The sequence below is a fragment of the Deinococcus aetherius genome, assembly GCF_025997855.1.
Lineage (GTDB): Bacteria > Deinococcota > Deinococci > Deinococcales > Deinococcaceae > Deinococcus > Deinococcus aetherius.
Genome location: NZ_AP026563.1, coordinates 110,001 through 219,659, shown reverse-complemented (window position 1 = coordinate 219,659; position 109,659 = coordinate 110,001). Strand labels below are relative to the sequence as shown.

Here is a 109,659-nt window from a genome sequence, read left to right as displayed (position 1 = left end):
CGGACCCGGTTGAGCAGCAGGGCGTTCACGGTGACGATCACGGTGCTGGCGCTCATCAGCAGCGCGGCCCACTCGGGTCGCAGCAGCACCCCGTAGGCGGGGTACAGCACGCCCGCCGCGAAGGGAATCGCCAGGACGTTGTAGATCGCGGCCCAGAAGAGGTTCTGCTTGATCTTGCCGCGCACCCGCCGCGCGAGGTCGATGCTGCCCGCCACGTCCGCCGGATTGTTCTTCACCAGCACCACGTCGGCGGTCTCCACGGCCACGTCGGTCCCGGCCCCGATGGCGATGCCCACGTCGGCCTGGGCGAGGGCGGGCGCGTCGTTCACGCCGTCCCCGACCATTGCGACCTTCCGGCCCTCGGCCTGCAGCGCCGCGATCTTCGCCGCCTTATCTCCCGGCAGCACCTCGGCGATCACGGTGTCCATTCCCAGCTCGCGGGCGACCGCCTCGGCCGTCCGCGCGTTGTCGCCGGTCAGCATCACCGTCTGGACCCCCGCGTCGTGCAGCGACCGGACCGCCTGCCGCGCGGTCTCCCGCACGGTGTCGGCCACGGCGATGACCCCGAGGGCCCGTCCATCCGCCGCCGCGTACATGGCGGTCTTGCCGTCCCGGGACAGGCGCTCCACCGCCTCGGGAAGGGTGTCGATGTTCACGCCCTCGCGCTCCATCAGCTTGCGGTTGCCCAGCAGCACCCGCCTCCCGGCGACGGTCGCCACCACGCCGTGACCGGGCACCGAGTCGAAGGTCTCAGGCTTCTGCACCTCCACGTTCCGGGCCCGGGCGCCCGCCACGATGGCCTCGGCCAGCGGGTGCTGGGAGGGCTGGTCCGCCGAGGCGGCCAAGCGCAGCAGTTCGCCCTCACTTGCCCCCGGCGCGGGCACGAGGTCGGTCAGGGCGGGCTTGCCTTCCGTCAACGTGCCGGTCTTGTCGAACACGACGGTGTTCACGCCCGCAGTGGCCTCCAGGGCCGCAGCGTTCTTGAACAGCACCCCTTCCCGTGCGCCCTTGCCCACGCCCACGGTGATCGCGGTCGGGGTGGCGAGCGCCAGGGCGTCCGGGCAGGCGATCACGATGGCCGACACGGCCGCCGTCAGCGCGAAGACCACCCCCTCGCCGCCCAGGAAATACCACGCGAGGAAGGCGATCAGTCCCGAACCCAGGGCGACGAAGACCAGGTACTTCCCGGCGGTGTCCGCCAACCGCTGGGCCGGGGCCTTGCTCGCCTGCGCGTTTTGCACCATCTGCACGATGCGCGAGAGGGCAGTGTCAGCACCCACCGCCGTCGCCCGGAAGGTGAAGGCGCCGTTCTGGTTGACGGTCCCGCCCGTGACCCGCGCCCCGGGGTTCTTGGCCACCGGGATGGGCTCGCCCGTGATCATGCTCTCGTCCACGTAGGAACTGCCCCCCACCACCTCGCCGTCCACCGGCACCCGGTCCCCGGGGCGCACCGCGATCTCGTCGCCGACCACGACCTGTTCGAGGGGGAGTTCAACTTCCTGCCCGTTGCGCACCACCCGCGCCGTCGAGGGGGCCAACTTCAGCAGGGCCTCCACCGCCCGCCCGGTGGCGAAGCGCGAGCGCATCTCCAGCCAGTGCCCCAGCAGGGAGAGGCTGGTAAGCATCGCGGCGGCCTCGAAGAAGACCTCACGGCCCCCCAGGAACAGGGTCGCGTACACCGAGAAGAGCCAGGAGACCAGGATGCCCGTGGCGATCAGGGTCATCATGTTCGCCTCGCCGCGTCTGAGCGCCCGCCACGCCGCGCTGATGAAGGGCCAGCCGCCCCACCACACGACCGGGGTGGACAGCAGCAGGCCGAACCAGGCCATGCTCAGGCCGAAGGGGGGCGGGGCGGTGAAGCCGAGGGTCTCCCCGATGGGCGAGTACAGCACCAGCGGCACCGTCAGGACGAGCGAGATTACGAAGCGGCGCAACATGTCGCCGACCATGTCCGCCCCGTGCCCGGCGTGCTCGTCGTGCCCCATCTGCGCGTGCGCACCCTGCCCGCCGTGGGTCGTCGCGCCGTGATCGTGGGCCACAGGTGCTGCGCCGCCGGCCATCATGGCGGCGTGGTCGTGCCCGCCGTGAGGCCCCTCGCGCGTGTCCTGGCCGCGGGGCGTCATGGCGCCTTGATCATGAACGGCAGGCGTCGAGGCGCTGGCCATCGTGGCCGCGTGGTCATGCCCGGCGTGACCCATCCCGGAGCGTGCATGCTGTCCGCCGTTGGTCATTCCGCCGTGAGCGTGTTCCGCAGAGGTCGCCCCGTGGGACATCAGGGCGGCGTGATCGTGCCCAGGGTGTTCGTGCCCGACCCTGGGATGTCCCGGCTGCACGGCGGAGGGCGCGCAATCCTCGCACTCGCAGTCGTACCCGGCGTCATGCAGGCGGCGGCGCAACTCGGCCTCGGTCACGACCCCGGGGTCGTAGCCGAGGTGGGCGACGGCGCGGGTACGGTCGATGTGCACGCTCTGCACACCTTCGATGTTGGAGAAGCTCCGTTCGAGGTCGGCGAATTCCGAGCCGTCGTAGCAGTTCCGGAAGGCCACTTCCAGAACATTGGAGGTCGGCACCGTCCCCCCCGTCTGGCGGTGGTGGTGCGTCTCGTGGTGTCGCGTCATGTTTTCCCTGCCTTCCCGCTCACCCGCTCACGGCGTGGTCGCTCGTTTCCGTGAAGGTAAGCGGCGAGTGTTCAGTCTCTGTAAAACCTGCTGGCGCATGAAGCGTCAGCCAAGGAGGCGTTGGAGCTCGGGCCGTTGATCGGCGAAGGTGCCAAAGAAGAACTGGTTGCCGACCACGGTGATGGGAGCGACGCGCACGCCGTACCGGGCCTTGGCCTGGTCGGCGACGGCTGGATCGGTGAGGTCCCGCTCCGTGTAGGCGATACCGTGCTGATTGAGCCAGACCTTGAGGGCTTGACAATCCGGACAGGTGGGCGTGGTGTACAGCAGGATGGGTGGAGTGGTCATGGGGCTCCAATGGCGCAAAAGGGAGGAGGTGGAGATTCGCTCCGCTCGGGCAGAAGGAATGGGGGGTCACGGCCCTGAGGTCCTGGAAGGATCCGATCCAGCGAGGGCCAGCTTCCCCAACGCTTCGCCTTGTGGTTCTCAGGGAACGTTGGATGCGTTCCAGCCGGTTTGGGTCCTTCGCCAGACCATGACCGCCGCTGGTCAAAGGTGTTCAGTTCGCTCTACCCCAAAGCGGAACCTCCCGACCCAACCTTATATCCCCCCGGGGAGGGTGTCAAGATGAGAGGGCCGTTATAGGAGCCCCCTCCAGAAATTTTTAGTTTTGCCTGCCGTGATGGTCGATGCCAGGTTAGTTTAAATATGTGTTATCCCCCCTGGGGGATAGGGAGGATGAGCTCAGTCCGGCCCTGGGGTGGGTAGGTCTTGTGCCGAGGTGGTAGGTCCTGGGGAAGCGTCGTCCCGGGAGGACCGGACCAGTCCCCACGCTCGGACATTCCCATGAACCCAGGACCCAGGGCCGTGCTCGACCGACCCCGGGGGTGAATGGAGGAAGTTCCGGACCCTACAGAAGAGTCCTAGCCGCCCAGCCTCAGGCCGCGCGCAGGACCTGCCTCTCGCCGTGGGCCTCTACAGTGTTCGGGCGATGGCCTCCACCGCCCGCAACCCCTGGCCGAAGCGGGCCATCGCCTCCCGGTGCCGCTCCAGCTCGCTGTAGGGCAGGTAACGCATGTTCAGGTGCGACACGGCCTGGAAGGCCGGACGCCGCAATTGGTCGCGCACGTCGGCCTCGCGTCCATCGGGGGCCACCAGATAGAGGCCCTGGACTGCCCGCTCGGGGGCGCCCAGGGCCAGGTCGAGCATCCGCACGATGCCCGAGTAGATCGAGGTCGTGTGCTCCACCTCGAAGGCCGCCGCCGGGGCGAGCGTCCCGCACTCGAACCACACCACGTCGATGAGCCTGACCGCGTCTGCCCCGGGCGTGCCTGCGATGCCTGGGGGCAGGGTGTCGAGGCACCCGTCCCCCAGGCGCCCTCCCTCGTAGGTCCGTGAGCGGTCGTTGGCGGCGATCCACACGTCGAAGCCCAGCGCCCGGCCCAGGTCGCGTAGCCAGCCCTGCACCTCGGTGTGGGTGCGGTCCCCCTCCCGCGCCGTGGCGAGCGCCTTGCTGGCGCTGGCCGACTCCTCGCGCACCCGCGCCAGGTCCGCCTGCCAGGCGCTCATCGCCGCCCCGTCATCTTCACGGGGCGGGGGCGTGTACCGCCCGCTGCCCAGATCGAACAATAGCCCCGCGACAGCGCCGAGGTCGTTGGACAGCAGGCCCCGGTGCGCCTCGTTCAGCCGCAGCATCCCCTCCCGCAGCGCCAGGTACTCCTCCCACTTCCCGAGCTTGACCTTGGCCCCAGTGAGGGCGTTGTACCCGTTCACGATGGCGGTGTTGAAGGGTGGCATGTGAGTGGGGTGCAGGAAGTACAGCAGATTCGCGGCGGCGGGGCCCAGGCCCTTGATCGCCCGGCGGTCGAGGTCGCGGATGGCGCGGATCAGGTCGTCACTGCCCGTGCAGCAGGCGCAGGTGTCGAGGAAGCGCCCGAAGGCCTTCTGGTTGTCTGGGCTCTCGTAGATGTCGGGGATACGCAGCTTGGGCTTCCACAGGAAGGCATGGTCGGCGCCCTTAAACATCTGGCGTTGCTCAGCGATGGAGTGCACCACCGTCTCCAGGGAGGAGCCCCGGTACTGGGTGCCGAAGGTATCCGCCTCGATCTCCTTGACCACCGTCTGCAACCCCCGGCGGATCGAACGGAAGTTCTTGAGGCGCTCCTCCCACAGGAACCAGGTGCGGTAGGTGGCGCCGGGGTCGTCTCGCCAGTGCCGGATCAGGGTGTCGAGCGTCTGCATGGGGATGGTGTAGCACAGGAGCACCCGGTTGCCAGACTCATCTGGGAGCAGAGAGGGAGGCCTTCCGCTGCACCTTCTCTGAGGTTGCAGGCCAAGATGACGCGCGCTTCATGCCGTGGCCGCAGGGTTTCATGGTCGACTTCCTGGAGAGCTGTACGAACGTCGATGGATAACCAAATAGAGCGGCCACTCACCCGGTGGCCGCCCTTTGTGCCGAGACCGTTACTGGCGGTGCTCGGGGTGGGGGTCCTCACTCAGCCACTGCTGATGCACCTGCTCGTGGTTGAGCTTCAGGTGCACATGCTGGTCCACGTGATCCACCGCGCTCAGCGGCAACCAGTGATGCGTCCCGGAGTCGTCCTTGGTCAGCTTGATGTACTCGCCGTCAAGGCGGTCCACCTCGCCGTGCTGATGTCCGTCCGCGCACATCACCGGCATGTGCTCCTGAATCTGTGACTCCATCGTCATGATCCTGCCTCCTTGGGCCGGCGTCCATCCGCTGGGGAGACCAGCGGCCTCGCGGCCCGCGAGCAATCCTACACCTTTTTACCTCGACGTATGAGTGGACATTCAGGTATAGTGGGGGCATGACGTCCTCAGACCCCAACACGCCCCGTTCCCGCCTGGAATACTTCGTGGACGGGATGGACTGCGCGAGCTGCGTGCAGAAAGTCGAACGCATGATCGAGCGCCTCCCCGGCGCGGACAGCGTGAAGACCAGCTTCAACAAACAGACCCTCGAACTGGAACTGGACGAGTCCCGCACGCCCCGGACGCAATTGGAGGAGAACCTGCGCGCCCTGGGGTACAGCCCCAGCCCCCTACGACCGGCTGCTGCGCCCACCCTGCCCGTCGCGGCTCAACTCGAATACTTCGTGGACGGGATGGATTGTGCAAGCTGCGTGCAGAAGGTCGAGCGGATGGTTGCCACGCTGCCGGGCACTGGGGACGTGAAGACCAGCTTCAACAAGCAGACCCTGGCCCTGGCGCTCAACGAGGCGCAGACGCCGCGGGCGACCCTGGAGAGCAACCTCAGGGCCCTGGGGTACGTGCCCTCGCTGCTGGGTGGGGTGCCCACGCCTGCCCCAGCTCATGACGACCACGATCATCACGATCACAGCGGCCACGACCATGCGGGTCATGGGCACGTCCACGAGGCCCCGAAGCCTGGTCAGCCCTGGTACGCCACCGGACAGGGCAAACTCGTCGTGACCTCGGGCGTGCTGCTCGCCCTCGCCTGGCTGTTCGGCTTTGTGGAACCCCAGTTCGCCACCTTCGGGTACATCGCCGCGACCGTGATCGGCGTGTGGCCGCTGGCGAAAAAGGCTTACGCGAGTGCCCGTTTCGGCGACCCCTTCTCCATCAACATGCTGGTGAGCCTCGCCGCCCTCGGCGCCGTGCTGATCGGTCAGGCCGCCGAGGGTGCGGTCGTTGTGTTCTTTTTTGCGGTCGGAGAATTGCTGGAGGGCATCGCCGCCGGGCGTGCCCGTGCGGGCATTCAGGCGCTTGCGGCATTGGCGCCCAAAACCGCCTTGCTCGTCGAGGGGACGGGAACCCGTGAGGTGCCCGCCGATGCTCTTCAGGTCGGTCAGACCGTCCAGGTGAATCCGGGGGCTCGGGTGCCCGCCGACGGCACCATCCTCACCGGCACCTCCAGTCTGGACGACAGCCCGGTGACGGGCGAGAGCGTCCCCGTCGTAAAAAGCGCCGGGAACATTGTCTACGCAGGCAGCATCAACACGGACGGGGTGCTCACCGTGCGGGTGGACAAGGCGGCCAGCGACAACACCATCGCGCGCATCATCCACCTGGTCGAGGAGGCTGAGGGGAGCAAAGCGCCCACGGCCCGCTTCATCGACCGGTTCAGCCGGTACTACACCCCCGGCGTGGTGGCCGTGTCTGCGCTGGTGGCGCTGATCCCGCCGCTGTTCTTGGGTGCCGAGTGGTACCCCTGGCTCTACAAGGGCATCGCCCTGCTCTTGATCGGCTGCCCCTGCGCCCTGGTCCTGAGCGTTCCTGCCGCCATCACCAGCGGCATCAGCGCCGGAACGCGCCGGGGCCTGCTGATCAAGGGTGGCGCGGCGCTGGAGAGCATCGGCACGGTCAAGACGGTCGCGTTCGACAAGACCGGGACCTTGACCGCCGGGAAGCCGCGTGTGACCGACGTGGTGGGCCTGAACGTGGGCCGCACCGAGGTGCTGCGCCTCGCCGCCGCCGTGGAGTCCGGCAGCAGTCACCCGTTGGCGAAGGCGATCACCGACGCCGCGAAGCAGGACAACCTCCCCCTGCCCGCCGTGACGGACGCCCAGGCCATTCCCGGCAAGGCGGTCACCGCCACCGTGGAGGGCCGCACGCTCAGCGTCAGCTCCCCCCGCCACGCCGCCACCCTGACGGCCCTGCCCGCCAAGTTGAGCGCCACCATCGAGACCTTCGAGAAGCAGGGACGGACGGCCGTCGTGCTGCTGGACGGCGCGGCGCCGCTCGGCGTCATTGCTATCCGCGACGAGCCCCGTCCTGACGCCCGGGAGGCCATCGCGCAGCTTCGCGCCCTTGGCGTGAACACCGTGATGCTGACCGGAGACAACGCCCGCACGGGCCGGGCCATCGCCTCGGACCTGGGCATGGACGTGCAGGCTGAGTTGCTGCCCGAGGACAAACTCAAGGTGATTGCGGACCTGAAGGCACAGGGCGTGGTGGCCATGGTGGGGGACGGCATCAACGACGCGCCCGCGCTCGCCCAGTCCGACGTGGGCATCGCGATGGGCGGCGGCACGGACGTGGCCCTGGAGACCGCCGACGCCGCCCTGCTGGGTGAGCGCGTGACGGGCGTGGCCCAACTGGTCTCCCTCTCCCGCGCCACCATGCAGAACATCAAGTGGAACATCGCCTTCGCGCTGGGCCTCAAGGCGATCTTCCTGGTCACCACCCTGCTCGGGTACACGAACCTGTGGATGGCGATCTTGGCCGACACCGGGGCCACCGCCCTCGTGACCGCCAACGCCTTGCGCCTGTTGCGCTGGAAGGGGGGCGGTCCCGCCGCTCCTCGCGCGGTTGCTCCTCTCCCCACCCCCACCAGGGCCTGAGCCATGCCTGAGATCACGCTCTACACCGTTCCGAACTGCGCGGACTGCCAGGCCGTCAAGCGGCTCTTGACCTCCCACGGCGCCACCTTCACCGAGAAGAACGTCCGGGGTGACCCGGGGGCCCTCGCCGAGATGCAGGCCAGGGCGGATGTCCGGATCGCCCCCGTCACCGTGATCGGTGGGCAGGTCTGCTCCGGCCCCTTCGCTGAGCAGCGCCCCCAGATTCTGGCCGCCCTGCGGGGGGGAAGCGCCCTCTCTTGAGCGTCCTCACCTCGCAAGTCCTGTCCCTCACCTTGGTTCCCGTGGCGGCCACCCTGCTCGGCGGGGTGGTGGCCACCTTCCGGACGCCCGGCGAGCGGCTGCGCTCTTTCGTTCAGCACTTCGCCGCGGGCGTGGTGTTCGCCGCCGTGGCAGGCGAGTTGCTGCCTGAAATCACGCGGGGCCATCAACCGCTGGGCGTGGTGATCGGTTTCTCGCTGGGCGTGGGCTTGATGCTCGTTATCCGGCAACTGGCCCAGCGGCTGGAACGTCCCATCCAGGAGGGCGGCCCCGCTCGCAACGGGAACGTCGGCCTGGTGACCGTGGTTGGCATCGACGTGCTGATCGACGGCCTCTTGATCGGCGTGGGCTTCGCGGCAGGCGCGCGGGTGGGGACGCTGCTGGTGGTGGCCCTGACGCTGGAACTGCTGTTCCTGGGCGTCTCGGTGGCCTCCAGTCTGGGTCAGTCCGGCACGCCCCGGGGCCGCACGATTCTGACGGTGGCCGGGTTGAGCCTGCTGGTGATGCTGGGCGCGCTGCTGGGGGGAACGCTCCTCCAGGGACTGACCGGCCTCGCCCTGGAGGTCGTGCTGTCCTTCGGCGCGGCGGCCCTGCTGTACCTGGTGACTGAGGAACTGCTCACCGAGGCGCACGAGGTCCAGGAGACGCCCGTGATCACCGCCGCCTTCTTCGCGGGATTCGTGGCCCTGTACCTGCTGGAGCTGGCGGCGTGAGCGCGAGATCACGCGGGTGGCCGCTGGCCGCGATTCTGGCCCTGCTGATCACGGAGGGTCTGCTCAAGAGCTGGGCGGTGGCGAACCTCACGCCCGGCGTCGACCGGACCCTGCTGCCGGGGGTGCTGCACCTGGACTTTACGCTGAACCCGGGGATGGCCTGGGGGCTGCTGGGCAGCTTCCCGGCCTCCCTGGCAATCGTGCGCCTGCTCGTGGGGCTGGTGATCGTGGCCGCGCTGCTCTCGGGTCGCCTGCCCGGTGGGCAGCGCTGGCCGCTGGCCCTGATCGCCGCGGGCGCTCTCGGGAACGCCCTGGACGGCCTCGCGCGCGGCGCGGTCGTCGACTACTTGACCTCGCCCTCGCTCGACGCCGTGTCCGGGACACTTGGCGGTGGCCGTTTCCCGATCTTCAACCTGTCGGACGTGCTGGTGTGCGCCGGGGTGGCGGGGTTGCTCCTGAGCGCCGGGTGGAGAGAACGTCAGGCGCGCCGCGGCAGACATCCTACTCCCACGTCCCGTGCGGCCACGCACATCGAGGAGAATCCATGAACAGACTGATCCTGCTGGCCCTGCCCGCGCTACTTGCCGCCTGCTCCCAGGGGGGTGGCGACATCGAGGGCATCAAGACATTCAAGAACAAGGGCGGCGCCCACCAGGAGGGCCGCATCCCCTACGCCCAGACGCCCCCGCCCGGCGGCCCCCACAACCCCGCCTGGCAGAACTGCGGGGTGTATAACCGGCCCCTCTACGACGAGTACGCGGTGCACAGCCTCGAACACGGTGCCGTGTGGCTCAGCTATAAACAGGGCTTGCCCACCGACCAGATCGAGACGCTGAAGAAGGTGGTGGACGGCCGCACCTACACCCTGCTCTCCCCGCACGAGACGCAGAGCGCGCCGCTGGTCCTCACCGCGTGGAATGCCCAGCTCGAAGTGCAGGACATCAATGACCCGCGCGTGGGGAAATTTCTCCAGAAGTACGAGCAGGGGGGCGAGGCCCCGGAGATCGGTGCGTCATGCAGCGGCGCGTACAACGGAACCGTTTGATTCCCGCGCTGGGTGCGGGGCTCGTTGGGGCGGCCGTGGTGGGAGGTACGCTGGCCTTCACCTGGCCGCGTGCCCCCGCCGAGGGCAGCGCGGACGTGACCTTTGCCCGCGACATGAGCGCCCACCACGCCCAGGCGGTCGAGATGAGCGTCACGGTGGTCAAGCGCGCGGCGGACCCGGCGGTGAAGCTGCTCGCGCAGGACATCCTGCTCACCCAGCAGGCCCAGATCGGGCAGATGAGCGGCTGGCTGATGGCCTGGGGCCGCCCGCTCGCGGGCTCCGAGGCGCCGATGGCCGGGATGGACCGGGGGAGCATGGGTCTGGCGACGCCTCAGCAGGTTCAGGAACTCGCGTACCTCCCGGTGAGGGTGGCCGAGACCCAGTACCTGAAGGTGATGCGCCGCCACCACCAGGGTGGGGTGACGATGGCGCAGTCCGCCCTGAAGCACGTGAACCGACCGGAGGTCCGCGCGTTCGCCGAGCGGGTCGTCACCGCGCAGACCTCGGAGATCGGGGCCATCGACGCGCTCCTTGCCAAGCGGGGCATTCGCCCACAGACACCCCCCGAGGCCACGAAAGACGAGACGGCCCCGGCCCCGATGGACGGCATGACCCATGAGTGAGCACGGGCACAGCCACGGGGCGAACGCGAGCACCCGGCAACTCACCCTCGCCCTGGGGCTGACCGGCACCTTTCTGGTGGTCGAGGTCTTTTACGCCTTCATCTCGGGCAGCCTGGCGCTGCTCTCCGACGCCGGGCACATGCTCACCGACGTGATGGCGCTGGCCCTGTCCCTGTTCGCCATCCGCATCGGGCAGCGTGCGGCCGACCGCAGGCGCACCTTTGGCTACCGCCGCGCGGAGATTCTGGCCGCGGCGGTGAACGCCGGGGCGCTCTTCGCCATCGGGATGTACATTCTCTTCGAGGCTTACCGCCGTCTGCGCGAGCCGGTCGAGATCCAGAGCACCACGATGCTGACCGTCGCGGTGCTGGGCCTCATAGTGAATGTCATCAGCGCCCGCATCCTCGTGGGCGGCAGTCAGGGCAGCTTGAACGTGAAATCCGCCTACCTGGAGGTGGTCAGCGACCTGCTGGGCTCGGTGGCCGTGATCGTCGGGGCCCTGCTGATCCGTTTCACCGGACTGACCTGGATCGACCCGGTGCTCGGCGCGCTCATTGGTCTGTGGGTGCTGCCGCGCACCTGGACGCTGCTGAGGGCGAGCGTGAACGTGTTGCTCGAGGGCGTCCCTGAAGGCCTTGACCTCGACGTGCTGCGGGGAGACCTCGCGGCCCTGCCTGACGTGACCGAGGTGCACGACCTGCACGTCTGGAGCGTGACCAGCGGCGAGCACAACCTGACCGCCCACCTGGTCACGAACACGCCGGGACCGGACCTGCTCGCCCGGGTCCACGAGGTCGCCGAGCGGCACGGCATCGAGCACAGCACCGTGCAACTGGAACCCCCCGGCGCCCACGCCGGGCACGAAGGACACCTCCACCCATGAACGACGTGACCCTCCCCTCTGCCACCCGGCCGGTCAGGCGCCCCGTCTGGCAGTCCCTGCTGTGGGCAATCCTGGCCGTCACCCTGCTGCTGGGCGGCGTCTGGGCCTATGCCCGCTTCAAGAGTCCCTTCCCCTTCTCCGGCACGGTGTACGACCCGCAGACGACCGCGCCCGCCCTCACCGGCACCGGGGAGGACGGGCGACCCTTCGCCCTGAGTTCCCTGCGGGGGCAGACGGTCGCCGTGTTCTTCGGCTTCCTGCACTGTGCGAACATCTGCCCGACCACCCTGGCCTCCCTGGAGCGGGTGCGTCAGGTATTGCCGGAAGCGGAGCGGGCTAACTTCCGCACGGTGCTCGTGACCCTCGACCCCGCCCGGGACGACGTGAAGAAGCTGCGCGAGTACGTCACGTTCTTCAGCCCCTCGGCCAGGGGCGTCTTCATCCCGGAGCCCGGTCTGAGTGACACCGCGGCCGCCTGGGGAGTGGGGTACCAGAAATCAGACGTCAAGAGTGAGTCGACCTACCAGATCAACCACACCACCGGCGTGTACCTGATCGACCGCGAGGGACGGCGGCGCCTGGTCTGGGATTATACCCAGCTCACGAACGTGGACCGGGTGGCCGCCGACGTGCGGGAGGTGATGCGGTGACGGTGCTGCCCGCAGTCCTGCGCTATGGTCGGGACATGAGAACCGCCTCTCAAGACGACGTGTGCGAGGTGGCCTGCGTCCACCCTGAGGCGGTCGCCCGCGCCCGTTCCACGCAGCCTGACGCGAGCTGTGTCGAGGACGCCACCGGCCTCCTGAAGGTGGTGGCCGATCCCACGCGATTCCGCATTCTCAGCGCCCTGAACACCGGGGAACTGTGCGTGTGCGACCTGGCCGCCGTGGTGGGGATCAGCGAGAGTGCGGTGAGCCACCAGCTCCGACTTCTGCGAGCCCACCGCCTGGTGACGTTCCGCAAGGAGGGGCGCATCGCCTACTACCGCCTGCTCGACCAGCACATCACGGAGCTGATCAGCAGCGCGGTGGACCACGTCCGCGAGTGAAGCCGGTCCTCGCCCTGCTGGCCGTGGCGCTCGTCGTGCTGCTGGGGCTGGGCGGGTGGTGGTTCGCGGTGGAGCGCCGCTGGCAGGGGGACCTGTTCTGCATCGAACGGCCCGGCACGCTCTGGAACGGGATGGCCCCCCTGCCCCCGGGCCTGACGCCGGAGTGCCCGACCTACAGCCGGACTTACCGCCAGGAGGTCCGGCAGGGCTTCAGCCGCATCGAGCAGTACCGGCTGCCCGGCTGGCAACCCAGGGCGCTGCTTGACCCCTTCAAACGCGCCGGGTACCAGCAACTGACGGACGACGCCCTGCCCGGCAACTACTCGGCATTCCTGAACCAGGGGGGCGACCTGTTGCAGTACCACGCCATCCGGGAGAGGGACACGACCCTCATCGCCATCAGCGGCCAGCCGTAGTCCTGGCCCGGCGACTGCTGCCCGCCCGACTGCCACGAGGTCATGTATGGACCGCACCCTTCGCCTGGCCCAGTACAGCCTGCTGCTCGGCCTGCTGATTCTCGCCTTGAAAGCAGGCGCGTACCGGCTGACCGGAAGCGTCGCGCTGTACTCCGACGCGCTGGAGAGCATCATCAACGTCGTCGCCTCCGGCGCGGCCCTCCTCGCCCTGTCGGTCGCGCGCAAGCCCGCCGACGCCGACCATCCCTACGGCCATGCCAAGGCCGAGTATTTCTCTGCCGTGCTCGAAGGTGTGCTGATCGTTTTGGCCGCCATCAGCATCATCTACAGCGCCTACCAGGACCTCCGGGCCCCCAAACCCCTGGAAGCGCTGGGGCTGGGCCTGCTCGTCTCGTCGGGGGCGACCCTGCTGAACGCGGGGTACGGCATGTATCTGGTCCGCGCCGGGCGACGCCTGCGGTCTCCCGCACTGATGGCCGACGGCCAGCACCTGATGACCGATGTCGTCACCAGCGGAGGCGTGCTGGTCGCCCTGGGCCTGGTGGCCCTGACCGGCTGGACCCTCCTCGACCCGATCATGGCGATCCTGGTGGCGCTCAACATCCTGTGGGTCGGCGGACGGCTCGTCCGCTCCTCGGCGCGCAGTCTGCTCGACGAGGCCGCCCCTCCCGAGACGCAGGCCCTGGTCAGGCGGCTGGTGGCCGAGTACGCCGAGGGGGCGCTGGAGGCCCACGACCTGCGCACCCGCCACGCGGGCCGCCTGACCTTCATCGATTTTCACCTCGTGGTGCCCGATCACCTCACGGTGGGGCAGGCCCACGCCATCTGTGACCGGCTGGAAGGGGTCATCGAGCGGGAGGTGCCGGGGAGTGAGGTCACGATCCACGTGGAGCCTGAGGGGGCGGCCAAGCACCGGGGGGTGCTCGTCCTTTGAGGCGATGGAGCGCGCGGCCCCACCGGAACCGGTTCTTGCTGGCCCTGCTGGCGGGGGTGGGGCTGTCCCTCACGTTTCCGCCCTCATGGGTGGGTTGGCTCGCCCCGCTGCCCCTGGCCTGGCTGTTTCGGGCGGTGACGAACCACTCCCCGGAACGGGCTTTCGCCCTGACCTTCACCTTCGCGGCCGCCTTTTTCGGGATCCTGCTGCTGTGGCTGCCGGACAGCCTGACACCGCTCTTCGGGCCCGGCGTGGCGGCACTGTACCCGGGGCTGGTGGGGCTGCTGGCCCTTACCTGGGCCGGGACTGCGGCCCTCACCCGCCGGGTGATGGGGGCGTCCACGCTCTGGGCCCTGCCGTTCGCGTGGACGCTGCTGGACAGTCTGCGCGCCCTGGGCCCGTTCGGCTTTACCTGGGGCAGCCTGGGGTATGCCTTCGCGCCGACCCCGCTCGTCCAACTCGCCGATCTCGGCGGCCTCTCCCTGGTGGGGCTGCTCGTCGCGGTGGCGGCGGCGGCCCTGGCGGACGGACGGCCCCGCGTGCTGCTGGGCGGCGCGGCGCTGCTGGCCCTGGGCCTCGTGTACGGCCTCACCCGGCCGCCCGACCCGCCGGGCAACGCCCGGGCGCTGCTGGTGCAGGGCAACATCGACCCGCGGGCCAAAGCCGGAGGGCGCCGCGCCGATGAACTCCAGCGCTACCTCAACCTGACGCGGGCGGGCCTGGCGGCGGACCCGGCGCGGCTGGTGGTGTGGCCGGAGACGGCCGCCCCGGCCGCTCCCACCTTCCCGGAGGTGGCCCGCGCGCTGAGTGCCCTGGACGTACCGCTGCTGCTGGGAGCCCCGACCGAGCAGGGCGGATACCGCAACAGCGTGTACGCCTTTGGCGGGGGCCGGGTCACCGGCCGACAGGACAAGGTGCGTCTGGTGCCGTTCGGGGAATTCTTCCCGGGCCGGGTCGTGCTTGACGGCACGTACCGGGTCGTGTTCCGCGTCCTGGGGCTGCCGGCCCTGACGGGCACCGTCCCCGGCCGCACCCTGGCGCCGCTGCCAGTGGGGAAGGCTCTGGTGGGCGCGCTGATCTGTTACGAGTCGACGTTTCCGGCCTTCGCCCGCGCCCAGGTGCGGCGCGGCGCGCGAGTGCTGGCGGTGGTGTCGAACGACGCCTGGTTCGGGCCGTCGGTGGGCGGCGAGCAGCACTTCCAGATGGGGCGCGTGCGGGCCATCGAGACCCGCCGCTGGGTGCTGCGGGCGGGCAACGACGGGGTGACGGCGGCCATCGCCCCCTCCGGGCGGGTCACGGCCCGGCTGCCCCGAGGGGTCACCGGGGTGCTGCCGGTGTCCTTCGCGGAGGCCGGGACTTGGACGCCGTACGTCCGCTGGGGAGAGTGGGTCACGGCGCTGAGCGCGCTGGTGTTGCTGGGTCTGTGGCTGGGCACACGCACGTCCAGGGTGAAGCGATGGGTCGAGCGCGGGCTCCTCACGGAGTTACGACGGGTCCTCAACAGTGCGGGTGACCTGAGGGTGACCCGGTTTGGCGTAGATGGAGATAAGCCTCGAAGATAGGAGGCGCCATCATGACGAACCGCAGAATCCATACCGCTGAGTTCAAGCGAGACGCGGTGCAGCTCGCGAGAACCAGCGGCAACCTCTCGGGCACGGCTCGCGACCTGGGTATCAACGTCTCGCTGTTGCGGAAGTGGATGAACACCGAGCAGGAAAAGGGCGAGGCAGCCTTTCCTGGGCAGGGGAAGCAGGTGCTGACCCCAGAGCAGCAGGAGATCCAACGGCTGCGCAAAGAGAACGAAATCCTGCGACAGGAGATTCCGTCTTGGTGGTCAAGGGGTTGGGGTGAAGTCAGCCCGAAAGGGCTGACCGCTTTTGAGAACGCCGAAGGCCAGGTGCAGCAGTTTGCGCATGGCCGCGCCCAGCACCACCATCTTCGGCTTGCCTCGTCCTCGAAGCTGCTCACAAAAGGCCCTGATGATTGGATTCCACTTCATTGCCGCAATCGCCGGGAAATACAGCGCTTTTCGCAGGCTCGCGTTGCCCATCTTCGACAACCGTGATCTGGCCCGCACCGATGAACCCGAGACATGCTGAGCGGGCGTTAAGCCCGCGTAGGCGGCCACCTGTTTGGCGTGCTCGAAATCCTCGATCCGCACCTCAGCCAGCACTTTGCGCGCGGTGCGCTCCCCGATGCCGGGAATGCTCGTCAGGAGCGCCACCTGGCGCTCCAACTCCTCGTGGGCGTGGGTGTGCTCGGCCAGCCGGGCTTGCATCTCGTGGATTTCCAAGTCGAGGTAGGCCATATGCGCTTCGAGCGAGCGGCGCACATAGACGTCCGTCGTGGCCTCGAAGCGGTTGAACTCCTGATGCCGGGCCGCCTCCAATTCTTCTAATCGGTGCACCAGGGCGGTGAGGGCCTGAACCTCAGGCCGCGCCGGAGACCAGGCGGGCGGTTGTTCGGACTGCATGTACTGCGCCAGTAAGAGTGCATCGGTTTTGTCCGTCTTGTTGCGACTCATACGACTCAAGCCGTACGCCTTGGTGCGTGCTGGATTCAGCACGCTCACCATGTGACCGCTGACATGCAGGAACTCAGCCAGCGGCACGTGGTAGCGGCCGGTCGCCTCCATCCCGATGTGCTGTGGACCTGCCTGAAGCCCATCCAGCCAAGAGGCGAAGTTCTCGAAACCTGAACGGGTGTTGGCGAAGACCTTGTGGCGTCGGCCGTTTTCGGCCAGCAGCACGACGTCGAACGTGGCTTTGCTGATGTCGACTCCCAGATACATAGAACCTCCGACGCTTGGGGGAGGAGGTGCTCGCCGGTCCCGCTTGTTCATTCAGGCTCACCGCAATACGGGGCCTACGATTCCGTTCGACCCAGAGAGCTGGGGGAGGGCGACCGCATCTCCTGCGCGAGGTCAAACCCCAGCGAGACATCCGTGTTCATCCCTCCCCGGACCCCAGCGTCCTGGAGCTGAGTCGGGCAACCCCGACCTCGGCAAGATACAAGCGTGAGATTCTAGATAGGGTTTCGCCCGTCGGCTGTCAACCGCACAGAAGTGCAGGGTGAGCGAACTCATCAGAGCGGGCGTCAGATTGACCAAAGTCGTCTTGATATGGCGTCCCAGACTTGACCACGGCCAACCCTATGCAAAGTAATTTGCGTCCCAGCGCGGTCAGCGCCACTTTCGGGGGTTTCCCGCGGGCCTTGAGCTGCTCGTAGAAGGTTTTCAACCGGCTGTTGGATTTGGCGGCGCCCAGCGCAGACAAATAGGCGATCCGCCGGAGACGGGCGTTGCCCGTCTTCGAGATGCTGCCTCGTCCCGTTTTTGACCCCGATTGCTGTGGCGACGGGGCCATCCCGGCCGCTGCTGAGATTTCGGCTCCGGTAGACAGACGACTGAAGCCCGCGGTCTCGGCCAGGATCGTGACGGCGGAGATGAAGGCAAAGCCGGGCACCGTCAGCAGCAACTTCAGTTGCTGCTGGAGCTCCTGGTCGGTGTTTACCAGGGCGTGCAGCGCTTCGTCCAACGCCACCAACTGACGATCTAGCAGTTCGAGACGCTGTGCCGCGAGCGTGATGACGACGGCTGAAGCATGGTGGGCATCTCGAAGGGCGATGAGATGGTTGTTTTCCTGTGTGCGTCTCCCAAGCACCGATTCTCGTTCACGGGTCAGGTGCTTGAGATCGATCAGGGTTGTGCTGGGCGGTGCCCAGCACCCGGGCTGCATCACCAGACCGTACCGCGCAATGATCTCCGCATCCATGGCATCCGTTTTTCCCCGGCGCAACACGGAGCGGGCGAAATACTTGATCTGGGCCGGGTTGACCACGCTTACCGCGACGCCCTGGGCGTGGAAATGGTGGGCGCAGCGCTCCCAATACACGTTGGTCGCTTCCATCACCACCCGAACGTCTCCAATAGTCCGCTTCTGCAGCCAGGTGGTGAGGTCGTGCAGCCCAGCGGCGGTGTTGGCGATGGGGCCGCGCTTGCCAATCACCCGAACGTCCGTGCCGCTCTGTGTCTCCTGTAGGCTCACAAACAGCTCCCGCTTGCCGACGTCAATGCCAAGGACAACCATCAAACACCTCCTGAAAAGGGGGAAGGCTGTCAGGCACGAGCTTTCTCGGGACTCTTCTTGTGGTGCAGGCTCAGGGCCTCGGATAGGGTGCAGTGTCGAGAGAAAGGCCTCAGGTCGGCCAGATCTAGGATGCGGCCTTGGAGGGCCCGAAAAAAGCGCTGGCTCGGTGACCTGGGCTGGGCCTGACCGTCCGCAGTCTGATGGACTTGACCCAACACACAAAAAAAGCGGCGGCCTTCTTTGCCAAAGAGACCACACGCTGAGGTACCAATTCATCCGAGACCACCGGGAGCAGTACCGCCTGGACGTGATGTGCCGGGTGCTGGAGGTGTCGGTGAGCGGGTACCACAGTTGGCGGAGAAGGCCGATCTCCAACCACAAGCAGCAGGATGCGCTGCTCCAGCAGCGCATTCAGGACGCTCACCAGCGCAGCAAAGGACACTATGGAGCGCCGCGCATTCACGCTGAACTGCGAGCTGAAGGTCTGCGGGTGTCTCGAAAACGAGTCGCGCGCCTGATGCGCTCGAATAGTCTCCAGGCCAAGGGGAAGCGCCGCTGGGTCCGAACCACCAACAGCAGCCACACCCTTCCGGTCTGTCGCAACCTGCTAGTGGGTCAGTTGGCGTGGGTGTAGGGTTTCATTGAACGACCTGAAGGGTACAGGCGCCAGAACCGCCCAAGGGATGGCGTCGTGCATGAGCCCGCTGTCGGCGAGCTCGTCGTTTTCCGCCCCAGACGAAGGGTGTGGGGCAGCGGTTCCACCCGCAGGCGCTGGCTTCCAACCACTCAATCACCTGGGCGGCGCTGGTCGGACAGTGGCCTGTCATTAGAGCGTCAGGCCAAATTTGAGGGGATCGGTTCGCATGTCTTGAGTACGGCAGGGACCGAGGAGCCAGGCCATCCCTCACTTTCTCGCTGACTGTCTAGTCATAGCGGTGGCCGCATAAGTTGAGGGAGTAGGGTGGGGGATGCGAGGGCGAGCGTACAGTGTGGATTTGCGAGAGCGGATCGTGCGTGCCGTGCAGCAAGGGATGAGCCAACAGCAGGCTGCGAGGCAATTCACGGTCAGCGTGGCGAGCGTGGAGCGGTACGTGCGGCTGGAGCGTGAGGGCCGAGAGTTACACCCTCGGCCCCGTCCCGGACGGACGGTGACGGTGATTCCACCCCAGGAGCACGAGGCGCTGCGGGCTCAGCTTCAACACTACCCAGACTTGACCTTGGCCGAACATGCGGCGTTGTGGCGTGAGGGCCACCCGGCAGCGTCGGCGAGCACGCTGGTCCGGCGCTTCAAGACCTTGCGACTGACGGGAAAAAAAGACGCTGGCCGCCCTTGAGCAGGACGAGGCGTGGCGCGCTCAGTTCGTCGCCGATCTCGCCGAGGTGCTGCCTGCTGATCTGCTATACCTCGATGAAAGTGGTTTCCAGACGAACATGACGCGCACCCACGCTCGTTGCCCTCGGGGGCAACGAGCCACCGACACCGTTCCCCGCAACCGGGGCAAGACCCTCACCCTGCTGTGCGCGTTGACCCTCGCGGGTCCCACGGCCCCGCTGGTGGTCGAAGGTGGCGTGAACGGAAACGTCTTCGTCACCTATGTGCAACAGGTGCTGGTCCCAGTGTTGCGTCCTGGGCAGGTGGTCGTGCTGGACAATCTTGGGGCGCACCTGCGCCCCAAGGTCCGTGCGTTGGTCGAGGCCACTGGGGCCCTGCTGGTCTATCTCCCGCCCTACTCGCCCGACCTGAACCCGATTGAATTCATGTTCTCCAAACTCAAGGCCGCCATGCGTACCCTGGCCGCCAGGACCTCAGAGGGCGTTCTTGACGCGCTACGCCAGGCTCTGGACACCGTGACGCCCTCCGACGCCCACGGCTGGTTTCAACACGTCCTCGCCCTTCAACTCTTCCGGTGACCGCTGTCAGAGCACGCCGAACCAGGATGCGTTGAATCGACTCGGCCATGTTCAGCCAACTGCCCGCCACGGGCGTGTAGAGCGGCATGATGCCCTGCCGCATCAACCAGCACACCAGGTCCGGGGTCTTGTGCCCGGTCAGGTTGTCCAAAACCAGCCACATCCGCAGGGGTGGCAAGCTTTCCAACAGCGTGAACTTCACGCTGAGCCCCTCCTGCCACCGTCGCCAGACGGCCCGGTTTTCCTGCGGTGGCAACACCGTTGCCATCGGCAGGCCCACCAGAATTTCGGTCAGGGTCTGCTGCATCCAGGGATGCAGCACGGCATTGGGACAACTCGTCACCCCCCGGACCCGCACCTGGCCACTGGCCGGATGAAAGAGGGTCAGCAGCTTGGCTGTCCCGCCCCGGACATACTCGTGGGGCACCCTCACGGGCTGCCCCTGGGGTTGCCAGCTCGTTCCCGGGTGGGGGAATGGTTTGGTACGGTCCAGCTTCATCTTCCGTCCACACCGCCAGCCCATCACGTTCCGCTTGGAGGTAGGCCCGTTCAATCAGCTTTTTTTCGCCTCAGCATCGGGGTCGGTCACGACCACCACGCCAGATCGGCGCAGTCGTTTGGCGCTGCCGGTCTCACACCAGGTCCGGTCTCGCTGCCAGGTCAGGCCCGCCTCGTGTAAGACACCCAGGATGGTGTAGGTACTGAGGTGCCCGAAGCCGGGCTCACAGCGCAGCACGCGTTGCAGGGTGGAGAGCGACCAGGTGGCCGTGCCGTCCTGTTCTCGATCCGGCTGGCGACGCGCCGTTTCGAGAATACGGTTCCGCTCAGCGGAACCGTAAACCAACGGGGGACGACCACCCGGACGTGTTTCCAGCGCTTTGAGGCCATGCTGGTTAAAGCGCGCCACCAGATGAGCTACGCCATCGCCTGATGTTCGACCAGCCACCTGGGCGGCTTGGGTGTAGGGCAGACCCCTTGCCACCCCCAGCAGCGTTTTGGCACGGCCAACGATGATCGCAGCAGTCTGGTGTGAGCGACTGAGCCGCTCTAACTCGCCGCGCTCTTCCTCCGTTAGGGCACGTAACGGATTCTTCTGGCGACGTGACATTCTCAAACCTTACACCCACGCCAACTGACCCACTAGGTCGCCCCTCCAACGCTTCCACCTTGCTGTACGTCTGTTCAATTATTCATATAATGTACCTGTGCCTCAGGTTCATGGCCTTCGTCGAGCAAAGCCGACCCTTAAGGACGTGGAGGCGAGCATGGTGAAGCGCTGCCTGCCCCGGACCCTGCTCCTTCCCCAGCGGTTCCACTGGGGTTGGGGCGAGCAGGTGGATGAGGGATCGTCATGACCCCGGTCACCGTCTACACGACGGGAGCCTGCGCGACCAGTCGGGCCGTGGCAGCCTTCCTGACCCGTCACGCCATTCCCTTTACCGAGAAGAACGTCAACCACGACCCGCAGGCGCGCGCGGAGTTGCTGGCCCGTGCCGACGTGTCCTCGCTGCCCGTCACCCGGGTCGGCGACCAGATTTTTTCCGGGACCTTCCGGGATCAGCGCGAGGGCATCGCCCGCGCCCTTAGGTTGACGGGGGGCCGTTGAGCACGCTGGCTAGGGCGACCCCGCGGCGTTTGGGGCAGTGACCGCGTGCCGGAGTTCAGCAAGCCCGTCTGGCGTGGCGGAGGGTGGGGGTGAAGGGGCGCGCCCGGCAACGCCGGGCCGAGCGGCTGCGCCTCGCGGTCTGCCTGAGCGACCTTGCCATCGGCGCGCTCCTGGCGCTCGGGGGCCGGGTCGGGAGCGGCGCGATCTTCTACGCGCTCGGCACGGTGTTGCTCGCCGGGCGGCTGTTCGGCTGGCCTGCGCCGTCGGACAGCCGTTCCCTGCGGCTGATGGCCCTCGCCCTGTGGCTCAATGCCGCGATGCTGGGCAAGAGCGTTCAGTGGCTGCTTGCCGGAGGAGGGACTTGAGATGAAGGGCATCAGCTCTTTCACCGCCCATCTCGCCCGCCCGGCGGCGAATGCCCGCGCCCGACTGGTCGTCATGAGCATAGCCGGGCTGGGCGTGTATCTGCTGCTGCCAGACACCTGGCCGTGGTTCCTCCAGGTGTTGCTGGGCTGGGATGCCGCCGCGCCGGTCTTTCTGGTGCCCGCGTTGTGGCTGGTGGTGAGCGCGGACGCCGCTGAGACCCGGCAATTCGCCACCCGGGCGGACCCCGCGCGGGCCAGTGCCCGGCTGCTGCCGCTGGCGGCCAGCAGCATGAGTCTGGTCGGCGTGGGACGCGGCCTCGCCGAGGCTGGCAAGCTGGGCGGGTCCCTGGAGGCGGTCCTGACAGTCAGCGGTCTGCTGGCAGTTGGCCCTCTCCTGGAGCACCCTCCATACGGTCTACACCCTGCACTATGCGCACCTGTATTACACGGGCGGCCAGGTAGGGGTGGACTTTAACCAGGAGCGTGACCCGACCTACCGTGCTTTCCTGTACCTGGCCTTCACCGTGGGCATGACCTACCAGGTGTCGGACACGCCGGTCACCGGCGCGGCCCTGCGCTTCGAGATCACCAAGCATGCGCTGTTCGCCTTCCTGTCTGGGATAGTCATCGTCGCCTTTTCCATCAACATGGTCGCCGGACTGGTGAAATGACGGCGAACGGCCACTCCTCTTCACGAGGACCGTCGCGCGTTCGCACCTGAGCCCGGGAGAACAACGGTGGGTCACACCCGACCTGCCGTGGCACCTTCAGGTGAAGGAGCCGACGGCCTTTCACCCCAACTAACCTGCCGCCCCTACGCTTTCCGGTAAGCCGTGGCGCAGCCTTCCTGCCCCGGTTTATCCTGCCCGAGGGTAACGCGGTTGAACGGCACCGCCTGAAGCTGCTCCCCCCGGGGCACGGTGACGGTCCACGCGGCGGTTCCACTCGCTGGGGGCTTACCTGTCCCGGTTGTTTCCAACGGAACACGCGGCCTTTCCTCGCCAGCGGCTCTCCTCAGAAAGACTCTCCCCCGTGCCCCAGCCCCTGTTTCGGCCCACCGACCATCGCTTTGGCCAGCGTGCCACCGTCCTCGCCGCCCTGTGTCTGCTCGCCTGCGCCCTGCTGGCGGTGGCCCTCGCCAGGATCACGGTCCCCGCCGGTCCCGCGCCCATCCCGTCCACCCTGCCCGCCCGCGGGGAACTGCGCAGCACCGATGGGCAGATTCTGGCGCATGGTCCCCTGGACGCCCGGCGTTACCCCCTGGGGACCCTGGCCGCGCCGGTCATCGGCTTCGTCGGTGCTTCCGGCGGCCTGGAGGGCACGGAGCGGGCGATGAACGAGCGGTTACAGCGGGGCGAGAAGCTGACCCTCACCCTGGACACCCGCGTGCAGGCCGCTGTCGAGGCTCTCCTGACTGAGGCCGTGGAACGTACCGACGCCCAGTATGCCTCCGCCGTCGTGATGGAGACCCGCACCGGCCAGTTGCGTGCCGTGGCGTCGGTGCCAGGCTTCGACCCCAACGCCTGGACGCAGGTCCCGCCCGACCGCTGGCGTAACCGGGCGGCGCTGGACGAGTACGAGCCGGGCAGCGTGGTCAAGGCCCTCACAGTGGCCGCCCTGCTCGACGAGGGCCGCACCACGCCGGACACCCCGTACGACACCCCGATGTGGCGCCGGTACGCGGGGGCCACCATCAACGACCTCGTCTCGCATCCTGCCCGGCTCACAACGCGGCAGATCCTGCGCTACTCCAGCAACGTCGGCATGACCCGGCTCGTCGAGGGCGTGCCCCCGGAGCTGCTGTACCGCTACTTCACCGCTTACGGCCTGGGTCAGCCGGTCCGGCTGGGCCTGCCCGCCGGGGACGGCCTTCTGCGGGACCCGCAGGACTGGAGCGCCCTGGGACAGGCCACCATGTCCTTCGGGCAGGGCCTGACCGTCACCACCCTGCAACTCGTCGCGGCTTTCAACGTGCTGGCAAACGACGGGCGGTACGTTTCCCCACGTCTCTTCCCCGGCGACGTGGCCGGGACGAGGCGGGTGCTGCGCCGGGAGACCGCGACCCGGATACGCGAGCTGTTGCGTAGGGTAATCGACGACGGCATCCGGGGGAAGGCCGAGTTGCCCGGGTACCACGTGGACGGCAAGACCGGCACCGCGCAGGTGGCGGTGGACGGCCGTTACAGCGGCGAGGTGTTCTCCAGCACCTTCGCGGGCTTCCTCCCCGCGGCGCAACCGCGATTCACGGTCGCGGTGATGGTGCGCGGGGCCAAACGCGAGTACCAGGGATCGCAACTGGCCGCGCCCATCTTCCGGGACGTCAGCTCTGCCCTGTTGTCCCTGTTCGCCTACACACCAGACGAGAAGCGTTAGCCGACGTGGAAGTTACTCGCCTTCCTTCTGCCACCGCTCCAGCACGTCGAGGAGGGCGTTGAGCTCGTCGGGCTTCAGGTTCGGGTAGGCGGGCATGGCCCCCTTGCCGTTCACGATCACGCCCCGCAGCGCCTCACGCGACAGAGTGGAGACGCGCAGGTTCGGGCCCAGGCCGCCTTGACCGTTCGGGCCGTGGCAACTCGCTCAGTTGGCGGCGTAGACCTTGAGGCCGGGATCCAGGTCGTTTTGCCGGGCGCGCAGGGCAGTGATCCGGTCGTCCGCGTCCCGCCCATTGGGGCAGATCGGGCACCGCAGGTTTGACCCGAGGTACTTCGCCCGTGCCTCCTGCTTAGGCGTCAGGGCCAGGGAGACGGACAGTAGCAGACCCAGGGCGAGGGTGAGAATTCCTCGCAGCATGAGCACGGCCCCCTGACTGCTCACAGCCCTTCTACCCCGATCTTGTCCAACCCCGCGTTCAGCCGCTCGCGGGTGAGGCCGCCGGAGGCCTTGTCGCGGATCACGCCCTCACGGTCGATGAAGAACGTCTCGGGAATGCCCGACACGCCGTAGTTGATCCCGGTGTTGATGCCGGGGTCGCGCAGCGAGGGGTAGGCGAGGGCAAACTCGCGGATGAAGTCGCGGGCATTCTGCTCCCGGGTCTCCTGAAAGAGGATGCCGAGCACGGCCAGGCCTGTTCCCCCTGTCTGCCGCTCGCTGAGTTCGCGGAGGAGGGGCGCTTCCTCCCGACACGGCGTGCACCACGAGGCCCAGAAGTTCACCACCACCGGGCGGCCATTGAGAGCGGCCAGGCTGACTTTGGTGCCATCCAGACTCTCCAGGGTGAAGGCGGGAGCGGGCTTGTCGATCAGCGGCCCACCGTCCGGGGTGTTGCGCGCCGGGTTCAGCAGCGCCGCTCCCAGCACACCGGCGAGGGCAGCGGCCAGCAACGGGGGAAGGAGACGTCGCCACAGGGGGGCCGTCCGTTTCGGGTTCGGAGAAGTCTCCGTCATACATCCACTCTCTTTCCCGGGGGGTGGTAGCTCATCCGTTGCCGGGGCCGTCCGCGTCACGGGCACGCGCCCCAGCGCCCGCCGAGGCGTCACGAGTGTCAGGCCTGCACCCAGCACCACGATCAACGTGCCCCACCAGATTCACGCCACGAGCGGGCTCCCGATCAGGTGAACGCTCGCCCACCGGCTCTGAACATCGAAGGCGGGCACCACGAGGTAGGAAGGCGAAGCCCCCGAGCAACCACGCCCACAGCAGGATCGAGCCCTCCAGCGCCCCCCACAGGCTCGTGACCTTGACCCAGGTCGGCGAGGCCCGCATGGAGTGTTCGGCCACGTACCGCACCGAGAAGTCGTTGCCCAACAGCGCCGTCATCAGGACCAGCGAGGCGAGGCTCACGAGGCCGAAGACGGCCCACACCGCCCGCCGCGCCGCCTCGGTCGCCCGGGCGTCGGCCCTCAGCCCGCCGACCATCGCGAGCCAGGTGCCGCCCAGGGTGAAGGCGAGGGCCGCCAGCAGCGCCAGTTGTCCCAGCGCCCCGAGCGTGCTCGCCTGAAAGGAGATCAGATTCAGCATGGTCGGCAAGTCCTCACTCGCTCTGCCTCAGCATGTCTTTGAGTTCGCCCTGCGTCTTCGGCACGTGGTACTCCTCGGAGTGCTTCACGACGAGTTCAGAGGCGTGGAAGGTGTTCCCCTCGAACTCGCCGCGCACCACGACCCCCTGGTTCTCCTTGAAGAGGTCGCTCACCGCGCCGCGGTACTGCACCGGGAAGGTGGCGCCGCCGTCGGTCACGTCGAATCTCAGGTCGAGGGTCTGCGGGTCGTACCGCACCGCCCTCACCAGCCCGCCGATGCGCAGGGGGCGGCCCTCGTACTCGGCGCGCTGTTGCAGGTACTCGGTGGGTGTGACGAAGTATTCCAGGCTCTTGCCCAGGTTCCCGAAGGCGATAAAGGCCGTCAGAGAGGCGAGCGCGACCACCCCGAGGAGGGCGGGCAGCGGGCTGCGGCGACGTCGCCGGGCCTGCGGAAGGGGAGCGGGGAGGCTCATCGCCCGCCCTCTTCCCGGTTCGCGCGCAGCCGCGCCCACATCCACACCAGGTAGGCCGCCAGGAGCAGCAAGGAAGGCACCTCCATATTAAATTCTGGACTGCTCCTGAGTGAACGCCTGATGGTGGGGATATAGACGGTCCTGTCAAGCACCGCCGTCTCGTAATAGTACGTATGAGCATATGTTCATAGATGTATTGTATGGGAAACTGAGATCGAGTTCAGGGTCACCCGTCCCACCTTTCCTGCCGCCTTGCCCGAACAGACGGAACAGACGAGGCCCCCAGTCCCGCCATGGAGAGGCTCTCTGCGGCGCCCAGGAGGCCGCGAGGAGTTTCCGCGCTTGAATCCTGGTTCCGTCAGCCCGTCAAAGGCCAGTTCGTTACTGAAGGTGGGTCCTGTGCTCCTCCGTCGCGTGGCTTGGGGGCTGGCCAGCTTCCCGCGCCCGACACCGCCGCCCTCGACGGTTTGGGCCTGAACTCATGTCCGGTGCCCCAAGCGCCCCTCGACCGCCTGTTGTTCGAACGGACGCGGGGACAGGGCGCGGCACTGAGCTGCGGGAACCGGATGGAAGGGCTGTTGCACTTCCCGAACGCGGACCCCGCTTACAGTGCCCAGCCGCGCAGGCCGGGAGGGGCCTTTGACCTGCTGGCGGACGGGCTGCGCCAGACGCGCCGGGAACTGCTGATCGCCAACATGATCTGGGACGACGACCCGGACGCCCCGGGGGCGGGGGTCGCCGGGGCCATCGCCGCCCTGCGGCGGGACGTGGCCGCGTTCCCCGAGCGCTACCCCGACGGCATGACCGTGCGCGTCATGCTCTGGGGGCGATGGAACGAGGCGTGAAGGTCCGCGTCTTGATGGTGGACTACGGTATCGACCGCCAACCCAAACGCAGCGGCGTGGCCCTCCTGCGCCTGGAGGCCCGGCGGCGCGGCATCGAGGACCGTTTCGAGGCCCGGTACGTCACTTTCGGGATGCACACCAAGGCCTTCACCGTGGACGACCGCCTGGTGCTGGCGGGCAGCATGAATTTCCACTTCTCGTCCTGGGGTTCCCTCGGCCTGAATGAGGCGATGCTCGCCACGAGCGACGCGGGGGCCGTGGCCCAGCAGCGGGCGAGTTTCGAGGACGTGTGGGCGCACCACAGCCGTGCCATTGAGCAGGAGTGGTGGATTGGTGGATGCGAAACGTGGAGCCACGACCTCAACAGCAGGAGCTGGGCAGGAACTGAGCCAGCCGGAATGCTCAACCCCGCCCCTGGGGGACGGCGACAGGTGAAGCTGAGCCCGTGGGATACTGCCAGCATGATCTCAAGCCGTTGGGGTGCCGCCCTGCTCGTCAGCATCTGGCTGGGGGATGCGACCGCGCAGACGAGCCTGGACATTCCTGCGCTGCCCCTCCCGTCTGCCCCGCCTTCCTCATCGACGACGGCTCCGGTGCCTGTTCCTGCGCCCGCCCCGGCCCCGTCGCCTGTCCCGGCACCCGCACCCGAGCCGACTGCGGCTCCGACCCCGCCCACCCGGCCTGCCCGGACGGCGCCGCTGCTGATCACGGTGCAGGCGCAGTGGCCCGCCCTGGTGGATGGCAAAAAGACGACGGTGCCCTTCAGCCGTACCCTGACCCTGCCCGGCCCCCGTGTGGCGGAGTTGCGCTCCCGTAGGGTGATCACCGCCAGCCTGGAAGCGGACCTGCGGGAGTTCCTGGCCGACCTGCCCCGGGAGCCCCAAAACGCCCGCTTCGAGAACCTCTGGGACGGCTGGGCGGTCGTGCAGAGAGGCAGTCTGACGGTGGACGAGACCAAGACCCGGGCGAACGTCCTCGCCGCCCTCAAAGACCCGCGTGGGGTGAAGGCGAACGTCGTCGTGACTGGACAGACCGCGCCCAAGCGGACGCTCGACTACTTCCTGTCGCGCGGGATCACGGCCCACCTGGGCACGGGCGAGACGAACTATTACGGCAGCAGCCCCGAGCGCGTGACGAACATCCACGTTGGGGCCAGCCGCTTTCAGGACCGCTTGCTGGAAGGCAAGACGTTTTCCTTCAACCAGATGGTGGGACCCATCAACATGCGCACGGGCTTCGTCACGGGCCTCGTCATCGCCGGTGACCGCACGGCCAACGGGGTCGGCGGCGGCATCTGTCAGGTGAGCACGACCGTGTTCCGCACCCTGTACAGCGCGGGCCTGCCGATCCTCGAGCGGCGCAACCACTCGTACCAGGTGCGGTACTACGACCCGCAGGGTCTGGACGGCACCATCTACCAGCCCAACCTCGACCTGACGTTCGCTAACGACACGGGCGGGGCGCTGTGGTTCCAGAGCGAGTGGAACGACGAGGAGACCCGCCTGACGGTCAGTGTGTTCGGCCGGGCGCGCGACTTCACGGTGGAGGTCGGGACACCGCAAACCCTGAAGAGCACCCCCGCGCCCCCGGACCGCCTGATCCGGGACGCCACGTTGCCCGCCGGGGCGCGCAAGCAGGTGGATTGGGCCGCTCCCGGTGCCGTGATGGAAGTGACGCGCCGCTTCGTGCGGGAGGGGCAGACGTTCAAACAAGACACTCTGAAGAGCACCTACCGGCCCTGGCCCAATATCTTCCTGGTCGGTACCCGGCGGTGACCGCCCAGCAGGGAACTCATTGGAGGTGAGAAGGATCGACGGCCTTGCCTCCCTGGGAGAGGCGGTAGTCCACATGGGCGCCGCTGCTGTTTCCGGTGCTGCCGACCCGGGCGATCACCTCGCCGGCGTTCACCCGTGCCCCGACCCGGACGAGATTGGCGCTGTTGTGGCTGTAGCGGGAAGTGAGCCCGCCGCCGTGATCGACGACCACCGTCCAGCCCCAGCCGCCCTGGCCGTCAAAGCGGGACTCGGTGACGGTGCCGGGCAGGACGGCGCGGATTGGCGTGCCGCTGGGAGCGGCCAGGTCCAGACCGGGGTGGGTGGCCCGGAACGGTGTCGTAAGCCGGCCCTGCACGGGCCGCACGGCGCTCACCCGCACCGAGGCGGGACGCAGGATGACCGCCGTGCGCGTGCGGGCCAGCGGCGCGGCGGGGAGGGTGAGCCGCTGCCCCACCCGCAGGGTGCGCCGGGGGTCCAGCGCCGGGTTGGCGTTCAGCAGGGCCTGGAGGGTCAGGTTCTGACGCTGGGCGATCCGGGACAGGGTGTCTCCAGCGCGCACGGTCCAGGCCCGCGTCTCGCTGCGGAACTCCGGCAGCCGGAGAACGGTACCGGCCCGCAGAGCGTCCACGCCGACCCCGGGATTCGCGCGCCGCAGCGCCGCCACCGTGGTGCCGGACCGGAGAGCGAGTCGGGTCAGCGTGTCGCCCGACTGCACTGTGACGGGGGTGGCAGCGGAGAGGCTGGCGGCCGTGAGGACCAGCGCCGTGAGCAGAGAGCGTCGCATCAGCGTGCGGCACCTTATCAAGCGTGTTTAAAAGGTTGATGAATGATCAGGCGCGCAGATGAGGAGTCCTTCCATTGGACCGCCGAGGGCTGGCCTAGCGCCGGGGAGGACAGGGCGCGCCAGGCAGCCTCCACACCGATTGGGGCAGGCCGGAAGGTCAGGGACAGAGACCGGGCAGTAACGACGAGAGGAGCGTCCTCGCCGAGGTCCCGTTGCTTCCTACGAGTCACATGGGAGCGAACGGGGGCTCCCCGAAAGGCCCTTTTAAGATCACCTCTTCGCCGCCCTTCACAGGTGCTCGTGCCGCAGAGACACCGCGGACAGGGCGTGCTCCACCCGTGTCCGTCACCCGCGTCGAGAATCACGCCGCGTGCAGGACAGGTTTTGCAGAGTCCGCTGAGCCACCTGACCCTTGTTGAGGACTTGCTTCGCTGACGGGCTCTGGAGTTCAAAGAAGGGGAGGTCAAAGGGCGCAGTGGCGGGGTTTGGCGGAACGCCCTGAGGGTGTGAGCGATGCACGGGGCTCAGCGCGCCGCCTTCGCGAGTCGCCAGACGGGGTCACGCACACCGTTGGACAGTCACAGGTCCTACCTGCAACAGGCGGAGGTCGAACCCCTAAAGGAGGACGACAGGTTGGTCGAGATTCGTCCACGTCTGGACGCCGCCCTGCACTGGGTGTAAACCCTTGGGGGAACGGGTCCCGTGTCAGGGGTTCTCAATCCGCAGGACCCAGTCCTGGCCACGCCCGCGCGATGGAGCGGAAAAGGACCGCTCGCCGGAGTTCGAGAAGGTGCTGATCACCGTCGTTCGCCCCGTTCTGGGGTCGAGCCACGACGCCCGCACCTGCACTCCACCCACCCGCCCCAGCGTGACCGTCACCGCGCCGCCATCCGGCAGGTACACCCAGGCATAATCCCTGCCCCGCACCGCCACCACGGGCCGGGCCCCGGTGAAGCTCCCCTTCACCAGCGTCGTGTCCGGCGCCCGTCCCTGGGCTGGACGCGACTCTAACAGCTTCCTGAGAAGCTGCAACTGCCGGGCTCCTGGCGCCGAGAGCGCCTTCAGCCACGCCTTGTCGCCGTCATAGACGTCAAATCCCCAGATCACCCGGTGGCCGTAGGCGTGTCCGGCCGCCCCCGCGAAGGTGCTCCAGTACGCCACGTTGCGCACGTCCACCTCATCGGCGTAGCCATTTTTCTGATCGTTACAGACGGTGTGCTGTTCGTACACGGGCTCGGCGTTGATGACCGGCTTGACAGGAGTGCGCTTGAAGGTACTCAGCACCTTCTCGGCCTCGCGCTGATCGCGGCAATGCCCGGTTTGCCAGAGATTGAAATCCAGCCACGGCTCGGTGTGGAAGTACTCGGCGGAGGTCTTGCCCCCGCGCGGGTGATAGGTGATCAGGGCCCGGTCACGTCCCCCCACGCCCTGCTCAATGCCTTCGGCCATCGCCCGCCACACGGCGCGTTGCTCCTCCGTCTCCGGATTCCGGTCGCCGCCCAGGACCCAGATGACCGGCTTGTCCCCGTACCGCTGGCCCAGGAACACCCCGTATGAGCGGGCCGACTCGGGGGTGAAGATGGGCTGGTCGTTCACCCAGCGGCCCCAGGTTGGCAGCAGGGCGACCGTCAAGCCCAGCGAGGCGGCTTGATCCACCACATAATCCACATGGTCCCAGTAGTCGTATTCGGCGGGGTTAGCGGGATTGTTCCCCGGAGTTGTGGCGAGGCGAGTCGGGTCTTTGCCTACCAGGGGCAGGTCGCCCTGGGCGTTGGGGACGGTCAGGCCATCCATCTCGGCGAGGGCGACGGCCTGAATCACCGTGAAGCCCTGCGCGGCGCGCGTCTGGAGGTACTGCCGGGCGTCCTCGCGGTTCAGGCGGTGGAAGAGTTCCCACCCGGTGTCCGCCCAGTACAAGAAGGGCTGCCCATCCGTGCGTTGCAGGCGCCGCCCATCGGGCGAGACCGTCAGGCGCGGTGTTGGAGGTGGCGCGGCACTGGGAGGACCCTCGGTAGTGGGAGGCGTGCCGGGAGCCGGATCGGTCCCTGACGCCTCAGGCGCGACACACCCGCTGGTCAGGAGACCCAGGGTGAACACGGCCGAGGCGGCCGTGCCTTTCAACGTCGGGGTGCTTGGCAAGCTCAGCATGGAGGTACTCCTCAGGGGCGGGGCAAGGCGGGAATTGGCTGGAAGCACGCCCTGCGCCTTCCGAACGGCTGATCAGGGTCGGTCCAGGGGTCTGGACGTGCTGGGGCGCCCGCCCGCACGTCATCGCGGCGCAGCTCGTGTGGCCGCCGCACCGTCAGGGGAACGTCGTCGGGACGGGGGGCTGGAGTCATGGTCACCTACACCTCCGAAAGCGCCGTGATGACCGAAGATTCGCAACGGGTGGTCCGTGTACGGGAGCAGGCTGCCCCTGGGGCAACGTTGAAGTCTTCGGTTATCGTCGGGGGCGTCACTCAGACGGGACGCCGCACCCGCGGCCAAGCCAGTATGCCGGATCAGCGTGAGAGATGAATCGGAGTTTGGCTCATCCTGATGGTCTCGCTTGCCATCGCCAGCGGCGCACCTGCGCGTCGGCGGTCCTGGCACTATTCACCGCGGAGCGCAGGGTGATCTCAATGTACTGGTGCCCCAACCGTTTGCAAGTCGTTGCTGGACTGCCCCGACGTTCACAGATTCGATGGTGCAGCTCTTCCGTTGATTCCGTGCAGTAGGACAAGTGAGCCCCTTGGGGAGGATAGGCACCTTGAACGCCCCACATCTGAACAGGCCCACAGGTATAATTGAAATGTGACCCTTCCCCCGACCGTGCTCGATTACCACGTGGCCCGGATGGACAGTGAATACCGTGCCCAGGACGTGGTTCGAATTGTGGCTAGACTGCCGGGGGCACGTCACATTAAAGTAAACGTCCGGACGCAGCACCTGCATCTGGAACTGGATGAAACGCAGACGCCCCGGTACATCCTGGAGAATAATCTGCTCCTGCTGGCATACGAGGCCCGCTCCTTTCCCAGCGTTTCAGGCTCTGGAGCAGACCATCCAGTGGGCCTGGAGCAGACCCACGTCCTGCCGGGCCAGCCCTCTTTGGACGCTCCCGCCGGGACGGGGGGACCGGGCCGTTCCCGGGCGGACCTACCCGTCCACATCAGCGATGAGGCGTCCCGCCGCCCAGGCATCAACACTGGGGAGCAGGAGCGACGCTCTTCCCGGTTCCTTCTGATCGTCTTGCTGGTGCTGGCCGTGACCGTGATCCTCTGGGATGGGTGGGCCCTGACCCACGGGCCAAACGTGCTCCCGCTGCTCAGGCACTTGTCGTCCCCTGCGGACCACACCTGGTTCCTCTCGCCTTGGCTGACGGCGGCCATCGCGCTGCAGGTGATGGTCGGCCTGGTGGTCGTGGTCCTCCTGCTCAGCGGGTGGCTGTCACGCGACCTGCGCCGGGCACTCGCCTGGCTGGCGGCTGGGGTGTTCGGCGATGCCCTGGCCCTGCTGCTGGACAAGGCGTCCGGTGTGCTGCTGACCGTCCGCCCGCTGGTCCGACGGCTGGAGGGGCCGCGCCTTGCCGGGGCCCACCTCCCCGACGCGCTCCTGCTGGTGGGTGTGCTGGGGATGCTCCTCACGCTCCGGCGCTCACGGCTGCCCCCCATCCGTCGCCAGCGCCCTTCACCCCGAGGCCCTCGTCATAGGTGAAGCGAGCGCAGCGGTGGCAGGGAAGCGGGCGGCGGTCCTGCCCGCAGATCCAGGTCGGGAGAAGGGCCGCTGGCCCTTTAGCCTGGTAGGAGATGCTTACGCTGGGCCCCTCACGTCAACTCAGGACCCGGGTTTTGGCTTCCCGGTGAAGCGGTCGGCTCCCTCCCTTTCTGATGGCGGGACGGCCACCGTGAAGGGTGCGCGCTGTACCGTCCGACGCGCGAGTGTCATCACCGGCGGGCCACTCGCCGGGAAGTCCGCCCGCGCTGCCCGGGGGCGAGCTTGACCCTCGCCGCCCCGCGCGGCGCCCGGTGGTTCTGGACTTCTCGACCTCCTGGTGGGTCCTGCCGAGAGGAAACGCTCCTCTTCCCTGAACGGGGCAGGAGGACGGGGATGGCCCTCTCAGCGAGAGCCGGAGTGAGGCGGGAGACCACGTGACGCTGGCCTACCAGCGATTTGCCCGGGCGGAGAACCAGACCCCCTGCGCCTGGTTGTTCAAACCTCAGGCCGAGAAGTGAAGGTCGCCCTCTCGCAGGACTACGCGGACGACGTGCAGGTGCAGATGGTGACGCCGCAGCCCGACAGCATGACCTCCAACCCGGACGGGCTGCGCCTGACCTTCGAACCGGAGCGCCCGGGGCCGCTGCCGATCACGCTGTTCGTGGAGCCCGAGCGGCCCGGCGTGGGCTGCGGCAAGTTGAGCGTGAACGGGGCGCAGTTCGTCTTCCGCCAGTGGACCTGGCCGTAAGGAGCCCGATGAACCCTGCCCTGAATGCCCTCGCCGTCTACGGCTTCCTGCTGCTGGTCTTCCGCGTCGCGGGGCGGTGGACCCTCGGGCAGATCACCATCTTCGACTGGTCGTCGTCGGTGGGGACAGCACGCTCTCTCACGCGGCGGGGCTGCTGGCGGGCACGGGAACGGGGCTGGGTGTGCTGCCGCTGGAGACCGGCAACACCTTCGCGCGCAGCGTGGGGGTGCCACTGGACCTCCCCGGGGCTGCTCGCCTGGCTGGTGGTGGGCGCGCGGGTGCTGCTGGGGCACCGGGCACTTCGCCTGGACCTGACGTGGGAGGGGGCCGGGCGCGGCTGCGGACCCATCAACTGCTGGTGGCGAACGGGCGCTACGTGGCGGGACCGCTGCGGGCCGCGCCCGGGGCGTCGGTGGCGGACCGGCAGCTCGACGTGCTGGACTTCGGGGACGGGCGGCTGCTCAGCCTGCTGCGGGTGGGGCTGGGCTGGGCGGCGGCGGGCGCAGCAGCTCACGGCGGGGCGGGTGAGGGTCACGAGCCGGGGCGGCCCCGTGTGGGCGGGCGTGGACGGAGAAATGCTGCGGGCCACCGACCTGTCCCTCACCGTCGCCCCACGCGCCCTGACGGTCGTGGTGCCGGACGGCTTCGACGCGCGCCGGGCGTGAGTCGGCGCCGTGGGGCTTGGGAGCGAGCATGAGCGAGTCCAACGAGAGCAATTTGTTGTACCCGCCGGACCCGGTGCTGGTGCGGTGTGGGCGCGTGGAATTCAGGGGGGAGTACCGGAAGTTGGGCCCCGGGGTGGCGGTGGTGTCCCTTGTCTTCGACGAGTGGTATCCCTCCCTGGGTGAAGCCGTGACCCTACTGGACGGGCCCTCGCAGCGGCGGGCGACGGTGTACAGCGTGTGGGTCTCGCCCCGTGAACAGCGGGTGGAGTTGCATCTGAACCTCACGGAGTAAGGTCAACTCTTGGAAAACGTCTGCGTTCTTCCTCGGTTATGCCCCAGAGGGCCTGAAGGGACTGCCCCCAGTTTCCGGAGACGTCCGGGCCTCGTCCGCGAGGTGAACCTATGAGCTGGGGTGCCGCAGGGCTCTCCCCCCGTACCCGGGACCTGCTCGTGCTGGCCTGGCCCGCCATCACCGAGAACCTACTGCAAAGCGCAGTGGGCTTCGCGGACTCCTTCTTCGTGTCCCGGCTGGGCCTGGAAGCGGTGGCTGCCGTGGGCGTCTCGAACGCTCTCTTGCAGGTGTTCTTCGCAGTCTTCCTCGCCGTCGCCACCGCCTCCGGCGCTTTCAGTGCTCGCACCACCGGCTCGGGGGACCGGCCTGCCTTTCGGCAGGCCACCGTGCAGGCCCTGTGGCTGGCCGCTCTCGTCGGGCTGGCCTGTGGCCTCCTCGCCCTGGTGCTGGCCGGGCCGCTCCTCACCGTGATGGGGGCCACGTCAGAAGTCCGGGCCGCCGGGGCCATCTACTTCCGCATCGTGGCCGTGCCCTCGGCGGTGATCGCCGTCATGTACGCGGCTGGGGCCGTGCTGAGGGGGGCCGGGGACACCCGGGCGGCCCTGAACACGGGGCTATGGATGAACGCCGCGCACGTCCTGCTCGACCCACTTCTGATCTTCGGTGTCGGCTTTGGCGGTCTCGGCATCGTGGGGGCGGGTGTGGCGACCGTTCTGGCGCGGGTCCTGGGGGCGGCCTTACTGCTGAGGCGACTTCAGCGGGTCGGGGCGCTGCCCTCCGCGTGGCGGGAGGTCCGACCCGACTGGGGCGTTCTGCGCCGCATGTCCAGTCTAGGGATTCCAAGTGCCCTGGAGCGGCTGGCGATGCGCCTTGGGCAGATCGTGTATTTCGGCCTGATCCTACGGCTGGGCACCGAGGTGTACGCCGCGCACACCCTGACCGGCAATTTCACGCTGTTCGCGTCGGTCGCGGGGACCGGGCTCGCGGCAGCCACCAGTGCCCGGGTCGGTCAGCGGCTGGGCGCGGGTGAAGAGGAGGAAGCGCGGCGCTACGCCCTCGTTGGGGTGCGGGTGTCATCGGCCCTGATGACGGGCCTGGCGCTGCTCGCCTGGCTCGGGTCGTTCTGGGGAGCGGGCGTCCTGACGGGGGACGCGCGGGTGATGACCCTGATCGTGCTGGCGCTGGGCATCGACGTGCTGACGCAACCGGCTACGGGCGTCGTCACCGTCCTGACGGCGACGCTGCAAGCGGGCGGAGACACCCGTTTTCCGATGTGGACGACCCTCTTGGGCATCTGGGGGGTGCGGACGGTCGGCGTGTATCTGCTGGGCGTACGTCTCGGCTGGGGGCTGGTGGGGGTGTGGCTCGCCATTCTGCTCGACAACTACGTTCGTGCAGCCGTGCTGTGGTGGCGTTTCCGGTTGGGGCGGTGGGTCCGGGAGTTGTGAGCGTCCCGCTCAAGCCCTCGCACGGGACCCACAAGCCCAGCGCCTGTTTTGGACGGGAAGGCGGCCGGGAGGCGACCGTCTATGCTGCAGAAAGCCGTCTCCCCAGGAGGACCCATGAAGCGTCTGCTCGTGCTGCCAGCCCTGGTCACGCTCGCCCTGTCCCAGGCTGGGGGCGGGGCAGGCCCACGGCGCCCCCCCGCCCCGAACTTCACGTTCACAGACCTCGGGGGCGAACAGGTAAGTCTCGCCGACCTGCGCGGCCAGGTGGTCATCGTGCTGTTCGGTGCCTTAGGTTGTGCCCCCTGCCGGGAAAACGACCAACTGCTGCGCCAGTACCAGCTTGAGTACCTGACGCACGACCTGGCGGTGATCAGCCTGCACGAGCGGGCCACGCTGGAGGCGTTGCGGCGCTACGACGCGGAGTTCACGTTCAGCACCCTGACCGGGCTCGACCCGGGGCAGGAGATTGCCCGCCGGTATCACGCCTCGCCCCTCCCCGTGACGGTGTTCATCGACCGCGACGGGTTGATCCGGGGGGTGCACCGAGGACGCCTCGACGAGGGGCAGCTCGTTCAGGCGCTGGGGGGGCTGCTGTAGGCGCCACCTACCCACCCAGCGCCGCGTTGGCCCGACGCCGGAACTGCTGGAGTTCCTTGCTGTCCGGGAAAGCCCTCAGGGCACGTGCCGTCCACTGGAGCGTCTTGCGGTGGTCGCCTGCCCGGGTCCAGGCCTGGGAGGTCTCCTGCCGGTAGAGGTCGTACAGGGTGGGCACCCCGAGCGCCACCGCACGGTCGAAGTTGGAGACGGCGGCCTGGACGTTGCCCAGCCGCAGGTTCGCCTTGCCCAGGCCCCACCAGACGTACGGGTCGTTCGGCCGGGCCCGGGTGTCCTGGTCCCCGTGCAGCTTCAGGTGCCGCCAGTTGGCCGACGCGCTGAAGTCGTCGCCCAGCGCCGCGTGCACCTGCCCCTCCTTGGCTGGGGGGTAGGCCACTAGGTACTCCCCGTTGTAGAAGCGCCACAACTCCAGCAGTTCGGCGGTTGAGAGGCGCAGCGAGGGGCCGCGCGGGGGATCGCTCACCAGGAAGTAGACTGGGCCGTACCCGTAGAACGTGCGGAAGTGCGCCACGTTGCTGGCCGCCCTCAGGCGCTGTTGCAGCACGACCGGAAGGCCCCGGGAGAGCAGTTCCCGCAGGAGGTCCGCATCTCCGGCGTACCGGATGACGCTGCGCAACCCGAAGCGGCCCAGGTAGGCGGCTAGTTCCAGGCTGGTGACCTGCGGGTCGCCGGGGGAGTCCTTCATGGCGTTCGCGGCCTGGGCCTGGGTGACCCGGGAGCCGTAGGAGCCCAGGACGGTCAGGGAGGTGACGGGCGCGCAGTTGTCCGGCCCCTGGTCCTCGTGACGAATGCCGTCCAGGGTGACGCGCGTGGGCAGGGCCAGGGCCGCTCCCCCAGCACGCAGAGGGCCAGCGAACACCGGAGGAGCAGGGAGCGTGTCATTCCCCATCTTGTCGGGTGGACGCACCCTGCGGCTCACCTGCCCCACGGTTCACCTTGACTGTCCCTTGAGGTGCGCTGGGAACCCCCGTTCCTGGCCGCGACGTTCAAACGGAAGAGGCGGGAACTCTGTGCCCTGTTTTGCGGACCTTCCGGCAGGTGCGCTGCGGTGAACGACGCCGAGCCCGGCGGGGGGAGGGTCAATGCCGCCGTTGGAAGACCGCCAATTCTCCTTCCGGGTCGTGGACGGCCCGGTCAGCGGGGGCTACCCGCTGCGGAAACACCGCGTAGTTGCGCCCACCGGGGTAACGGGCGCTGGGGTAAAGGATGGTGTCGTACCGGGCACTGTCCAGAACAGCCCGCCCGAGGAGCTGCGTCAGGGCGAGTTGCCCGTTGACGTTCAGCGGCAGCCACGCCTGAAAAAGGTAGCCCGCCTGCACGTCAAGGTGTGCCTCCACCCCGGGGTCGGTGAGGTCGAGGACCGACCGCAGGCGCAGTTTGACGGTGATGTCCAGGCGGGGGCGCTGGTCCGGTCCGGGCTGGATGACGACGCACGGCGGGCCCATGACCGCCGTGATCACCCGCGCCTCGGCGTGGGCGACGGCCGTGTTCTCCGCCAGGTACAGCAGCTCGTGCGCCTCCGGGAAGTCCTGCGGCGCGTTGTACCGTCCTCCCGTGATCACCGAACCGGCGGTGTTCAGGGGGTCGGGGCTGTACTTGCGCAGCGCCAACAAAGGCACGGTGCGGTAGGTGTCGATGACGTTGGTTGGCGTCCACAGCGGAGCGTCAAGCAGGGCGCGCCTCAGGTCCTCGCCCTGCCGCATCAGGTCGGCATGCCCGTCTCCGCCAGCAGCAACAGGCGCTGCACGGCCACCGGCCGCCGTTCCAGCAGGTACGAGAGCGGCGCCCGGCCCCCCAGCACCGGGTTAGGAGCGCGCAGCCACATGCGCCCCACCCCCAGGTCCCCGAACACCTCCTTGAGATGCAGCCCGATCTCCTCCAACTCGTGCAGCGGTTCCTGGAGCGAATCGCTGGTCGGGTGCTTGCTCAGCCCACTGGGGTCGCGCTCCAACGCCTGGGCGAGTTCGCGCATCGTCAGGCCGAAGGTGCCCGCTACCCGCCGGGCGTCCAGCTTGCCGCTGCGCGGGTCACGGGCGTCCGTGAGCAAGTGGGCGGTCAATCCTTCGGGGGTCATCAGCGCCTCCCGAGTCCACCCTACCACAGGGATTCCATTTCACCTCCTTTTTTCATCTACAGGGGGTCGTGGGGTGGACTGGATAGGGTTGTGGCCGAGGTGTCGCCTGCCTTGTTCGTCGTGGGGCGGGGGCTAGTCGGGACCGCAGTAGTCGATGTCCGCCCCGGTCTGAAAGTTCCCGACCACGCTCTCCCGTTTGTAGGGATACCCGAGGCAAACCCCTTCGGCAGCCCGCTCGAAGGTGAAGCGCTGTTCCTGACCGGTGGGCGTACCCCCGATCACCAGCGGCCGCCTCGCCTCGTAAATAGCGCAGTACGGCGTGCAGAAGTAAAAGCCCAGGGGTTGCCCTTGCGCGTTCTTCGCCACCACCGCGCCGCCCGTCTCCACGGCGCGGCGATTCTCGTTCCACAGCGCCACGCTCGCCGCCGGGTCGGGGTCGAGCGCCCACATCTCGTCGATCACCCGCCCAGCCTTCGGGTCGCCCCGCAGAGCCTGGGCACTGTTCGGGTCGGTCATCGCCCAACGGTCAAACCCCGGCTCCCCGGGCAGGGGCGTACGGAGAAGGGGGGTCTTGCCCTTCGCCTTGCGGGGGAGACGCTGCGCCCACCCTCGGTCAGCAGCGCGAGATAGCTGATGAGCTGCCCCGCCCGGTACAGCCCCTCGATGGCCCCTTTGGCGTGCTCCTCGACCTGCTCGTGCAGGGCCAGCGACGCGCCCGGCCGGTACATGCCCGAGACGAGGTTCGCCTTGGACAGCGCCCCCTCGAATTGGCCGCGCAACCGGGCCAGCTTCGGGGCGTCGGCCTCGGGCGTGGCCTTCTCCAGGTGGTGCACCGCGGCCTCAGCGTGCAGGCGCAGGGCGTCCAGGGTCGCGATCATCGCGGCGAGGTGCGGCCTCGGGCAGGGTTCCACCGGGGACCACTTCGGGAGTTTAGCGGGCAACGTCCTGGCGGGCAGTTCGAAGTCCGGGTCGTGCCCCGCCTCGCTCGCGTAGCCCAGCCAGCGCCCGACCTCGGTGTAGTAGGCGTTCACCTGATCGAAGGTCACGGGCGGCACGAAGCCCACCGTACCCGGGTCAATGGCCCCGTCCGCCTCCAGCATCTTGTGGGCCAGGGTTTGCAGGGCGAACGCGTTTCAGGCGCAGGCGAGTTCGAGGCCGACGTGGCGCTTGACCGCGAAGGGACTCGTGCCGCTGAGGGTGAGGTCGAAGCGGCGACATTCGGCGGCGTCAAGCAGCGGGTGGACCTGCGCGCCCACCCGACGGTAGGCGTACAGCGTCTCGGCGTCCCGTTCACCACGGGTCAAGGCCCGCACGCGGGTCCACACCCCAGGGGGCTCCATGCCCGTACGCTACGGCATCCACCGTGGGGCCGTTTCCCCTCGGGCGGACAGACGAACGCGCCTGGGTGAGCCCCCAGAACGGCGGAAGCGTGCGAAGCCCCGGGCCCCAGAACGGAGCGCGGGCTTCCCCCAGGTGGCGGTGGCGGTCAGCCCCCCAGCCCCGGGAGGTCAGGGGGGCACCGTGCGGTCCAGGCCCGCACCTGAACTCCGCGAAGACCGGGGGCGGCTGGCCCCCACGGGCACGTCCGGTGCCCCCTGCGGGGCGTCAGGACGGCCCCGACCAGCCGCGCAACTCGCGGTAGCGTTCCCGGGGCTCGGCCGTGAGCGGGTGGATACCGTGCCGGGCGCACCAGCCCAGATGGAAGATCGTGCCCAGAGCAAAGGGACTGAAGGTCCAGACGAGCGACCACGGGCGGCCGACCGTGCGCGTCGTCAGCCCCACCCCCGCGAAGTAGACGGCCCACTTCGCCAGGCGACGGGAAAGGCGGGTGCCCTCCTCGAAGTGATGGAAGAGGGCGAGCCCGGCGCTCGCCAGGACGGGAGCGGCCACGAATTCCAGCGGCATACCGCACCTCCTGCACGGGGCGGAACGGGGGGCCCGCGCTACCCCAGGAACGTCTGGGCCAGCAGATACACGTTCAGGCCGATGATCAGCGCCGCGATCACCCACCCCGCCACCGTGACGAGCCGGGTGTTGACCAGCCCCCCCATGATGTCGCGCCGGGCGGTGAAGATCAGGAGCGGCACCAGCGCGAAGGGAATACCGAAGGACAGCAACACCTGCGAGAGAATCAGGGTCGAGGTCGGGTTCAGCCCCGCCAGGATCACCGCGAAGGCGGGCAGCATGGTGATCAGTCGCCGGACCAGCAGTGGGATGCGGAACCCCACGAAGCCCTGCATCACCACCTGTCCGGCCATCGTACCCACCGTCGAACTGGACAGTCCAGAGGCCAGCAACGCCAGCGCGAACGCCACGGCCGCCGCCCCACCCAGCAGGGGCGTCAGCGTCTGGTACGCCACCGTCAGGTCCGCCACGTCCGACTTGCCGGTAAAGTGAAAGGCCGCCGCCGCCGAAGCCAGCATGCTCATGTTGATCAATGCGGCGATCGTCATGGCGAGCACCACGTCGAGCAGGTTGTACCGGACCAGCCGCCGTTTCTGATACTCGGTCCCCGCCGGGATGCGCCCCTGGGTCAGCGCGCTGTGCAGGTAGATCACGTGCGGCATCACGGTCGCGCCGATGATGCCCACCGCCAGGTACAGGCTCTCCGGCCCCTCGAAGCGCGGCACGAAGCCGCCCAGCGCCTCCAGCCCGGGACGGCTGAGCATGACCTGAACCAGGTACGCCAGCGCGATCACGCCCACGAAGGCGCTGATGGCGATCTCGATGGGCCGGAAGCCCCGGTTTTGCAGGGCCAGGATCGAGAAGGTGATGACGCCGGTGATGGTCGCGCCCCACAACAGCGGGAGGTTGAACAGCAGGGCAAAGGCCAGCGACGCGCCCAGGAACTCGGCGAGGTCGGTCGCCATCGCCACGATCTCGGCCTGCACCCAGTACAGCCACACCACTGGCCGGGGCCACTGTTCGCGGACGTGCTCGGGCAGGTTCTTCCCCGTCACGATGCCGAGCTTGGAGGAAAGCGTCTGGATCAACATCGCCATCAGGCTGGCGCCCAGCACCACCCAGAGGAGCAGGTAGCCGAACTGCGCGCCACCCTGAATGTTGGTGGCGAAGTTCCCGGGGTCCATGTAGGCGACCGACGCGACAAAGGCCGGGCCCAGGAAGGGCAGCACCCGGCCGAGCCCCCGGCGATTGGAGGTCCGTTCCAGGACGGCCGCCGCCCGGGCGTTCATGCGCTCGTCGAAGCTGGGCGTGGCGCGGCTCACGCCATTACCCCCTCGGAGACCCGCACCTGTGAGGCGACGGTCAGGGAGAGGGCCAGCGGCCTCCCACCGACCTCCAGCGTCAGGATGCTCAGGGCCGGGTCACGGTGTACCACCCGCACCTCCGCCCCGGGAGTCAGGCCCGCCTCCATCAGCGCGCGCAGCACCTCCGGCTGCTCGGGCACCCGGGTGACCTGGGCCTGCTCGCCCACCCCCAGGCTCCCCAGAGGCCGCTCGTCGAGGGCAGGCAGTTCCCCGTTCAGGCCCGGGATCGGGTCCCCGTGCGGGTCGAAGGTCGGGTCGCCCAGCCAGGCGGCGATGCGGGCCTCGAAGGCCTCGCTGATTACATGCTCCAGGCGCTCGGCCTCGTCGTGCACCTCGTCAAGGGGGTAGCCCAGCGCGCGATGCAGGTACAGCTCCAGCAGCCGGTGGTGGCGCACCACCTCCAGCGCGACCTTCTCCCCGGCCGGGGTTAAGCTGGCGCCACGGTAGGCCGCGTGGTCCACCAGGCCGAGTTCGGTGAGCTTGCGCAGCATCCCGGTTGTGCTGGCAGGGGTGACGTGCAGGGCGTCGGCCAGAGCCTGCGTGCTCACGCTGCCACTCTGGCCCAGCAGGTAAAGCTGCTTGAGATAGTCTTCTGTCGCATGCGACAGGGTTCGTCCAGTCATAAATCATATTTAGGCAAGACTAAAAATAAGTCAAGGAGAACCCTCACAAAGATGTGACGACGAACCAACCGCGGGCTCCTCACTTGTGTTCCAGCAGCCCGCCGTGCAGCGCCCCCCACACCAGGCGCGCGGCGAAAACCCACATCAAGGTCCCGACCAGCAGGTCCAGCCACCGCCAGGCCCGCGGAGAACGGAACAGGGGCGTGAGACGGACGCCGCCCAGCGCGAGCAGCCCGTACCAGCCGAGGGATGCCAGGACCGCCCCGAGGGCGAAGAGGGTCGGGCCCAGCGGCGGAAAGGGTGCGGAGAGCGCGCCGAACAACACCACGCTATCTACGTAGGGGTGGGGGTTGAGCAGGGTCAGGCCCAGGGCCGTGGCTGCCACCTGGCGGGGACCGCCCACATCCCAACGAGGGGTATCAGCATCGATGACTTTGGGGTGGTGGGCAGCGTGGAACGCTTTCCAGCCGTGCCAGAACAGGAAGGCGGCCCCACCCCAGGCCGCCAGCGGGGTCAGCAGGGGAAGGTGCGTGAGCAGCGTCCCGAGGCCGGTGGTGCCGAGCGTGATGAACAACGCGTCGGCCAGGACCCCCGCTGTCCCCGCGATCAGCGGGTGGTGGCGGTGCAGGGCCTGCCGCAGGATAAAGGCGTTCAGGGCGCTCACGCCAATGAGGTGGATGGAGGAGGACCCTCACCTGGTCCGGGCGTGCCAGAGGCAAGCGTCACCACGCGGGCGGCGCTGAGGGGCGCGCCCTTCTGGTGGCTGTCAGGCGCGTTCGCGCTGGCCCGGTTCGCGTCTGCGGCGGTGGGGGCACATCTGGTGCCCCTGCTGCTCGAACGCGGGTACCCGGCGGGGTTCGTAGCCCTGATGGTCGGGGCCATCGGGCCGTTGCAACTGCTGGGCCGTCTGGTCTTCGCGCCTGCCCTGGGGCGCTGGTCGCTGAGCATTGTGACGGCGGTGATGTTCGGCCTGCTGGCGCTGGCGTTCGCAGCCCTGCTAATGCCGGGGCCATCCGGCGTGTGGGTGTTCGTGGCCTTGTTCGGCGCGTCCAACGGGGCGAGCACCTTGTCCCGGGCGGGGTTGATCGCAGAGCTGTATGGCCCGGCGAGCTACGGGAGCATCAATGGGGTGCTGGCGTTGATCGTGGCGGTGGTGGGAGCACTGGCGCCACTGCTGGTGGGGGCGGTGTACGCGGCGGCGGGCGGCTATACGGCGGCGCTGTGGGGATTGGTGTTGAGTGGCTGGTGGCGGCGGCGGCTGTGGCGCGGGCTCAACCCGCTGCCGGACAGGAGGCGAGGCACCCTTAGCGTTCATTTCCGCGCGACTGCTGGTGTGACCCCAACGTCCTGTGGTCGGGCTGGGGGCTGGTCCGCGACAGCGTGGGGGGATTGATGGACGTGGCCGCCCCCGCCGAGACGGTCGCGCGGCTGCGGGGGATCATCGGCGATCACGCGCAGGGCGCGCTGGAAGTGCATGACCTGCGGACCCGGCTCACCGGGCACACCACCTTCGTCGAGTTCCACCTCGTCGTGCCGGGCAGCCTCGGCGTCGCCGAGGCTCATGCCATCTGTGACCGCATCGAGGAGGCGATACAGGCGGAGGTCGAGGGCGCGGTCGTGACCATTCACGTCGAGCCCGAGGGGAAAGCCAAGCACTCCGGCGTCCTGGTGCTGTGAGCGGGGGCGGCCCAGAGTACTCGCCACAGGCAGGGCCTTGGCCGGGAGTCGGCGCGCGTATGCTGGGCGGAGTTCCGTTCCCAGGAGGAAGGCATGAAGCGTGCGGCCCTGTTGCTCGTCCTCGCCACCCTGGCGCTGCCCTGGTCGGCCGTTGCCGGAGGGGGCAGCCCGCGCCGCCCGGCACCGGACTTCACCGTCACGGACCTGAGCGGCCAGCGCGTGTCATTGCGTGACCTGCGGGGCGAGGTGGTCATCGTGCTGTTCGGCGACCTCGGCTGCGCCGTCTGCCGCGAGAACGACCGCCTGCTGCGGGGCTACCAGTTCGAGTACCTGAGCCACGGCCTGACCGTGGTGAGTCTGCACGAGCACGCGACCCGCGCGGAACTGGAACGGTACGACGCCGGGTTCGCCTCCAGCACTCTCACGGGACTTGACCCGGGGCAGGCCATCGCCCGCCGGTACGGCGCCCGGCCTCTTCCCACGACCGTCTTCATCGACCGGGAGGGGAACATCCGGGGCGTCCACCGGGGACGGCTGAGTGAGGGGGAACTGTTGCGGAGCCTTCAGGCCCTGCTTTGACGTTTGAGGGTCATGGGCCAGGCCTGCAAGGGGAGGCGGTGGTCCGCTGGCCCACCCTGTATAGTCTCGGGCCGCTTCCCCTGTCCCTCAGCCCATGACCGCTCTTATCAGGAAGAGTTCGCAAAAGAAAGCCGTCCAGCACGGCGATTCTTGACATCGGCCCCAGACGGCCCTACCTTTAATCCGACTGATCCACTCGGATTAGAAGGAGAACCATGCGCACTGCCTCCCTGCTGCTGACCCTGCTGCTCGCCCCGACCGCGTTGGCGGCCGACCTGAGCGGCACCAAGGCCCACCTGCTCGGCCGCCTGGACGCCCTGAGTGCCTCCACCGCCCGGCTCGCGCAGGCCTCTGACGCCTACTACACCCTTGCCAAGGGCGCCAATTTCGACTATGCCCGGCTGTGGAAGAGCAATCCCGCCGGGGTCAAGGCCGCCGTCGAGCGTACCCGCGCCGCCTGGCGCGACGCCAGCCCCCGCTACGAGCAAATTGAGGGCTTCTTCGCCGGACAGGACCCCTTCGACCGCCTGGACCTGATCATCGACGCCGCCAACCCCGGCACCGACGGGGGGGTGGACCACGACGTCAAGCTCCCCAACGGGACCGTGCTCCGGCGGCCCGGCGCGCTGTTCAACCTCACGGAGGCCGCGCTTTGGAGCCTCGATCCCAGGTACACCGCCCTGAAGGTGAACCTGGGCGCGAAGGACGGCCTCGGCAACGCCCTGCCCGACGCCAACGTGCTCAAGGGCGGGGTGGACGCCCTGCACGGGGTGGTCGGGCAACTCCGGCAGACGGCGCGGGGGTGGCAACCCAGCACGGGCTACGTGTTCAGCACCCTCACCGCCAATGTGCCCACCACCCAGGACTTCCTGGAGGTCTGGCGCGCCTCGCGCTTCGTGACCGGCGGGGCCAGCAAGACGCAGGAGTTCGCGGCCATCTCACGTCTGAACGACCTGCGCGACAACATCGGGTCCTGGCAGGTGATCTACGCGGGCGTGAGCCCTGAGGTGCGCCGCAGGAACGTGGCCCTGGACACCCAGGTGCGGGGCGGCCTGACGGAGTTGCGGGCCTATGTCGAGCGGCTGATCGACCGCGAGCGGCAGCGGCGCTTCACCCCCGAGCAGGCCCTGCTGGTGCAGCGGGAGGCGCAGGACCGGGCGACGGCCATCGCCGGTCCCCTGACCCAGGCCGCGGCCCTGCTGGGGGTCAAGGTGGCCGGCCAATGACGGGGCTGAGGTGGGTGCTCCCGCTGCTGCTCGCCGTGACCGGCGTGGCGAGTGCGGCGGACCTCGCGGCCCCGGCGCAGACGCTGCGGGCCCGGCTCGCCGACGCGCAGGTCGAACTCATCCTCGATCCCGGGCACGCGGTTACGCTCGCGCGGGAGGCTCAGGCGACCTTCGGGCGTGACCTCGCGCCCGAGCTGGGCAAGGTGGACCCGGGAGCCGCGCGTCAGGTTGCGGCTGACCTGAACGCCGCCGTCCGGGCAGCCGGGCAGGACGATGAGCCCGGCTTTGCCGCCGCCCGCACCCGGGCCTGGACCGGGCTGCTGGGCGGGACGTACCGCGCCCTGGAAAGCGCCGTGCGGAAGAACGACGTGGCCGAGGCCCGCCGGTGGCTGCCCTTGCGGGAGTACCGGCCCGCCAACCGCTTCACCCACCTCAACGCCGACGCGACCGAGGCGGTGGAAGCTCTGGCGCGGGGCCAGGCGGGGGTGGACGCCGCCCTGCTGGGCGTGCGGGCCGATCTGCTCGACGGCTACCAGACCCGCCTCAAGGACGCCCTGACCGGGCTCAGGGATGCCCAGACGCAGGGCTACCGCATTCGTGCCGCCGAGCAGACGGCCCTGGCTCGCGGCTACTTCGAGATCCTGGCCCCGGCCTACCGGGAGCAGCGTGGGGAGAAGGCCCTGGAATCGGCGCGGCGAGCCTTCGCGGCCCTGCCGGGAAGCCTGAAAGAGGTGACGGGGTTGATGAACGGCTTCCGGGCCGCGCCCCTCAGCGAGCGCGAGCGGGCCCGGCGCGCTTCCCAGGCGCTCCGTTACCTGCGTCTCGTGCCGGTGGAGTACGGACGTGGCGTGACGGGGAATGCCGGGCAGGTCGTAGTGAAGCGCGACCTGGAGATCACCGAGGCCCGCACCTTCCTGACTGCGGCGGGTGGGGCCTTCGACGACCTCGCCCCGCTGCTGGGGGACCGGGCCGGGACCGACGCGGCGAGAGGTGCCTTTGCGATGTTGGCGGCGGACCTTGACCGGGCGGCTAGGAAGGAGAATGCCCCTTCCGCAGCGCAGGTGCAGCAGGGAGTGGACGCCCTCTCGGCCCAGCTCAGCGCCCTCTTCCCAGCAGCGTGGAAGCGGCACGACGCCAGCGGTGACATTGACGTGATCCGCTCTCAGGTCGCGGCGGCGGTACGGGCGGCGGGAGCCGGGAACTACGACCTCGCCGAGAGCGGGCGGCTCGACGCCTACGCCACCCTGGAGGGCGGCCCGGAGGCGAGAATCGCGGTCTTCGCCCCCGACCTCAAGCTGCGCCTGGAAGACCTTTTCTGGAACGGGGAGGAGCCCAAGGGACTCGCCCGGCTGATCCGCGAGCATGGGGACGCAAAAGCTTTCGGGCAGACCCAGGCGGCCCTGGAAAGCGCCCTGAACGACACGGCCAAGCTGCTGGGCACGGACGTCGCGCCCGCCGCCGTGGCGACGAACGCGGGCGTCATCGTGTTCCGCGAGGGGCTGGAGGCCGTGCTGATCCTCGCGGCGCTGATGGGCTCCCTGCGGCGCGAGAACGTGCGGCACCTGCGCCGCCCGATGTGGCTGGGGGCCGCGCTCGCTCTGGGCGCCTCGGTGCTGACCTGGCTGGTGATGCAGGGGACCCTCGGGCTCTTCGCCCGCTTCGGGGAGAAGCTCTCGGCGGTGGTGAGCGTGGTCGCCATCGGCGTGCTGCTCGTGATCATGAACTGGTTTTTCCACAACGTGTACTGGACCGACCGCATGGCCGCCTTCCAGCAGCAGAAGCACCAACTGATGGGGGGCCGGGTGAAGGGTCAGTCCGCTCAGGTGCTGGGTCTGGTCGTCCTGGGGTTCACCTCCATCTACCGCGAAGGCTTCGAGACGGTGCTCTTCCTCCAGTCGCTGGTGTTGCAGAGCGGCACGGGCGTTGTCCTGGCAGGGACGGGGCTGGGTTTGGCTGCGGTGTTGGGTGTGGGCGTCCTGGTCTTCGCGCTGCAAGCCAAGCTGCCGATGAAGAAGCTGCTGGTGTGGACGGGCGGCATGATCTGCGCGGTGCTGTTCGTGATGGTGGGGAACACGGTCCACACGCTGCAACTGGTGGGCTGGCTGCCGGTGCACGCCCTGCCGGTGAGTTTGCCAGCCTGGGCGGGGTTGTGGGGCGGGCTGTACGCGACCTGGGAGGGCGTGGTCCTCCAGGTGTTCGCCGTCGTGGCCGTGATGGGAAGTTACTTCCTGGCCGAGGGGCTCAAGGAGCGTCAACTGCACCGGAAGCTCACTGCGGCCGCCTCGCGGTAGGTCGTGGGGCCAATCCGGGCAAGGGTTGAGCCTGACGCTTTGCTCCCCCCGTGTGGGTGAGGGCCCTCCGGCGCCCCCACCTTCCTCTACTCCTACCGGGAGGATTTCCGCCTCTGCAGACGCCAGGTGAGCGGCGGCCGTGGTTCCCGTCGTGCTGACTGGCTGGTGGGGGAGTGGCCTCGCCTGCTTCCCCGCGTGCTGCTCTTTCCGCGACCACCCACTCGGGGCCGACCCGCAAGCCGCTGCTTTTACATCGTCTTGAGACTTGCAGGACTTTACACAATCTGAACACAGGCGTTTTTACATAGCGGGACAACGGTCTTTCCCACTGTTGCGCTCGAAGGTTCGCCCGTCGCGCCGCCGCCCTCGCTCATAATCAAGGAGACCGACCATGCCACAAAACACCCAGGCGATGTTACAAACCCATCCCAATCCCGGGAGTGTGTTTGACCAGGGAGCCCTTGCTGCGTGCATCGACGCCTGTTTTGAGTGCGCGCAGGTGTGCACCTCCTGCGCCGACGCCTGCCTGAGTGAGCAGGGTCACCTGATGCACCTCGTCCACTGCATCCGCCTCAATTTCGACTGCGCCGACGTGTGCGGGGCGACGGGCCGGGTCCTCTCGCGGCTCACCCAGCCCGATCAGAATGTCCTGCGGGCCCAGCTTCAGGCGTGCCTGGCCGCCTGCCAAGCCTGCGGGAATGAGTGCGAGATGCACGCCCGGGACATGAACATGCAGCACTGTGCAGTGTGCGCCGAGTCCTGCCGCCGCTGTGAGCAGGCCTGCCAGCAACTCCTGGGGAGCACGAGTGCATGAAGAAACTGGTCCTGACCCTGGCCCTGACCGCCTTGCCCGTCGTCTCCGCCCAGGCGGGCGGCAGCCAGGGGGGCACGGCGGCCAACATGTCCACCACCATGATCATCCAGATGCAGACGGACATGCGTGCCCGAATGCAGCCGATGATGGAGGACCTGCGCCGCCTCTCCGGGACGGCCTTTGACCGCGCCTTCTTCTCGATGATGATCCCGCACCACCAGAGCGCCATCGAGATGAGCCGGGCGGCGTTGCCCCGGCTGCGTGATCCCCTGGTCCGGGCTTGGGCGCAGAGCATCATCGACGAGCAGCAGAAGGAAATCGCCGAGATGCAGAACGAGTTGCAGCGCCTGGGCGGGCCGGACACGGCGCGGCAGACCCGCATGCGTCAGGCGATGTCCAGCATGGGACAGATGATGACGCAGATGATGGGCCAGTCGCGAAGCCCTGACCACGCGTTCCTGGAGATGATGACGCCGCACCACGGCTCGGCCAATGAGATGGCCAACGTCGCCCTCCAGAACGGTCAGAGCGACCATGTGTTGGGCATCGCGCAGCGCATCATCATGGCGCAGGCCGACGAGATGCACGACTTCAAGGACTGGTTGCGCACCCACCAGTAGGTTCTTCCCCTTCACAGCACCCGCCAGGCATTGGCGGGTGTTCCTGTCGTCGGTGGGCCCGGCGGTGGGGTGAGTCCGGGGGCCCGGGAACCCGACGACCTGGGCACACTGCGGCTGCGGAGGTCCCAACAGACTCCTCTGCCTCCAACGGTCCGGGCTTCACTCCACCCCTCCCTTAACACAAGGGCAACACAAGTCCCCTACCGTGTTCGAGTGACATTTCGACGAACCCTCTGGATCACTCTGCTGCTCACGTCGGTGGCGGGCGCCGCGCCCTATGCCCAGCAGACGAGTTTTGGCGTTTCCTCCCCGCTGATCCAGGCCGCGCAGGCTCAGACGAGTGTTCCGGGGTCCTGGGAGCCCCTCCCGGGGCCGAGCGGTGGGCGATTGGAGAGCCGTGTCGTCGAGGTCGCGCCGTTCAACGAACTCGTGCCGAGCTGGAACGTCACGGGGCCTGTCGACAGCCCGCTGACGGTGGAGGTGCGGGTCCGGCGACCGGACGGCCGCTGGACGCCGTACTTCGGATTCGGGACGTGGCGCGCGGCGGGCACCCGCACCAGCCTGCCCGTGACGCGCACGGCGGACGGGGCGGTGAACACCGACACCTTGACCCTCCCCTCCCGCAGCACCGCCTTCCAGTACCGCGTGACCCCGGGGCCGGGCCTCCAGGTTCGTCTGCTTTCGTTCAGCACGTCCGACACCGCGTTGCGCCTGCGGGACCAAGGCCGGGCCGGGCAGGCGAGCGCCTGGAACCGGGTGCTGGCGGTCCCCGGGCTCTCGCAGATGATCTACCCGGGCGGGGGCGAGGTCTGGTGCAGCCCCACCAGCGTCTCCATGATCCTGGGCTTCTGGAACCGCCCGGTGCGGGTGCCGGACGCGGCCAGGGCTACCTTCGACCCCCGGTACGGTGGCTTCGGCAACTGGCCCTTTAACACCGCGTACGCCGGGACGCAGGGAGTGCAGGCCTTTGTCACCCATCTGGGCAGCCTGCGCGACGCGGAGGCTTACATCCGTCAGGGCCTGCCCCTAGCGGTGAGCGTGCGCTTCAAGGCGGGCGAGTTGCCGGGAGCACCCCTGTCCTGGTCGAACGGGCACCTGATGGTCCTCACCGGCTTCGACGCGCGGGGCAACCCGGTGGTGAACGACCCGGCGGCGAGAAGTGACGCGGGCGTGAAGCGCACCTACCCGAGGGCCGTCTTCGAGCGGCTGTGGCTCAACCACGCGGGAGGTATGGCGTACGTGATGGCGCCCCAACCCTGAAGCACACTTCGGCACCGCTGGGCAGGCGTCGTACAGTGGAGGTGACGCGCCGCCTCCTGTGGTGGACGTTCATGGGAGAGATGAGGACATGACGACGCGAAGGGCACGGCCGTCCCGACGCCCCCTGCTGACCGGCGCCCTCCTGGGCGTGCTCCTGGTAGCAGGTGCCGCGGGGTGGCAGGTGCGAAATGGGACGGCGGTTGCGGCAGGCCATTTGAGCGGTGACTTTCACGCCCTGCAGGTGCTGCCCGGCGGACGGCTGCTGTACGGTCAGCACGTGGGCGTCTCGATCAGCACGGACGGCGGCCGCACCTGGAGTCGGCCCGACGGTGCCGGGGACGCCATGACGCTCGCCGCTTCCCCCCGGTCCCCAGTCCTGGTCCTGGCCGGACACGACGTGCTGAAGACCAGCCGGGATGGCGGGGCGACCTGGCAGCCGACGACCTTTGGGAACCTGGCGAGCCGGGACCTTCACGGCTTCGCGGTCGTCCCCGATACGCCGAACGTGTGGTACGCGAACATCGCCGGTCTGGGGTTGTACCGGACGCGCGACGGCCGCAACTGGGAGGTGATGTCGCCGGAGACCGCGAACGCCACGGCGCTGGCGGTGGGGCCCGGCGCGGGGCCACGTCTGTACGCGCTCGTGGGAGGTGAAGGCCTCATCATGTCGGATGACGGGGTGACCTGGCAACGGGCCCGCGCCGCGCCCCCCGCCGCCCCTTCCGGCCTGGACGTCCACCCGGTCAGCGGCCACCTGTACCTCGCCGGGGCGGGTGGCCTCTGGCGTTCCGAGGACCGGGGCGCGACTTGGACGCCCCTGGGCTTCAAGGGGGGCGCGCGGCTGGTCGCCGCCGACCCACAGGACGAAGCGAAGCTGTATGCCGTCGGTGAGGGCGGCGCCGTGTACCGCTCGCTGGACGGCGGACGAAGCTGGCGCCCGGTGGGACAAGGAACCTGACGACCGAATCCGCGCCCGCCGCACTCCCCGCACCCTCGGCGCGGGTGGGGCCAGGATCAGCGCCTCCGGCGTGGCCCCGGCGATTGCAGCTTCATGCCCTCGCCCAGGTACCGGCGGTTCCAGAAGGCGAGCCGCCGCTGCCATGCGGGTGCGGCGGCCTCGCGCGCCCAGCTCGTGGGGGTTGTTGAGGGCTGGGGGCACCCGTTCCGGTCGCGGAAGGGCGGTGTAGGTGGCCTGGTCGAACTCCTCCCAGGTGCCCCAACTGGGTGGTTCCGGCCTGCCCTGACCGGAACTCCTCCCCAGGTCGCGAAGCTGACTTTCGCGTGCGGCGTGCAGAACAACCGAACTGTTCACTTGCCCGTCGCCTTCCAATTCCTCGAGCAGGGCGACGGCCGCCCTTTGCGTGTCGTAGTGCACCCCGGACAAGGCTTCCAGAGGGGAGAACCATCGATGGTCCGGGTCGGAGAGGTGTGATCGCCGCTCGACCAGGCGGGCGTGCCAGTCGGCAAAGACGATCAGGTCAATCAGCCGCAGCACTCGCGTCGCTTGAACCTGGAAAAAGCGGCTGAGGCGGTAGTGACGGGGTGAGGTCAACAGGAAGCGCGCCGCGTAATAGGCCGCCTCGTCCGTTCCGGGGGCCGCGTCAAAGTATTCACGCCAGCGGTCGACGGAGATGTCGGGCTGTCTCAGTCTACGGTGGGCCACGGCCAGTTCCCGCAGGCAGTCCAGGTCGCCCAGGGCCGCGCCCTTCTCCAGGGTTTTGAGACCGCGTTTCACGTTGACTTCGGTGCCGTAGCCGCGCAGCAGGCTGGCGCCGAGGCGGGCATGGGCCTCCGGCAGTCCGGCCTTTGCGGCGGCCTCGTAGTACTTGATGGCCTCGTACATGGATTTGAGCACGCCCCGCCCCAGTTCGTGCGCCTGGCCCTGCTCGTAGAGTTCCCGCGCCTTGTGCTGCCCCTGAAACTTCACCTGTTCGTCCGCAGCCCGTTTGACCGGGTCGGTATGGAAGGAGGTGGCGCCGTACAATCCCTGGAGGCGCAATTCCAGGAGTGTGTCAATGGCGAAGGTCGGGGGAACCCGGAAAAACTCGCGGCCCTGATTCACGCGGAAAGGCGCGAGCGAGGCGTGCATGTGCTGTTCTGCCCCGTGGACGTCCTCGAAGTTGGCCTCATAGGCGATGAGGAAGTCGGTGGGAACGCCCGTCGCCCCCGCGAGTTCCCGCGCCCGCTCGGCCGCGTCCCGCATGGTCAGGCCGACCTTGACCAGACCGGGCATGCTGGGGTTGAGCAGAACGTACAAGGTCCCTGGTTTGGTCAGGGTCGATCACCGCTTTCGTCTGCCGGGGGCATGCCAGCTCTCAGCTTGCCATAAGGAGGCGCGCCACGCCCGGCACCCGGTCGAGGCTGTTCCGCCACGGGCTTTGACGAATGGACAGCCCGGTCCGGGTCCACTTCCCGGTGGCTGTTCACCCCCTGCCAGCAGGGGGTTCAGCCGTTGCCGCCCCAAGATGCTGCGGGCCGCTTGGGGGCGGCCCGCAGGAATCAGGGACTTCAGGTGTACTTGAGGGCTTCCATCAGTTCCTCGACGATCTCGACGCTGTCCCCCCGGGTGGAGGCGGTGGCGACGTGGGCTTCGAGGTGCCCCCGCAGGACGACCTCGCCCGCACCGCTTAGCGCCCCCTGCACGGCCTTGATCTGCCGCAGCACGTCCACACAGTACGCGTCGTCCTGTTCCAGCATCGCCACGATGCTGTCGAGGTGGCCCCGGGCGATCTTCAGCCGTCGGGCGGCGCGTTTGCGGGCGTCCTCGGGCATGCACAGCCGGTCCTGGGGATGGCAGGCGGCGGCGGGCTTGGGCTGCGTCACGTTAGCCGCGCACTTGGGCGCCGTAGCCCTCTTCGGTCACGGCGGCGATCAGCGCCTGGGGGTCGGCGTCGCCCTGCACGGTGGCGGCGCCCCGCTGAAGGTCGACCCGGACGTCTTGCACTCCGGAAACGCTCTTGAGCGCGCTCGTCACGGCCTTCTCGCAGTGCCCGCAGCTCATACCAGTCACGGTCAGTTCGGTGGTCATACCCAAATCCTATACCCTACCCGGGGGGATGTCAAGGACGAATTGGGAGCTAAAACCCTAGAAGGGCACGAAAATCCTTTCCATCCTTGCTATTGCCTCGCGCTTGCCGTATGATTCCCTCATACCCTCCCAGGGAGGATAGGAGGTAGGCATGAGCAAAACCATCGAGCTGGGCGTGCGGGGCATGACCTGCGCCAGTTGCGTGGGCCGCGTCGAGCGGGGCCTGAAGAAGGTCGAGGGGGTCGAGAGCGCCGTCGTGAACCTCGCCACCGAACGGGCGACCGTGGCCTACGACCCTGCGGTGACCGTCCCCCAGGCGTTGCTGGACAAGATCAAGGACGTGGGATACCAGCCCGTCGTGGGTGAGATCGAACTCGGCGTGCAGGGGATGACCTGCGCCTCGTGCGTGGGCCGGGTCGAGCGGGGACTCCGCAAGGTGGACGGCGTGCTGGACGCCAGCGTTAACCTCGCCACCGAACGCGCGACCGTGAAGTATCTGCCCTCCAGCGTCAGCGTCGGGCAGCTCAAGGCCGCCGTGAAGAGTGCGGGCTACGAGGTGCTCGAAGCCCAGGTCGGTCAGGACCGCAGCGACCTGGAGCGCGAGGCGCGCGAGCGGGAGACGCGCTCCCTGAGAAACGCAGTTGCCTTCAGCGCCGTCTTCGCCATCCCCCTCGCCATCCTGGCGATGGTCCCGATGCTCGTGCCTGCCGTGAACGACTGGCTGATGGGGACGTTCGGACACGGGGTCATGACCACCCTGAACTGGGTCATGCTGGCCCTTGCCGCGCCGGTGCAGTTTGGCCCCGGGATGCGCTTCTACCGTCTCGGCTGGAAGGCCCTGAAGAACCGGTCGCCCGATATGAACTCGCTGGTCATGATCGGCACCTCGGCAGCGTTCTTCTACTCGCTGGTGGTCACGCTCGCGCCGCAGGTCTTTCCCGAAGGCACCGCCCACGTGTACTACGAGGCCGCCGCCGTCGTGATCACCCTGATCCTGCTGGGCAAGTACTTCGAGGCCATCGCCAAGGGGCGAAGCAGCGAGGCGATGAAGAAGCTGCTGAGCCTGCAGGCGAAAACGGCGCGTGTCGTCCGTGCCGGTCTGGAACTCGAACTGCCGACCGACGAGGTGCTGATCGGCGACCTGATCTCGGTGCGCCCCGGCGAGAAGATCCCCGTCGACGGCGAGGTGATCTCGGGCAACTCCTTCGTGGACGAGAGCATGATCACCGGCGAACCCATCCCCGTCGCCAAGCAAAACGGCGCGGCGGTCGTCGGCGGCACCATCAACCAGAACGGCGCCTTTCAGTTCCGGGCGACCAGGATCGGGGCGGACACCGCTCTCTCGCAGATCATCAAGCTGGTGGAGAGCGCCCAGGGCAGCAAGCCCCCGATCCAGGGCCTCGCGGACAGGGTCGTCTCGGTGTTCGTCCCTATCGTCATCGGCATCGCCGCCCTGACGTTCCTGATCTGGATGCTGGTCGGGGGCAGCACCGCCCTCTCGTTCGCCCTGGTCACCACCGTCGCGGTGCTGATCATCGCCTGCCCCTGCGCGATGGGCCTCGCCACGCCCACCTCCGTCATGGTGGGCACCGGCAAGGCGGCGGAACTCGGCGTGCTGTTTCGCAGCGGTACCGCTCTGGAAGGTCTTCAGGGCGTGAACGTGGTCGCCGTGGACAAGACCGGCACGTTGACCAAGGGCAAGCCGGAGTTGACTGACCTGGTGACCGCCCCCGGCTTCTACCGTGCGGACGTGTTGAAACTGGTCGCGGCGGCCGAGGAGCAGAGTGAGCACCCTATCGCCCGCGCCATCGTGGACGCGGCGAAGAAGGAAGGGGTGGTTATCCTGCCCCTGGAAAGCTTCGAGGCGGTGCCCGGGTACGGGCTGGAGGCGCGGGTGGAAGGCCGTCTCGTGCAGGTCGGTGCCGACCGCTACATGCAGAGACTCGGGCTGAACGTGGGCGAGTTCGCCGCCCAGGCCGAGCGGCTGGGGGACGAGGGCAAGAGCCCGCTGTACGCCGCTATCGATGGGCACCTCGCCGCCGTGATCGCGGTCGCCGACCCCATCAAGGAGGGCAGCCCCGAGGCCGTGAAGGCACTCCACCGGCAGGGCCTCAAGGTCGCCATGATCACCGGCGATAACGCCAGGACCGCGAACGCCATCGCCCGCCAGCTCGGCATCGACGAGGTGCTGGCCGAGGTGCTGCCCAGCGGCAAGAGTGACGCCGTGAAGGAGCTCCAGGCGAAAGGCCAGAAGGTGGCGTTCGTCGGGGACGGAATCAACGACGCTCCAGCACTCGCTCAGGCGGATGTGGGCCTCGCCATCGGCACGGGCACGGACGTGGCCGTCGAGACCGCCGACGTGATCCTGATGTCGGGGGACCTGCGTGGGGTGCCCAACGCTCTGGCGCTGAGCCGCGCCACTCTGCGGAACATCAAGCTCAACCTCTTCTGGGCCTTCGCCTACAACATCGTCCTGATTCCCGTTGCGGCTGGTGTGTTGTACCCGGCCTTCGGGTGGCTGCTCAGCCCGGTGCTGGCGGCGGCGGCGATGGGCTTTTCCAGCGTGTTCGTGCTGAGCAACGCCCTGCGGCTGCGCTCCTTCCGCCCGCCGGTGCGCCCCGCCCCCGCCCCCGCCCGCACGGTGGCCGCCACCCCGGCACGCGCCTGACCCCCAGGGGCCGCACCTTCGGGATGCGGCCCCCTCGCCCCGAAAGGAGTGCCGTTCCTATGGCGAAGCTGAACGTGGCCGATCTGATGCGCGACCTCCGGACGAACGCCAGGCAGGGCCTCTGCCGCGCGAGTTTCCTCGAACGTTCCAGGAAGCGTGCCGCTTACCCCGGCGAGCAGGGCCTCCCGCTCCTGGGCGTGGGCAGTTCCTGCGGCAAACCCGCCTTCGCGCTGCCCTACCCGCTCACCTGGACCGAAGAGAACACGCTGGCCCTGGAAGCCCTCGCCCGGCGCTACCGCGGCCACGTCGAGTACGGCCACCTCGCCCACCTGCGGCACACCGCCACCGACAGGGAACTCGCGGCCCTCCAGGACTGGACCCCCTTCGGGGTGGTGTACCTGCGCGCCGAGTACGAGCACGCCGCCGAACTGCTGCGCGACCTCGTCGAGACCCTGAGACCCCATGACGCCCCCAACGGGCAGGAAAGGATGACCCCATGACCAAGCTCTCCCTTGGCCCCTGGATCGCCGCCCAGAAGCTCCCCAGTCCGAACCTCGCCCGCGACCGCCAGGCCTTTCTGGAACGCGTGAAGGTCCGCGCCGAGTCGCCCAGCGTCGCGGGCTTCCCCCTGCTCGGCACGGGGGGCTCATGCGGTAAGCCTGCCTTCGCTCTGCCGTACAGGGTCACCTGGAACGAGGAAAACACCTTGGCCCTGGAAGAGGTGGCCTGCGAGTTCGGCTGCTTCGTGGAGTACGGCGTGTACCCGCACCTCAAGCTCGAGGACGGCGGGCAGGAGGTCGCGGCGGTGCAGGACTGGAGCACCTTCGGCACCGTCTACCTGCGCCCCGGCTACGAGCGGGCCGAGGAACTGCTCGTGCGCCTGGCCGAGGTGCTCGCACCCCAACACACGCTGGTCTGAAACGCGCACTTGCCGGGAAGGGCGAATCCTCGTGACGAAGGTTCGCCCTTCCCGGTGCTGTGGATCAGGTCACGGCCCCCGGCCTCAACGGTGGGGCGCCCGTCACCGAGGACAGGTACGCGCCCAGCAAGCGTCGCGCTTCGGGCAAGACGTCGTCCGCTGCGACCTCGTCCGTGGAGGCCAGGTGAAAGAGGGCGTGCGTGACCTCGACGCATACGGTGGCGACGACTTCGAGCTGCCCGGCGGCAAGGTGCGGTGCCAGCGGCGTCAGCAGCGTGACCACTCGCCGAGCGACCTGCTGGTTGAAGTGCCGCTCGGCGCGCGCAAACTCGGGAGAGGTGTAGGCGTGCGCGAGCACCCGAAACAACCCGGGGTGCTGCTGGTCCATTTCGACGAGCGCGTCGAACAAGGCGTCGATCCATTCCACGGTGGAGCGGTGGCCCTCGCTCCCGGCGAGGGCTTCGTCCAGCCAGGTGAAGAAGCTGGCGTCAAAGCGTTCGCTGAGCGCGTACAGAACAGCCTCCTTGTTGGGGAAGAACTGGTAGAGCGATCCGACCGATACCCCCGCCTGCTCGGCAATGGCCGTGGTGGTCGTGGCGCCGTACCCGCGCTCGGCGAAAACATGAAGGGCGGCGTCGAGGATCTTGGCGACGCGGCGCCGGCTGCGCACCTGGCGCGGTCTGCGACGGGGCTGTACGGCGTCCTTGCTGGTCATGATGGGTTCTCCGAAATGCGAATTGAAAACGTGGGGAAAGCTTCGCATATTAGTAACCGCGAATAGGGATTGATCGGGAGGCGGTTCTAGGGTAGAGGGAGCAGGTTACGGAACTTGAGGTTGTAGGCCAGGACGATCAAGGCGACCTTGAGGCGCAGGGCTGCCAGGGTTTTGACCTGTCCCCAACGCAGCCCGGCGCCGACCAGGGCCGAGAACACCGACTCGATGATCTTGCGGGCAGCCGCGTAATCCTCTTTCCAGCGAGGGTCAGGGCGCTTGGCGCCCTGCTTGGGCGGGGTCAGGTAGGTCCCCGACTGATACCCCTTGTCCCCGATCTGCCGAGGTCCGCTGTAAGCGGACCATTCCCGGTTCATCACACAGCCCACGGTGAAGTCGTGTTCGTTGGCCGGGTGAATCTCGTAGCGGGCGATCTTGCCGTTCAGCGTGCTCCACGCATGGAGTTTGAAGCCGTACACCGGGCCGGAGGTGCTGAAGCCGTGTCTAGCCCCCTTGAACTTGCAACGTGGCGCGCGTTTGAAGGTGCAGACCGGGAGGGGTTCGGAATCGACCGCCACGAAGTCCAGTGCCTGGACTTCGACGCTCACCCGCTCGATCACGGGGGTCAGGCGTGCCAGCCTGACCCTGGCCTGCACTTCCGACGGGTAGTGTGGACAGTGGTTGAGCTTGAGCAGTCTCCACCATCCCTTGAAGTACACCGCCTTGTGGACCCGTTGCAGCACCGCGACGGCCACCAGTTCGGCATCACTGATCTTCTCGTGCGGGTGGATCAGCTTGGGTGGCATCTGGGGGGCCAGCCAGACCGTGAGGCGCTTCAGCGCCTCGGGGATCGAGAGTAGACTGAGATCGGGACGGCCCATAAGCACCGTCCCTTTGCCATTTCTCCCCCCACCCTGTCAACCCCTATTCGCGGTTAGTAACCTCTCGGCCATCCGCGTCCGGCCTCCCAGCCAAGGAGTCTTGCCATGACCACCCGACGCTCACGCATCACATTCCGCTCTGCCTGGACCCAGCGCCCCCTGCCCTTCGACTGGGCGGTTGTCGCCCTCGGCGGCCTGATGCTCTTCGGCGTGCATCTCGACGCGTGGGCGCACCACCGCTACGCCCTCGAAACTTTCTTCACGCCCTGGCACGGCCTGCTGTACAGCGGTTACGCGCTGCTCGCCCTGCTCCTGGCCGTGCGGGCGTTGCGGGGAGGGGGCCTGCGCCCGGGGGCCATGCCCGCCGGGTACGAATGGTCGCTGGTGGGCGCGGGCCTCTTCGCCCTCGGCGGGCTGAGCGACCTCGCCTGGCACACCCGGTTCGGCATCGAGGTCAGCGTCGAGGCGCTGCTGAGCCCTCCACACCTGCTGCTCGCCCTCGGCGCCGGCCTGATGGTCGCCGGTCCCGTCCGTGCTGCCCTCGCCCGCGGCGACACGCGTGCCCCGTGGCCGGCCCTGGCGGCCCTGGCGCTCTTGCTGTCCCTGCTGACCTTTTTCACGGCCTACGTGAATCCCCTCGCGGAGACGGACGAGGTGCTCAGACAAGGTGTGGGAAACGGCTTGGGCCCATCCGGTGTCCTCGTCCAGGCCGCCCTCCTCTCCGGCGTCGTCTTGTTCGCCGCGCGCCGGTTCACGCTGCCTTTCGGGGGGCTGACCCTCCTGGTCACGCTCAGCGCCGCGTTGATGCTGCTCGTCCACGCCGACTACACCCTGCTGCCCACGCTGCTCGCGGCGGGCCTGCTCGCGGACGGCTTCTACGCCTGGCTGCGCCCCTCCCGGGAGCGGAGCGCGGCCTTTCGCGCCTTCGCCGCCCTGGTGCCCGCGACGACCTTCGTGCTCGTCCTCACGACCTTCTCCGTGACCGGCGGGCTGTCGTGGAGCGCGACCCTGACGGCCGGTGCCGTCACCCTCGCCGCGATGGTCGGGTGGCTCCTGAGTTTCGCCTTTCTGCCCGGCGTTCTTGACCAGCCGTGACGACCTGCCCGCCATTGACCTCCGGGCATCGCGGAACGCAGAGGCCTCACGCCGCGCTTTTCCTGGGGCAGCGCGAACATCATCCGTTGCCCCGGGGCACCGCGGCAAGGTTCGGCTCCTTCAGCTCAGGCAGGACCGCCGTGGGTAGCTTCGGGGGCCCAGGTCCACCCCTCGGGGGCACGCCTGACCCGGCCAAGGCCGGGGAAGGGAAAGTGGAAGGCCTGGACGAGGGCGTTCGCCGAGGACGCGCGCTCGAGAAGGGCCTGCCGGGTTCTGACCGTCTGGGCCGGATCGAGGTCGACGTTCGCGGTCCACTCGGGATGCGGCACATGCAGGGGGTGCGTGAAGGCGTCGGCGATCACGAGGAGCTGCTCCCCGTGCGAGCGCACGAGGACGGCGAGCTGTCCGGGGGTGTGCCCGGGCACGGGGAGGACGGTCACGCCGGGAACCACCTCCGTCTCGCCGTCGACGAGATCGAGTTGCGGCTCGATGGGACGAAGCTTCTGGTGGGCGAACCAGGTGAGCAGCCCGGCGAATTCCCGCGGCGTGTGGTTGAGATCGGGATGCTCCGCGTTCCAGAAGGTCCACTCGGCGGTGCTCATGACATACCGCGCGTTCGGGAAGGTGGGCTGCCCGTCCTGACCGGTGGCCGCGCCGATGTGGTCGGAGTGACCATGCGTCAGGATGACGACATCGACGGCGGCGAGGTCGATGCCCGCGGCGCGCAGCCTGGCAGGGAGCTTGCCATTGCCCGGGTCCCATCCCGCGCCGGCGTCGATCAGCACGAGGTGCTGTGGCGTGCGGACCACGAGACAGGTGTAGGGCGTGTGGATCGGGGAGTTCTCCGCCCCCCGCTGCCCCGTGGCGGCGACGAATGCCTGCTCGTGGGGTCCGAAGGCGAATGCCTCGGGTTGGTAATCGTAGCCGCCGTCGTCGATGGCGATGCAGATCACGTCACCGACTGGGAACTGGAAGACGCCCCCGTCAGACATCGCGGCCATCCGGGTGGGGGAAGTGAGCTGCGGAGAGTGGGACAAGCCGCTTGGTCATGAGGGGGCCTCTCTTTCGTTTAGGGTCACCTGGCCTCACCCAGTGTCCGGGTAGCCTGAGTGAAATGGAGGATCAGAACTCACGTAGGGCCTGGCTCGAGGTCGGGCAGGTGGAAGCCGCCGTCTACCTCACGGACCTCAAACGCCTGCGGGTGCTCGAGCCTTTCTTCGGGGAAGCCCGCAGCGTGACCGAGGCCGCCCGGCAGCTGGGGATGAAGCCAAATTCACTGCTGTACCACGTGCGGCGCCTCCTCGCGCTCGGCCTGCTGCTAGTCGCGGCCGAGGAGAAACGCCCCGGGCGTTCCATCAGGCGGTACCGGGTCTCTGCCGACAAGTTTTTCGTGCCGGTCGAGGCGACGAGCGCCCGCACGGCCGAGGAACTCCTCGCGCGCTGGGAGCGGCGCCTTCAGGACCACCTGATCACCAGCGCCCTGCTCGCGTCGCCCGGGGCGTCCGGACCGTGGGGCCTCCTGGTGGGGCAGGATGACCGGGGGTTACTCCGTGTCACCCGGGTGACGCGCGCTGGCCAGTCCCTGCTCGGTCTCGACCCGGACCAGTCCGCCACGTTGCTCGGCTGGTACACGGGCCTGTACCTGGACTTCGCGGACGCGAAGGCGTTTCAGGGGGAGCTGCACGACCTGATCCTGCGGTACTGGAAGCGGGGCGGGGGGCAGCAGTACGCCCTGAGGGTGGCGCTCGCGCCCCTGCTGGGCGGTGACCTGCCCCCGCTCCTGAACGTGTAGTGCGCCCCGGTGGTGCCGCCACACGCGTCAAGTCGGCCGCTGGACCAGCTCGGCCAGGGCCTGGTCGTGGGCGAGCTTGACCGGGAAGGGCAGGCGGGTCAGGCCGCTCGGGGAGGGCAAGACAAAGTCGGTGGCGTCCTCGATCAGGGCGCCCTCCTGGACGCCCCAGGGGGCCTGCCGCTTCCCTGCGGCCGGGAGGTACACGCCCTTCCCGGTGTACGCGACGATGGGGGGATGCGGTACCGGGTCACCAGGCCCCGGAGAGGTGAAACTCCGGCGCGCAGTTCCGCAGGGCTCAGTTCGGCAGCGCTCGTGGTGGGACGGGCGACGAGGTTGGTGGGCCTCAGTCCCCACCCCAGCATCAGGTGATCTCCCCCGGGTCGCAGCAGGCGAGAGGTGAGCCCTGAGGCGACCAAAAGCGGCCAGAACTGGTTGCCGCGCCCCGCGTCATGGTGGCCGAGCTGCGCTGGGGTTGAGCCCGACGAACAGGACCCGCACGCCCTCTCCCACCAGGTCTGCCAGCCCGGGTGGGGGGACGCTGGCCCCATGCTCCGGCACTTCCGGTGACCTGCGGCTCACGCGCCCCGTGGTCACAGGTCGTACAGGAGCACGGCCGTGTCCAGCCGAAGTCCTGCGTCCCGTGGGTGCTTGAAGCGGAACCGAAAGCGGCGCCCCACGAGGTCGACCTCCGTGTCCTCCACGTATCGCCCGTGTTCTCGGATGCACCCGAGGATTTTCGAGGCGACGGCCGACACGTCCCGGGTGCGGTTGAAGATGACGGCGGCGGTGAGCAGGTCACGGGACGTGAGGTGGCCCAACAACTGGTCGACCGTCTCGCGGAACAGCTTCTCGCCGCCCCAGAACTTGCACTCCCCGACGAAGGCGGTCTCGGTCCCGTACCGCACCAGGAGGTCCGTCTTGCCGGTTCGGTTGAAGGTTTCCCCGGACGCCTGGCTCGGGAAGGACATGTTCAGCGCCGCGAGGAGAACGTCGCGCAGGGCCTCCTCGCCCAATTCCCGCACGACCGTGTTGCTGCGCTCCAGGTGCGGGGTACAGCGGTCGATGGCCCCCAGGATCAGGGCGTCATCCCGCTCCGGGAGGAGGACGGCCTGCTGGGGTTGCGGCAGGAATGGGTCGCCAGGGGGCTCAGCTCCCCCCTCTCCCGGGGTTCGACGAGGTGACGGGCCACCCTCGTCGGGTCGGACGTGGAGGCCAGGCCGTAATGTTCCGCCCGGCGCAGCGTTTCGGTGAGCTGGCCGCGGCGCTCCTCGAGAAGGGTCAGGCTTCGTTGCGGCAGGCCATGGTTGTACGGCCGGACTTCCGCCTCCACCTGCGCGAGCCACCACCCGAAGGGCCCAGTCTTGCTCGCCACGGTGGGCAGATAGGCCGCAGGATTGTACTGACCTTCGAGGAAGCGGTCGGTGAAGACGAGCCGGCGACCCGCCTTGTCGAGCTGCGCGGAGGGGGGATTGGTCGAGAAGTGGGACGGCTGGTACTCGAACAGCTCCGCTGTGCCCTGAAACGGCACCAGGACCCGCACCTGGGTTCCCCGGTGCCCCTCACGGGGTGCGGGAGGAGTCCCAACGAGAAGAGCCCGGGCAGGCGGCGCAGGTCCTGCGGGCTGAGGACGATGCTCCTCGGCCCGTCGATCACCGGACGCTCCAACACGGGTGTCACCAGCCGGTGTCCCTCGGCGAGGCGCCCGGCCAGGACGGTCAGGTCCTCGTACAGCAGGGCCTGGTCGTCCAAGTGGCGCGCCTCGTCCAGGGCGGCCTGGCGGCGAGCGCCGATGTACTTGGTTGCAGGAAGAGGGTCCGCGCCGTCACCTCCCCATCCTGATTGGAAGATTCCTGGGACTCAACGCCCCGGGAGAATGGGGAGGGTGCGGCGGGGATGCTCACAAGGTTCACGGCGGTGAGGGCCTGACCGTGCACCACTTCGTGCCCGGACGGCGTCGGTAGGACGTGTCTCCCGGTCTGCCGTATCGCAGTGCCAACCTGGACGACCTGCCGCCCTCCCGAGACCTTGACGCCCGGGCACCAGCAACGTCAGGTTCTGGGATAAGTTGCTTCAACCACAGGTGCGCGTCGGCGTGAGGCGCTCAAGTTTTTATTGGCCAGTTGCCACCACCTTCACCTCGTCCACCGCACAGCCGCAGGTCTTGTTCAGGAGAACACTCAGCGTGACGACATGGAGTGATGTTCAGCGGAGTCTGACGCCATTTTCTTCTCTCGAGTTGCTTCGTGGCGCCGCCGCCGCGCAACTCTGTCCCGAGAACGCTGACCGGCTCCTGCGCCTGGAGGCGTTCGCGCAAGCTGCCCTGTCCCTGCCTCCCCCGGCGGGCGGTCGCGCCCCGACCGTGGACGAACTCCGCGGGTTGATCCACACAGCGGGCGCCGTCTCGGGCTTCTCCATGATGGAGGACCCCTCCGACAACGCCTTCACCGAGCACCTGGTCGTGGAGGCCGGGGACTTCGTGGTGTTTCCCGGCATCGAGGAGGAAGCCGTCCACAGCGTGGAACAGCTCCTGACGGCAGCATTGGGGCTGCTCCGGCAGGGTGCGGGAACGCCCCAGCTCGGCCGCGCCGTCCGTTCGTGCCTGGCGCTCCTCGCGCTGAGTGGTGAGGTGGACCGCCGCAGCGCCGGACATCCGACGGTGGGCGAACCTCAGCGGGGCGTCTTCCTCCCGGACGGTGGCCGCCTCGAACGCCTGAAGGACGCCGTCACCTACACGGAGCAGGACTTGGCTGCCGTGCTCGCGGCCCCCGGGCTGCACGTGAGCGACCTCGCGCCGTTCATCACTCGTCCGGGCAGGGGCAGCGGTGGTGAACCGGGACTGGACGGCGGTCCCCTTGCCCACCAACCCCTGGTCGCCATCCAGGACAGGTACGTCTTCTTCCCGGTCGGGCACGTGCTCCGCGCGGTGCGCCACCTGCTGCTGACCCCCAGTTCCTTCACCGCCGCCCTGGAGATTGCCTATTACGACCTCGCCTGGCAAGGGGTGCAGGTGTCGTTGCGCCGCATGGGCGTCGTTCAACCCCTGGTGCCATTTGCGGGTGTCCACACGCCGCTCGTGCGGACCCGGGCGTTCGAGATCGACCGCGACAAGGTGCTGCACCTCGCGCTGGTCGGCGACCCCTTCCGCAACTACCGACCGCACGAACTGTTCGAGCCCTCGGACCTCAGCGCGCTGCAGCCGAACCTCGACGGAAGTTACGCCGCCCTGGAGGCGCTGCACGGTGCCTTTCCCGAGGCGATGCGGCCGCAGGTCTTCTCGTTGGTCGTCTTCGAGGGCCTGGGGAACATGACGCTGCTGCCCAGACTGGGCGCCGAGACCGCGTACGACCTGAGTGTGGGAGCGTCCGACCTGGAGGTGATGTCGTACGACTTCGAGGGTGATTCGCTCGGCCTGCTGTACTTCGCGCAGGCGGTAAGGGATATGTACACCCGGCAGCGGCTGGGGATGGTCGGCACGCTCGACCTGTTCGACGCCTACCGCCGTCACGGGCGCAGCTTCTACCTCTCCGACCAGGCGCCCCCCACATCGCTCTTCCTGATGCCGGGGGGTGCGGGAAACGTGCGGCGCGAGCGGCGTGCTGAGCTGACCGCGCACGGCGTGCCGTACGGCCCGGCCTTCACCAAGGTCACCAACCATCACCGCGACCCCAGCATCGGGCTCTTCCGCTCCCTGGAGATGCTGCGGGGCCGCGTCAGCAACTACCTCGCCGAGGGCGACCACCTCCGCATCTGGGTGGTGGCCGAGCACGACGAGGCCGTGGACGTGAACTTGCCCCTCGTCGCGGAGACGGTCGCGTTCTGGTTGTGGCAGCTGATGCCTCCCCTGGAAGCGGGCCTGAGGCAGGACGGACCCCACCTGTTGCGGGTGGTGATCGAGGCTGTCCCCCCGCTCCCCCCCGACCCGGGCGCGCCCATGCCCGGCCTGCGCGTCCTGATCGATGCCGCCAATGGCACCGTCCTGCTGCAGGTGGACGGGACGTTCACGGCCAACTTCACCACCCCGGACAACCTCCCGGAGCGTGCCTGGATGCACGTGGTCCTCGGCGCCGTGACGCGGGTCATGGCGGCGCACGGGCTCCTTGGTGCCACGCGGCCCGATTTGGACGCAGCCATCAGCGACGTGATGGGCGATCCCGCGAGGAAAAAGATCAGCGTGCTGTCCGGCGGAACGGTCCTGCTCGACGGCAGCGAGCTGCCCCGCGCGAGGGTCTTGCAGGAACACCAGGAGAGCCGCGCGCTGGACTTCCTCGCCGACGCGCTGAGCGCCGAGTTTCCGGTGGGCACGGTTCGGGAGGGGGGAGATGCCCCCGCGCTCCTCAACGCCGCCGTGGCGAGGCTGTACGGGGAGTTCGTGCGCCTGGTGGGGACGCTCGACGCCCGCCAAGCCGTGCCGTACTTCGTTCGGCAGCATGAGGCGATCATTCACCGGACCGCAGGACGCCAGTTCACGTTCGACTTCACCCGCCGCTGCTATGCCGGCCACCCCAGGATGCAGCACCACCTGCGTGAGGAGTACGGACGCAACAACCGCACGGCCATCGCGTCCCGCTTCGTGATCGAGTACCTCGCGGCGCAGCCGCCGCAGGGCGAGGCCGCCCCGACCCTGGAGCTGCACGACCGCCTGATCGCGCTCGCCGCACTCATCCACGGCTTCGGCACGAACAGCGACCTCGCCTATCACCGCCTGGCCCACGTCACCGCCGAGATCCTGCCTTCCGGCCGCCTCGCCTCGGAGCGGGGGGCTTACGAGCCCGCGCGCGCGGCGTTCGAGACGAACATGTTCGGCGAGGTCACCCGGGATTCCCTGAGCCTGGCCCGCTCGTACCTGGGTGGGCCGGCCCCGGAGGACGGGCTTCCGGACCGCACCGAGTTGAACGCGGCCTTCCGGAGCGAGACGGGCTGGACGCTGAGCGACACGCTGGGGTTTCTCAACAGTGTCAGTGCCCTTCCGGGCAAGGGCGTGCTTCCGCGGCAGATGCCGCTGACCGACTTCCTCCGTGCCGTCGCGCAGGATCTGGGTTGGGATGAAGGGAAGGTGCGCGCGCTCCTCGACCTGCTCAGCCTGACCCCGCGTCCGAACTTCCTGCGCCCGCCCCACCCCTGGCGCCGTGAGGACGTCGAGCCGTGGCGTTTCAACCGGCGGCTGTCGTACCTGCGCCGCCCGGTCCTCCTGCTGGGCGGCGAGACCCCCAGCGTGGTGTGGGGCCCCCGGGCGGTCACGTCCGCCTCGCACTACCTGCTGGACCTGCTGCAAAGCGGGCGCTTCAGGGCGGACGGCACCCCGTTGCGTCAACTTCTGGGGGAGGTCAACCGGCGTCGGGGACGGGTCTTCAACCGGGAGGTGGCGGCGTTCCTCCGGGCGCTGGGGTTCCGGCACGTCCAGGAGCAGGCGAAGGTGCTCGGTCCCGTGCGTATGCGGGGTGAGGACGGCCTCGATCTCGGGGACATCGACGTCTTCGTGGTGGACGAGGCGCGGCGCCGGGTCTCCTGCGTGGAGTGCAAGAACTTCGCCGTGGCGCGCACCTCCGCCGAGATCCACGCCCTGTTCGAGCGGCTGGAACGCGGCACGGCGACGGAACGGCCCATCGTGGAGCGGCACGGGCGCCGTGTCGAGCATGTCCGCCAGCATCTCCCCGCCATCCTCGGGCACTTCGGTCTCACGCCGGAGGGCTGGGAGGTGGAAGGGTTCATCGTCTTCAACCGCGATTCGGTCGCGTATTACCTGTCCACTGCCCCGCTGCCCGTGCTGTCGTTCGAGCAGTTTGTCCTCCGCATGCGCCTGTTCACCGGCCCAAAAGAAGAGATGACAGGTGAAGCCCCTCCAAGCGGGCTCGGATGAACTCCGCGTCGACGGAGGGGCTTCAGCTCTGCGTCGGCAGGAGCCAACGTGTCCGGTGACTGCCCGCCGCTGCCGGGTGAAGCCCCCGGAGGCGGAACGTCCTCAGTACAAACTGAACGGGTCGACCGGCGCCCCCTGGACCGTCACGCGGTAATCGAGGTGGGGACCGGTGCTGTTGCCGGTGCTCCCCACCCGCGCGATCACCTGCCCGGCTTCCACACGTGCTCCGACCCGGACCAGGTTGGCGCTGTTGTGACTGTAACGGGTCGTCATGCCGTCCCCGTGGTCCACCAGCACCGTCCACCCCCAGCCGCTGCGGCCGTCAAAGGAGGACTCGGTCACCACACCGGGGCGGGCGGCCCGAACGGGCGTGCTGGTCGGCGCCGCCAGGTCGATGCTCGGGTGGGTGTCACTGAAGGACGTGGTGAGCCGGCCCTGCACCGGCATCACGGCCGTCACGCGGATGGACGCCGCGCGCACGGTGGCGGCACTTGGCTGGCGCGTGACTGCTCCCCGGGAGGGCAAAGTCAGGCGCTGGCCGACAAGCAGTGGTTGCTGGGCGTCGAGGCCGGGATTCGCTGCGAGGAGCGCCGCAAGGGTCGTCCCTTGACGCCGCGCGATCAGGGACAGCGTGTCTCCCCGCCGGACCGTCCACACGGGAGCAGGGGGGGAAGGCAGAGTCAGGCGCGTCCCGGCCATGAGGGCGCCCTGCCGCAAACCGGGATTCGCCTTTACGAGGGCCTGGGCGGTGGTGCCGTGCCGCACCGCGAGTCGGGTCAGGGTGTCGCCACGCTGCACCGTGACCGTGGCGGCACCCACGCGGCCGCCCCCCAGCAGGGCAAGGATCAAAAGTAATTTTGCTCGCATCAACGGGGGGTAGCTTGCCCCAAGTTTGTAAAGTTCGTGTTAAAGGGTGAGGGCCTAGGTCCGAGCGTGGGACTCCCCCGTCGGCCCACCGCCGCTGGCGTGAAAAAGTGCGTGCCCCCAGAGTGGGGGCACGCGTTCCACCAGGAAACTTTACGCGCCGCGCTTGTTCAGCCACAGGCGGAAGTCGTACATCTCTCCGGCCTGGGCCGTGACGATGCCGCGGGCCAGCTTGAGGACGCGGGCGTCGCTGCTCTTCGCCAGGGCAAGCTGCGCCATGTCGATGGCGGACGAGTGGTGGGGGAGCATGCCCTGCACAAAGGCCACATCGGGATTCTTCGCCTGTTTCACCATGTCGGCCATGCCGCTCATGCTGGTCTTCATCATGTTCGCCATCGCCTGGTCGCTGCCGCCGTAGGTTTTCAGCAGCGTGTTCATCTGGCTGATTTCACGAGTCTGGTCCTTGATGATCGCGTTCGCCCAGGTCTTCACCGCGGCGTCCTTGCCCACCGGCAGCACGGCCCGCGCCATATCGACCGCCGTCTGGTGGTGCGGGACCATCATGCTGAGGAAGGCCCGGTCGAAGGCCTTGCCGCTGAGCTTCTCCAGGCCGCTCATGTCCATCTTCATGGTCATGCCGGACATGCTGCTGCCAGACATCTGACTATGGTCCATGCCGCTCATGCTGCCCTGCGCGAGGGCCACGCCGGCTAGAACCGCTGCCGTGCCGACGATCAGAATTGGGTTCCGCTTCATGGCCTCAAGCTAGAGCAGGTGTGTAAAGTTCGTGTAAAACGTCGCCCAGCTCAATAAACGCTGAAGCGCGGCGCGAACGGAGCCAGGGTATGGGGGAGGCGGGGCTTCACGTCGCCGACTTCCCAGCTCCGTCGGCTTGAGCTCCGTTAGAGACGCTATCGCCGGGGTGGCGGGGATCGACCCTCCAGGGAACAGAGAAAGTCACAACGAGTGGCCCGAGGCCCGTGGGGAGAAGCGCCGCAGTCTTGCCGCCCGGCACCCTGAGCTTTACACGAGCTTTACAGCCTCTGCGTAGCTTCAGGGGCGAGCTGGGTCGCAGGTGGCCCCGGCGACGGAGGTGGCATGGACCCGGTATTCCTCAAGATCGGCAGTTTCACGATTGCCTGGTACGGCGTGCTCATCACGCTCGGCATCGTCGCGGGCGTGTGGGTGGGCACCCGGCTCGCCCGGCAGCGCGGCCTCAACGTGGACCTCTTCAACGACATGATCCTGTGGATGATCATCTGGGGCCTCGTCGGCGCCCGGCTGGTCTTCGTCCTCACGTCGTGGGAGCAATTCGCGAACATCCCCTTTCCGCGTGTGCTGCTCGACATCATCAACCTGCGGCAGGGCGGCATCTCGATCCACGGGGGACTCATCGGCGGCATCCTGGTGCTGATCTACTACACCCGGCGCCACAAGCTCAACTTCTACGAGTACGCCGACCTGTGCGTGCCCGGTGTGGCCTTCGGGATCATCGGCGGGCGCATCGGCAACATCATGAACGGGACCGACACCGTGGGCCGGGTGACGGGCTGGCCCATCGGCTACCGCTGGCCGGACTCGGCGCGCGCCTTCCACGAGGGCATGTGCGTGCGCAACCCCAACCCCGACATGGACCTCTCGCGCTACTGCCAGGAGATCGGCGGGCAGCTCGTGATGACGGCCCCCGTCCACTTCACCCAGCTCTACGGGGTCATCATCGGCATCATCCTCTCGGTCGCCTCGTACTTCTGGCTCAGGTCGCGCAAGGCGGGCTGGGCGTTCTGGCAGTTCTGGCTGTGGTACTCCATCCTGCGCGCCGGGATCGAGGAAACCTTCCGCCTCAACCCGCTGCCCCTCAAGACCTACCTCAATCAGGGCCTCCAGGCCCCCGGCATCGGCCTGTTCACCGATACCCACCTCATCAGCCTTCCCCTGATCATCGTGAGCATCCTGATGCTGATCAGAATTCGGAACCAGCCGGACACCCATCCAACCGAACAGATCGTCTCCTCCCCTGTCGGGGGGAGACCCGCGGAGCGTCCATGACCCCACCTCTCCCGTCTGCCCGTTCTCGTCCGTTCTGGGGCCTCTGGCTGGCCGTGCCCGCCGTGCTCGCGGCCTGCTCCGCGCGCCCGCTCGCGGGCGTCCAGACCTTCACCTTCCGGGCGGGCGACCACCGCGAGGGCCGGCTGGTATACGAGCAGACCCCGCCCGCCGGGGGGCCGCACAACCCGAGCTGGCAGAACTGCGGAGTGTACGCCTCGGCCCTGTACAACGAGTACGTGGTGCACAGCCTGGAGCACGGCGCCGTGTGGATCACCTACCGACCGACGCTCAGCCCAGAGGGCGTGCGCACGCTCGCCAGCCTGGCCCAGGGCCGCACCCACGTCTTGGTCTCCCCCAATGGGGGGCAGACGGCGCCAGTGGTGCTGACCGCCTGGGGGGCGCAGTTGCCCGTAACCGAGGTCGGGGACTCGCGGATCAAGGCCTTCCTGAAGCGCTACGAGCAGGGCCCGACCACCCCGGAGCGGGGCGCGGCCTGCACGGGCGGCTACTCGGGGACCCTGTGAGGTCTTCCCGCGGAGAGGAGGCCCTGTGGCCACGGTGTTGATCGTGGACGACGACCCGGCGATTCTGGAGGTGCTCACCGCGTACCTGCTGGCAGAGGGCCACAGCGTGGAGACCGAGGAAGACGGCCTCGCGGCGTTGCCGCTGCTCGCCCGGGCGGACGTGGCCATCCTGGACTGGATGCTGCCCGGGATGACGGGGGTGGAACTCACCGCCTACGCCCGGCGCGAACACCCCCAGTTGCCGGTACTCCTCCTGACCGCCCGGGGGGAAGAGGAAGACCGCCTCAGGGGTCTGAACGCCGGGGCGGACGATTACGTCGTCAAGCCCTTCAGTCCCCGCGAGGTGGTGGCCCGTGTGCGCGCCCTCCTGCGTCGGGCGGGAGTGACCGAGCGCATCGAGTCCGGGCCATTGGCCCTGAACCTCAAGAGCCGCGTCGTCACGCTGCACGGCCAGCCGGTGACGCTCTCGCGCACCGAGTTCGACCTGCTCGCCACCCTCGCGCAGCATCCCGGCCTGGTCTGGTCGCGCGAGCGGCTGATGGAGCGGGTGTGGGGCCCAGACTACCCGGGGGTGACCCGGGTGGTGGACGTGCACATCACCGCCGTGCGCCGCAAACTGGGGGACGACGCGGACGCGCCCACCTTCATCGAGACGGTGCGCGGGCTGGGCTACCGCTTCCGGGAGGACTGACGTGCGCCTGTTTCCCCGCCTGCTGCTCAACCACCTGATGTGCGTGGTGGTCACCTCCGCCGTGCTGCTGGCGGCGGCCGAGCTCGCCGCGCAGCCCTTCATCGGGCACCACGTGGACGCGATGGTCCGGTTGATCGGCCCGCAGGGGGGCGGGCTGCGCGGGGACCTGACCCACGGCATGCGGGACACCCTGACCCGGGCCCTGCTCGCGGCCCTGCCGCTCGCCCTGCTGGTCGCCACCGGGATCGCCTGGGTGTCCGCCCGTCGCGTCACCGCGTCGGTGCGCACCCTGCAGTCGGGCAGCGGCGCCATCGCCAGCGGGGAGTACGCCCGGCGACTGCCCGAGGGGGGGCAGGATGAACTCGCGGATCTCGCGCGCAGCTTCAACACGATGGCGGGGGCCCTCGAGCGGGTCGAGCAAACGCGGGTCGAGATGATCGGGAACGTCGCGCACGAGCTGCGCACCCCCGTCAGCGCGGTGCGCGGCTACGCCGAGGCGGCCCAGGACGGCATCCTGCCCGCCGGGCAGGCCCTGGACGCCATCGCCCGGGAGGTGGCGGGGATGGAGCGGCTGGTGCACGACCTGAGCCTGGTGAGCCGGGTGGAGGCTGGGCGGCTGGACCTGAGCGTGGTGGACGTGTCACTGACCGACCTGCTGAGCCAGGCCCAGGACCGTTTTGCACTGGCCTTCGAGGACCGCAGGGTCACGTTGCAGGTGGACCCGCCCCCGGAGCCCCTGACTGTCCGGGCGGACCCCGAGCGGGCGCAGCAGGTCCTCGCCAATCTGCTGCGCAACGCCCTGCGGCACACTCCGCCCGGCGGGACGGTGCGGGTGTCCGGCCGGGCCGAGGGGGCAGGAGCAGCCGTGTCCGTCACCGACACGGGCAGCGGCATCGCTCCCGAGCACCTCGACCGGGTGTTCGAGCGCTTCTTCCGGGCGGACGCCGCTCGAACGCGGGGAGAGGGAAGCGGGGTGGGCCTGACCATCGCCCGCGGTCTGGCCCGGGCCATGGGGGGAGATCTGAGTGTCCGCTCGGTGCCCGGACAGGGCAGCACCTTCACCTGGACGGTTCCGCTGCACCAACCGGCGCCCGGTCCGCGTCCGGACTGACTGGCCGCCCGCCGGACCCCCGGCTCCGCGTTGTCCTTCACGCCGCCCAGCCTGACCACCTGATGGCCGAACTGCTCCTGGACCGGGCGCAGCGTCGCCAGGAGGCCAGAAAACCGGACGGTCTCGCCGCCGAACATGACCACGGCCGATGCCGAGTTGCGGACGTGGCGTCGGCACCGCACTTGAGCCTGCCCCACCCCGAAGGGGACGGCCTCGTGGCCGTCCCCTCTGGCCCGTGGGCCTTACTGCCGGTGTTCGGGGTGGGGGTCCTCACTCAACCACTGCTGGTGTAGCTGCTCGTGGTTCAGCTTCAGGTGCACATGCTGATCCACGTGATCCACCACGCTCAGAGGCAACCAGTGATGGGTCCCGGAGTCGTCCTTGGTCAGCTTGAGATACTCCCCGTCCACCCGGTCTACCTCGCCGTGCTGGTGCCCATCCGCGCAAATCACCGGCATGTGCTCCTGAATCTGTAATCCCATCGTCATCGTGTGACCTCCCTGGGCGGCATCTTCCTCCCGGCCTACCCGGCAGGCGCGACCTTCACCCGACGAAGGAGCTTACACCTTTCGTCTCGACATGTGAACAGACGCTCAGGTATATTTGGGGGCATGACGACCTCCCGTTCTCAGCTCGAATACTTCGTGGACGGCATGGACTGCGCGAGCTGCGTGCAGAAGGTCGAGCGGATGGTCGGTGGCCTCCCAGGCACCGGCGAAGTCAAGACCAGCTTCAACAGGCAAACGCTCAGCCTGGCCCTGGACGAGCACCAGACCCCTCGCGCCACCCTGGAACAGAACCTCCAGGCCCTCGGCTACACCCCCTCGCTGCTGAACCCGCCTGCGGCTCCGGGATCGCCGGTCGCCCACAAGGGCCACGACCATGAGCACGGGGACCATGACCACGCGGGGCACGGACACGTCCATGAAGCGCCGAAGCCCGGCCAGCCCTGGTACGCCACCGGGCAGGGCAAGCTGGTCGTCACCTCCGGCGTGCTGCTGGCCCTCGCCTGGCTGTTCGGCTTTGTGGAACCCCAGTTCGCCACCTTCGGGTATATCGCCGCGACCGTGATCGGCGTGTGGCCGCTGGCGAGAAAAGCCTATGCGAGTGCTCGTTTCGGCGACCCCTTCTCTATCAACATGCTCGTCAGCCTCGCTGCTGTCGGGGCCGTGCTGATCGGTCAGGCTGCGGAGGGCGCCGTGGTCGTGTTCTTCTTTGCGGTCGGTGAGCTGCTGGAGGGCGCGGCGGGTCGGGCGAGGGCGGGCATTCAGGCGCTGGCTGCCCTCGCCCCCAAGACGGCCCTGCTGCTAAAGAACGGGCAGACCCGTGAGGTGCCCGCCGATTCGCTCGCCGTCGGGCAGATCGTGCAGGTCAACCCGGGCGCCCGCGTCCCTGCGGACGGAACCATCCTCTCCGGCACCTCCAGCCTCGACGACAGCCCCGTCACCGGCGAGAGTGTCCCGGTGGTCAAGAGCGCCGGGAACACCGTCTACGCGGGCAGCATCAACACGGACGGGGTGCTGACCGTGCGGGTGGACAAGGCCGCGAGCGACAACACCATCGCCCGGATCATCCACATGGTCGAGGAGGCAGAAGGAAGTAAGGCGCCCACCGCGCGGTTCATCGACCGCTTCAGCCGGTCCTACACGCCCGGCGTGGTGGCGGTTTCCGCGCTGGTGGCGTTGATTCCCCCCCTCTTCTTTGGGACTGCGTGGTCTCCCTGGCTCTACAAGGGGATCGCCCTGCTGCTGATCGGCTGCCCCTGCGCCCTCGTGCTGAGTGTGCCCGCCGCGATCACCAGCGGCATCAGCGCGGGGACTCGGCGTGGCCTGCTGATCAAGGGCGGCGCCGCCCTGGAAAGTATTGGCAGCGTCAAGACCATCGCGTTCGACAAGACGGGCACCCTGACCGCCGGGAAGCCGCGGGTGACCGACGTGATCGGCCAGGACCGGAACGAGGTGCTGCGCCTCGCCGCCGCCGTGGAATCCGGGAGCAGTCATCCGCTGGCCAAGGCGATCACCGACGCCGCGAAGGGGGCGGGCCTGACCCTGCCTCCTGCGGTGGACGCGCAGGCCATCCCTGGCAAAGCGGTCACCGCCATCGTCGAGGGACGTGCCCTCAGCGTCTCCTCGCCCCGGCACGCCGCCACCCTGGCGACCCTGCCCGCTGATCTCCAGGCCACCGTCTCACGTTTCGAGGAACAGGGCCGCACCGCTGTCGTGCTGCTGGATGGGACGACGCCGCTGGGCGTCATCGCCATCCGCGACGAACCGCGTTCCGATGCCAGGGACGCCCTCGCGCAGCTCCGGTCCCTGGGCGTGAAGACGGTCATGCTCACCGGGGACAACGCCCGCACCGGACAGGCCATCGGACGTAACCTGGGCCTGGACGTGCAGGCGGACCTCCTGCCCGAGGACAAGCTGCGCGTGATTGCCGACCTCAAGGCGCGGGGCGGCGTGGCGATGGTCGGCGACGGGATCAACGACGCGCCTGCCCTCGCCCAGTCCGACGTGGGCATTGCGATGGGCGGCGGGACCGACGTGGCCCTGGAGACCGCCGACGCCGCCCTGCTGGGCGAGCGCGTGACCGGCGTGGCGGACCTCGTGCGGCTGTCACGCGCCACCATGCAGAACATCAAGTGGAATATCGCCTTCGCCCTGGGCCTCAAATTGATCTTCCTGGTCACCACCCTGCTGGGCTACACCAACCTCTGGATGGCGATTCTGGCCGACACTGGGGCCACCGCCCTCGTGACCGCCAACGCCCTACGTCTGCTGCGCTGGAAGGGCGAGGGCGGCCCGCGCTCCTCCACTCCCGCCACCGTCCCCGTTCCCCAGCATGGCTGAGCACAGCCACAGTCACGGCGAGAACGCGAGCGCCCGGCAGCTCACCCTGGCCCTGCTGCTGACCGGCACCTTCCTGATCGTCGAGGTCGTCTACGGCTTCGTCTCGGGCAGCCTGGCCCTGCTCTCGGACGCCGGGCACATGCTCACCGACGTGGCCGCCCTCGCCCTGTCCCTGTTCGCCATCCGGGTCGGGCAGCGCCAGGCGGACAAGAAACGCACCTTCGGTTACCGCCGCACCGAGATTCTGGCCGCCGCCGTGAACGCCGGGGCGCTGTTCGCCATCGGGCTGTACATCCTCTTCGAGGCGTACCAGAGACTGCGTGACCCGGTGACGGTGCAGACCACCCCCATGCTGATCGTCGCGGTCCTGGGATTGATCGTGAACCTGATCAGCGCCCGGGTTCTGGTGGGGGGCAGCCAAGGCAGCCTGAACGTGAAGTCGGCCTACCTGGAAGTGCTGGGCGACCTGCTCGGCTCGGTGGCGGTGATCGTCGGGGCCGTGCTGATCCGCCTCACCGGCTTGACCTGGATCGACCCGGTACTGGGCGCCCTCATCGGCCTGTGGGTGCTGCCCCGGACGTGGACGCTGCTGCGGTCCAGCGTGAACGTCCTGCTCGAAGGCGTGCCCGAGGGGATGGACCTGGATGCCCTGCGAGGGGACCTGGCGGCCCTCCCCGGCGTGACGGAGGTGCATGACCTGCACGTCTGGAGCGTGACCAGCGGCGAGCACAACCTGACGGCCCACCTGGTGACGAACACACCGGGACCGGACCTGCTCGCCCGGGTCCACGAGGTCGCCGAGCGGCACGGCATCGAGCACAGCACGGTCCAGATCGAGCCTCCGGGTATCCACGCCGGGCACGAAGGGCACCTCCACCCATGAACGATGCTCGGGCGTCCCGGACTCCGTCCTCTCCAGGAGTGGGTGGCAGACGCGCGGCCGGTGATGGGGGAACGGTGTAGCTCACCTCCCCGCGCTATGGTCGGGAGATGAGAACCGCCTCTCAAGACGACGTGTGTGAGGTCGCCTGCGTCCACCCCGAGGCGGTTACCCGGGTCCGCGCCGCCTTACCCGACGCGGCCTGTGTGGAGGACGCCACCACCCTCCTCAAGGTCGTGGCCGACCCCACCCGCTTCCGCATCCTCAGTGCGCTGAACACCGAGGAGTTGTGTGTGTGCGACCTCGCGGCGGTGGTGGGCATCAGCGAGAGCGCGGTGAGCCATCAACTGCGTCTGCTGCGGGCCCACCGCCTGGTGACCTTTCGTAAGGAAGGGCGCATCGCCTACTACCGCCTGCTCGACCAGCACATCACGAGCCTGATCGGCGGGGCGGTGGACCACGTGCGCGAGTGAGACCCGTCTTCATCGTGCTGGCCGTGGCGCTGCTGGGGCTGGGCGGCTGGTGGCTGACCCAGGAACGTCGCTGGCAGGGGGAGCTGTACTGTATCGAGCGCCCGGGCACCCTCTGGAATGGGCTGGCCCCACTGACGGCGGGCCTGACGCCCGAGTGCCCGACGTACAGCCGGACGTACCGTGAGGAGGTTCGCCGGGGGAAGGCCCGGGTGGAGATGTACCGCCTGGCCGGGTGGCAGCCCAAGGTGCTTCTCGATCCCTTCAAACGCGCCGGGTACCGGCAACTGACGAACGACGTGCTCCCCGGCAACTACACGGCGTTTCTGGACCGGGGCGGGGACCTGCTTCAGTACCACGCCGTGCAGGAAGGGGACACCATCCTCATCACCATCAGCGGCCAGCCGTAGTTTGCTCCGTCCTCCTGTTCCGCCTTCCATTGTTCCGCTCTGACGTTCCCGGCAGGTGACGTGATGATTCAAACCCTCAGAACCTGGGCGCGCGGCATCAAGCGTGAGCTGCTGGCCCTGTCCCTGGCCTACCGTGACTCGCGCACGCCCTGGTACGCCCGCGTCTGGGCGGCGTTCGTCCTCGCGTATGCCTTCAGCCCTATCGACCTGACCCCCGACTTCATCCCCGTGCTGGGCCTGCTCGACGACGCCCTCCTGCTGCCGCTGGGCATCGCCCTGGCCCTGCGCCTGATGCTCGCCCCCATGATGGCCGACGCCCGAGTACGTGCGGAGGCAATGGAGGGGCAGGCCCGGCCGACCCGCGTGACCGGGGCGGTGGTCGTCGTGCTGCTCTGGCTGCTCCTGGCAAGGCTCGTCGGTCAGGCCGTCTGGCGGCATGTCCGGCCGTGAATCGACGCCTCGCCGCTCCTGAACCCTGAACAGGGAACGCGGGCGAGCAGCCCGCGTTCCCTCAACCCCGGCGCTTCGGGTCAGGCCGTCTCCGCAACCTGGACCTGATCGCGGCGCGAGACCGTGAGGTAGGCGACCACCGCCAGGATGGAGCACAGGAAGACGGCATTCAGGGCCGTGCTGCCCAGTCCCAGGCCGCCCACGTCCCGGCCCTGCGAGAGGTAGTCCCCGATGGACGCGCCCAGCGGCCGGGTCACGATGTAGGCGAGCCAGAAGGCCAGGACGCCGTTCAGCCCGGCGTACACATGGGCGAGCGCCACCGCGGCGATCACGCCCGCGAAGATCAGGGCCGAGGGCAGGTAGCCGAGTTGCAACTGTTCGGCCATCAGGTCGCCCGCCGCCGTGCCCAGCGCGAAGGTGAAGAGGATCGCCAGCCAGTAGTACGCCTCCCGCCTCGGGGTGAAGATGCTGTGGATCGAGAGGGTGCCCTCGCGCCGGTACCACAGGACGAAGGTCATGAGCAGGGCCACGCTGAAGACCCCGGTGCTGACCCAGAGACTGACGCCGAAGTTGTCTGTGAGGTTGTCGGTGATCAGGGTGCCCACCACGCTGATCAGCACGATGGCGAGCCAGTAGACGCCGGGGACGTAGCGTTTCGTCCGGAACTGGGCCACTAGGGCGAGCGCCAGCAGCACGCTCATCAGCAGCGTCGTGCCGGTCAGGCCCAGGTGCAGGTTGCGGTTCAGGTAGTCCGCCGCGGTCTCGCCCACGGTCGTCGCCATCACCTTGACGATCCAGAAGAAGGCGGTGACCTCCGGAACTTTGCTCCACAGGGTCCGGCCCGGGCTGAGGGGGTTGGTGGTCAGGGTCGAGTCCATGTCTACCTCGCGTGGACGGGGAGGTGGGCGGCGTGCTCACCAGTGGGGGCGCCGGGGACAGGGGAGGCGTGTCGGTTCTCCTGTCCCCGGCGCCCCGCGGACTCAGAAGGCGAGATTGGTCCTGTTGTCGTTCCACAGCCTGCGGCCGATCACCTCGATCTTCCGGGAGAAGTCGTTGCCGTCCTTGAAGGGCCGGTTGGCGATGATGTCCCTCGCCGTGGTGGCGGAGACACCCTTGAGGCACTGGAGGTCTGCCTGGCTCGCCCTGTTCAGGTTGACCTTTGCTTTAAGCACCCGGGTGCAGGAAGAACCGGTCATGGTCATCCCCTTGGCGGCCTGGGCGGTGGGTGCGGTGGCGTGGCCTGTCGCGTGGCTCTGGGCGCTGGCGAGACCCACCGAGGCGAGGATGGACAGCAGGGCGAAGCTCGTGGAACGGTTCATGGGGACCTCCGGGGGCGGTTCATGATGGGTGGAAGGGAACCGCTGGGCGGCACCTTAGATTCGGAAGGTAAAAAGCCGGTATAGGGCGTCTGAGCGCGGAACCGCGGAGTTCGAACCTCGCCCCCCCTGTCTTTCCAGGTCCTCCCGCTTGACCCGGGTTTTACCCAGGAGGAGCAGGCTGGGCGACGTGACCCCGAACCAGCCCAGCCGCGCTCTGGTGCTGGGCGCGGCTGGCTGACACAGCCTGTACAGGGCGCGGCACACATTGGGGCGGATCGAGGGCGGCACGCTGGCCCTCCTCGTCGGCGCTGCCGTGTGGTTCGTGACGGCGCGGCTGGCGGTGTCGTGGCTGCTGAGGTCCGTGTCCCGCCACGATCTCCGGGGCTTCGCCGTGTACCGGGTCGTCTTCAGCGCCCTCCTCCCGGCCCTGGTGGCAGAGGGAACGCTGCGGTGAGCCCCGAGGGTGAACAGGGGAGGGGCAGCTTACCCCTCCTCGCGGGAACGAGACCGGCCTTTCCGCCTCACACGGACTTATGGACGTGGACGGGCCTCCCAGACCCGTGTGGTCACCGGGGCGGCCCGTCCAGGGGCGGCGGCGTCCCCGGACCAGGGCGCCCCGGTGTCCAGCCAGGCCGCGTGCTCGGCGATGAGGCGGCCCCGCTCGCTGGCCCGCGGGTGGGGATGAACGCCCCGGCGACCCGTGAAGCCCAGGCTGTACAGGGTGGCCAGGATGTCCGGGCGGTGCGCGATGGGTACCCCTGCCCCCGCCCAGTGGTCCGCCGTGGCCCTCAGGCAGGCGGCGACCAGCCGGGGGGCCGCGAGGGGGTCGAGCAGCAGCCGGAGCTGCGCCGGCAACTCGGGCGGCACCTCCAGGTACCCCAGCACGCCGAGGCGGCGCAGGGTGCCCACCTTCATCTGGGCGCGGCCCAGGCTGAACGTCTCGACGGGTCGGCCCGCCAGCCACCCGGCCAGGTGCCGGAGGGCGGACGCCGGGCGCTCCGGCAGCGAGACGGTCAGGCGCAGCAGCCGGTGCTGGAGGTGATCGTACCCGTCGAGGCGCACCTGCTCGTCGGCCAGGACGGCGGCAATCAGAGCGGCATCGACGCCGTACCGGGCCGCGGCGTTCCGGGTGACCCACTCGTCGGTCGGGGTGAACCGGACGCGACGCCGCCCGGCGGCGTGCGCACGGGGCCGTGCGGGTGGCCGTCCGGCAGGAAGGTCTGTCCGGGTGGGAAACGACTCGGGCGTCAGGGTGATCATGCGGCCATGATCTGCCGAAGACGTAAAAGGGCCGTATAGGCGCCTGCGGTCGGGCAGGGGTCCGCCGGTGAAGCTGGCGAGACCGCCCGGCAGCGGGGGCACGGCAGCCACCAGAGGGGGAACCGCCACGCTCCTCGGGCGGCGGTCAGCGGCGTTCCCACCGGGTCACCTCCTCATCCTGGAACCGCCCCGCCCCGGCCCTCGGCCCCTCCCGTCGGGCGCGGTCCGCCTGCCACCCGAACGTCACGTTCCTGCCTGGGCCAGGCGACCCACGACAGCCCCGCCACAGAACTCCTTTTCGTGCCCACCACAGGGATGGAGACGCCCCGGAACACCCCACACCCTTCCTGACGCGCGTCAGCGTTATACACGGACTTTACCGTCTTATACGGCCTTTTTACCGACCGCCCCTACGCTCCGGGCACGCAGAAGGAAGCTGCGGACAAGGAGAACACCATGCGAAAGAATGTCAAGACCGTCCTGCTCACCCTCACCGCCCTGACCGCCGTCGGCCTCCCGCTCGCCGGGCACGCCTTCGCTCAGGGGAAGGCCCCCTCCGCCCAGGTGGCCCAGGGCGGTCAGGCGAGTCAGGACGCGGAAACCAACGATGACCAGGGCGGCGCCGTACGGGGCAGCATCCAGCTTCCCGCCGACACGCAGGGCACGGAGGTGCCGGACGCGCAGAAAGAGGCCCAGTACCGCTCGCTGGCGAAGATCACGCCCGCTCAGGCCCAGCAGGCCGCCCAGGCCGCCGTGCCCGGCACGGTCACGAGCGTGAAGCTCGAAGACCAGGACGGCAGCCTGGTGTACGCGGTGGTGATCGGCCAGACCGAGGTGGCGGTGGACGCCGGCAACGGCCAGGTCCTGCGCCAGGAGGCCGCCGGTCAGGACCAGGGCGCCGACCAGGAAATGGGTGGACAGGAGGGCGGCGAGACGGGCGAGAGCGGCACCAACTGAGCCTGCACCCGGCGACTGACCGCTGAGGAAGCCACCCCCTGACACACAGCATCACGACGGGCACCCCGGGGAGGTGCCCGTCACCTTTTCGCGCGACGGTATACCGCGTCTTTACCTTCCTCGGGCACGCTGGGCGACATGAGCACCCTGCTGTCCCGTCGCCACCGGGTCCGACCGGTGGCCCTGCTGCGCCTGTTTCTCGGCATCCTGCTGCCCCTGCTGGTCGTGGGGCTCGTGGCCGAGGACCTCCTCGAGGGGCAGAGCTTCGCCTGGGAGACGCCCTTCCTGCTCGCGCTGCACCGCCACGCCACGCCGCTGCTGGACCGGCTGGCCCTGTTCTTCACCACCGTCGGCGGCGTGACCGTCATCGCCCCGATCAGCGCCGTGATCCTGGTCGTGCTGTGGCTGAGGGGGCACCGGCTGGCCGCCTTCTGGGGGCTGGGCGTGGCGGGCGCCGCCGGGCTGAACGTGGCGATGAAGCTGCTGATGCACCGTTCCCGCCCCGAGTTGTGGCCCCGCCTCGTCCCGGAACACGACGCCAGCTTTCCCAGCGGGCACAGCATGTATAGCGCCGCCTTCGTCGCCGCCCTGATCCTGCTCGCCTGGCGCACGCCCTACCGCTGGCCCGCGCTGGGACTCGGGGTGGCCTTTAGCGGGCTGGTGGGCTTCTCGCGGCTGTACCTGGGCGTGCATTATCCCACCGACGTGCTGTGCGGCTGGCTGACCGGCGCCGCCTGGGTGCTGGGCGTGTACGGTGTGCTGCGGCCGTTCGCGCCGGAGCACGGGAAGGAGAGCGCGGCATGAGACTCCTGATCGTCGAGGACGACCCCCATATCGCCGAACTGCTGAGCGACGGCCTGACCGAGGAGGGCTACGAGTGCGACCGGGCCGGGAGCGCCGCCGAGGGCGGGGAGCTCGCCCGGCTGTTTCCCTACGGCCTGCTGATCCTGGACGTGATGCTCCCCGAGGGCATCGACGCGGGGTACCGACTGGGGCGGCAGCTCAGGGAGGGCGGCCTGAACACCCCCATCCTGTACCTCACCGCCCGGGGCACCGTCGAGGATCGGGTCGAGGGGCTGGAGGCGGGCGGGGACGACTACCTGGTCAAGCCGTTCGCCTTCAAGGAGCTGCGGGCGCGGGTGCGGGCCCTGCTGCGGCGGGCGAGCGGGAACGCGCAGAACACGGTGACCCTGCCGGGGGGCTGGGTGATGGACCTGGGGGGCCGGGAACTCTACGCTACGGGCGTCCGTGCCGAGCTGACCCGCCGGGAGTTCGCGCTGCTGGAACTGCTCGTCCTGAACCCGGGTCGGGCCTTTTCCCGCGACGAGATCATCGAGCGGCTGTGGGGCGGGGAGGGGGGGGTGGAGCCCAAGGTGATCGACGTGTACGTCAGCACCATCCGCCGCAAGACCACCGACGTCCTGATCGACACCATCCGGGGCACCGGGTACCGGCTGGGCCGGGGTGAGGCGATGTGACCGGGGGGGGCGGCCGGCGGGTGGGCTGGAGACCCCGGGACTGGAGCCTGCGGGTCAAGCTCACGCTGGGCTACGCGCTGGTGTTCGCGGTGACCATCCTGCTTGGGGCCGTGCTGGTGTACTTCCTGGCCCGGGACAGCCTGACGGGTTCGCTCGACACCACCTTGCGGGAGACCGCCAGCGTGGCGCAGGGCAGCATCGAGGACCAGAACGGTCGCTGGACCTTCTCGTCGGAGCTGAGACCGACCGGCGACCTGGCCATAGAACTGCTCTCGCCCACGGGGAGGCCGCTGGCCCGCACGGGCCAGGAGGAGCATGACCAGGCCATTCCCCTGCGCGTGGGCTTCCTGTCGACGGCAGAACACCGGGTGCTGACCCTGCCCGTCGAGGGCGGGCTGTTCCTGCGGGTCTCCCGGCCCAGCGACACCCTGGTGGAGCTGCTGGAAACCCTGGCCCGCATCCTCAGCGCCGGCAGCGTGCTGATGGTCATGGTGGCCTGCGGGGCCGGGTACGTCCTGGCCGACCGGGCGTTGCGGCCGGTCGATGCCGTGGCCCGCACCGCCGAGGGCATCGCCCGGCGCGGCACCTACCAGGAGCGGGTGCCCGCCGCACCTGGCCAGGACGAGATGGCCCGGCTGACCTCCACCGTGAACGCGATGCTCGATCAACTCGAGGGCACCATCGAGCACGAGAAGAGTTTCGCCCGCATCGCCGCCCACGAGTTGCGTACGCCGCTGACCGTGCTCAAGGGCCGCCTCGACCTCACCCTGGAGCGCCCGCGTGAGGCCGCCGACTACCAGCGTGCCCTGAGCGGGATGCAGGGCCGGGTGGACGCGCTGGTCACCCTTTCGGAGAGCCTGCTCGCCCTGGCCCGCACCGACGCCCCGGTGCGTCTGGAACGGGTGGAACTGGCGGGCAGCGCCGCGTCGGCGGCGGACGCACTCGACGAGGTGGCGCGCCGGGTGGGCCGGCAGGTGCAGCTCGACCTCAACGAGAGCTGGGTGCAGGCCGAGGCGGAGGGGGTGGGGCGTGCCCTGGTCAACCTGATCGAGAACGCGCTCAAGTACGGCGCGGGTGGCGTCCTGGTGCGGGTTCGGGAACGCGAGGTCACGGTGCGCAGCGCGGGTCCCGGGCCGGACCAGGCCCAGTGGACCCGGCTGCTGGAACCCTTCGAGCGCGGCGCTGGCACCCAGGGGACCGCCGGAAGCGGGCTGGGGCTGCCGCTGGTGGCTGCCCTCGCCCGGCGTTGGAACGCGCAGCTCCTCCCCCGCTGGGAGGAAGGCGCCTTCGAGGTGAGCCTGCGTTTTCCGGCCTGACTCGGCGTTTGCCCGCCACCCTCGACGCCCCGACTCAGGAGACCCCATGCTCAGGTATCCCCTTGCTCCGAAGAGGACCGGCCTTCAGAACACTCCACGTCCGGTCGAGGACCCGCGCACCTCCATCCCACCGGGAAGCGCCCGGGCACGCGGCGGGGTTCCGCGCTCGCCGGGCCGGTCCTGCGGGTGGCCTGCCGCCTGCTGTGGCTCTCCCCGGTCCTGCTGGGGACCGGAGCGGCGCAGACCCAAACCCTGCCGTCCTTCTCACACGTGTTCGTGCTGGTGCTGGAGAACACCAGTGCCGGTGGAGTGCTGGGCAACCCCAACCTGCCGACCCTGAACGCGCTCGCTCGGGAATACGGTCTCACCACAAACGACACCGGGGTCGCCCACCCCAGCCTGCCCAACGACGTGGCCCTGCTCTTCGGCAGCACCCCGGCAGCCGCAGCGACGATCCCCGCCAGCGTTTCCCCGGGGACAACCTGGCCCTGCAACTGGAACGCGCGGAAGACCTGGAAGGGGGACTTCCAGGGACTGCCCAGCCCCGGCTGGAACGGTCCCTCGGCGGGCGCCTCCGCCAAGAGGCACAACCCCCTGATGCTCTCCCCGGAGCTCGCCGGGAGCCCGGCGCGGGCGCGGAACGTGGTCCCCCCGGAGGGGTTGACCGCCGACCTGCGTTCCGGGACCGTCCCCACCTTCGCGCTGATCGTGCCGGACCTGTGCCACGACCTGCACGGGGCGCTGACCTGCTGGCATGGGTTCGCGGCTGGAGCGGGCGGGCGACGCCTTTGTGCGCGAGTGGGCCGGGAAGATCATGGCTTCCCCCGCCTGGAAGGACCACGCCGCCCTGGTGATCACCTTCGACGAGGGTGAGGGTGGGGGACGGGGGCACCGTGGCGACCATTGTGGTGACGAGCGACGGCCCGCGCGGCGTGCGGTCAAACCGGCCCTACACCCACTCCAGCCTGCTGCGGACCCTCGAGGACGCCTGGGGGCTGCGCCCTCTGTGCGAGGCCGCGCGGGCGACGTCCATGACAGACCTGTTCATGCGGTGAGCTTTCTATACCACCTTTATACCGGGCGGGACTACGGTCGGGGCATGAACAAGAACAAAGGTCTGGTGCGGCCCGCAGCGACGTTCGCCCTTCTCACCCTGGTCCCCGGCGCCCTCGCGCAGACGCAGGTGGCCCCCGAAACTCACCCGGTGGGCGACATCCCCGACTCGCAGGCTTTCGTGCGTTACGTCAGCGCGCCGGGAGGCTACAGCCTGGAAATCCCGGAAGGCTGGGCCCGCCGCGAGCAGGGCGGCACGGTGAGCTTCACCTCCAAGTACGGCACCGTCGAGCTGACGGCCCGCCAGGCGGCGCGGACCCCGGGGGTCGCGGCGGTCCGGGCGGGCGACCTCGCCGCGCTGGCCCGGACGGACCCCAGCGTGAAGGTCACCCTGGTCAAGGCGGCGCCGTTGCCCGCCGGGAACGCCGTCCTGGCGCGCTTCACCTCCACCTCCGCCCCGAACGCGGTTACGGGACGGCGCGCGGTGCTGGACAACGACCTGTACGTGCTCACCAGAAACGGGCGCGAGGTCGTCCTGCGGATGAGTGCCCCCAGGGGGGCGGACAACGTGGACGCCTGGAACCGGGTCGCGCGTTCGTTCGTGTGGCGGTGAGGGCCGTGTCCATTCTGGAGGCCGTGGACCTGTACCGCTTCTACCACGTCGCGGACGAGGAGGTGCGCGCCCTGCGCGGGGTCAGCCTGGACCTGGCGCCGGGGGAACTGGTCGCCTTGCTGGGCGCCTCCGGCAGCGGCAAGAGCACCCTGCTCTCTTGCCTGGCCGGGCTGGACGACCCGGACGGCGGCGCGGTGACGGTGGCGGGCGAGCGGCTGACCCGGCGGCCCGAGGCGCAACGGGCGGGGGTGCGGGCGCGGCACCTGGGCGTGATGTTGCAGGGCGGGAATCTGCTCGCGCACCTGAACGTGCTCGACAACGTGACCCTGACCGGGCAGCTGCTCGGTCAGCCCGACGAGGCCCGTGCGCTGGACCTGCTGGGGCAGCTCGGGTTGGACCACCGGCGGCATGCCTTCCCAGCGCAGCTCTCTGGGGGGGAGGTCGCGCGCGTCTCGCTCGCGGCGGCCCTGGCGCACCGCCCCGCCGCGCTGCTGGCCGACGAGCCGACCGCCGAGGTGGACGCGGCGACCGAGGAACGGGTGATCGGCGTGATTGAGGCGTTCGTGCGGGGGGAAGGGCGCGGCGGACGCGGCGCCGTGATCGCCACCCACAGTCCCCGGCTGGCCGCCCGGGCGGGCCGCGTGCTGCGGCTGAAAGACGGGAGGTGGCAGGATGCCTGAATCAAGGAGGGTGGACGTCTCACCCCGGCGGCTGACCCCCGGGCCCGTTCCCCCACGCGCGTCGTTCCGGCCGGTGGACGCGGCGGCCACTCCGCTGGCCGAGGCGCGCGGGGTCAGCCGGACCTTTACCGTCGGCGGGCAGGAGGTCACCGCCCTGCGGGAGACGACGCTCCGGGTGCGCCCCGGCGACCGGATCGCGCTGCTGGGCCCGTCCGGCAGCGGCAAGAGCACCCTGCTGCACCTGCTGGGCGGGCTGGACACGCCGACCACGGGGACGGTGAGCTGGCCCACGCTGGGTGAGGCGGGCAGCCTGCGGCCCGGCAAGGTCGCCTTCGTCTTCCAGGCGCAGAGCCTGATGCCGCCCCTGACTGCGCTGGAGAACGTGGCGCTCCCGCTGCTGCTGGTCGGTGAAACCCCCGAGGCAGCCACGAGGGAAGCCCGGCGGGCCCTGGACACCCTGGAATTGCTGGCGCTCGCCGATCAGCTGCCCGAGGAACTCTCCGGCGGTCAGGCCCAGCGGGTGGCGGTCGCGCGGGCGCTCGTCACCCGGCCCCGGCTGGTCCTGGCCGACGAGCCCACCGGGCAACTTGACTCCGTCACCGCCGCGCACCTGATGGACGTGCTGCTCTCGGCGCTCGAACCCGGGGCGGCGCTGGTGATGGCCACCCACGACGAGGCCGTGGCGCGGCGCCTCGACACCCTCTGGCGCATGGAGGGCGGCAGGCTTCTGAGCCGGGCCACCAAGGAGGGAACCTCATGACCAGCCTGTGGTTGCGCGGTTTGATGGCGCGCCGTCCCCTGCGCCTGTGGGGGAGCGCGCTGGGGGTCGGTCTGACCGTCGCCTTCCTGGCCTTCCTGCTGTCGTTCATCGCGGCGGGCACGGCCAACATGACCCGCCGGGCCGTGGCCTCGGTCCCGGTGGACTGGCAGGTGCTGCTGGGGCAGAACACCGGCCGCGCCCAGGCCGAGGCGGCCATCCGCGCCGCCAGCCCGGTCCGGACCCTTGCGGCGGTCGGGTACGCGGACGTGCCCGGCTTCACGGCCCACACGGGCGGCACCGTCCAGACCACCGGGGCGGGCAAGGTGCTGGGGTTGCCGCCGGGCTACCGCGCCGCCTTCCCCGCCGAGCTGCGTCCCCTGATCGGGTCGCCGGACGGCGTGGTGCTATCGCAGCAGACGGCGGCGAACCTGCACGCCGCCGTGGGCGACACGGTGACCATCGGACGCTACGGGGCCGCCCCGGTGGGGCTGCGGGTCGCCGGGATCGCCGACCTGCCGCAGGCCGACTCGCTGTTCCAGGCGGTCGGGGCCCCCAAGGGCCTCGCCCCGCAGGCGCCGCCGGACAACGTGCTGCTGCTCCCCCGTGCCCGGTGGGACGCGCTGTTCGCTCCCCAGAAGGCCGCGCGGCCCGACACCGTGCGCGAGCAGCTCCACGTGCGGCTGGGCACCGCGCTCCCCAGCAACCCAGGCCGGGCCTTCGCGCAGGCCGGGACGCTCGCCAACAACGTCGAGGCGCGGCTCTCGGGCGGGGCCGTGGTCGGCAACAACCTGGCGGCCAAGCTGGACGGGGCACGGGAGGACGCCCTGTACGCGCAGGCGCTGTTCCTGTTCCTGGGGCTGCCGGGGGCCCTGCTCGCCGGGGCGCTGACCCTGAGCGTCGCGGGGGCGAGCGCCGGGCAGCGCCGGACCGAGGCGGCCCTGCTGCGGGTGCGGGGAGCGGGCGACCGCACCATCCTGCGGCTGGGAGCGGCGGAGGCCCTGCTGGTGGCGGGCGTCGGCACCGTGCTGGGCCTCCTGGCGTACGCGCTGCTCTCGCCCCTGGTCACGCCGGGCACGGCGGTGGGCCTCCCCCTGCTCGCGCTGCCCGTCCTGGCGGGGCTGATCCTCTCGCTGCTGGCCGTCCTGCTCCCCACCCTGGGGGCCGTCCGGTCGTCCACGGTCGCCGCCCAGCGGCAGGTCGTGGGCCGGGCCGGGACGCCGCTGTGGCAGCGCCTCTCCCTCGACCTGCTGCTGCTCGTCCTGGCCGGGGTGATGTTCTGGCGCAGCGCCGCCGGGGGCTACCAGCTCGTCCTGGCGCCGGAAGGCGTCCCCCAGGCGAGCATCCAGATCGAGGCCTTTGTCGCGCCGCTGGCCCTGTGGCTGGGCGGCACCCTGCTGGCGATGCGGCTGCTGGGCCTGCTGCTGCGGCGGGGCGCGCTGACCCGGCTGCTGCGGCCCCTGGCCGGGACCCTGGCGGGGACCGTCGCAGCGGCGCTGGGACGGCAACGCTCGCTCCTGACGCGCGGGGCGGCGCTCGTCGCGCTCGCCACCGCCTTCGCGGTCTCCACCTCGATCTTCAACGCGACCTACAACGACCAGGCGCGGGTGGACGCCGTGCTCACCAACGGGGCGGACGTGACCGTGACGGGCACCGCGAACGGCCCGGCCGGGCCACGGCTGGCCGCCCTGGGGGCCCTGCCGGGCGTGGCGGGCACCCAGCCGCTGATCCACCGCTTCGCCTACGTGGGGGCGGACCTCCAGGACATCTACGGCATCGACGCCGCGCACTTCACTCAGGTCAGCCGCCTGTCGAACACCTACTTCGGGGGGACGACGGCGCAGGGGGCACTGGCGAAGCTCCGGGCCCGCCCCGACGCCCTGTTCGTCTCGCAGGAGACGGTCAACGACTACCAGCTCTCGCTCGGGGACCGGCTGAACCTGCGGCTGCTGAACGCCCGCACCCATGGGTACGGGACCGTCCCCTTCACCTTCGTCGGCGTGGTGCGCGAGTTCCCCACCGCCCCCAAGGACTCCTTCCTGGTCGCCAACGCGAGCTACCTCGCCAAGGCGACCGGCAACCCGGTGGCCGAGGTGGCGCTCCTCAAGGTGAGCGGGTCCCCGCAGGCGGTGGTGGACGCTGCCCGCCAGGCGACCCGCGACCTGCCCGGCGTGACGGTCACGGACCTCGCCACGGTGCGCAGCCGGATCGCGTCGGGCCTCACGGCGGTCAACCTCGCGGGCCTGTCCCGTATCGAGCTGGCCTTCGCGGCCCTGCTGCTCGCGGGGGCGACCGGGCTGGTGCTGGCCCTCGGGCTGGCCGAGCGCCGCCGCACCTTCACGGTGCTGGGTGCCCTGGGCGCCACCCAGAAGCAGCTCGGCGCCTTCCTGTCGGGCGAGGCGCTGGTCGTCGTGGGACTCGGCGGGGTGTTCGGGGGCGTGATCGGCCTGGGGGTCGCGCAGACCCTGATCAAGCTGCTCCAGGGGGTCTTCGACCCGCCGCCCGAGGTGATGGTGCTGCCCTGGCCCTACCTGGTGGGCCTGCTGGCCGCCGCCGCGCTGAGCACCCTGGCCGCCCTGCGGCTGGCGCGGGCCGCCTCCAACCGGCGGGTGACCGAGGTGCTGCGGGCGGGCTGAGGGGCGGCTCTCCGGGGGGAGTGGCCTGAGCCGCTCCCCCCCTCGGTATACGCGTTCTTTACCTCGGCTCTCTAGGGTGGGGGCATGGTCGACCTTCCCCAGCTCCTGCTCAGCGTCTCCTACCTGGGCATCTTCGCCATCGTCTTCGCCGAGAGCGGGCTGCTGCTCGGCTTTTTCCTGCCCGGCGACAGCCTGCTGATCACGGCGGGCATCCTCGCCCAGCAGGGCAGCCTGCACCTGGCGGGCGTGATGCTCGCGGTGGCCCTGGGCGCGATCATCGGGGACAGCACCGGGTACCTCATCGGGCGCCGCTTCGGCCCGGCGGTGTTCAGCCGCCCGGACAGCCGCCTGTTTCGCCCCGAGTACGTGGAGCGCACCCAGGCGTTCTTCGAGCGCTACGGGGGGTTCTCGCTGATCCTGGCCCGCTTCGTGCCGGTGGTGCGCACCGTGGCGCCGACGCTCGCCGGGGTCGGAAGGATGTCCTACTCCCGGTTCCTGATCTACAACGTCGTGGGCGGGCTGCTGTGGGCGCTCAGCGTGCCCCTGCTCGGCTACTGGCTGGGCGGCCTGATCCCGCACCTCGACCGCTACATCCTGCTGGTGGTCGGTGTGGCCGTCGTCCTGAGCCTGATCCCGGTGGGGCTGGAGCTGCGCAAGCTGCGCGCGGGGCGGCAGTGAGCCGGGTGGGCCCAGCGCCCGTCTCCTGATCCGGGGTGGGCGCCACGCCTCTCAGGCCGTTCAGGCTGAGGGCCAGCGCCGCACCCTCACGCGCGCCGCCACTGGCCCCACCCGCTACTTGCCGAGTTTCCTGACCGCCTCCTCCGCCTCCTTCAGGCTGCCGAACTCCCCAGCCAGGTAGGCCCACTCGGCGCCCTCCGGTTTGGAAAGCTGGGCGTTCAGCTTCCAGAACTTGGGGTCGGTGTGCTTCTCCAGGTGAATCCGGTGGATGGCCGCGGCATTCACGTAGCTGCCGTCCTCCAGCTTGATGAACTTCGCCATGCCCCAGCTTAAGCGGCTCCCCCCGTGACGTCAGGAGGTGAGCAGGCTGAGCCCCAGCGAACAGCAGCGATGCGAAACCACTTCCTCCGCCTCCGGGAGCCAGGAGAAAACACCCTCTCCCGAACAGCGAGGGGGTGACACCCGCCGGGCATTGACCCTGTGCCCGGTTTTGGCTATGATGGCGCTGTCAGGGTATGCGCTGAACACGGGATGACCGTGTGCTCTGGCACCGCCCGAAGAGGGTCCCTACCCGAGAGTGGGATAACCAAGAGGATCAGTTCCAGTTCAACTTCAAAAGCGACGGCACACATCAGGTGTGCCGTCGCTTTTACCTTTGCACCTTGACCGGCCTGTTCATCTGGGTGTTGTAGAGCAGGAACTCGAACTTGACCGGCTTCGTCTTGGGCCGGTTTTCCAGCTTGTCGGCGTCCCGCGGAAAAGCACTCTCCACGATCAGCCTGAGCTGCCTGCTGCCCTGCTCCTTGTAGGGTTTGAAGTACACCTCGTACTCCACCGTCTCACCCTCCCGCGACGTCACCTCGATGGTGAAGTAGTTGCCGTGTCCGGTGTGAAAGCATTTCCTGCCCATCAGGTCCCGGACCAGGGCGGGCAGTTGCCGCGACAGCTCGTAGCGCAGGGCGTCGAAGCTGCGGTAGTCGCAGTTAGTGACGTGACAGTATTCGAGCGCGGGGTCGTCTCCAGGCTTTTTCTTCTCCGTGAAGCAGTGGTGGCCGAAATGCACGAACACCCGGTACGTGACGGGGGGTTTGCCGTCCTGAGCGGGCTTGAGGTACTCGCAGGTGAAGCCGTCGAGGTGGCTGAGGTCATAGACCTGCTCCCGGTAGAGAAAGGGCGGCCATTTCGTCATTCCAGGGCAGGATAGTGTGCCTCTCAGGGAGCGGCGGGCAGGAATCCGAAGGGAACGCCCAGCGGCGTGAGCAGCCGCTCGACCTCCTGACGACGCGCCGGGGTGCCGACGTCCCGGATCAGGAGGCGTTCGGCCCGGCCCGGATGCTCCCGGACGAACCGAGCGTAGGTCTCCGGGTCGCGCTCCCCGCTGTCACCGATCAACGTGAACCGGGCGGTGGTGATCCGCGCCAGGGTGCCCAGCACGCGGCCCTTGTGCTCGGTGGCGCCCTTGCGGAAGAGGTCGCGCAGGAACAGCGGCCCCTCGGGAAGCCCGCGGACGTGCAGCAGGGTCCGCAGGGAGGCCGTCAGCCCGTCGGGACTGTTGCTGAGGGAGACGACCGGCCCGCGCGAACGTCCGGGAAGAGGGGCCGGGTCGTGCCGTTGGCCGTCAGGACGCTGCGCAGCGTCCTGCCCTGCGCCACTCCCGTGACGATCACCGTGTCGTCGAGGTCGGTCACCGTGCGGTGTGCCGCGCCCGGGAAGGCGGGCGGGGGAACCTACACGGGAGCGGCCCCCTGGACACGGACGGTGGTCGCTCACATCGTCCCGGCGGGCAGCAGGCGGGCGAGGTGGCGCAGCACGTTCAGCGCCACGGGGTCGCCCGGCGCGTCGGCACGCCCGGCAAACCCGTCGTCCTCGCTGACCCGGGCGCGGAGCTGCGCGGGATCGGGGGAGTCCAGAACCGTGAGGTGCGCCGCCTGGGCGGAACACAGGAGCAGGGCGGCCAGCAGGGGTCGGAACGTGAGGTGGTCGGGCACGGCTCGCCGTGAGCGGAGCAGGCCCGGGAGAGCGGGGCGCGTCGCCCCAGGGGCGGGGACACGGTGGCGAAGGGGGCCGGGTCTCGACCGGGGCAGCAGAGGCGCCCGCCGGTATACCGGCCCTTTACCCGGCGTCCCTAGTGTCGCGGCATGGACCGCCCAGCCACCTCGCTGCTCCAGGGGAAGCTCCCGTGAGCCGGACCGCACCCCGCCCCCGGACGGTTTCCTGGCGGCGCCTGCTCGGGCCCGGCCTGATCACCGGGGCGTCGGACGACGATCCCAGCGGCATCGCCACCTACTCGCAGGTCGGGGCGCAGTTCGGCTCCGGCCTGCTGTGGACGATGCTGTTCACCTTCCCGCTGATGGCCGCCACCCAGGAGATCAGCGCGCGCATCGGGCGGGTCACCGGGCGCGGGCTGGCGAGCAACCTGCGCGAGTTCGCCCCGGCCCCGCTGCTGTACGGCGTCACGGCCCTGCTGGTGGGGGCGAACGTCATCAACCTGGGGGCCGACCTGGGCGCGATGGGGGCGGCCCTGCGCCTCCTGATCGGCGGGCACGCCCACCTCTACACCGTGCTCCTCGCGCTGCTGTCGGTCGCGCTGCTGGTGTTCGTGCCGTACTCCCGCTATGTGCGGTGGCTGCGGTGGCTGACCCTCTCGCTCTTCACCTACGTCGCCACGGTGTTCGTGGTGCGGGTGCCGTGGGGCGAGGCGCTGCGGGCCACCCTCCTGCCCCACCTGAGCTGGAACGCGGCCAGCCTCCAGGCCCTGGTCGCGGTGCTCGGCACGACCATCAGCCCTTACCTCTTCTTCTGGCAGGCCTCGCAGGAGGTCGAGGAGGCGCGGGCCGAGCCCGGGGAGACGCGGCTGCGCCACCGCCCCGACCTCGCCCCCGCGCAGTTCCGGCGCATCCGGCTCGACACCCTGGTCGGCATGGGCTTCTCGAACCTGGTGGCCTACTTCATCATCCTGACGGCCGCCGTGACGCTCCACGCCTCGGGGCAAACCCACATCGCGACGGCGGCGCAGGCGGCGCAGGCCCTGCGACCCGTCGCGGGCCGCCTCGCCTTCGCCCTCTTCGCGCTCGGGATCGTCGGGACAGGCCTGCTCGCGGTGCCGGTGCTCGCGGGCTCGGCCGCCTTCGCGGTGGGCGAGGCGCTGCGCTGGCCCGTGGGCCTGGCCCGCAGGCCCCTGGAGGCCCGGGGCTTCTACCTCGTCCTGGGCGCCTCGGCCCTGCTCGGGGTGGGGCTGAACTTCACGCCGGTCGACCCCATCCGCGCGCTGTTTCTCGCGGCGGTCGTCAACGGGGTGGTGAGCGCCCCGGTGATGGCGGCGATGCTGCTGCTGGCGTCGAGCCGCCGGGTGATGGGGGAGTTCGTCCTGCCCCCCGGGCTGAAGGTCCTCGGCTGGATCGCCGCCCTGGTGATGCTCACGTCGAGCGTCCTGATGCTGGCGACCCTGGGCCGGTGACGTGGGGAGGACCGGTCGCCCGTGCACCCGCCCCAGTTCCCCCGTATACCGCCGCTATACCGTTCCTATACCGCCCTGCTCCATGCTGCCGCCATGACGGGTTCCCTGACCGACCTGGCGAGGCGCGCGCAGCCGGCCACCCTGCTGCGCCTGTTTCTCGGCATCCTGCTGCCCCTGACCGTGCTGGGCTTGATCGGCGAGGACGTGCTCGAGAAGGAGCGTTTCGCCTTCGAGACGCCCGCGATGCTCTGGCTGCACGGGCACGCGGGTGGGGCGCTGACCGGCCTCAGCGTCTTCATGAACTATTTCGGGGGCCCCTTGGTGATGGGCGTGGTGATCGTGCTGCTCCCGACCATCTTCTGGTTCACCCGCCACCGGCCCCAGGCGCTGTTCGCCCTGCTGGCCCTGGGCGGCGCGGCGGGCGTCCAGGCCATCATGAAGCGCATCTTCCAGCGGCCCCGGCCCGAGCTGTGGCCGCGGCTGGTGACGGAGACGGGCGCCTCGTTTCCGAGCGGGCACAGCACCGTCGCGGCGGCGCTCGCCGTCCTGGTGGTGCTCCTGCTGTGGCCCACCCGCCTGCGCTGGCCGGCCCTGGTGCTGGGCGCGGGCTATTACGCCCTGATGGCCCTCTCCCGGGTGGTGCTGGGCGTGCACTACCCCACCGACGTGCTGGCCGGCGGCCTGACCTCGCTGGTGTGGGTGCTGGGCACGTACCAGATTCTGCGCGGACGGCTTCTGCCGCAGCACGCGGGCCGCGCATGAAGCCTCCGGAGATCGAGGACGAGGCCCGGATCAGCGGCGCGTTCCCGGGCAGGTCGGCCACCGGCCGCGGGCTGGACCTGTGGACGGAGGGGGGCCACACGCCCTCCCTCCCGGCACGCGACAGGACTGAACACTGGAACGGCGCCCCGGAAGTGGGGGGTTGCTCCGGTCCGGTCCAGTCTTCCGTCTTCCAGGAACAGTCCTCCCCGGCGGACCGGCGGTCCCAGACGTGGCGGCTGCCGGGCGGGTTCGTGCTCGATCCGGGGAGCAGGGGGCTGTCCCGTGACGGCGTCCGGTCGGCGCTGACCCACCGGGAATTCGCCCTGCTCGAACTGCTGGCGAGCCAACCCGGTCGCGTCTTCACCCGGACGGAGATCATCGCGGGCGTCTGGGCCGGGAAGGCCCGGGTTCAGCCCAGGGTGATCGACGTGCACGTTCGCGCCATCCGCCGCAAGACCGGGCCGCAGGTCATCGAGACGTCCCGCTGCGCCGGGTACCGGCTGGGGGCGGTCACGTGAGGTTCGGGCGGTCACGTCCGGGAGGCTGGGGCCGACTCCCGCGGGTGCGCGAACGGACTGGTGCCGCGCGGGGTGCCGGGCGAGCAGCGGGGTGGACCCCGGGGGCCGGCCCACCTCGCCGGCGCCGACCTGCGGAGCGCGCGTGACTGCTGCTCCTGCCCCCGAGTCGCTGTGGCCGGCCAGGATCGCCATCCTGACCGTGCTGGGGCTGAACCTGCTGCTGGGCGAGCACCTCACGCCCGGGCCCAACTGGCTCCTCCCGGCGGTCGAGACGCTGTTGTTGCTGCCGCTGAGCGTCCTGCGGGGCCGCCAGCGCCGCCACCTGCGGCTGCACGGGCAGGCGAACCTGGCGCTGAGCCGGGTGACCCGACCGCTCGCGCTGGGCCTGACGGGGCTGCTGCACCTCGCCAACCTGGCGTCGCTGGGCCTGCTGGTGGGGGACCTGCTGGGGGGCAGCGGCGCGACGGGCCGGGCGCTGCTCGCAGATGCGCTGAACCTCTGGGTCACGAACGTGCTCGTCTTCTCGCTGTGGTACTGGGAACTCGACCGGGGCGGCGCCCTGCGCAGAACCCGCCCGGGGACCTACCCGGACTTCCTCTTTCCCCAGGCTGGGGCGGCGGGCCTGGCCCCCGAGGGGTGGCGGCCCGAGTACGTCGACTACCTGTTCGTGGCGTTCACGAACGCCGCCGCCTTCAGCCCCACCGACACCCTCCCGCTCACGCGGCGTGCCAAGCTGCTGATGACGTTCCAGGCCGTCACGTCGATGCTGACCGTGGTCCTGGTCGCCAGCCGCGCCGTGAACATCCTGAGGTGACCCCATGCGCAGACGGCACGTCCTGATCACCACGGCGGTTCTCGGCGCGGCTGGCCTCGCGGCCTGGATCAACCTGCCCGCCGTGGGGCGGGTGTTCGACGCGGGGGCGGACCGGATCGCGGCCCTGCCGCCCACGGCCCCCTTCCGCCCCGGCCAGCGGGTGCTGGTCCTCTCGCCGCACCCGGACGACGAGACGCTGTGCTGCGCGGGGCTGATCCAGCAGGCCCGGGCGGCCGGGGCACGGGTGTTCGTGGCCTGGGCGACCGCCGGGGACGGGTTCGAGCTGGACGCGGTGCTGACCCGGCGCGTGGCCGACCCCAGCCCCCAGGACATGCGCGCCCTGGGGGACACCCGGACCGCCGAGGCGCGGCGGGCCGTGGCGCTGCTGGGCGTGCCCCCGGAACGGACCTTCATGCTCGGGTATCCGGACGGCGGGCTCTTCCGGCTCTTCACCACCCATTACGCGGAGCCCTACACCGCGCCGCGCACCGGGTCGGGGGCCGTGTACGTGCAGGGGGCCCTGACGCCCGGCGCGCCGTACACCGGGCGGGCGCTGGAGGCCGACTTGACGCGGGTGCTGGGCCGGGTACGGCCCGACCTGGTGCTCGCCCCCGCCCCGCAGGACTTCCACACCGACCACCGCACCCTCTCCTACCTGGCCATGCGGCTGTTGAGTGCGCGGGGCCAGGAGGCGAGGCTGCGGTACTGGGTGGTCCACGGCGGCCTGGAGTGGCCGCTGCCCAAGGGCCTGCACGCGGGGCTGCCGCTCACCTTGCCGCCCCTGGCGAAGACCTTGCCGTGGGCCCGGGCGGACCTGACCCCCGCCCAGGTCGCGCGCAAGCGGGCGGCGGTGGACGCCTACCGCACCCAGACGCGGGTGATGGGGCGTTTCATGCACGCCTTCGTGCGGCAGAACGAACTGCTCAGTGCGGACCCGCTGCCGGAGGAGAGGGGGGCAGATGGTCTGGAGGTGAGTCCGACTTCAAGGTAGGGAAGCGCAGAGCAGAGACCGCCGACTTTTCTCCCCGGCATGCGGGAACAAGCGAATCAAGAAGTCAGGAGGCGTGGCGATGACGAGTGAAACGCGGGACAGCATCAACGACATCTGGGGGGAACGCACACCGCACGGGGCCGGGCAGGAGTGGCCCGCGCGGGTGGACGAGCGAGTTTCGGAAACGCCTGAGCGCTGGGTCCGGGGGGCGTGCGTGCTGTGCTCCAACGGCTGCGGCCTCGACATCGGCGTGAAGGACGGCCGGATCGTGGGCGTCCGCGGCCTCGTGTCCGACGCGACCAACAAGGGGCGCCTGGGACCGAAGGGCCTGCACGGCTGGGAGGCGAACAACAGCGGGGACCGGCTGGTCAGACCCATGATCCGCAGGGATGGGCAGTTGCGGGAGGCGAGCTGGGACGAGGCAATGGACCTGATCGTGCAGAAGTCGCAGGAGATCGCCCTGCAGCACACCAGCGGCGCCCTGGGCTTCTACACGTCCGGGCAGCTCTTCTTGGAGGAGTACTACACCCTGGCCGTGATCGGCAAGGCGGGGCTGGGGACGCCGCACATGGACGGCAACACCCGGCTGTGCACCGCGACCGCCGCCGCCGCCCTCAAGGAGTCGTTCGGCTCGGACGGTCAGCCCGGCAGCTACGAGGACCTCGACGTGACCGACTGCGTCCTGCACGTCGGGCACAACGTCGCCTCGCAGCAGACGGTCCTGTGGATGCGCGTTCTCGACCGTCTCGCCGGGTCGAATCCGCCCAGGGTCATCGTGATCGACCCCCGGCGCACCTTCACTGCCGAAAAGGCCACCGTCCACCTCGCGCCGAAGGTCGGCACGAACGTCGCCGTGCTCAACGGGCTGCTGCACCTGATCATCCAGGCGGGCAAGACCGACCCGGCCTTTCTGCAAGCACACACGGTCGGGTACGATGACCTGAAAAGGGTCGTCGAGAAGTACACGCCCGAGTACGTCGAGGAACTGTCGGGTGTCCCTACCGCCGACCTGCGCGCCGCCGGGGAGATTCTGGCGAATACGAAGACACTCGTGTCCACCGTCTTGCAAGGCGTGTACCAGTCGATGCAGGCGACCGCGGCCGCCGTGCAGGTGAACAACATCCACCTGATCCGGGGATTGATCGGCAAACCCGGCAGCGGCATCCTCCAGATGAACGGGCAACCCACCGCGCAAAACACGCGGGAGACCGGCGCGGACGGCGACCTGCCGGGCTTTCGCAACTGGGGCAACCCCGAGCACATCGGGCAACTGGCGAAGCTCTGGAACGTCCCCTTCAACAAGATTCCGCACTGGAGCCCGCCGACGCACGCCATGCAGATCTGGCGCTACTGCGAGCAGGGCAGCATCAAAATGCTGTGGATTCAGGCGACGAACCCGGCCGTGTCCCTGCCGGACCTCGGGCGCATCCGCCGAATCCTTCAGCAGGAAGACCTGTTCGTGGTCGTGCAGGACGCTTTTCTCACCGAGACCGCCCGCTATGCGGACGTGGTGCTCCCCGCCGCGATCTGGGGCGAGAAGACCGGCACCTTTACCAATGTCAGCCGCACCGTGCATATCTCATGCCAGGCTATCGAGCCTCCCGGCGAGGCGAAGAGCGACCTCGACATCTTCCTCGACTACGCACGGCGCATGGACTTCCGCGATCAGGACGGAGGGCCCCTGATCAGGTGGCACGACGCCGAGAGCGCCTTCGAGGCCTGGAAGGAATGCACGCGCGGGCGGCCCTGCGACTACACCGGCCTGACCTACGGGAAGCTCCTGGCGGGCAGCGGCATTCCCTGGCCGGTCAACGAGGGGCACCCGGACGGCACCGTGCGGCTGTACACCGACTTCGTGTTTCCCACCCATGCGGACTACGCCGAAACCTATGGGCAGGACTTCGACACGGGCGCGAGCGTCACCCCGGAGGAGTACAAGGCCAACGATCCGCAGGGCCGGGCGATGATCAAGGCGACCGACTACCGTGAGCCGCACGAGGTGCCCGACGAGGACTATCCGCTGTGGCTCACGACCGGGCGGCAGGTCTACCACTTCCACACGAGGACGAAGACGGGCCGGTCGAAGGAGCTGCGGGAAGCGGCCCCCGACGCCTTTGTGCAGCTCTCCCCCGAGGACGCCGCGCGGTACGGCATCGAGCAGGACGACTGGATTCTGGTGGAGTCCCGGCGCGGCCTCGTGATCGAGCGCGCCTTGATCGGCAACATCGAGCCGGGGCTGGTCTTCATCCCCTGGCATTACGGCTCCTGGGACGACCCCAGCCGCCCGCGCGCCGCCAACGAACTGACCCTCACGGAGTGGGACCCGGTGAGCAAGCAGCCGCACTACAAGTACGCCGCCGTCAGGGTCAGCAAGTACGACGCTAAGGATGCGCTCCCGACCCCCGGACTGTTGGGTCGCGCGGTGGAGGCGGTGCGGCACCTGGTGTCGGGGGAGAAGGAGCGCGCCTCTTTCGCCTCCGAGTCCGGGGTCCCGCAGCCGAAGACCACGCAAAGGGTGGATGGTTGACATGCACGTCGGAAACTACCTGGGCCTGGTCCACGGGAGCGAGCAGCACCTGGTGGACGCCCTGAAGAAAGTCGCCGAACACCACGGGGACGAGCCGGACATCGAGGAGACGTGCCGGCTCCTCGCCTCGTGGTCCGAAAAGCACCTTGAACATCTGGGGCCCCTGGTACAGAAGTACGGGGAGAGCAAGAGCCCTGAACCCGCCAACATGGAAAAAGCGCTGTTCCACGGGCCGCGCCGTGGCAGCCTGGCGCTGCTGCGCGACCTGCACGATCTGTGGCTGCTGGCGAACGAGGTGCAGCTCTGCTGGACCGTGCTGGAACAAGCCGCTCAAGCGCTGCGCGACGATGAACTGGAGCGGGTCTGCATGGAGTGCGGCCGGGAAACCAAGCGCCAGATCGCCTTCTTTCTGACGCGCATCAAGCAGGCCGCGCCGCAAGCCCTGGTGGTCGCCTGACCATGCCAGACCCGAATTCAGGAGGGCGAAGACTCCTCGGCCGAGGGTCCATCCCGGATGAGGCAGCGCTGGTCGGGGAAGAAAGAACCCGCCCAGATCGAGGAACGTTCCGTCACCGTGATGGCCGGGGTGTTGCTGATCGCGCTCCTCGGGGGAGTGCTGCGGCGTCTTCTCCTCAGACGGCAGGTGGGAGGTCCACCTTGATCTATTTCATGTTCGCGACCGGCATCGAGAACTCGTACCCCACCATCCAGGGCGGCCGGGTCCGTATGGACGAGATGGACAAGTGCCGCCACTACGAGTTCTGGAAGAAGGACTTCGACCTCGTGCGCGAACTCGGCACCCCGTACCTGCGCTACGGCCCACCCATCCATAAAACCTGGCTCGGCCCCGACCGCTACGACTGGACCTTCGCGGACGAGACCTACGCCGAGTTGCGGCGGCGAGACCTCACCCCGATCACCGACCTGTGCCACTTCGGGGTGCCGGACTGGATCGGTAACTTCCAGAACCCCGACTTCCCCGGGCAATTCGCCCGCTACGCCCGCGCGTTCGCCCTGCGTTACCCCTGGGTGCAGCTCTACACCCCCGTGAACGAGATGTACATCTGCGCCCTGTTCTCGGCCAAGTACGGCTGGTGGAACGAGCAGATGACCACGGACACCGCCTTCGTGACGGCCCTGAAGCACATCGTGAGGGCGAACGTGCTCGCCATGCAGGCCATCCTGGAGGTGCGCGCCGACGCCATCTTCATCCAGAGCGAGTCCACGGAATACTTCCACGCCGAGAATCCGTCCGCCATCCGCCCCGCCGAGATCATGAACGAGGTCCGCTTCCTGTCGCTCGATCTCAACTACGGGCACCGGGTCGGCTCGGAGATGTACGAGTACCTCATGGATCACGGCATGACGCGCGAGGAGTACCACTTCTTCCTGAACGAGACCCGCAAACACCACTGCATCATGGGCAACGACTACTACGTGACGAACGAGCATCTGGTACATCCGGACGGAAGGACCGAGTGGGCGGGCGAGGTCTACGGCTACTCGGTGATCACCAACCAGTACTACGCCCGCTACGGCCTGCCGGTGATGCACACCGAGACCAACCTCGCGCAGGGACCGCAGGGGGACGAGGCGGTGCGCTGGCTGCGCAAGGAGTGGGCGAACGTGCTGCGGGTGCGCAACGACGGCCTGCCCATCGTGGGCTTCACCTGGTACTCGCTGACCGACCAGGTGGACTGGGACAGCGCCCTGCGCGAGAACAACGGCACCGTCAATCCCCTGGGCCTCTACGACCTGGACCGCAACATCCGCCCGGTGGGGCAGGCGTACCGAGACCTGATCGCCCAGTGGCGCGATGTGCTGCCCACCCAGAGCGTCGTCCTCGCCCTGCCGGTCTTTCCGCCCAGCCAGCAGCAGGAACCCGTGCTGCGTCGGGTGGAGAGCGGCGCCCGGGAGCGCGAACGCCGTTCCCGCGCGGCGTCGACCAAGCTGATCGACCCCAACCTCGAAGGAGACGGAAAATGAGCCGGTTCGAGAACAAGACCGTCATCGTCACCGGGGCCGCGAGCGGCATCGGCCTCGCCACCGCCACCCATTTCGCGCAGGAGGGCGCCCGCGTCGTCATCGCCGACCTGCACGGCGACCAGGCGCAGCAGGCGGCGGAGGGGCTGAAGGCGCAGGGTGCCCCCGATGTCCTCGGCGTCGCCTGCGACGTGTCGAAACCCGATCAGGTGCAGGGCTGCGTGGGCCAGGCGCTCGGCAGGTTCGGCTCCCTCGACGTGATCGTGAACAACGCGGGCCTGATGACCTTCAAGCCCCTGACCGACCTCACCGTGGACGACTGGAACCGGGTGCTGGCGGTGGACCTGCTCGGGGCGTTCCTCTTCATCCAGCAGGGCTTCTTGCACATGAAGCCGGGCGGGAGCATCGTCAACGTCTCCAGCATCCACGCCCGCGAGACCGAGCCGCTGGTGGCCCCCTACGCGGCGGCGAAGGCGGCCCTCTTGTCCCTGACCCGCTCGGCGGCCATCGAGGGCAGACCGCGCGGCCTGCGGGTGAACGCGGTGCTGCCGGGCGCGGTGGACACCCCCATGCTGTGGGACAACCCCAACGTGAAAAGCGGCGTGGAGAAGATCAACCCCGCCGACGTGGGCAAGGCCCAGGACCTCGCGGCGGCCATCGCCTTTCTCGCCTCGGAGGACGCTGCCTTCATCCAGGGCACCGGGCTCGTCGTGGACGGCGGACGGCTCGACCACCTCTGAGGGAGGACGGCGGGGCCGGAAGGGCCCGAGGACTCCCCTTTCCAGGCCCGTGCAAGACACGTTACGAGTCCCCGCAGGGGAAGGGAGACAGGATGGACCCGGCCAAGCTCGCGGTCGCCGACCCGGCAAGAACGCCTGACGTGGCGCCTTCCCCCGACCGCCCGCTGCACGGGGCGCCCTTCCCGCCGGGCCGCTGGCACCCCCGGCTGTACCTCGCCGAACTCGTCGGCACGGCGCTGCTGGTGGGGGTGGGGCTGTCCATCGTGATCGTGATGTTCGGGACGGCCAGCCCGGTCGCCGCGTGGCTGCCGGGGGTGGGTGAACGGCGGTTTCTGACCGGCGCCCTCTTCGGGTCGGTGGGGGCGCTGCTCGCGCTGTCCCCGGTGGGCAAGGTCAGCGGGGCGCACCTCAACCCGGCGGTGACGCTGGCCTTCTGGCTGGAGGGCCAGCTCGCCGGGCGGGACGCGGCGTGGTACGTGCTCGCGCAGCTCGCGGGGGGTGTGCTCGGCGCGCTGCCTCTGCGTCTCTGGGGCGCGCTGGGACGCAGTGTGGAGTACGGGGTGACGGTGCCCGGGCCGGCCGTGTCCCCCGTCATGGCCGTGCTCGCCGAGGCGGGCGTGACGTTCGGGCTCGTGGAGCTGATCTTCGTGCTCGCCAGCCACGCGCGGACCTGTCACCTCACCCCCCTGGCGCTGCCCGCGCTGTTCAGCGTCCTCGTGCTGGTCGAGGCGCCGCTCACCGGGACCAGCGCCAACCCGGCGCGGAGTTTCGGGCCCGCCGTCGTCGCAGGCGTATGGCAGGCACAGTGGGTGTACTTCGTCGGGCCGTGCCTGGGCGCAGCGGTCGCCGTGGGCGTCCTGCGGCTGGAGCTGACCGGCCCCCGCCGCGTCCTCGCCGCGCGGCTCGCCCACTTTCACCTCCCCTGAGGGCCCCCTGCCAGGGGCGGACGAAGGGAAGAGTTCTTTCCGCCGTGCCCTCCTGGCCGTGAGGGTGAGCGGCATCGTCACCGCCCCGGTGGTGCGCACCGGGGGGTCCCCCGTGCATCCGGCGGAACCCCACGGGGCCACCGAGGGGGGCGGGGCCAGCCCACCGGCTGTCAGACGCGGGCCGGAGATTCAGGTGGGCCGCCCGCCCTGACGGATCAGGGGTGGGCCTTGAAGAACAAGGCGATCTGACGCCCGATGTCCGCGTTCATGTACCCCCGCGACAGATGCGGTCCCTGCACCTGGATCACCCGGACGTCGGCGCCCGCGGCGCGGGCCAGATGAGCCAGCCGCACCCCGTTGGCGGCGCTCCTCACCGCCGTGTCCTGCGGGCTGACGACGGTCAGGAGCGGCGTCCGGCGACCCCGGAAGGTGGCGAAGTCGTTCACGGGGTCGTGCCCCGCCAGGCTGACCGCGCCGTACGCCCGCCGGATGCTGGCCGCGCGCCTGGCTGAGGTGCGCACCGCGTCGCTCAGGTTGACCCGGCCCGCGACGAGGGCGGTGGCCCGGACCTTCACGCCCAGCGTCTGCCGGTAAGCCGTGAGGGTGGCGGGCAGACCGCCCATCGAGATGCCGAGGGTGTAGACCCGGCCGTCGCCCTGGAAATGTGGCTGCGCCGCCCGGTACACCCGGCGGATGTACGTCAGCGCGCCGGGGCTGCCCCAGGTCTCCCGACCGCCGTCGTTGCTCAGCAGCAGCACGTACCCCTGCGCGTCGACGGCGTCCACCAGGGTGTCGAAGGGCGGGTGGGTGATGCCGTCCAGCGCCTGCCCGCCCCGGCCGTGCGAGACGATCACCAGCGGGCAGCTCGCCTTCCGGCAACGCCCCGGCACGACGAGTTGGGCCGCCCCCTGGGGGTCGGGGACGGCCCGGGTGGCCCGTCCGTCCGCTTCCACCGTCCACCCTTTGGCTACGGTCAGGCTAAGCCGTGCCGGTCCGGGGCCGCTATCGGCCCGGGGAGACATGCAGGCTGTCAGGAGCGCGGCGAGCGTCAACAGGGTCAGGGAAAGGACCCGCCTCAAGGCCGCTCCTCGCGGCTTCAGGGACAAGGCGTTCGCGTGGGTGGGGCGCCGCATGGGGCTGACCGTACCCCACATGGGTCGAGTCGGGGGAGACCACGGACAGGACGGCCGCCCCGAGCGACGCAGCAACCCCACCCCCCTGACCGGAGCATCAGGTGCACCGCCGCCAGGGGTGAAGGTCACGACCAGCGACCTCGCTAGCGGCGAGAAGCCAACGAGGCCAGCCCGGGCCAGCTTCCGGCCGCCTGCACGGCGGCATTGACATCGAGGACGCCCGCGCCGCAGGAGTGCGCGTTCACCCGGTCGCACTGCCCTCCCGCGAACGGCTGGGCGGTCTGCTCCAGCAGGCGGGTCACGTCGGCCGGGCTGAGGGTGGGCCGCTCGGCGAGCAGCAGGCTGGCCGCGCCGGCGACCAGGGGCGCGGCGAAGCTGGTCCCGGTGAGTTCGGTCTCGCCGCCCCCCGGGCGCAGCACGTCGACCCGCTCCTGCGACGTGCCGCCCGGCGCTGCCAGGGCCACCGCCTTGCCCCAGTTGGAGTAGGGGGCGCGCCGTCCCCGGTCGTCGGTCGCGGCCACCGTGAGGACGCCCCGGCACCCCGCCGGGGTGTTGCGGGACGCCGGGACGCCGCGGTTGCCGGCGGAGGTTACGACGACGGTGCCGCGCGCCAGGACCTCGTCCACGGCGCGCTGCATGGCGGGCACACACCCGGCGTGCGGGCCCCGGTTCAGGGAGAACGACGCGTTGATGACGCGGGCGGGGAACGGGTTGCGGGGCACGCCCGGCACGTCCAGCCCAGCCGCCCAGCGCAGGCCGTCCACGGCGTCCCGCAGGGACACGGAGTTCACGCGCCCGATGACCCGCACGTGGACCAGCCGGGCCTGCGGGTTGACGCTGTGGACGACGCCGGCGACCGCGGTGCCGTGGTACCCCACCCCGCCCCTGGACGCGAGGGGGGTCGGGTCCCGGCCCGTGCCGTCCCCGGCGTTGTGAGGGTTGGTCACGAAGTCGTAGCCGTACCGCTGAACCCCGTCCAGCAGGGGCTGCTCCGACATCCCGGTGTCGAGGATGGCCACCGTCACGGGGTGAGCCGCCGCGAACGTCACCCCCGAGGCCGGGGGGAGGTGGACGTTGTTCAAGTTCCACGGCACCTCCGCCTGGTTGATCCCCCAGAGTCCCAGGGCAGCCGACACGGTGACGGTCAACCCGGCCCACCAGACACCCTTGCTCTTCATGCCTTCAGCCTCGCCCGAAAAGGTTGAGAACCGGTATAGCGTGCCGAACGGCGTGGAGTCCGACGGGCGCTGCGGCCCCCACCGGGAAGAACCGGGGTGCCGCGCCGAACCGATTTGATGAGGGTTCCGGAGGCGGCCCGGCAGAACATCTCGGCTGGGCCCGCTCCCGGGCGCTGCGAAGGTCCTTGCCCTGTGGAGAGGAGGTGCCGCCGCGGTCAGGCGCCCCAGCGGGTGCGGAACTCATCCCCATTCGCCCTACGCTCTCCCTCTCGTACGCCCGACCCTCCGCGCCTCCGCCCGGCCACCCTCACCGACCAGGACACCTTGGGCCGCGTGGCGTACCTGACCGGGGTGTTCGGCGGGAGCGCCGAACGCTCCTTCCCGGACCCGGCCCTCTTCGCCGACCTGTGGGTGCGGCCCTCCCTGGAAGGGGCGGGGTCTACCGGTCTCGTCGCGGAGGTCGGCGGCCAGGTGGTCGGCTACGTGCTGGGCGCAGCCGAGCAGAGCGTCTATAGCGGTCGCGCCAGCAGTGGCGCGAAGACCAACGCTAAGCCTGGGTCCAGCGTCCGCCCGCGCCCAGGCGACGGGCGGTGAGCAGGACTCCGGCCGCGGCCAGGGCGAACCCTGCCAGCAGCAGCAGGGACACGTGGGCGCTTCCGGTCCAGGTGAACAACATCCCCATCCCCAGCGGCGTGAATGCCTGCGCCAGGTTCACCGACCGCACCATCTGCCCGTTCGCCGCCCCAAAGGTCAGGGCCCCATACCGCCGCGCCAGCAACTCAGCCCGGGCCAGGGTCAGGGCCCCACTCGCCAGGCCGAACACCACGATGCCCACCACCATGAGCATCAGAGACGCCGGGAAATGCAGCAGCAGCGCCCCCATCGCCAGCCCGACGAAGAGCACCAGGGTCAGGGGCAGGGCGCCCAGCCGGGAGAGCAGCGGGACGAACAGCACCCGGCCTGGCAGGGCGGCCAGGCCCAGCAGGCCGGTGAGGGCCGCCGCGAGCCCGGGAGCGTACCCGGCAGCGAGCAGGAGCGGCGCGAGCTGCAAGCCCACCCCCACGGTCACGATGCGCGCGAGCGTGAAGGCCAACGTCAGCCGTGCGAAGGCGGGGTCCGGGCCAAAGGCCGGGCCAGGTGTCCCCGGTCTACCCCCTCCCACTGGGGGAAGGACCCGCCAGGCCAGCAGGCCCACGGCGGCCAGCAGCGCCGCGAGGGCAAGCAGCGCCGCACGCAGCGCCCCCACCGACAGCAGGGCGGTGGTGAGCGGCACGAAGATCGTGCTCGCCAGCCCCGCGACGAGCGTGATCGTCAGGGTGGCCCGGGTGCGCGCCGCACCGCTCACCTGTTGCCCCAGGACGGTGAAGGCCGCCTCGTAGAAGGTCAGGGCCATCGCCACGCCTGCGAGCAGCCAGCCCAGCACGAAGGCCGGGTAGCTGGAGGTGCAGGCCAGCAGCATGAACGCCAGTCCGCCCAGCACCGCTCCGCCGCCCACCAGCACCCGGCCACCGCGAGCGTCGAGGGCGCGGCCCACCGCCGGGGCGATCAAAGCGGTCACCAGCAGGGCCAGGGTGAAGGCCAGGCCTGTCTGAGTGCGCGTCCACCCCCGCTCGTGCTCGGCGGCGACCGCGAGGAGGGGCTGTGCGTAGTACAGGGCGCCGTAGCTAACCGTCGTGAGGACGGCCAGCGTCCACACCAGGGAACGCTGGCCGCGCGTGGACTCGGGCATCAGCCCAGGGAGATCAGGTCGGTCGTGGCCGGACCGCAGCACCCGCTCCCACTCGTAGGCGCGCAGCACGTCGCAGTCTCAGTCTCCACCGGCCCCGTTGTGACGGCAGGCTGCCCGCAGGCGTCAGAAGCCTTGCACTGCACGCCCGGCGTCCGCAGGTGAACGATCACCCGCTCCCCCTGGGGATCAACGTGCGTCACGTGGTACTGCATGGCAGGGGTCGCGCTGTTCCCGTACTCGAAGCGGACCTCGGCTTCACCGCGAACAGGCACGCTCTTTGCCACCTGGTCGTAGATGCCCAGGAACTTGCGGGTGGTCATGAACCCCTCTCCCGCCTCCCGCGCGCTGCCGTCCTTGAGCTGGATCACCGTCTCGCGCCAGGCGTCCGCCCGGCCGCCGCAATCCATCGCTTCAATCGTGACGGCCTTGACCTCGGTGACGTGATAGCCGGGACTGACCAACAGCTCGCCGTGGAGGTGGAATTCGAGGGGGAGCTGGGGCTGGGCGCGCAGGGCATCGAACAGCGCGGAGGTGGAGGTCTGGTCCGCGAGTCCGGGGATGGTCTGGGTCATGGCGTTCTCCTTGAGGGGCAGGCGCATCAGGGTGGCGGACCCCGGGCAGGCGTCTTGAAACTCGTGTGAGGCGAGCAGGGCGGCGGGGGCGACCGAGCGGGGCACCGTGACGAAGCCGAAGCGTGGGAAGTAGCCCTCGGCGGTGGTGGTGAGCAGGTAGACCGCCTCCACTTCCAGACGGCGGGCCTCGTCGAGCACTTCACCGACGAGCCGGGCGGCCACGCCCTGCCCACGTGCCCACGGCGCGACGGCCACCGAGCGCAGCAGGGCCACCTGGCCGTGCTGTTCCAGCCCAACGACCCCAAGCAGGGAGCCGCCCTTCTTGGCCACCCGCACTCCCTCCAGGTGCTCAGTGACACCAGCCACCGGCAGGCTCAGGGCCGTGAGCAGGGCCTCGATCCTGGGGAGATCGGTGGGCGTTGCTCCTCGGGTCAGCATCCGCAGCCCCCCTCCCCGTCGAGTTCGACCTGAAGCGCGGCGCTCAGGCGCGTCAGGAGTCGGAGGGTGGCGGCCCGGTCCTCTTCGGGCAGGCGGGCCAGCACCCGGGCGGATTGCTGGTTGAGTTGAGCGTCGAGGTCCTGCGCGGCCTGGTGTCCGGCGTCGGTGAGGCGCAGCAGCAGGGCGCGGCGGTCCCCCGGGTGTGGCGTCTTGACCAGCAAGCCCTGTTCCACCAAGTCGTCGGTACTGCGGCTGAGCCACGCCTTGTCGAGGTTCAGCGTGCCGGTCAGGGCGCGGAGCGTCTGGTCGCCCTCACG

121 protein-coding genes and 6 pseudogenes (2 of these 127 running past the window's edge) are annotated in these 109,659 nt (G+C 69.3%); 77 read left to right on the top strand and 50 right to left on the bottom strand.

The window, feature by feature from the left end; translation table 11 throughout:
• From DAETH_RS23510 to DAETH_RS23495, 4 genes are all read right to left on the bottom strand, one after another.
• Positions 1–2,618 carry the 5' portion of a heavy metal translocating P-type ATPase gene (locus DAETH_RS23510; protein ID WP_264778648.1) on the bottom strand. It extends 43 nt beyond the left edge of the window, so 2,618 of the gene's 2,661 nt are visible here — the first part of the coding sequence; it begins with the start codon at positions 2,616–2,618; its stop codon lies beyond the left edge, outside the window.
• Positions 2,619–2,723: 105 nt separating this feature from the next.
• Entirely contained in the window at positions 2,724–2,966 is a 243-nt protein-coding gene (locus tag DAETH_RS23505; RefSeq protein ID WP_264778647.1) for a glutaredoxin family protein, read from the bottom strand.
• A gap of 627 nt (positions 2,967–3,593) precedes the next feature.
• Positions 3,594–4,859 (bottom strand): type II restriction endonuclease, encoded by a 1,266-nt coding sequence (locus tag DAETH_RS23500; RefSeq protein WP_264778646.1) that lies wholly within the window; start codon positions 4,857–4,859, stop codon positions 3,594–3,596.
• Positions 4,860–5,081: 222 nt separating this feature from the next.
• Positions 5,082–5,327 carry a DUF2171 domain-containing protein gene (locus DAETH_RS23495; protein WP_264778645.1) on the bottom strand — a complete coding sequence of 82 codons (246 nt, stop codon included), beginning with the start codon at positions 5,325–5,327 and terminating at the stop codon, positions 5,082–5,084.
• A 119-nt stretch (positions 5,328–5,446) separates the two neighbouring features.
• Between DAETH_RS23495 and DAETH_RS23490 the strand changes: the two genes are divergently transcribed.
• The 13 genes and pseudogenes from DAETH_RS23490 to DAETH_RS23430 all read left to right on the top strand — a co-directional run.
• Positions 5,447–7,942 (top strand): heavy metal translocating P-type ATPase, encoded by a 2,496-nt coding sequence (locus DAETH_RS23490; protein ID WP_264778644.1) that lies wholly within the window; start codon positions 5,447–5,449, stop codon positions 7,940–7,942.
• A 3-nt stretch (positions 7,943–7,945) separates the two neighbouring features.
• The gene (locus DAETH_RS23485) at positions 7,946–8,203 is read left to right on the top strand and encodes a glutaredoxin family protein (protein WP_264778643.1); all 258 of its coding nucleotides are present in this window, start codon (positions 7,946–7,948) and stop codon (positions 8,201–8,203) included.
• Between the two features lie 41 nt (positions 8,204–8,244).
• A complete protein-coding gene (locus DAETH_RS23480; RefSeq protein WP_264778642.1) occupies positions 8,245–8,934 on the top strand; it encodes a ZIP family metal transporter in 690 nt (229 codons plus the stop codon).
• Positions 8,931–9,482 carry a signal peptidase II gene (locus DAETH_RS23475; RefSeq protein ID WP_264778641.1) on the top strand — a complete coding sequence of 184 codons (552 nt, stop codon included), beginning with the start codon at positions 8,931–8,933 and terminating at the stop codon, positions 9,480–9,482. Before DAETH_RS23480 ends, DAETH_RS23475 begins: the two co-directional genes overlap by 4 nt.
• On the top strand, positions 9,479–9,979 hold the full coding sequence (locus DAETH_RS23470; RefSeq protein WP_264778640.1) for a DUF3105 domain-containing protein: 501 nt from the start codon (positions 9,479–9,481) through the stop codon (positions 9,977–9,979). Before DAETH_RS23475 ends, DAETH_RS23470 begins: the two co-directional genes overlap by 4 nt.
• Positions 9,949–10,602, top strand: coding sequence for a DUF305 domain-containing protein (locus tag DAETH_RS23465; protein ID WP_264778639.1), 654 nt, complete (start codon positions 9,949–9,951; stop codon positions 10,600–10,602). Before DAETH_RS23470 ends, DAETH_RS23465 begins: the two co-directional genes overlap by 31 nt.
• Positions 10,595–11,485, top strand: coding sequence for a cation diffusion facilitator family transporter (locus DAETH_RS23460; protein ID WP_264778638.1), 891 nt, complete (start codon positions 10,595–10,597; stop codon positions 11,483–11,485). Before DAETH_RS23465 ends, DAETH_RS23460 begins: the two co-directional genes overlap by 8 nt.
• The gene (locus tag DAETH_RS23455; protein ID WP_264778637.1) at positions 11,482–12,135 is read left to right on the top strand and encodes an SCO family protein; all 654 of its coding nucleotides are present in this window, start codon (positions 11,482–11,484) and stop codon (positions 12,133–12,135) included. The genes DAETH_RS23460 and DAETH_RS23455 overlap by 4 nt, the downstream gene beginning before the upstream one ends.
• A 35-nt stretch (positions 12,136–12,170) precedes the next feature.
• The gene (locus tag DAETH_RS23450; protein ID WP_264778636.1) at positions 12,171–12,533 is read left to right on the top strand and encodes an ArsR/SmtB family transcription factor; all 363 of its coding nucleotides are present in this window, start codon (positions 12,171–12,173) and stop codon (positions 12,531–12,533) included.
• Positions 12,530–12,949: a hypothetical protein gene (locus DAETH_RS23445; RefSeq protein ID WP_264778635.1), complete on the top strand. Its 420-nt coding sequence runs from the start codon at positions 12,530–12,532 to the stop codon at positions 12,947–12,949. Before DAETH_RS23450 ends, DAETH_RS23445 begins: the two co-directional genes overlap by 4 nt.
• Before the next feature lie 46 nt (positions 12,950–12,995).
• Positions 12,996–13,883, top strand: coding sequence for a cation diffusion facilitator family transporter (locus DAETH_RS23440; RefSeq protein WP_264778634.1), 888 nt, complete (start codon positions 12,996–12,998; stop codon positions 13,881–13,883).
• A 35-nt stretch (positions 13,884–13,918) separates the two neighbouring features.
• Entirely contained in the window at positions 13,919–15,445 is a 1,527-nt protein-coding gene (gene lnt, locus DAETH_RS23435) for an apolipoprotein N-acyltransferase (RefSeq protein ID WP_264778633.1), read from the top strand.
• A gap of 11 nt (positions 15,446–15,456) precedes the next feature.
• Positions 15,457–15,702 (top strand): annotated as a pseudogene (locus DAETH_RS23430) (transposase); the annotation flags it as partial.
• A gap of 15 nt (positions 15,703–15,717) precedes the next feature.
• On the opposite strand, the gene DAETH_RS23425 reads toward DAETH_RS23430, so the two are convergent.
• On the bottom strand, positions 15,718–16,674 hold the full coding sequence (locus tag DAETH_RS23425) for an IS110 family RNA-guided transposase (RefSeq protein ID WP_264778632.1): 957 nt from the start codon (positions 16,672–16,674) through the stop codon (positions 15,718–15,720).
• Between the two features lie 259 nt (positions 16,675–16,933).
• Positions 16,934–17,971 (bottom strand): IS110 family RNA-guided transposase, encoded by a 1,038-nt coding sequence (locus tag DAETH_RS23420; RefSeq protein ID WP_264778631.1) that lies wholly within the window; start codon positions 17,969–17,971, stop codon positions 16,934–16,936.
• Positions 17,972–18,191: 220 nt separating this feature from the next.
• Here DAETH_RS23420 and DAETH_RS23415 point away from each other — a divergent pair.
• From DAETH_RS23415 to DAETH_RS23405, 3 genes and pseudogenes are all read left to right on the top strand, one after another.
• Positions 18,192–18,581: pseudogene (locus DAETH_RS23415) on the top strand (IS3 family transposase); the annotation flags it as partial.
• Between the two features lie 358 nt (positions 18,582–18,939).
• Positions 18,940–19,305, top strand: a complete 366-nt coding sequence (locus tag DAETH_RS23410) for a helix-turn-helix domain-containing protein (protein WP_264778630.1) — start codon at positions 18,940–18,942, stop codon at positions 19,303–19,305.
• Between the two features lie 46 nt (positions 19,306–19,351).
• Positions 19,352–19,762: pseudogene (locus DAETH_RS23405) on the top strand (IS630 family transposase); the annotation flags it as partial.
• Here DAETH_RS23405 and DAETH_RS24765 read toward each other — a convergent pair.
• Positions 19,743–20,045, bottom strand: coding sequence for a hypothetical protein (locus tag DAETH_RS24765; protein WP_406585131.1), 303 nt, complete (start codon positions 20,043–20,045; stop codon positions 19,743–19,745). The pseudogene DAETH_RS23405 and the gene DAETH_RS24765 sit on opposite strands and share 20 nt — an antisense overlap.
• A gap of 390 nt (positions 20,046–20,435) precedes the next feature.
• Complete coding sequence (locus DAETH_RS23395; RefSeq protein ID WP_264778628.1) at positions 20,436–20,990, bottom strand: helix-turn-helix domain-containing protein; 555 nt, start codon at positions 20,988–20,990, stop codon at positions 20,436–20,438.
• A gap of 243 nt (positions 20,991–21,233) precedes the next feature.
• Between DAETH_RS23395 and DAETH_RS23390 the strand changes: the two genes are divergently transcribed.
• The 5 genes from DAETH_RS23390 (at position 21,234) to DAETH_RS23370 (ending at position 24,226) form a co-directional block, all read left to right on the top strand.
• Positions 21,234–21,488, top strand: a complete 255-nt coding sequence (locus DAETH_RS23390; protein ID WP_264778627.1) for a glutaredoxin family protein — start codon at positions 21,234–21,236, stop codon at positions 21,486–21,488.
• Between the two features lie 89 nt (positions 21,489–21,577).
• Positions 21,578–21,853, top strand: a complete 276-nt coding sequence (locus tag DAETH_RS23385) for a hypothetical protein (RefSeq protein ID WP_264778626.1) — start codon at positions 21,578–21,580, stop codon at positions 21,851–21,853.
• 1 nt (position 21,854) lies between these two features.
• Positions 21,855–22,328 carry a DUF1345 domain-containing protein gene (locus DAETH_RS23380; protein WP_264778625.1) on the top strand — a complete coding sequence of 158 codons (474 nt, stop codon included), beginning with the start codon at positions 21,855–21,857 and terminating at the stop codon, positions 22,326–22,328.
• Positions 22,237–22,524 (top strand): DUF1345 domain-containing protein, encoded by a 288-nt coding sequence (locus tag DAETH_RS23375; RefSeq protein ID WP_264778624.1) that lies wholly within the window; start codon positions 22,237–22,239, stop codon positions 22,522–22,524. The genes DAETH_RS23380 and DAETH_RS23375 overlap by 92 nt, the downstream gene beginning before the upstream one ends.
• Before the next feature lie 361 nt (positions 22,525–22,885).
• Positions 22,886–24,226 (top strand): peptidoglycan D,D-transpeptidase FtsI family protein, encoded by a 1,341-nt coding sequence (locus DAETH_RS23370; protein WP_264778623.1) that lies wholly within the window; start codon positions 22,886–22,888, stop codon positions 24,224–24,226.
• Between the two features lie 12 nt (positions 24,227–24,238).
• Here the strand turns inward: DAETH_RS23370 and DAETH_RS23365 are convergent.
• The 5 genes and pseudogenes from DAETH_RS23365 to ccmE form a co-directional block, all read right to left on the bottom strand.
• A pseudogene (locus DAETH_RS23365) lies at positions 24,239–24,418 on the bottom strand (c-type cytochrome); the annotation flags it as partial.
• Positions 24,419–24,430: 12 nt separating this feature from the next.
• Complete coding sequence (locus DAETH_RS23360) at positions 24,431–24,643, bottom strand: cytochrome c-type biogenesis protein (RefSeq protein WP_264778622.1); 213 nt, start codon at positions 24,641–24,643, stop codon at positions 24,431–24,433.
• 20 nt (positions 24,644–24,663) lie between these two features.
• Positions 24,664–25,236 carry a TlpA family protein disulfide reductase gene (locus DAETH_RS23355; RefSeq protein WP_264778621.1) on the bottom strand — a complete coding sequence of 191 codons (573 nt, stop codon included), beginning with the start codon at positions 25,234–25,236 and terminating at the stop codon, positions 24,664–24,666.
• 31 nt (positions 25,237–25,267) lie between these two features.
• The gene (locus tag DAETH_RS23350) at positions 25,268–25,810 is read right to left on the bottom strand and encodes a hypothetical protein (protein ID WP_319993768.1); all 543 of its coding nucleotides are present in this window, start codon (positions 25,808–25,810) and stop codon (positions 25,268–25,270) included.
• A gap of 13 nt (positions 25,811–25,823) precedes the next feature.
• A complete protein-coding gene (ccmE, locus tag DAETH_RS23345) occupies positions 25,824–26,282 on the bottom strand; it encodes a cytochrome c maturation protein CcmE (RefSeq protein ID WP_264778620.1) in 459 nt (152 codons plus the stop codon).
• Positions 26,283–26,770: 488 nt separating this feature from the next.
• On the opposite strand from ccmE, the gene DAETH_RS23340 reads away from it, so the two are divergent.
• Both DAETH_RS23340 and DAETH_RS23330 read left to right on the top strand, forming a co-directional pair.
• On the top strand, positions 26,771–27,127 hold the full coding sequence (locus DAETH_RS23340; RefSeq protein ID WP_264778619.1) for a hypothetical protein: 357 nt from the start codon (positions 26,771–26,773) through the stop codon (positions 27,125–27,127).
• Positions 27,112–28,902 carry a VanW family protein gene (locus tag DAETH_RS23330; RefSeq protein WP_319993767.1) on the top strand — a complete coding sequence of 597 codons (1,791 nt, stop codon included), beginning with the start codon at positions 27,112–27,114 and terminating at the stop codon, positions 28,900–28,902. The genes DAETH_RS23340 and DAETH_RS23330 overlap by 16 nt, the downstream gene beginning before the upstream one ends.
• Positions 28,903–28,918: 16 nt before the next feature.
• Here DAETH_RS23330 and DAETH_RS23325 read toward each other — a convergent pair whose 3' ends face one another.
• Both DAETH_RS23325 and DAETH_RS23320 read right to left on the bottom strand, forming a co-directional pair.
• Complete coding sequence (locus tag DAETH_RS23325; RefSeq protein ID WP_264778618.1) at positions 28,919–29,686, bottom strand: LysM peptidoglycan-binding domain-containing M23 family metallopeptidase; 768 nt, start codon at positions 29,684–29,686, stop codon at positions 28,919–28,921.
• A gap of 705 nt (positions 29,687–30,391) precedes the next feature.
• On the bottom strand, positions 30,392–31,657 hold the full coding sequence (locus tag DAETH_RS23320; RefSeq protein ID WP_406585130.1) for a glycoside hydrolase family 140 protein: 1,266 nt from the start codon (positions 31,655–31,657) through the stop codon (positions 30,392–30,394).
• A gap of 822 nt (positions 31,658–32,479) precedes the next feature.
• Between DAETH_RS23320 and DAETH_RS23315 the strand changes: the two genes are divergently transcribed.
• From DAETH_RS23315 to DAETH_RS23290, 6 genes are all read left to right on the top strand, one after another.
• The gene (locus DAETH_RS23315) at positions 32,480–33,382 is read left to right on the top strand and encodes a hypothetical protein (RefSeq protein ID WP_264778616.1); all 903 of its coding nucleotides are present in this window, start codon (positions 32,480–32,482) and stop codon (positions 33,380–33,382) included.
• A 514-nt stretch (positions 33,383–33,896) separates the two neighbouring features.
• Entirely contained in the window at positions 33,897–34,130 is a 234-nt protein-coding gene (locus DAETH_RS23310; RefSeq protein ID WP_264778615.1) for a hypothetical protein, read from the top strand.
• 76 nt (positions 34,131–34,206) lie between these two features.
• Positions 34,207–34,827, top strand: coding sequence for a diacylglycerol kinase family protein (locus DAETH_RS23305; protein ID WP_264778614.1), 621 nt, complete (start codon positions 34,207–34,209; stop codon positions 34,825–34,827).
• Complete coding sequence (locus DAETH_RS23300) at positions 34,824–35,087, top strand: hypothetical protein (RefSeq protein ID WP_264778613.1); 264 nt, start codon at positions 34,824–34,826, stop codon at positions 35,085–35,087. The genes DAETH_RS23305 and DAETH_RS23300 overlap by 4 nt, the downstream gene beginning before the upstream one ends.
• A gap of 110 nt (positions 35,088–35,197) precedes the next feature.
• A complete protein-coding gene (locus DAETH_RS23295; protein WP_264778612.1) occupies positions 35,198–36,535 on the top strand; it encodes an MATE family efflux transporter in 1,338 nt (445 codons plus the stop codon).
• Positions 36,536–36,649: 114 nt separating this feature from the next.
• The gene (locus DAETH_RS23290) at positions 36,650–37,132 is read left to right on the top strand and encodes a TlpA family protein disulfide reductase (protein ID WP_264778611.1); all 483 of its coding nucleotides are present in this window, start codon (positions 36,650–36,652) and stop codon (positions 37,130–37,132) included.
• Positions 37,133–37,139: 7 nt separating this feature from the next.
• Here the strand turns inward: DAETH_RS23290 and DAETH_RS23285 are convergent, their stop codons facing one another.
• From DAETH_RS23285 to DAETH_RS23240, 10 genes are all read right to left on the bottom strand, one after another.
• Complete coding sequence (locus DAETH_RS23285; protein WP_264778610.1) at positions 37,140–38,009, bottom strand: C39 family peptidase; 870 nt, start codon at positions 38,007–38,009, stop codon at positions 37,140–37,142.
• A gap of 220 nt (positions 38,010–38,229) precedes the next feature.
• The gene (locus DAETH_RS23280; protein WP_264778609.1) at positions 38,230–38,853 is read right to left on the bottom strand and encodes an RES family NAD+ phosphorylase; all 624 of its coding nucleotides are present in this window, start codon (positions 38,851–38,853) and stop codon (positions 38,230–38,232) included.
• The gene (locus DAETH_RS23275; protein ID WP_264778608.1) at positions 38,853–39,224 is read right to left on the bottom strand and encodes an MbcA/ParS/Xre antitoxin family protein; all 372 of its coding nucleotides are present in this window, start codon (positions 39,222–39,224) and stop codon (positions 38,853–38,855) included. The genes DAETH_RS23280 and DAETH_RS23275 overlap by 1 nt, the downstream gene beginning before the upstream one ends.
• Before the next feature lie 132 nt (positions 39,225–39,356).
• Entirely contained in the window at positions 39,357–39,740 is a 384-nt protein-coding gene (locus DAETH_RS23270) for a hypothetical protein (RefSeq protein WP_264778607.1), read from the bottom strand.
• The gene (locus DAETH_RS23265) at positions 39,737–40,324 is read right to left on the bottom strand and encodes a hypothetical protein (protein ID WP_264778606.1); all 588 of its coding nucleotides are present in this window, start codon (positions 40,322–40,324) and stop codon (positions 39,737–39,739) included. Before DAETH_RS23265 ends, DAETH_RS23270 begins: the two co-directional genes overlap by 4 nt.
• A 33-nt stretch (positions 40,325–40,357) precedes the next feature.
• Positions 40,358–40,564, bottom strand: a complete 207-nt coding sequence (locus tag DAETH_RS23260) for a hypothetical protein (protein ID WP_264778605.1) — start codon at positions 40,562–40,564, stop codon at positions 40,358–40,360.
• Between the two features lie 265 nt (positions 40,565–40,829).
• The gene (locus DAETH_RS23255; protein WP_264778604.1) at positions 40,830–41,129 is read right to left on the bottom strand and encodes a hypothetical protein; all 300 of its coding nucleotides are present in this window, start codon (positions 41,127–41,129) and stop codon (positions 40,830–40,832) included.
• A 38-nt stretch (positions 41,130–41,167) separates the two neighbouring features.
• Positions 41,168–42,418, bottom strand: coding sequence for an Nramp family divalent metal transporter (locus DAETH_RS23250; protein WP_264778893.1), 1,251 nt, complete (start codon positions 42,416–42,418; stop codon positions 41,168–41,170).
• 29 nt (positions 42,419–42,447) lie between these two features.
• A complete protein-coding gene (locus tag DAETH_RS23245; RefSeq protein ID WP_264778603.1) occupies positions 42,448–43,116 on the bottom strand; it encodes a metal-dependent transcriptional regulator in 669 nt (222 codons plus the stop codon).
• Between the two features lie 79 nt (positions 43,117–43,195).
• A complete protein-coding gene (locus DAETH_RS23240) occupies positions 43,196–43,780 on the bottom strand; it encodes a LysE/ArgO family amino acid transporter (protein ID WP_264778602.1) in 585 nt (194 codons plus the stop codon).
• Positions 43,781–43,822: 42 nt separating this feature from the next.
• Between DAETH_RS23240 and DAETH_RS23235 the strand changes: the two genes are divergently transcribed.
• The 9 genes and pseudogenes from DAETH_RS23235 to DAETH_RS23195 all read left to right on the top strand — a co-directional run bounded on the left by DAETH_RS23235 (position 43,823) and on the right by DAETH_RS23195 (position 52,541).
• Complete coding sequence (locus tag DAETH_RS23235) at positions 43,823–44,509, top strand: MFS transporter (protein WP_344870076.1); 687 nt, start codon at positions 43,823–43,825, stop codon at positions 44,507–44,509.
• A pseudogene (locus DAETH_RS23230) lies at positions 44,458–44,793 on the top strand (cation diffusion facilitator family transporter); the annotation flags it as partial. The gene DAETH_RS23235 and the pseudogene DAETH_RS23230, both read left to right, overlap by 52 nt.
• Before the next feature lie 93 nt (positions 44,794–44,886).
• Positions 44,887–45,372, top strand: coding sequence for a TlpA family protein disulfide reductase (locus tag DAETH_RS23225; protein ID WP_264778600.1), 486 nt, complete (start codon positions 44,887–44,889; stop codon positions 45,370–45,372).
• 215 nt (positions 45,373–45,587) lie between these two features.
• Positions 45,588–46,598 carry an imelysin family protein gene (locus DAETH_RS23220; RefSeq protein ID WP_264778599.1) on the top strand — a complete coding sequence of 337 codons (1,011 nt, stop codon included), beginning with the start codon at positions 45,588–45,590 and terminating at the stop codon, positions 46,596–46,598.
• Positions 46,595–48,889 (top strand): FTR1 family protein, encoded by a 2,295-nt coding sequence (locus DAETH_RS23215; RefSeq protein WP_264778598.1) that lies wholly within the window; start codon positions 46,595–46,597, stop codon positions 48,887–48,889. The genes DAETH_RS23220 and DAETH_RS23215 overlap by 4 nt, the downstream gene beginning before the upstream one ends.
• Positions 48,890–49,280: 391 nt before the next feature.
• Entirely contained in the window at positions 49,281–49,703 is a 423-nt protein-coding gene (locus DAETH_RS23210; protein ID WP_264778597.1) for a four-helix bundle copper-binding protein, read from the top strand.
• On the top strand, positions 49,700–50,323 hold the full coding sequence (locus DAETH_RS23205; protein WP_264778596.1) for a DUF305 domain-containing protein: 624 nt from the start codon (positions 49,700–49,702) through the stop codon (positions 50,321–50,323). The genes DAETH_RS23210 and DAETH_RS23205 overlap by 4 nt, the downstream gene beginning before the upstream one ends.
• A gap of 213 nt (positions 50,324–50,536) precedes the next feature.
• On the top strand, positions 50,537–51,583 hold the full coding sequence (locus tag DAETH_RS23200) for a peptidase C39 family protein (protein WP_264778595.1): 1,047 nt from the start codon (positions 50,537–50,539) through the stop codon (positions 51,581–51,583).
• A 214-nt stretch (positions 51,584–51,797) separates the two neighbouring features.
• Positions 51,798–52,541, top strand: coding sequence for a WD40/YVTN/BNR-like repeat-containing protein (locus tag DAETH_RS23195; RefSeq protein WP_264778594.1), 744 nt, complete (start codon positions 51,798–51,800; stop codon positions 52,539–52,541).
• A 1,059-nt stretch (positions 52,542–53,600) separates the two neighbouring features.
• On the opposite strand, the pseudogene DAETH_RS24760 reads toward DAETH_RS23195, so the two are convergent.
• From DAETH_RS24760 to DAETH_RS23185, 3 genes and pseudogenes are all read right to left on the bottom strand, one after another.
• A pseudogene (locus DAETH_RS24760) lies at positions 53,601–53,840 on the bottom strand (GIY-YIG nuclease family protein); the annotation flags it as partial.
• Positions 53,841–54,091: 251 nt separating this feature from the next.
• Positions 54,092–54,355 (bottom strand): metal-sensitive transcriptional regulator, encoded by a 264-nt coding sequence (locus tag DAETH_RS23190; RefSeq protein ID WP_264778892.1) that lies wholly within the window; start codon positions 54,353–54,355, stop codon positions 54,092–54,094.
• 52 nt (positions 54,356–54,407) lie between these two features.
• Positions 54,408–54,611, bottom strand: coding sequence for a CopZ family metallochaperone (locus tag DAETH_RS23185; protein ID WP_264778593.1), 204 nt, complete (start codon positions 54,609–54,611; stop codon positions 54,408–54,410).
• A gap of 151 nt (positions 54,612–54,762) precedes the next feature.
• On the opposite strand from DAETH_RS23185, the gene DAETH_RS23180 reads away from it, so the two are divergent.
• Genes DAETH_RS23180 through DAETH_RS23170 form a run of 3 tightly spaced genes read left to right on the top strand, consistent with a single transcriptional unit; the run spans position 54,763 to position 58,198 of the window.
• On the top strand, positions 54,763–57,279 hold the full coding sequence (locus DAETH_RS23180; protein ID WP_264778592.1) for a heavy metal translocating P-type ATPase: 2,517 nt from the start codon (positions 54,763–54,765) through the stop codon (positions 57,277–57,279).
• A gap of 59 nt (positions 57,280–57,338) precedes the next feature.
• On the top strand, positions 57,339–57,779 hold the full coding sequence (locus DAETH_RS23175) for a hypothetical protein (protein ID WP_264778591.1): 441 nt from the start codon (positions 57,339–57,341) through the stop codon (positions 57,777–57,779).
• Complete coding sequence (locus DAETH_RS23170; protein ID WP_264778590.1) at positions 57,776–58,198, top strand: hypothetical protein; 423 nt, start codon at positions 57,776–57,778, stop codon at positions 58,196–58,198. The genes DAETH_RS23175 and DAETH_RS23170 overlap by 4 nt, the downstream gene beginning before the upstream one ends.
• A gap of 64 nt (positions 58,199–58,262) precedes the next feature.
• Here the strand turns inward: DAETH_RS23170 and DAETH_RS23165 are convergent, their stop codons facing one another.
• Complete coding sequence (locus DAETH_RS23165; RefSeq protein WP_264778589.1) at positions 58,263–58,913, bottom strand: TetR/AcrR family transcriptional regulator; 651 nt, start codon at positions 58,911–58,913, stop codon at positions 58,263–58,265.
• 86 nt (positions 58,914–58,999) lie between these two features.
• Positions 59,000–59,791, bottom strand: coding sequence for an IS982 family transposase (locus tag DAETH_RS23160; protein ID WP_264778588.1), 792 nt, complete (start codon positions 59,789–59,791; stop codon positions 59,000–59,002).
• Between the two features lie 105 nt (positions 59,792–59,896).
• Here DAETH_RS23160 and DAETH_RS23155 point away from each other — a divergent pair, with 105 nt between their 5' ends.
• On the top strand, positions 59,897–60,886 hold the full coding sequence (locus tag DAETH_RS23155; protein ID WP_264778587.1) for a hypothetical protein: 990 nt from the start codon (positions 59,897–59,899) through the stop codon (positions 60,884–60,886).
• Positions 60,887–61,011: 125 nt separating this feature from the next.
• Here the strand turns inward: DAETH_RS23155 and DAETH_RS23150 are convergent, their stop codons facing one another.
• Positions 61,012–61,878, bottom strand: a complete 867-nt coding sequence (locus tag DAETH_RS23150; protein ID WP_264778586.1) for an MBL fold metallo-hydrolase — start codon at positions 61,876–61,878, stop codon at positions 61,012–61,014.
• Between the two features lie 122 nt (positions 61,879–62,000).
• On the opposite strand from DAETH_RS23150, the gene DAETH_RS23145 reads away from it, so the two are divergent.
• Positions 62,001–62,678, top strand: a complete 678-nt coding sequence (locus tag DAETH_RS23145) for a helix-turn-helix domain-containing protein (protein ID WP_264778585.1) — start codon at positions 62,001–62,003, stop codon at positions 62,676–62,678.
• A gap of 27 nt (positions 62,679–62,705) precedes the next feature.
• Here the strand turns inward: DAETH_RS23145 and DAETH_RS23140 are convergent, their stop codons facing one another.
• The 3 genes from DAETH_RS23140 to DAETH_RS23130 form a co-directional block, all read right to left on the bottom strand.
• On the bottom strand, positions 62,706–62,882 hold the full coding sequence (locus tag DAETH_RS23140; RefSeq protein WP_264778584.1) for a uracil-DNA glycosylase family protein: 177 nt from the start codon (positions 62,880–62,882) through the stop codon (positions 62,706–62,708).
• Positions 62,883–63,268: 386 nt separating this feature from the next.
• Positions 63,269–63,700: a hypothetical protein gene (locus DAETH_RS23135; RefSeq protein ID WP_264778583.1), complete on the bottom strand. Its 432-nt coding sequence runs from the start codon at positions 63,698–63,700 to the stop codon at positions 63,269–63,271.
• Between the two features lie 53 nt (positions 63,701–63,753).
• Positions 63,754–64,218 carry a hypothetical protein gene (locus tag DAETH_RS23130; RefSeq protein ID WP_264778582.1) on the bottom strand — a complete coding sequence of 155 codons (465 nt, stop codon included), beginning with the start codon at positions 64,216–64,218 and terminating at the stop codon, positions 63,754–63,756.
• Positions 64,219–64,914: 696 nt separating this feature from the next.
• On the opposite strand from DAETH_RS23130, the gene DAETH_RS23125 reads away from it, so the two are divergent.
• Positions 64,915–68,535, top strand: coding sequence for a hypothetical protein (locus DAETH_RS23125; RefSeq protein ID WP_264778886.1), 3,621 nt, complete (start codon positions 64,915–64,917; stop codon positions 68,533–68,535).
• Between the two features lie 102 nt (positions 68,536–68,637).
• Here DAETH_RS23125 and DAETH_RS23120 read toward each other — a convergent pair whose 3' ends face one another.
• Together DAETH_RS23120 and DAETH_RS23115 are read right to left on the bottom strand one after the other, a co-directional pair.
• On the bottom strand, positions 68,638–69,402 hold the full coding sequence (locus DAETH_RS23120; RefSeq protein WP_264778885.1) for a peptidoglycan DD-metalloendopeptidase family protein: 765 nt from the start codon (positions 69,400–69,402) through the stop codon (positions 68,638–68,640).
• A gap of 150 nt (positions 69,403–69,552) precedes the next feature.
• Complete coding sequence (locus DAETH_RS23115; protein WP_264778884.1) at positions 69,553–70,155, bottom strand: DUF305 domain-containing protein; 603 nt, start codon at positions 70,153–70,155, stop codon at positions 69,553–69,555.
• A gap of 342 nt (positions 70,156–70,497) precedes the next feature.
• Between DAETH_RS23115 and lgt the strand changes: the two genes are divergently transcribed.
• Genes lgt through DAETH_RS23095 form a run of 4 tightly spaced genes read left to right on the top strand, consistent with a single transcriptional unit; the run spans position 70,498 to position 73,771 of the window.
• Complete coding sequence (gene lgt, locus DAETH_RS23110) at positions 70,498–71,445, top strand: prolipoprotein diacylglyceryl transferase (RefSeq protein WP_264778883.1); 948 nt, start codon at positions 70,498–70,500, stop codon at positions 71,443–71,445.
• On the top strand, positions 71,442–71,969 hold the full coding sequence (locus tag DAETH_RS23105) for a DUF3105 domain-containing protein (RefSeq protein WP_264778882.1): 528 nt from the start codon (positions 71,442–71,444) through the stop codon (positions 71,967–71,969). Before lgt ends, DAETH_RS23105 begins: the two co-directional genes overlap by 4 nt.
• Before the next feature lie 25 nt (positions 71,970–71,994).
• Positions 71,995–72,660 carry a response regulator transcription factor gene (locus tag DAETH_RS23100; protein WP_264778881.1) on the top strand — a complete coding sequence of 222 codons (666 nt, stop codon included), beginning with the start codon at positions 71,995–71,997 and terminating at the stop codon, positions 72,658–72,660.
• 1 nt (position 72,661) lies between these two features.
• Complete coding sequence (locus DAETH_RS23095) at positions 72,662–73,771, top strand: sensor histidine kinase (protein ID WP_264778880.1); 1,110 nt, start codon at positions 72,662–72,664, stop codon at positions 73,769–73,771.
• A gap of 242 nt (positions 73,772–74,013) precedes the next feature.
• Here DAETH_RS23095 and DAETH_RS23090 read toward each other — a convergent pair whose 3' ends face one another.
• A complete protein-coding gene (locus DAETH_RS23090) occupies positions 74,014–74,259 on the bottom strand; it encodes a DUF2171 domain-containing protein (RefSeq protein WP_264778879.1) in 246 nt (81 codons plus the stop codon).
• A gap of 123 nt (positions 74,260–74,382) precedes the next feature.
• On the opposite strand from DAETH_RS23090, the gene DAETH_RS23085 reads away from it, so the two are divergent.
• The 5 genes from DAETH_RS23085 to DAETH_RS23065 all read left to right on the top strand — a co-directional run bounded on the left by DAETH_RS23085 (position 74,383) and on the right by DAETH_RS23065 (position 78,827).
• Positions 74,383–76,617 carry a heavy metal translocating P-type ATPase gene (locus DAETH_RS23085; RefSeq protein ID WP_264778878.1) on the top strand — a complete coding sequence of 745 codons (2,235 nt, stop codon included), beginning with the start codon at positions 74,383–74,385 and terminating at the stop codon, positions 76,615–76,617.
• Complete coding sequence (locus DAETH_RS23080) at positions 76,610–77,500, top strand: cation diffusion facilitator family transporter (protein WP_264778877.1); 891 nt, start codon at positions 76,610–76,612, stop codon at positions 77,498–77,500. The genes DAETH_RS23085 and DAETH_RS23080 overlap by 8 nt, the downstream gene beginning before the upstream one ends.
• A 107-nt stretch (positions 77,501–77,607) precedes the next feature.
• A complete protein-coding gene (locus tag DAETH_RS23075; RefSeq protein ID WP_264778876.1) occupies positions 77,608–77,970 on the top strand; it encodes an ArsR/SmtB family transcription factor in 363 nt (120 codons plus the stop codon).
• Positions 77,967–78,377: a hypothetical protein gene (locus DAETH_RS23070; RefSeq protein ID WP_264778875.1), complete on the top strand. Its 411-nt coding sequence runs from the start codon at positions 77,967–77,969 to the stop codon at positions 78,375–78,377. The genes DAETH_RS23075 and DAETH_RS23070 overlap by 4 nt, the downstream gene beginning before the upstream one ends.
• 63 nt (positions 78,378–78,440) lie before the next feature.
• Positions 78,441–78,827: a YkvA family protein gene (locus DAETH_RS23065; protein ID WP_264778874.1), complete on the top strand. Its 387-nt coding sequence runs from the start codon at positions 78,441–78,443 to the stop codon at positions 78,825–78,827.
• An 80-nt stretch (positions 78,828–78,907) separates the two neighbouring features.
• On the opposite strand, the gene DAETH_RS23060 is transcribed toward DAETH_RS23065, so the two are convergent.
• Complete coding sequence (locus DAETH_RS23060) at positions 78,908–79,705, bottom strand: COG4705 family protein (protein WP_264778873.1); 798 nt, start codon at positions 79,703–79,705, stop codon at positions 78,908–78,910.
• Between the two features lie 102 nt (positions 79,706–79,807).
• On the bottom strand, positions 79,808–80,146 hold the full coding sequence (locus DAETH_RS23055; protein WP_264778872.1) for a ComEA family DNA-binding protein: 339 nt from the start codon (positions 80,144–80,146) through the stop codon (positions 79,808–79,810).
• A 265-nt stretch (positions 80,147–80,411) separates the two neighbouring features.
• Between DAETH_RS23055 and DAETH_RS23050 the strand changes: the two genes are divergently transcribed.
• Positions 80,412–80,600: a hypothetical protein gene (locus tag DAETH_RS23050; RefSeq protein ID WP_264778871.1), complete on the top strand. Its 189-nt coding sequence runs from the start codon at positions 80,412–80,414 to the stop codon at positions 80,598–80,600.
• A gap of 77 nt (positions 80,601–80,677) precedes the next feature.
• Here the strand turns inward: DAETH_RS23050 and DAETH_RS23045 are convergent, their stop codons facing one another.
• On the bottom strand, positions 80,678–81,406 hold the full coding sequence (locus DAETH_RS23045; RefSeq protein WP_264778870.1) for a hypothetical protein: 729 nt from the start codon (positions 81,404–81,406) through the stop codon (positions 80,678–80,680).
• Positions 81,407–81,862: 456 nt separating this feature from the next.
• Between DAETH_RS23045 and DAETH_RS23040 the strand changes: the two genes are divergently transcribed.
• From DAETH_RS23040 to DAETH_RS22990, 11 genes are all read left to right on the top strand, one after another.
• Positions 81,863–82,363 carry a PepSY domain-containing protein gene (locus DAETH_RS23040; RefSeq protein WP_264778869.1) on the top strand — a complete coding sequence of 167 codons (501 nt, stop codon included), beginning with the start codon at positions 81,863–81,865 and terminating at the stop codon, positions 82,361–82,363.
• Between the two features lie 138 nt (positions 82,364–82,501).
• Positions 82,502–83,167, top strand: coding sequence for a phosphatase PAP2 family protein (locus tag DAETH_RS23035; protein ID WP_264778868.1), 666 nt, complete (start codon positions 82,502–82,504; stop codon positions 83,165–83,167).
• The gene (locus DAETH_RS23030) at positions 83,164–83,841 is read left to right on the top strand and encodes a response regulator transcription factor (RefSeq protein ID WP_264778867.1); all 678 of its coding nucleotides are present in this window, start codon (positions 83,164–83,166) and stop codon (positions 83,839–83,841) included. The genes DAETH_RS23035 and DAETH_RS23030 overlap by 4 nt, the downstream gene beginning before the upstream one ends.
• Before the next feature lie 20 nt (positions 83,842–83,861).
• Positions 83,862–85,157 carry a sensor histidine kinase gene (locus DAETH_RS23025; protein WP_264778866.1) on the top strand — a complete coding sequence of 432 codons (1,296 nt, stop codon included), beginning with the start codon at positions 83,862–83,864 and terminating at the stop codon, positions 85,155–85,157.
• A 186-nt stretch (positions 85,158–85,343) separates the two neighbouring features.
• Entirely contained in the window at positions 85,344–86,030 is a 687-nt protein-coding gene (locus DAETH_RS23020) for an alkaline phosphatase family protein (RefSeq protein WP_264778865.1), read from the top strand.
• Positions 86,031–86,050: 20 nt separating this feature from the next.
• Positions 86,051–86,212, top strand: a complete 162-nt coding sequence (locus tag DAETH_RS23015; RefSeq protein ID WP_264778864.1) for a hypothetical protein — start codon at positions 86,051–86,053, stop codon at positions 86,210–86,212.
• A gap of 44 nt (positions 86,213–86,256) precedes the next feature.
• Complete coding sequence (locus DAETH_RS23010) at positions 86,257–86,823, top strand: hypothetical protein (protein WP_264778863.1); 567 nt, start codon at positions 86,257–86,259, stop codon at positions 86,821–86,823.
• A gap of 5 nt (positions 86,824–86,828) precedes the next feature.
• Positions 86,829–87,503, top strand: a complete 675-nt coding sequence (locus tag DAETH_RS23005) for an ABC transporter ATP-binding protein (RefSeq protein ID WP_264778862.1) — start codon at positions 86,829–86,831, stop codon at positions 87,501–87,503.
• A gap of 10 nt (positions 87,504–87,513) precedes the next feature.
• Entirely contained in the window at positions 87,514–88,263 is a 750-nt protein-coding gene (locus tag DAETH_RS23000) for an ABC transporter ATP-binding protein (protein ID WP_264778861.1), read from the top strand.
• Positions 88,260–90,896, top strand: a complete 2,637-nt coding sequence (locus tag DAETH_RS22995) for an FtsX-like permease family protein (protein WP_264778860.1) — start codon at positions 88,260–88,262, stop codon at positions 90,894–90,896. Before DAETH_RS23000 ends, DAETH_RS22995 begins: the two co-directional genes overlap by 4 nt.
• Positions 90,897–90,980: 84 nt before the next feature.
• The gene (locus tag DAETH_RS22990; protein ID WP_264778859.1) at positions 90,981–91,574 is read left to right on the top strand and encodes a DedA family protein; all 594 of its coding nucleotides are present in this window, start codon (positions 90,981–90,983) and stop codon (positions 91,572–91,574) included.
• A 114-nt stretch (positions 91,575–91,688) separates the two neighbouring features.
• On the opposite strand, the gene DAETH_RS22985 is transcribed toward DAETH_RS22990, so the two are convergent.
• The 5 genes from DAETH_RS22985 to DAETH_RS22965 all read right to left on the bottom strand — a co-directional run bounded on the left by DAETH_RS22985 (position 91,689) and on the right by DAETH_RS22965 (position 93,562).
• On the bottom strand, positions 91,689–91,895 hold the full coding sequence (locus DAETH_RS22985; protein WP_264778858.1) for a hypothetical protein: 207 nt from the start codon (positions 91,893–91,895) through the stop codon (positions 91,689–91,691).
• 328 nt (positions 91,896–92,223) lie between these two features.
• On the bottom strand, positions 92,224–92,763 hold the full coding sequence (locus tag DAETH_RS22980; RefSeq protein WP_264778857.1) for a hypothetical protein: 540 nt from the start codon (positions 92,761–92,763) through the stop codon (positions 92,224–92,226).
• A 23-nt stretch (positions 92,764–92,786) separates the two neighbouring features.
• Positions 92,787–93,089: a phosphatase domain-containing protein gene (locus DAETH_RS22975; protein ID WP_264778891.1), complete on the bottom strand. Its 303-nt coding sequence runs from the start codon at positions 93,087–93,089 to the stop codon at positions 92,787–92,789.
• A 20-nt stretch (positions 93,090–93,109) separates the two neighbouring features.
• Positions 93,110–93,262, bottom strand: coding sequence for a hypothetical protein (locus tag DAETH_RS22970; protein WP_264778900.1), 153 nt, complete (start codon positions 93,260–93,262; stop codon positions 93,110–93,112).
• Positions 93,263–93,340: 78 nt separating this feature from the next.
• On the bottom strand, positions 93,341–93,562 hold the full coding sequence (locus tag DAETH_RS22965; protein ID WP_264778856.1) for a hypothetical protein: 222 nt from the start codon (positions 93,560–93,562) through the stop codon (positions 93,341–93,343).
• A gap of 191 nt (positions 93,563–93,753) precedes the next feature.
• Here DAETH_RS22965 and DAETH_RS22960 point away from each other — a divergent pair, with 191 nt between their 5' ends.
• From DAETH_RS22960 to DAETH_RS22910, 11 genes are all read left to right on the top strand, one after another.
• Positions 93,754–95,031 (top strand): NRAMP family divalent metal transporter, encoded by a 1,278-nt coding sequence (locus DAETH_RS22960; RefSeq protein ID WP_264778855.1) that lies wholly within the window; start codon positions 93,754–93,756, stop codon positions 95,029–95,031.
• A gap of 93 nt (positions 95,032–95,124) precedes the next feature.
• Positions 95,125–95,793 (top strand): phosphatase PAP2 family protein, encoded by a 669-nt coding sequence (locus DAETH_RS22955; protein ID WP_264778854.1) that lies wholly within the window; start codon positions 95,125–95,127, stop codon positions 95,791–95,793.
• Positions 95,790–96,311, top strand: a complete 522-nt coding sequence (locus DAETH_RS22950) for a winged helix-turn-helix domain-containing protein (RefSeq protein ID WP_264778853.1) — start codon at positions 95,790–95,792, stop codon at positions 96,309–96,311. Before DAETH_RS22955 ends, DAETH_RS22950 begins: the two co-directional genes overlap by 4 nt.
• A gap of 142 nt (positions 96,312–96,453) precedes the next feature.
• Positions 96,454–97,125 carry a hypothetical protein gene (locus tag DAETH_RS22945; RefSeq protein ID WP_264778852.1) on the top strand — a complete coding sequence of 224 codons (672 nt, stop codon included), beginning with the start codon at positions 96,454–96,456 and terminating at the stop codon, positions 97,123–97,125.
• A gap of 4 nt (positions 97,126–97,129) precedes the next feature.
• Positions 97,130–98,116 carry a PIG-L deacetylase family protein gene (locus tag DAETH_RS22940; RefSeq protein WP_264778851.1) on the top strand — a complete coding sequence of 329 codons (987 nt, stop codon included), beginning with the start codon at positions 97,130–97,132 and terminating at the stop codon, positions 98,114–98,116.
• 79 nt (positions 98,117–98,195) lie between these two features.
• Positions 98,196–100,643 (top strand): molybdopterin oxidoreductase family protein, encoded by a 2,448-nt coding sequence (locus tag DAETH_RS22935; protein ID WP_264778850.1) that lies wholly within the window; start codon positions 98,196–98,198, stop codon positions 100,641–100,643.
• 1 nt (position 100,644) lies between these two features.
• Positions 100,645–101,100: a hypothetical protein gene (locus DAETH_RS22930; protein WP_264778849.1), complete on the top strand. Its 456-nt coding sequence runs from the start codon at positions 100,645–100,647 to the stop codon at positions 101,098–101,100.
• A gap of 57 nt (positions 101,101–101,157) precedes the next feature.
• On the top strand, positions 101,158–101,304 hold the full coding sequence (locus DAETH_RS22925) for a hypothetical protein (RefSeq protein ID WP_264778848.1): 147 nt from the start codon (positions 101,158–101,160) through the stop codon (positions 101,302–101,304).
• Positions 101,301–102,629 carry a family 1 glycosylhydrolase gene (locus DAETH_RS22920; RefSeq protein WP_264778847.1) on the top strand — a complete coding sequence of 443 codons (1,329 nt, stop codon included), beginning with the start codon at positions 101,301–101,303 and terminating at the stop codon, positions 102,627–102,629. The genes DAETH_RS22925 and DAETH_RS22920 overlap by 4 nt, the downstream gene beginning before the upstream one ends.
• The gene (locus DAETH_RS22915; protein ID WP_264778846.1) at positions 102,626–103,366 is read left to right on the top strand and encodes an SDR family NAD(P)-dependent oxidoreductase; all 741 of its coding nucleotides are present in this window, start codon (positions 102,626–102,628) and stop codon (positions 103,364–103,366) included. The genes DAETH_RS22920 and DAETH_RS22915 overlap by 4 nt, the downstream gene beginning before the upstream one ends.
• A 92-nt stretch (positions 103,367–103,458) precedes the next feature.
• Positions 103,459–104,292, top strand: coding sequence for an MIP/aquaporin family protein (locus DAETH_RS22910; protein WP_264778845.1), 834 nt, complete (start codon positions 103,459–103,461; stop codon positions 104,290–104,292).
• A gap of 215 nt (positions 104,293–104,507) precedes the next feature.
• Here the strand turns inward: DAETH_RS22910 and DAETH_RS22905 are convergent, their stop codons facing one another.
• Positions 104,508–105,245, bottom strand: coding sequence for an alpha/beta hydrolase family protein (locus tag DAETH_RS22905; RefSeq protein WP_264778844.1), 738 nt, complete (start codon positions 105,243–105,245; stop codon positions 104,508–104,510).
• 323 nt (positions 105,246–105,568) lie between these two features.
• The gene (locus DAETH_RS22900) at positions 105,569–106,603 is read right to left on the bottom strand and encodes a S8 family serine peptidase (RefSeq protein WP_264778843.1); all 1,035 of its coding nucleotides are present in this window, start codon (positions 106,601–106,603) and stop codon (positions 105,569–105,571) included.
• A 333-nt stretch (positions 106,604–106,936) separates the two neighbouring features.
• Between DAETH_RS22900 and DAETH_RS22895 the strand changes: the two genes are divergently transcribed.
• Positions 106,937–107,197, top strand: a complete 261-nt coding sequence (locus DAETH_RS22895) for a hypothetical protein (RefSeq protein WP_264778842.1) — start codon at positions 106,937–106,939, stop codon at positions 107,195–107,197.
• Here DAETH_RS22895 and DAETH_RS22890 read toward each other — a convergent pair.
• The 3 genes in view from DAETH_RS22890 to DAETH_RS22880 are tightly spaced (each overlapping or abutting the next) and all read right to left on the bottom strand, a layout consistent with a single transcriptional unit that may run on beyond the window.
• A complete protein-coding gene (locus DAETH_RS22890; protein WP_264778841.1) occupies positions 107,151–108,401 on the bottom strand; it encodes an MFS transporter in 1,251 nt (416 codons plus the stop codon). The two genes, DAETH_RS22895 and DAETH_RS22890, sit on opposite strands and share 47 nt — an antisense overlap.
• Entirely contained in the window at positions 108,332–109,342 is a 1,011-nt protein-coding gene (gene arsN2, locus DAETH_RS22885) for an arsenic resistance N-acetyltransferase ArsN2 (protein ID WP_264778840.1), read from the bottom strand. Before arsN2 ends, DAETH_RS22890 begins: the two co-directional genes overlap by 70 nt.
• Positions 109,336–109,659: the 3' portion of a MarR family winged helix-turn-helix transcriptional regulator gene (locus tag DAETH_RS22880; protein WP_264778839.1), read on the bottom strand. 156 nt of this gene lie beyond the right edge of the window; only the last 324 of its 480 coding nucleotides appear in the window; its start codon lies beyond the right edge, outside the window; its stop codon occupies positions 109,336–109,338. Before DAETH_RS22880 ends, arsN2 begins: the two co-directional genes overlap by 7 nt.

Coding starts and splice junctions, on each gene's coding strand:
- DAETH_RS22990 (WP_264778859.1), top strand. CDS start 90,981: ATGGTCGACCTTCCCCAGCTCCTGCTCAGCGTCTCCTACCTGGGCATC.
- DAETH_RS23060 (WP_264778873.1), bottom strand. CDS start 79,705: ATGGACTCGACCCTGACCACCAACCCCCTCAGCCCGGGCCGGACCCTG.
- DAETH_RS23150 (WP_264778586.1), bottom strand. CDS start 61,878: ATGTCTGACGGGGGCGTCTTCCAGTTCCCAGTCGGTGACGTGATCTGC.
- DAETH_RS23030 (WP_264778867.1), top strand. CDS start 83,164: ATGAGACTCCTGATCGTCGAGGACGACCCCCATATCGCCGAACTGCTG.
- DAETH_RS22900 (WP_264778843.1), bottom strand. CDS start 106,603: ATGAAGAGCAAGGGTGTCTGGTGGGCCGGGTTGACCGTCACCGTGTCG.
- DAETH_RS23105 (WP_264778882.1), top strand. CDS start 71,442: ATGACCCCACCTCTCCCGTCTGCCCGTTCTCGTCCGTTCTGGGGCCTC.
- DAETH_RS23080 (WP_264778877.1), top strand. CDS start 76,610: ATGGCTGAGCACAGCCACAGTCACGGCGAGAACGCGAGCGCCCGGCAG.
- DAETH_RS23225 (WP_264778600.1), top strand. CDS start 44,887: ATGAAGCGTGCGGCCCTGTTGCTCGTCCTCGCCACCCTGGCGCTGCCC.
- DAETH_RS23160 (WP_264778588.1), bottom strand. CDS start 59,791: ATGGGCCGTCCCGATCTCAGTCTACTCTCGATCCCCGAGGCGCTGAAG.
- DAETH_RS23155 (WP_264778587.1), top strand. CDS start 59,897: ATGACCACCCGACGCTCACGCATCACATTCCGCTCTGCCTGGACCCAG.
- DAETH_RS23350 (WP_319993768.1), bottom strand. CDS start 25,810: ATGCTGAATCTGATCTCCTTTCAGGCGAGCACGCTCGGGGCGCTGGGA.
- DAETH_RS23330 (WP_319993767.1), top strand. CDS start 27,112: ATGGAACGAGGCGTGAAGGTCCGCGTCTTGATGGTGGACTACGGTATC.
- DAETH_RS23460 (WP_264778638.1), top strand. CDS start 10,595: ATGAGTGAGCACGGGCACAGCCACGGGGCGAACGCGAGCACCCGGCAA.
- DAETH_RS22950 (WP_264778853.1), top strand. CDS start 95,790: ATGAAGCCTCCGGAGATCGAGGACGAGGCCCGGATCAGCGGCGCGTTC.
- DAETH_RS23420 (WP_264778631.1), bottom strand. CDS start 17,971: ATGGTTGTCCTTGGCATTGACGTCGGCAAGCGGGAGCTGTTTGTGAGC.
- DAETH_RS23495 (WP_264778645.1), bottom strand. CDS start 5,327: ATGACGATGGAGTCACAGATTCAGGAGCACATGCCGGTGATGTGCGCG.
- DAETH_RS23185 (WP_264778593.1), bottom strand. CDS start 54,611: ATGACCACCGAACTGACCGTGACTGGTATGAGCTGCGGGCACTGCGAG.
- DAETH_RS22980 (WP_264778857.1), bottom strand. CDS start 92,763: ATGACGAAATGGCCGCCCTTTCTCTACCGGGAGCAGGTCTATGACCTC.
- DAETH_RS23360 (WP_264778622.1), bottom strand. CDS start 24,643: ATGCTGCGAGGAATTCTCACCCTCGCCCTGGGTCTGCTACTGTCCGTC.
- DAETH_RS23295 (WP_264778612.1), top strand. CDS start 35,198: ATGAGCTGGGGTGCCGCAGGGCTCTCCCCCCGTACCCGGGACCTGCTC.
- DAETH_RS23075 (WP_264778876.1), top strand. CDS start 77,608: ATGAGAACCGCCTCTCAAGACGACGTGTGTGAGGTCGCCTGCGTCCAC.
- DAETH_RS23035 (WP_264778868.1), top strand. CDS start 82,502: ATGAGCACCCTGCTGTCCCGTCGCCACCGGGTCCGACCGGTGGCCCTG.
- DAETH_RS23355 (WP_264778621.1), bottom strand. CDS start 25,236: ATGACGGAGACTTCTCCGAACCCGAAACGGACGGCCCCCCTGTGGCGA.
- DAETH_RS23500 (WP_264778646.1), bottom strand. CDS start 4,859: ATGCAGACGCTCGACACCCTGATCCGGCACTGGCGAGACGACCCCGGC.
- DAETH_RS23280 (WP_264778609.1), bottom strand. CDS start 38,853: ATGCGGCAGGGCGAGGACCTGAGGCGCGCCCTGCTTGACGCTCCGCTG.
- DAETH_RS23260 (WP_264778605.1), bottom strand. CDS start 40,564: ATGGAGCCCCCTGGGGTGTGGACCCGCGTGCGGGCCTTGACCCGTGGT.
- DAETH_RS23190 (WP_264778892.1), bottom strand. CDS start 54,355: ATGCCCGAGGACGCCCGCAAACGCGCCGCCCGACGGCTGAAGATCGCC.
- DAETH_RS23300 (WP_264778613.1), top strand. CDS start 34,824: ATGAGCGAGTCCAACGAGAGCAATTTGTTGTACCCGCCGGACCCGGTG.
- DAETH_RS23145 (WP_264778585.1), top strand. CDS start 62,001: ATGGAGGATCAGAACTCACGTAGGGCCTGGCTCGAGGTCGGGCAGGTG.
- DAETH_RS23175 (WP_264778591.1), top strand. CDS start 57,339: ATGGCGAAGCTGAACGTGGCCGATCTGATGCGCGACCTCCGGACGAAC.
- DAETH_RS22930 (WP_264778849.1), top strand. CDS start 100,645: ATGCACGTCGGAAACTACCTGGGCCTGGTCCACGGGAGCGAGCAGCAC.
- DAETH_RS23210 (WP_264778597.1), top strand. CDS start 49,281: ATGCCACAAAACACCCAGGCGATGTTACAAACCCATCCCAATCCCGGG.
- DAETH_RS22995 (WP_264778860.1), top strand. CDS start 88,260: ATGACCAGCCTGTGGTTGCGCGGTTTGATGGCGCGCCGTCCCCTGCGC.
- DAETH_RS23390 (WP_264778627.1), top strand. CDS start 21,234: ATGACCCCGGTCACCGTCTACACGACGGGAGCCTGCGCGACCAGTCGG.
- DAETH_RS23290 (WP_264778611.1), top strand. CDS start 36,650: ATGAAGCGTCTGCTCGTGCTGCCAGCCCTGGTCACGCTCGCCCTGTCC.
- DAETH_RS24765 (WP_406585131.1), bottom strand. CDS start 20,045: ATGTGGCTGGTTTTGGACAACCTGACCGGGCACAAGACCCCGGACCTG.
- DAETH_RS23065 (WP_264778874.1), top strand. CDS start 78,441: ATGATTCAAACCCTCAGAACCTGGGCGCGCGGCATCAAGCGTGAGCTG.
- DAETH_RS23165 (WP_264778589.1), bottom strand. CDS start 58,913: ATGACCAGCAAGGACGCCGTACAGCCCCGTCGCAGACCGCGCCAGGTG.
- DAETH_RS23090 (WP_264778879.1), bottom strand. CDS start 74,259: ATGACGATGGGATTACAGATTCAGGAGCACATGCCGGTGATTTGCGCG.
- DAETH_RS23270 (WP_264778607.1), bottom strand. CDS start 39,740: ATGACCGACCCGAACAGTGCCCAGGCTCTGCGGGGCGACCCGAAGGCT.
- DAETH_RS23120 (WP_264778885.1), bottom strand. CDS start 69,402: ATGCGAGCAAAATTACTTTTGATCCTTGCCCTGCTGGGGGGCGGCCGC.
- DAETH_RS23170 (WP_264778590.1), top strand. CDS start 57,776: ATGACCAAGCTCTCCCTTGGCCCCTGGATCGCCGCCCAGAAGCTCCCC.
- DAETH_RS23085 (WP_264778878.1), top strand. CDS start 74,383: ATGACGACCTCCCGTTCTCAGCTCGAATACTTCGTGGACGGCATGGAC.
- DAETH_RS23245 (WP_264778603.1), bottom strand. CDS start 43,116: ATGACTGGACGAACCCTGTCGCATGCGACAGAAGACTATCTCAAGCAG.
- DAETH_RS23255 (WP_264778604.1), bottom strand. CDS start 41,129: ATGCCGCTGGAATTCGTGGCCGCTCCCGTCCTGGCGAGCGCCGGGCTC.
- DAETH_RS23455 (WP_264778637.1), top strand. CDS start 11,482: ATGAACGACGTGACCCTCCCCTCTGCCACCCGGCCGGTCAGGCGCCCC.
- DAETH_RS23205 (WP_264778596.1), top strand. CDS start 49,700: ATGAAGAAACTGGTCCTGACCCTGGCCCTGACCGCCTTGCCCGTCGTC.
- DAETH_RS23045 (WP_264778870.1), bottom strand. CDS start 81,406: ATGATCACCCTGACGCCCGAGTCGTTTCCCACCCGGACAGACCTTCCT.
- DAETH_RS23220 (WP_264778599.1), top strand. CDS start 45,588: ATGCGCACTGCCTCCCTGCTGCTGACCCTGCTGCTCGCCCCGACCGCG.
- DAETH_RS23180 (WP_264778592.1), top strand. CDS start 54,763: ATGAGCAAAACCATCGAGCTGGGCGTGCGGGGCATGACCTGCGCCAGT.
- arsN2 (WP_264778840.1), bottom strand. CDS start 109,342: ATGCTGACCCGAGGAGCAACGCCCACCGATCTCCCCAGGATCGAGGCC.
- DAETH_RS23425 (WP_264778632.1), bottom strand. CDS start 16,674: ATGTATCTGGGAGTCGACATCAGCAAAGCCACGTTCGACGTCGTGCTG.
- DAETH_RS23410 (WP_264778630.1), top strand. CDS start 18,940: ATGCGAGGGCGAGCGTACAGTGTGGATTTGCGAGAGCGGATCGTGCGT.
- DAETH_RS23010 (WP_264778863.1), top strand. CDS start 86,257: ATGAACAAGAACAAAGGTCTGGTGCGGCCCGCAGCGACGTTCGCCCTT.
- DAETH_RS22925 (WP_264778848.1), top strand. CDS start 101,158: ATGAGGCAGCGCTGGTCGGGGAAGAAAGAACCCGCCCAGATCGAGGAA.
- DAETH_RS23450 (WP_264778636.1), top strand. CDS start 12,171: ATGAGAACCGCCTCTCAAGACGACGTGTGCGAGGTGGCCTGCGTCCAC.
- DAETH_RS22935 (WP_264778850.1), top strand. CDS start 98,196: ATGACGAGTGAAACGCGGGACAGCATCAACGACATCTGGGGGGAACGC.
- DAETH_RS23470 (WP_264778640.1), top strand. CDS start 9,479: ATGAACAGACTGATCCTGCTGGCCCTGCCCGCGCTACTTGCCGCCTGC.
- DAETH_RS23275 (WP_264778608.1), bottom strand. CDS start 39,224: ATGACCCCCGAAGGATTGACCGCCCACTTGCTCACGGACGCCCGTGAC.
- DAETH_RS23490 (WP_264778644.1), top strand. CDS start 5,447: ATGACGTCCTCAGACCCCAACACGCCCCGTTCCCGCCTGGAATACTTC.
- DAETH_RS23040 (WP_264778869.1), top strand. CDS start 81,863: ATGCGAAAGAATGTCAAGACCGTCCTGCTCACCCTCACCGCCCTGACC.
- DAETH_RS22955 (WP_264778854.1), top strand. CDS start 95,125: ATGACGGGTTCCCTGACCGACCTGGCGAGGCGCGCGCAGCCGGCCACC.
- DAETH_RS23380 (WP_264778625.1), top strand. CDS start 21,855: ATGAAGGGCATCAGCTCTTTCACCGCCCATCTCGCCCGCCCGGCGGCG.
- DAETH_RS23325 (WP_264778618.1), bottom strand. CDS start 29,686: ATGCGACGCTCTCTGCTCACGGCGCTGGTCCTCACGGCCGCCAGCCTC.
- DAETH_RS23395 (WP_264778628.1), bottom strand. CDS start 20,990: ATGTCACGTCGCCAGAAGAATCCGTTACGTGCCCTAACGGAGGAAGAG.
- lgt (WP_264778883.1), top strand. CDS start 70,498: ATGGACCCGGTATTCCTCAAGATCGGCAGTTTCACGATTGCCTGGTAC.
- DAETH_RS23505 (WP_264778647.1), bottom strand. CDS start 2,966: ATGACCACTCCACCCATCCTGCTGTACACCACGCCCACCTGTCCGGAT.
- DAETH_RS23055 (WP_264778872.1), bottom strand. CDS start 80,146: ATGAACCGTTCCACGAGCTTCGCCCTGCTGTCCATCCTCGCCTCGGTG.
- DAETH_RS23465 (WP_264778639.1), top strand. CDS start 9,949: ATGCAGCGGCGCGTACAACGGAACCGTTTGATTCCCGCGCTGGGTGCG.
- DAETH_RS22915 (WP_264778846.1), top strand. CDS start 102,626: ATGAGCCGGTTCGAGAACAAGACCGTCATCGTCACCGGGGCCGCGAGC.
- DAETH_RS22985 (WP_264778858.1), bottom strand. CDS start 91,895: ATGGCGAAGTTCATCAAGCTGGAGGACGGCAGCTACGTGAATGCCGCG.
- ccmE (WP_264778620.1), bottom strand. CDS start 26,282: ATGAGCCTCCCCGCTCCCCTTCCGCAGGCCCGGCGACGTCGCCGCAGC.
- DAETH_RS23215 (WP_264778598.1), top strand. CDS start 46,595: ATGACGGGGCTGAGGTGGGTGCTCCCGCTGCTGCTCGCCGTGACCGGC.
- DAETH_RS23440 (WP_264778634.1), top strand. CDS start 12,996: ATGGACCGCACCCTTCGCCTGGCCCAGTACAGCCTGCTGCTCGGCCTG.
- DAETH_RS22910 (WP_264778845.1), top strand. CDS start 103,459: ATGGACCCGGCCAAGCTCGCGGTCGCCGACCCGGCAAGAACGCCTGAC.
- DAETH_RS23115 (WP_264778884.1), bottom strand. CDS start 70,155: ATGAAGCGGAACCCAATTCTGATCGTCGGCACGGCAGCGGTTCTAGCC.
- DAETH_RS22940 (WP_264778851.1), top strand. CDS start 97,130: ATGCGCAGACGGCACGTCCTGATCACCACGGCGGTTCTCGGCGCGGCT.
- DAETH_RS23485 (WP_264778643.1), top strand. CDS start 7,946: ATGCCTGAGATCACGCTCTACACCGTTCCGAACTGCGCGGACTGCCAG.
- DAETH_RS23265 (WP_264778606.1), bottom strand. CDS start 40,324: ATGCTGGAGGCGGACGGGGCCATTGACCCGGGTACGGTGGGCTTCGTG.
- DAETH_RS23250 (WP_264778893.1), bottom strand. CDS start 42,418: ATGAACGCCCGGGCGGCGGCCGTCCTGGAACGGACCTCCAATCGCCGG.